Source organism: Actinoplanes sp. NPDC049265 (assembly GCF_043197135.1).
Lineage (GTDB): Bacteria > Actinomycetota > Actinomycetes > Mycobacteriales > Micromonosporaceae > Actinoplanes.
This window is the reverse complement of sequence record NZ_JBICSP010000004.1, coordinates 1-114,162: the sequence shown is the minus strand read 5'-3', so window position 1 is coordinate 114,162 and position 114,162 is coordinate 1. Positions and strand designations below refer to the sequence as shown.

Annotated in this window: 101 protein-coding genes (1 of these 101 only partly in view); 59 read left to right on the top strand and 42 right to left on the bottom strand. The window is 72.5% G+C overall.

Annotated features, from left to right (window positions below):
* The 6 genes in view from ACGFIO_RS12655 to ACGFIO_RS12630 are tightly spaced (at most 54 nt apart) and all read right to left on the bottom strand, a layout consistent with a single transcriptional unit that may run on beyond the window.
* Positions 1-1,882, bottom strand: the 5' portion of a protein-coding gene (locus ACGFIO_RS12655) for an ATP-binding protein (protein ID WP_392825713.1). The gene continues 833 nt to the left of window position 1, outside the view; only the first 1,882 of its 2,715 coding nucleotides appear in the window; the start codon lies at positions 1,880-1,882; its stop codon lies off the left edge, out of view.
* A 14-nt stretch (positions 1,883-1,896) separates the two neighbouring features.
* Positions 1,897-3,066 (bottom strand): ROK family protein, encoded by a 1,170-nt coding sequence (locus ACGFIO_RS12650; protein ID WP_392825710.1) that lies wholly within the window; start codon positions 3,064-3,066, stop codon positions 1,897-1,899.
* Positions 3,067-3,120: 54 nt separating this feature from the next.
* Positions 3,121-4,617, bottom strand: a complete 1,497-nt coding sequence (locus tag ACGFIO_RS12645; RefSeq protein WP_392825707.1) for a glycoside hydrolase family 36 protein — start codon at positions 4,615-4,617, stop codon at positions 3,121-3,123.
* 28 nt (positions 4,618-4,645) lie between these two features.
* Positions 4,646-5,995 carry an ABC transporter substrate-binding protein gene (locus ACGFIO_RS12640; RefSeq protein WP_392825705.1) on the bottom strand — a complete coding sequence of 450 codons (1,350 nt, stop codon included), beginning with the start codon at positions 5,993-5,995 and terminating at the stop codon, positions 4,646-4,648.
* A 24-nt stretch (positions 5,996-6,019) separates the two neighbouring features.
* Positions 6,020-6,901, bottom strand: coding sequence for a carbohydrate ABC transporter permease (locus ACGFIO_RS12635; protein ID WP_392825702.1), 882 nt, complete (start codon positions 6,899-6,901; stop codon positions 6,020-6,022).
* Positions 6,898-7,779, bottom strand: a complete 882-nt coding sequence (locus ACGFIO_RS12630; protein ID WP_392825700.1) for a carbohydrate ABC transporter permease — start codon at positions 7,777-7,779, stop codon at positions 6,898-6,900. The genes ACGFIO_RS12635 and ACGFIO_RS12630 overlap by 4 nt, the downstream gene beginning before the upstream one ends.
* 102 nt (positions 7,780-7,881) lie before the next feature.
* On the opposite strand from ACGFIO_RS12630, the gene ACGFIO_RS12625 reads away from it, so the two are divergent.
* On the top strand, positions 7,882-9,789 hold the full coding sequence (locus ACGFIO_RS12625) for a carbohydrate-binding protein (protein ID WP_392825698.1): 1,908 nt from the start codon (positions 7,882-7,884) through the stop codon (positions 9,787-9,789).
* 79 nt (positions 9,790-9,868) lie between these two features.
* Positions 9,869-10,159 (top strand): hypothetical protein, encoded by a 291-nt coding sequence (locus tag ACGFIO_RS12620; protein WP_392825696.1) that lies wholly within the window; start codon positions 9,869-9,871, stop codon positions 10,157-10,159.
* Here the strand turns inward: ACGFIO_RS12620 and ACGFIO_RS12615 are convergent.
* From ACGFIO_RS12615 to ACGFIO_RS12605, 3 genes are read right to left on the bottom strand one after another with little or no spacing between them, the layout of a single operon-like run.
* The gene (locus tag ACGFIO_RS12615) at positions 10,122-10,613 is read right to left on the bottom strand and encodes a glutathione peroxidase (protein ID WP_392825693.1); all 492 of its coding nucleotides are present in this window, start codon (positions 10,611-10,613) and stop codon (positions 10,122-10,124) included. The genes ACGFIO_RS12620 and ACGFIO_RS12615 overlap by 38 nt on opposite strands.
* The gene (locus ACGFIO_RS12610) at positions 10,610-10,798 is read right to left on the bottom strand and encodes a hypothetical protein (RefSeq protein WP_392825691.1); all 189 of its coding nucleotides are present in this window, start codon (positions 10,796-10,798) and stop codon (positions 10,610-10,612) included. Before ACGFIO_RS12610 ends, ACGFIO_RS12615 begins: the two co-directional genes overlap by 4 nt.
* Positions 10,795-11,562 carry a 3-hydroxybutyrate dehydrogenase gene (locus tag ACGFIO_RS12605; RefSeq protein ID WP_392825689.1) on the bottom strand — a complete coding sequence of 256 codons (768 nt, stop codon included), beginning with the start codon at positions 11,560-11,562 and terminating at the stop codon, positions 10,795-10,797. The genes ACGFIO_RS12610 and ACGFIO_RS12605 overlap by 4 nt, the downstream gene beginning before the upstream one ends.
* Positions 11,563-11,603: 41 nt before the next feature.
* Here ACGFIO_RS12605 and ACGFIO_RS12600 point away from each other — a divergent pair, with 41 nt between their 5' ends.
* From ACGFIO_RS12600 to ACGFIO_RS12585, 4 genes are all read left to right on the top strand, one after another.
* Entirely contained in the window at positions 11,604-12,116 is a 513-nt protein-coding gene (locus ACGFIO_RS12600) for an alpha/beta fold hydrolase (protein ID WP_392825687.1), read from the top strand.
* Positions 12,094-12,660 (top strand): alpha/beta fold hydrolase, encoded by a 567-nt coding sequence (locus ACGFIO_RS12595; protein WP_392825685.1) that lies wholly within the window; start codon positions 12,094-12,096, stop codon positions 12,658-12,660. Before ACGFIO_RS12600 ends, ACGFIO_RS12595 begins: the two co-directional genes overlap by 23 nt.
* 129 nt (positions 12,661-12,789) lie before the next feature.
* The gene (locus tag ACGFIO_RS12590; protein ID WP_392825683.1) at positions 12,790-14,394 is read left to right on the top strand and encodes a long-chain fatty acid--CoA ligase; all 1,605 of its coding nucleotides are present in this window, start codon (positions 12,790-12,792) and stop codon (positions 14,392-14,394) included.
* An 81-nt stretch (positions 14,395-14,475) separates the two neighbouring features.
* Positions 14,476-18,108, top strand: a complete 3,633-nt coding sequence (locus ACGFIO_RS12585) for a S8 family serine peptidase (protein ID WP_392825680.1) — start codon at positions 14,476-14,478, stop codon at positions 18,106-18,108.
* Here ACGFIO_RS12585 and ACGFIO_RS12580 read toward each other — a convergent pair.
* A complete protein-coding gene (locus ACGFIO_RS12580) occupies positions 18,083-19,447 on the bottom strand; it encodes a PQQ-dependent sugar dehydrogenase (RefSeq protein WP_392825678.1) in 1,365 nt (454 codons plus the stop codon). The genes ACGFIO_RS12585 and ACGFIO_RS12580 overlap by 26 nt on opposite strands.
* A gap of 43 nt (positions 19,448-19,490) precedes the next feature.
* Between ACGFIO_RS12580 and ACGFIO_RS12575 the strand changes: the two genes are divergently transcribed.
* Both ACGFIO_RS12575 and ACGFIO_RS12570 read left to right on the top strand, forming a co-directional pair.
* A complete protein-coding gene (locus ACGFIO_RS12575; protein WP_392825677.1) occupies positions 19,491-19,715 on the top strand; it encodes a zinc-ribbon domain-containing protein in 225 nt (74 codons plus the stop codon).
* Positions 19,712-20,497 (top strand): alpha/beta fold hydrolase, encoded by a 786-nt coding sequence (locus ACGFIO_RS12570; protein ID WP_392825675.1) that lies wholly within the window; start codon positions 19,712-19,714, stop codon positions 20,495-20,497. Before ACGFIO_RS12575 ends, ACGFIO_RS12570 begins: the two co-directional genes overlap by 4 nt.
* Here the strand turns inward: ACGFIO_RS12570 and ACGFIO_RS12565 are convergent.
* The 4 genes from ACGFIO_RS12565 to ACGFIO_RS12550 are packed head-to-tail and all read right to left on the bottom strand — an operon-like array spanning position 20,484 to position 25,645.
* Entirely contained in the window at positions 20,484-22,475 is a 1,992-nt protein-coding gene (locus ACGFIO_RS12565; protein ID WP_392825673.1) for an alpha-1,4-glucan--maltose-1-phosphate maltosyltransferase, read from the bottom strand. The two genes, ACGFIO_RS12570 and ACGFIO_RS12565, sit on opposite strands and share 14 nt — an antisense overlap.
* 39 nt (positions 22,476-22,514) lie before the next feature.
* A complete protein-coding gene (locus tag ACGFIO_RS12560) occupies positions 22,515-23,420 on the bottom strand; it encodes a carbohydrate ABC transporter permease (protein WP_392825671.1) in 906 nt (301 codons plus the stop codon).
* A complete protein-coding gene (locus tag ACGFIO_RS12555; RefSeq protein WP_392825668.1) occupies positions 23,417-24,340 on the bottom strand; it encodes a carbohydrate ABC transporter permease in 924 nt (307 codons plus the stop codon). The genes ACGFIO_RS12560 and ACGFIO_RS12555 overlap by 4 nt, the downstream gene beginning before the upstream one ends.
* A 3-nt stretch (positions 24,341-24,343) precedes the next feature.
* On the bottom strand, positions 24,344-25,645 hold the full coding sequence (locus tag ACGFIO_RS12550) for an ABC transporter substrate-binding protein (protein ID WP_392825665.1): 1,302 nt from the start codon (positions 25,643-25,645) through the stop codon (positions 24,344-24,346).
* A gap of 163 nt (positions 25,646-25,808) precedes the next feature.
* Here ACGFIO_RS12550 and ACGFIO_RS12545 point away from each other — a divergent pair, with 163 nt between their 5' ends.
* Together ACGFIO_RS12545 and ACGFIO_RS12540 are read left to right on the top strand one after the other, a co-directional pair.
* On the top strand, positions 25,809-26,138 hold the full coding sequence (locus ACGFIO_RS12545; protein ID WP_392825663.1) for a PadR family transcriptional regulator: 330 nt from the start codon (positions 25,809-25,811) through the stop codon (positions 26,136-26,138).
* Positions 26,135-27,133, top strand: coding sequence for a hypothetical protein (locus ACGFIO_RS12540; RefSeq protein ID WP_392825660.1), 999 nt, complete (start codon positions 26,135-26,137; stop codon positions 27,131-27,133). The genes ACGFIO_RS12545 and ACGFIO_RS12540 overlap by 4 nt, the downstream gene beginning before the upstream one ends.
* Before the next feature lie 7 nt (positions 27,134-27,140).
* Here ACGFIO_RS12540 and ACGFIO_RS12535 read toward each other — a convergent pair whose 3' ends face one another.
* Complete coding sequence (locus ACGFIO_RS12535; RefSeq protein ID WP_392825658.1) at positions 27,141-27,752, bottom strand: response regulator; 612 nt, start codon at positions 27,750-27,752, stop codon at positions 27,141-27,143.
* Positions 27,749-28,978: a sensor histidine kinase gene (locus ACGFIO_RS12530; protein ID WP_392825655.1), complete on the bottom strand. Its 1,230-nt coding sequence runs from the start codon at positions 28,976-28,978 to the stop codon at positions 27,749-27,751. The genes ACGFIO_RS12535 and ACGFIO_RS12530 overlap by 4 nt, the downstream gene beginning before the upstream one ends.
* Before the next feature lie 138 nt (positions 28,979-29,116).
* Here ACGFIO_RS12530 and ACGFIO_RS12525 point away from each other — a divergent pair, with 138 nt between their 5' ends.
* The 7 genes from ACGFIO_RS12525 (at position 29,117) to ACGFIO_RS12495 (ending at position 35,568) form a co-directional block, all read left to right on the top strand.
* A complete protein-coding gene (locus ACGFIO_RS12525) occupies positions 29,117-29,539 on the top strand; it encodes a hypothetical protein (protein WP_392825654.1) in 423 nt (140 codons plus the stop codon).
* A gap of 221 nt (positions 29,540-29,760) precedes the next feature.
* Positions 29,761-30,903, top strand: coding sequence for a hypothetical protein (locus ACGFIO_RS12520; RefSeq protein WP_392825652.1), 1,143 nt, complete (start codon positions 29,761-29,763; stop codon positions 30,901-30,903).
* Positions 30,890-33,103, top strand: coding sequence for a nitrate- and nitrite sensing domain-containing protein (locus ACGFIO_RS12515; RefSeq protein ID WP_392825650.1), 2,214 nt, complete (start codon positions 30,890-30,892; stop codon positions 33,101-33,103). The genes ACGFIO_RS12520 and ACGFIO_RS12515 overlap by 14 nt, the downstream gene beginning before the upstream one ends.
* 15 nt (positions 33,104-33,118) lie before the next feature.
* Positions 33,119-33,574, top strand: coding sequence for a roadblock/LC7 domain-containing protein (locus ACGFIO_RS12510; protein ID WP_392825648.1), 456 nt, complete (start codon positions 33,119-33,121; stop codon positions 33,572-33,574).
* Positions 33,571-34,038 (top strand): DUF742 domain-containing protein, encoded by a 468-nt coding sequence (locus ACGFIO_RS12505; RefSeq protein WP_392825646.1) that lies wholly within the window; start codon positions 33,571-33,573, stop codon positions 34,036-34,038. Before ACGFIO_RS12510 ends, ACGFIO_RS12505 begins: the two co-directional genes overlap by 4 nt.
* Positions 34,016-34,621 carry an ATP/GTP-binding protein gene (locus ACGFIO_RS12500; RefSeq protein WP_392825643.1) on the top strand — a complete coding sequence of 202 codons (606 nt, stop codon included), beginning with the start codon at positions 34,016-34,018 and terminating at the stop codon, positions 34,619-34,621. The genes ACGFIO_RS12505 and ACGFIO_RS12500 overlap by 23 nt, the downstream gene beginning before the upstream one ends.
* 119 nt (positions 34,622-34,740) lie before the next feature.
* Positions 34,741-35,568, top strand: coding sequence for a polysaccharide deacetylase family protein (locus ACGFIO_RS12495; protein ID WP_392825642.1), 828 nt, complete (start codon positions 34,741-34,743; stop codon positions 35,566-35,568).
* A 165-nt stretch (positions 35,569-35,733) separates the two neighbouring features.
* Here ACGFIO_RS12495 and ACGFIO_RS12490 read toward each other — a convergent pair whose 3' ends face one another.
* Positions 35,734-36,591: a hypothetical protein gene (locus ACGFIO_RS12490; protein WP_392825640.1), complete on the bottom strand. Its 858-nt coding sequence runs from the start codon at positions 36,589-36,591 to the stop codon at positions 35,734-35,736.
* A gap of 196 nt (positions 36,592-36,787) precedes the next feature.
* On the opposite strand from ACGFIO_RS12490, the gene ACGFIO_RS12485 reads away from it, so the two are divergent.
* The gene (locus tag ACGFIO_RS12485) at positions 36,788-39,502 is read left to right on the top strand and encodes a BTAD domain-containing putative transcriptional regulator (RefSeq protein ID WP_392825638.1); all 2,715 of its coding nucleotides are present in this window, start codon (positions 36,788-36,790) and stop codon (positions 39,500-39,502) included.
* Here ACGFIO_RS12485 and ACGFIO_RS12480 read toward each other — a convergent pair.
* Positions 39,444-40,145 (bottom strand): DUF998 domain-containing protein, encoded by a 702-nt coding sequence (locus tag ACGFIO_RS12480; protein WP_392825636.1) that lies wholly within the window; start codon positions 40,143-40,145, stop codon positions 39,444-39,446. The genes ACGFIO_RS12485 and ACGFIO_RS12480 overlap by 59 nt on opposite strands.
* A gap of 159 nt (positions 40,146-40,304) precedes the next feature.
* Here ACGFIO_RS12480 and ACGFIO_RS12475 point away from each other — a divergent pair, with 159 nt between their 5' ends.
* From ACGFIO_RS12475 to ACGFIO_RS12460, 4 genes are all read left to right on the top strand, one after another.
* Positions 40,305-41,321: a ketopantoate reductase family protein gene (locus ACGFIO_RS12475; protein WP_392825634.1), complete on the top strand. Its 1,017-nt coding sequence runs from the start codon at positions 40,305-40,307 to the stop codon at positions 41,319-41,321.
* A gap of 197 nt (positions 41,322-41,518) precedes the next feature.
* Positions 41,519-41,974: a hypothetical protein gene (locus ACGFIO_RS12470; RefSeq protein ID WP_392825633.1), complete on the top strand. Its 456-nt coding sequence runs from the start codon at positions 41,519-41,521 to the stop codon at positions 41,972-41,974.
* Positions 41,975-42,033: 59 nt separating this feature from the next.
* Positions 42,034-42,381, top strand: coding sequence for an ankyrin repeat domain-containing protein (locus ACGFIO_RS12465; RefSeq protein WP_392826411.1), 348 nt, complete (start codon positions 42,034-42,036; stop codon positions 42,379-42,381).
* 212 nt (positions 42,382-42,593) lie between these two features.
* Positions 42,594-43,031: a MarR family winged helix-turn-helix transcriptional regulator gene (locus tag ACGFIO_RS12460; RefSeq protein ID WP_392825631.1), complete on the top strand. Its 438-nt coding sequence runs from the start codon at positions 42,594-42,596 to the stop codon at positions 43,029-43,031.
* Between the two features lie 9 nt (positions 43,032-43,040).
* Here ACGFIO_RS12460 and ACGFIO_RS12455 read toward each other — a convergent pair whose 3' ends face one another.
* Positions 43,041-43,973 (bottom strand): zinc-binding alcohol dehydrogenase family protein, encoded by a 933-nt coding sequence (locus tag ACGFIO_RS12455; protein WP_392825629.1) that lies wholly within the window; start codon positions 43,971-43,973, stop codon positions 43,041-43,043.
* 134 nt (positions 43,974-44,107) lie between these two features.
* On the opposite strand from ACGFIO_RS12455, the gene ACGFIO_RS12450 reads away from it, so the two are divergent.
* Entirely contained in the window at positions 44,108-46,021 is a 1,914-nt protein-coding gene (locus ACGFIO_RS12450; protein ID WP_392825628.1) for a serine/threonine protein kinase, read from the top strand.
* On the opposite strand, the gene ACGFIO_RS12445 is transcribed toward ACGFIO_RS12450, so the two are convergent.
* Positions 45,951-46,640 (bottom strand): lysoplasmalogenase, encoded by a 690-nt coding sequence (locus ACGFIO_RS12445; RefSeq protein WP_392825626.1) that lies wholly within the window; start codon positions 46,638-46,640, stop codon positions 45,951-45,953. The genes ACGFIO_RS12450 and ACGFIO_RS12445 overlap by 71 nt on opposite strands.
* Positions 46,641-46,725: 85 nt before the next feature.
* Positions 46,726-48,411 carry a GDSL-type esterase/lipase family protein gene (locus ACGFIO_RS12440; RefSeq protein WP_392825623.1) on the bottom strand — a complete coding sequence of 562 codons (1,686 nt, stop codon included), beginning with the start codon at positions 48,409-48,411 and terminating at the stop codon, positions 46,726-46,728.
* A gap of 151 nt (positions 48,412-48,562) precedes the next feature.
* On the opposite strand from ACGFIO_RS12440, the gene lon reads away from it, so the two are divergent.
* The 10 genes from lon (at position 48,563) to ACGFIO_RS12390 (ending at position 60,924) form a co-directional block, all read left to right on the top strand.
* On the top strand, positions 48,563-50,872 hold the full coding sequence (gene lon, locus ACGFIO_RS12435; protein WP_392825621.1) for an endopeptidase La: 2,310 nt from the start codon (positions 48,563-48,565) through the stop codon (positions 50,870-50,872).
* 101 nt (positions 50,873-50,973) lie between these two features.
* Positions 50,974-51,555, top strand: coding sequence for a TetR/AcrR family transcriptional regulator (locus ACGFIO_RS12430; protein ID WP_392825619.1), 582 nt, complete (start codon positions 50,974-50,976; stop codon positions 51,553-51,555).
* Positions 51,556-51,907: 352 nt separating this feature from the next.
* Positions 51,908-53,899: a hypothetical protein gene (locus tag ACGFIO_RS12425; protein WP_392825617.1), complete on the top strand. Its 1,992-nt coding sequence runs from the start codon at positions 51,908-51,910 to the stop codon at positions 53,897-53,899.
* The gene (pelF, locus tag ACGFIO_RS12420; RefSeq protein WP_392825614.1) at positions 53,896-55,455 is read left to right on the top strand and encodes a GT4 family glycosyltransferase PelF; all 1,560 of its coding nucleotides are present in this window, start codon (positions 53,896-53,898) and stop codon (positions 55,453-55,455) included. The genes ACGFIO_RS12425 and pelF overlap by 4 nt, the downstream gene beginning before the upstream one ends.
* Entirely contained in the window at positions 55,452-56,717 is a 1,266-nt protein-coding gene (locus ACGFIO_RS12415; RefSeq protein WP_392825613.1) for a hypothetical protein, read from the top strand. The genes pelF and ACGFIO_RS12415 overlap by 4 nt, the downstream gene beginning before the upstream one ends.
* Positions 56,718-56,749: 32 nt before the next feature.
* On the top strand, positions 56,750-57,745 hold the full coding sequence (locus tag ACGFIO_RS12410) for an SDR family NAD(P)-dependent oxidoreductase (RefSeq protein ID WP_392825611.1): 996 nt from the start codon (positions 56,750-56,752) through the stop codon (positions 57,743-57,745).
* An 11-nt stretch (positions 57,746-57,756) separates the two neighbouring features.
* Complete coding sequence (locus ACGFIO_RS12405; RefSeq protein ID WP_392825608.1) at positions 57,757-58,482, top strand: sugar phosphate nucleotidyltransferase; 726 nt, start codon at positions 57,757-57,759, stop codon at positions 58,480-58,482.
* Positions 58,482-59,360: an NAD-dependent epimerase/dehydratase family protein gene (locus ACGFIO_RS12400; protein WP_392825606.1), complete on the top strand. Its 879-nt coding sequence runs from the start codon at positions 58,482-58,484 to the stop codon at positions 59,358-59,360. Before ACGFIO_RS12405 ends, ACGFIO_RS12400 begins: the two co-directional genes overlap by 1 nt.
* Positions 59,360-60,025 (top strand): spherulation-specific family 4 protein, encoded by a 666-nt coding sequence (locus ACGFIO_RS12395; RefSeq protein WP_392825604.1) that lies wholly within the window; start codon positions 59,360-59,362, stop codon positions 60,023-60,025. The genes ACGFIO_RS12400 and ACGFIO_RS12395 overlap by 1 nt, the downstream gene beginning before the upstream one ends.
* Before the next feature lie 209 nt (positions 60,026-60,234).
* On the top strand, positions 60,235-60,924 hold the full coding sequence (locus ACGFIO_RS12390; protein WP_392825601.1) for an endo alpha-1,4 polygalactosaminidase: 690 nt from the start codon (positions 60,235-60,237) through the stop codon (positions 60,922-60,924).
* A gap of 132 nt (positions 60,925-61,056) precedes the next feature.
* Here the strand turns inward: ACGFIO_RS12390 and ACGFIO_RS12385 are convergent, their stop codons facing one another.
* Positions 61,057-62,250 carry a multidrug effflux MFS transporter gene (locus ACGFIO_RS12385; RefSeq protein WP_392825599.1) on the bottom strand — a complete coding sequence of 398 codons (1,194 nt, stop codon included), beginning with the start codon at positions 62,248-62,250 and terminating at the stop codon, positions 61,057-61,059.
* Between the two features lie 71 nt (positions 62,251-62,321).
* Here ACGFIO_RS12385 and ACGFIO_RS12380 point away from each other — a divergent pair, with 71 nt between their 5' ends.
* Positions 62,322-62,750, top strand: coding sequence for a MarR family winged helix-turn-helix transcriptional regulator (locus tag ACGFIO_RS12380; RefSeq protein WP_392825596.1), 429 nt, complete (start codon positions 62,322-62,324; stop codon positions 62,748-62,750).
* Positions 62,751-62,963: 213 nt separating this feature from the next.
* Here the strand turns inward: ACGFIO_RS12380 and ACGFIO_RS12375 are convergent, their stop codons facing one another.
* The gene (locus tag ACGFIO_RS12375) at positions 62,964-63,440 is read right to left on the bottom strand and encodes a hypothetical protein (RefSeq protein ID WP_392825594.1); all 477 of its coding nucleotides are present in this window, start codon (positions 63,438-63,440) and stop codon (positions 62,964-62,966) included.
* Between the two features lie 233 nt (positions 63,441-63,673).
* Here ACGFIO_RS12375 and ACGFIO_RS12370 point away from each other — a divergent pair, with 233 nt between their 5' ends.
* Positions 63,674-65,008, top strand: a complete 1,335-nt coding sequence (locus tag ACGFIO_RS12370) for an FAD-binding protein (RefSeq protein ID WP_392825592.1) — start codon at positions 63,674-63,676, stop codon at positions 65,006-65,008.
* 162 nt (positions 65,009-65,170) lie between these two features.
* Here ACGFIO_RS12370 and ACGFIO_RS12365 read toward each other — a convergent pair whose 3' ends face one another.
* The 4 genes from ACGFIO_RS12365 to ACGFIO_RS12350 form a co-directional block, all read right to left on the bottom strand.
* Positions 65,171-66,310 carry an NAD(P)/FAD-dependent oxidoreductase gene (locus ACGFIO_RS12365; RefSeq protein WP_392825589.1) on the bottom strand — a complete coding sequence of 380 codons (1,140 nt, stop codon included), beginning with the start codon at positions 66,308-66,310 and terminating at the stop codon, positions 65,171-65,173.
* A complete protein-coding gene (locus ACGFIO_RS12360; RefSeq protein WP_392825587.1) occupies positions 66,307-66,504 on the bottom strand; it encodes a ferredoxin in 198 nt (65 codons plus the stop codon). Before ACGFIO_RS12360 ends, ACGFIO_RS12365 begins: the two co-directional genes overlap by 4 nt.
* Positions 66,505-66,506: 2 nt before the next feature.
* Complete coding sequence (locus ACGFIO_RS12355; protein ID WP_392825584.1) at positions 66,507-67,703, bottom strand: cytochrome P450; 1,197 nt, start codon at positions 67,701-67,703, stop codon at positions 66,507-66,509.
* Positions 67,704-67,779: 76 nt separating this feature from the next.
* Positions 67,780-68,367 carry a TetR/AcrR family transcriptional regulator gene (locus ACGFIO_RS12350; RefSeq protein ID WP_392825582.1) on the bottom strand — a complete coding sequence of 196 codons (588 nt, stop codon included), beginning with the start codon at positions 68,365-68,367 and terminating at the stop codon, positions 67,780-67,782.
* Positions 68,368-68,444: 77 nt separating this feature from the next.
* Between ACGFIO_RS12350 and ACGFIO_RS12345 the strand changes: the two genes are divergently transcribed.
* From ACGFIO_RS12345 to ACGFIO_RS12335, 3 genes are all read left to right on the top strand, one after another.
* Positions 68,445-69,548 carry a LuxR C-terminal-related transcriptional regulator gene (locus ACGFIO_RS12345; RefSeq protein ID WP_392825580.1) on the top strand — a complete coding sequence of 368 codons (1,104 nt, stop codon included), beginning with the start codon at positions 68,445-68,447 and terminating at the stop codon, positions 69,546-69,548.
* A gap of 86 nt (positions 69,549-69,634) precedes the next feature.
* Positions 69,635-71,002: an amidohydrolase family protein gene (locus ACGFIO_RS12340; protein WP_392825578.1), complete on the top strand. Its 1,368-nt coding sequence runs from the start codon at positions 69,635-69,637 to the stop codon at positions 71,000-71,002.
* Between the two features lie 79 nt (positions 71,003-71,081).
* Complete coding sequence (locus ACGFIO_RS12335) at positions 71,082-72,308, top strand: alpha/beta fold hydrolase (RefSeq protein WP_392825576.1); 1,227 nt, start codon at positions 71,082-71,084, stop codon at positions 72,306-72,308.
* Between the two features lie 2 nt (positions 72,309-72,310).
* Here ACGFIO_RS12335 and ACGFIO_RS12330 read toward each other — a convergent pair whose 3' ends face one another.
* On the bottom strand, positions 72,311-72,706 hold the full coding sequence (locus tag ACGFIO_RS12330) for an EXLDI protein (protein ID WP_392825573.1): 396 nt from the start codon (positions 72,704-72,706) through the stop codon (positions 72,311-72,313).
* A gap of 161 nt (positions 72,707-72,867) precedes the next feature.
* A complete protein-coding gene (locus tag ACGFIO_RS12325; protein ID WP_392825570.1) occupies positions 72,868-73,680 on the bottom strand; it encodes a sugar phosphate isomerase/epimerase family protein in 813 nt (270 codons plus the stop codon).
* Between ACGFIO_RS12325 and ACGFIO_RS12320 the strand changes: the two genes are divergently transcribed.
* Positions 73,667-74,689, top strand: a complete 1,023-nt coding sequence (locus tag ACGFIO_RS12320; RefSeq protein ID WP_392825569.1) for a helix-turn-helix domain-containing protein — start codon at positions 73,667-73,669, stop codon at positions 74,687-74,689. The genes ACGFIO_RS12325 and ACGFIO_RS12320 overlap by 14 nt on opposite strands.
* Here the strand turns inward: ACGFIO_RS12320 and ACGFIO_RS12315 are convergent.
* A complete protein-coding gene (locus tag ACGFIO_RS12315) occupies positions 74,622-75,980 on the bottom strand; it encodes a DUF2079 domain-containing protein (protein ID WP_392825567.1) in 1,359 nt (452 codons plus the stop codon). The genes ACGFIO_RS12320 and ACGFIO_RS12315 overlap by 68 nt on opposite strands.
* A 94-nt stretch (positions 75,981-76,074) precedes the next feature.
* Here ACGFIO_RS12315 and ACGFIO_RS12310 point away from each other — a divergent pair, with 94 nt between their 5' ends.
* From ACGFIO_RS12310 to ACGFIO_RS12300, 3 genes are all read left to right on the top strand, one after another.
* The gene (locus tag ACGFIO_RS12310) at positions 76,075-76,752 is read left to right on the top strand and encodes a response regulator (protein WP_392825565.1); all 678 of its coding nucleotides are present in this window, start codon (positions 76,075-76,077) and stop codon (positions 76,750-76,752) included.
* The gene (locus ACGFIO_RS12305) at positions 76,745-78,085 is read left to right on the top strand and encodes a sensor histidine kinase (RefSeq protein WP_392825562.1); all 1,341 of its coding nucleotides are present in this window, start codon (positions 76,745-76,747) and stop codon (positions 78,083-78,085) included. The genes ACGFIO_RS12310 and ACGFIO_RS12305 overlap by 8 nt, the downstream gene beginning before the upstream one ends.
* Positions 78,086-78,170: 85 nt before the next feature.
* Positions 78,171-78,425, top strand: a complete 255-nt coding sequence (locus ACGFIO_RS12300; protein WP_392825560.1) for a hypothetical protein — start codon at positions 78,171-78,173, stop codon at positions 78,423-78,425.
* 27 nt (positions 78,426-78,452) lie between these two features.
* Here ACGFIO_RS12300 and ACGFIO_RS12295 read toward each other — a convergent pair whose 3' ends face one another.
* Positions 78,453-79,136 (bottom strand): TetR/AcrR family transcriptional regulator, encoded by a 684-nt coding sequence (locus ACGFIO_RS12295; protein ID WP_392825558.1) that lies wholly within the window; start codon positions 79,134-79,136, stop codon positions 78,453-78,455.
* Positions 79,137-79,257: 121 nt separating this feature from the next.
* Here ACGFIO_RS12295 and ACGFIO_RS12290 point away from each other — a divergent pair, with 121 nt between their 5' ends.
* The 8 genes from ACGFIO_RS12290 to ACGFIO_RS12255 are packed head-to-tail and all read left to right on the top strand — an operon-like array spanning position 79,258 to position 87,718.
* Positions 79,258-80,262 carry a sugar ABC transporter substrate-binding protein gene (locus ACGFIO_RS12290; protein ID WP_392825556.1) on the top strand — a complete coding sequence of 335 codons (1,005 nt, stop codon included), beginning with the start codon at positions 79,258-79,260 and terminating at the stop codon, positions 80,260-80,262.
* Entirely contained in the window at positions 80,259-81,734 is a 1,476-nt protein-coding gene (locus ACGFIO_RS12285; RefSeq protein ID WP_392825554.1) for a sugar ABC transporter ATP-binding protein, read from the top strand. The genes ACGFIO_RS12290 and ACGFIO_RS12285 overlap by 4 nt, the downstream gene beginning before the upstream one ends.
* The gene (locus ACGFIO_RS12280; RefSeq protein ID WP_392825551.1) at positions 81,731-82,660 is read left to right on the top strand and encodes an ABC transporter permease; all 930 of its coding nucleotides are present in this window, start codon (positions 81,731-81,733) and stop codon (positions 82,658-82,660) included. Before ACGFIO_RS12285 ends, ACGFIO_RS12280 begins: the two co-directional genes overlap by 4 nt.
* Positions 82,657-83,628, top strand: coding sequence for an ABC transporter permease (locus ACGFIO_RS12275; RefSeq protein WP_392825549.1), 972 nt, complete (start codon positions 82,657-82,659; stop codon positions 83,626-83,628). The genes ACGFIO_RS12280 and ACGFIO_RS12275 overlap by 4 nt, the downstream gene beginning before the upstream one ends.
* On the top strand, positions 83,625-84,362 hold the full coding sequence (locus ACGFIO_RS12270) for an SDR family NAD(P)-dependent oxidoreductase (RefSeq protein WP_392825547.1): 738 nt from the start codon (positions 83,625-83,627) through the stop codon (positions 84,360-84,362). The genes ACGFIO_RS12275 and ACGFIO_RS12270 overlap by 4 nt, the downstream gene beginning before the upstream one ends.
* Before the next feature lie 11 nt (positions 84,363-84,373).
* On the top strand, positions 84,374-85,258 hold the full coding sequence (locus ACGFIO_RS12265) for an SMP-30/gluconolactonase/LRE family protein (RefSeq protein ID WP_392825545.1): 885 nt from the start codon (positions 84,374-84,376) through the stop codon (positions 85,256-85,258).
* A 15-nt stretch (positions 85,259-85,273) separates the two neighbouring features.
* Positions 85,274-86,848, top strand: a complete 1,575-nt coding sequence (locus ACGFIO_RS12260; RefSeq protein WP_392825543.1) for a long-chain fatty acid--CoA ligase — start codon at positions 85,274-85,276, stop codon at positions 86,846-86,848.
* Between the two features lie 39 nt (positions 86,849-86,887).
* The gene (locus ACGFIO_RS12255) at positions 86,888-87,718 is read left to right on the top strand and encodes a polysaccharide deacetylase family protein (RefSeq protein WP_392825541.1); all 831 of its coding nucleotides are present in this window, start codon (positions 86,888-86,890) and stop codon (positions 87,716-87,718) included.
* Positions 87,719-87,849: 131 nt separating this feature from the next.
* Here the strand turns inward: ACGFIO_RS12255 and ACGFIO_RS12250 are convergent, their stop codons facing one another.
* Positions 87,850-88,005 (bottom strand): hypothetical protein, encoded by a 156-nt coding sequence (locus ACGFIO_RS12250; RefSeq protein ID WP_392825538.1) that lies wholly within the window; start codon positions 88,003-88,005, stop codon positions 87,850-87,852.
* Between the two features lie 81 nt (positions 88,006-88,086).
* On the bottom strand, positions 88,087-89,424 hold the full coding sequence (locus ACGFIO_RS12245; protein ID WP_392825536.1) for an RICIN domain-containing protein: 1,338 nt from the start codon (positions 89,422-89,424) through the stop codon (positions 88,087-88,089).
* A gap of 148 nt (positions 89,425-89,572) precedes the next feature.
* Here ACGFIO_RS12245 and ACGFIO_RS12240 point away from each other — a divergent pair, with 148 nt between their 5' ends.
* Positions 89,573-90,277 (top strand): GntR family transcriptional regulator, encoded by a 705-nt coding sequence (locus ACGFIO_RS12240; RefSeq protein ID WP_392825534.1) that lies wholly within the window; start codon positions 89,573-89,575, stop codon positions 90,275-90,277.
* Here the strand turns inward: ACGFIO_RS12240 and ACGFIO_RS12235 are convergent.
* Complete coding sequence (locus tag ACGFIO_RS12235; protein WP_392825532.1) at positions 90,251-90,922, bottom strand: TetR/AcrR family transcriptional regulator; 672 nt, start codon at positions 90,920-90,922, stop codon at positions 90,251-90,253. The genes ACGFIO_RS12240 and ACGFIO_RS12235 overlap by 27 nt on opposite strands.
* A 53-nt stretch (positions 90,923-90,975) precedes the next feature.
* Between ACGFIO_RS12235 and ACGFIO_RS12230 the strand changes: the two genes are divergently transcribed.
* Positions 90,976-91,473: a YybH family protein gene (locus tag ACGFIO_RS12230; RefSeq protein ID WP_392825529.1), complete on the top strand. Its 498-nt coding sequence runs from the start codon at positions 90,976-90,978 to the stop codon at positions 91,471-91,473.
* On the opposite strand, the gene ACGFIO_RS12225 is transcribed toward ACGFIO_RS12230, so the two are convergent.
* Complete coding sequence (locus ACGFIO_RS12225) at positions 91,421-92,107, bottom strand: SDR family oxidoreductase (protein WP_392825527.1); 687 nt, start codon at positions 92,105-92,107, stop codon at positions 91,421-91,423. The genes ACGFIO_RS12230 and ACGFIO_RS12225 overlap by 53 nt on opposite strands.
* 126 nt (positions 92,108-92,233) lie before the next feature.
* On the opposite strand from ACGFIO_RS12225, the gene ACGFIO_RS12220 reads away from it, so the two are divergent.
* Positions 92,234-93,400 carry an NAD(P)/FAD-dependent oxidoreductase gene (locus ACGFIO_RS12220; RefSeq protein WP_392825525.1) on the top strand — a complete coding sequence of 389 codons (1,167 nt, stop codon included), beginning with the start codon at positions 92,234-92,236 and terminating at the stop codon, positions 93,398-93,400.
* Positions 93,401-93,410: 10 nt separating this feature from the next.
* Positions 93,411-94,349, top strand: a complete 939-nt coding sequence (gene sigJ, locus ACGFIO_RS12215; protein ID WP_392825524.1) for an RNA polymerase sigma factor SigJ — start codon at positions 93,411-93,413, stop codon at positions 94,347-94,349.
* A gap of 83 nt (positions 94,350-94,432) precedes the next feature.
* Here sigJ and ACGFIO_RS12210 read toward each other — a convergent pair whose 3' ends face one another.
* The 5 genes from ACGFIO_RS12210 to ACGFIO_RS12190 form a co-directional block, all read right to left on the bottom strand.
* Positions 94,433-95,236, bottom strand: a complete 804-nt coding sequence (locus ACGFIO_RS12210; protein ID WP_392825522.1) for an Fpg/Nei family DNA glycosylase — start codon at positions 95,234-95,236, stop codon at positions 94,433-94,435.
* A 96-nt stretch (positions 95,237-95,332) separates the two neighbouring features.
* A complete protein-coding gene (locus tag ACGFIO_RS12205; protein WP_392825520.1) occupies positions 95,333-95,986 on the bottom strand; it encodes a hypothetical protein in 654 nt (217 codons plus the stop codon).
* 117 nt (positions 95,987-96,103) lie between these two features.
* Positions 96,104-96,931 (bottom strand): alpha/beta fold hydrolase, encoded by an 828-nt coding sequence (locus ACGFIO_RS12200; RefSeq protein ID WP_392825518.1) that lies wholly within the window; start codon positions 96,929-96,931, stop codon positions 96,104-96,106.
* Positions 96,932-97,035: 104 nt separating this feature from the next.
* On the bottom strand, positions 97,036-99,285 hold the full coding sequence (locus tag ACGFIO_RS12195; RefSeq protein ID WP_392825516.1) for an AAA family ATPase: 2,250 nt from the start codon (positions 99,283-99,285) through the stop codon (positions 97,036-97,038).
* 153 nt (positions 99,286-99,438) lie between these two features.
* Complete coding sequence (locus ACGFIO_RS12190; protein ID WP_392825515.1) at positions 99,439-100,221, bottom strand: SDR family NAD(P)-dependent oxidoreductase; 783 nt, start codon at positions 100,219-100,221, stop codon at positions 99,439-99,441.
* 89 nt (positions 100,222-100,310) lie between these two features.
* Between ACGFIO_RS12190 and ACGFIO_RS12185 the strand changes: the two genes are divergently transcribed.
* Positions 100,311-101,123 carry a helix-turn-helix transcriptional regulator gene (locus ACGFIO_RS12185; protein ID WP_392825513.1) on the top strand — a complete coding sequence of 271 codons (813 nt, stop codon included), beginning with the start codon at positions 100,311-100,313 and terminating at the stop codon, positions 101,121-101,123.
* A 92-nt stretch (positions 101,124-101,215) separates the two neighbouring features.
* Complete coding sequence (locus ACGFIO_RS12180) at positions 101,216-102,259, top strand: carboxypeptidase-like regulatory domain-containing protein (RefSeq protein ID WP_392825512.1); 1,044 nt, start codon at positions 101,216-101,218, stop codon at positions 102,257-102,259.
* Between the two features lie 54 nt (positions 102,260-102,313).
* Here the strand turns inward: ACGFIO_RS12180 and pdxY are convergent, their stop codons facing one another.
* Together pdxY and ACGFIO_RS12170 are read right to left on the bottom strand one after the other, a co-directional pair.
* Positions 102,314-103,165, bottom strand: a complete 852-nt coding sequence (gene pdxY, locus ACGFIO_RS12175; RefSeq protein WP_392825511.1) for a pyridoxal kinase PdxY — start codon at positions 103,163-103,165, stop codon at positions 102,314-102,316.
* A gap of 4 nt (positions 103,166-103,169) precedes the next feature.
* Positions 103,170-104,492: a lysine N(6)-hydroxylase/L-ornithine N(5)-oxygenase family protein gene (locus ACGFIO_RS12170; RefSeq protein ID WP_392825509.1), complete on the bottom strand. Its 1,323-nt coding sequence runs from the start codon at positions 104,490-104,492 to the stop codon at positions 103,170-103,172.
* Between the two features lie 141 nt (positions 104,493-104,633).
* Between ACGFIO_RS12170 and ACGFIO_RS12165 the strand changes: the two genes are divergently transcribed.
* The 3 genes from ACGFIO_RS12165 to ACGFIO_RS12155 form a co-directional block, all read left to right on the top strand.
* Positions 104,634-105,578, top strand: coding sequence for a methionyl-tRNA formyltransferase (locus ACGFIO_RS12165; protein WP_392825507.1), 945 nt, complete (start codon positions 104,634-104,636; stop codon positions 105,576-105,578).
* 78 nt (positions 105,579-105,656) lie between these two features.
* Positions 105,657-109,877 carry an amino acid adenylation domain-containing protein gene (locus tag ACGFIO_RS12160; protein WP_392825504.1) on the top strand — a complete coding sequence of 1,407 codons (4,221 nt, stop codon included), beginning with the start codon at positions 105,657-105,659 and terminating at the stop codon, positions 109,875-109,877.
* Positions 109,874-114,162, top strand: a 4,289-nt coding sequence (locus ACGFIO_RS12155) for an amino acid adenylation domain-containing protein (protein WP_392825501.1), incomplete at its 3' end; no start/stop codon positions are given. The genes ACGFIO_RS12160 and ACGFIO_RS12155, both read left to right, overlap by 4 nt.

The following is a 114,162-nucleotide window of genomic DNA, read 5'->3' as shown; positions in this document are numbered from 1 at the left end:
TGGCCGCGACGACCGGCTGCGAGGTGTCGCGGGCGAGCCGGTACGCCTCGTCGGCGGCCGGGATGGCGACGCCGAGGTCGACCAGCTGGGCGCAGCCGCGGGCCTGCAGCGTGAGGGCGCGGGCGAGCAGGGCGAGCCGTCCCTCGGCCCGCAGCCCGGGCAGCGAGGCGGCGAAGAACCCGGCGGCGAGGTCGTACGCGCCGACCGCGTGGGCGGCGTTGCCGAGCATCCGGGCCGCCCGCCCGTCGTCGGTCAGGGTGCGCCGGCGTAATCGGCTCAGCACGATCTCGCCGTGCTCGATCGGCGAGGCGAAGGCCAGGACCATCAGCAGGCGGGGGTCGTTCTCGTCCACGGGTACGCGCTCCGCGGCGTCGACCACGCTCTGCCGGACCTCCACGCTCGGCTCGGTCCACCAGCAGCGCAGCGCCGCCCCGTAGAGCAGGTTGAGCGCGAGCCCGGGGTCGTCGCCCGCCGCCCGCCCGGCGATCTGCGCCAGCGACCACGCCGCCTGGGCCCGGCCGAGGACGCCGTCGTCGAAGCTGTCCCGGATCCACGCCGTCCGCCAGCGCTGCCGTTCGGACAGCCCGACCCGGTCGGCCTCGGCCAGCAGGCGGGCCACCCCGTCGCTCTGACCCAGCTCGAAGGTGATCTCGGCCGCGCGGAGCAGCCGCTCGCCGCGCAGCGCCGGGTCGCGGGTGAGCTCGGCCGCACGCTCCATCGCGGCGGCACCGGCGGCGGTGCCGCCCCGGCGTTGCGCCCGGGCCGCGGCCGCCTCCAGCTCGACGGCGACGGCGTCGTCCGGCCCGGCGGTGGCCGCGGCCCGGTGCCAGACCCGGCGGTCGTCGTGGCCGACCACCTCGGCCAGGGCGGCGTGCACGCGCTGGCGCCGGCCGATGCCCGCGCCCTGGTGGATCGCGGAGCGCATCAGGGGGTGCCGGAACCGGACGCGCCCGCCGTCGGTGTGCACCAGGTGCGCCGCGACCGCCGGATCGAGGTCGCCGGGCGTGCACGGTAGGCCGGTGATCAGCGTGGCCGCGGCCAGGATCTCCGGCAGGGCGTCGCCGTCGTCGAGGGCGGCCACCGTCACCAGCATCCGGGTGGCCGCGGGCAGGCCGGCCATCCGGGCCGCGAAGGCCCGTTCCAGCCGCGCGCTCAGGGGCAGCACGCCGGTCGGGCCGGAGGCGGCGCCCGCGTCCAGGACGGCCGGCAGCTCGACCAGGGCAAGCGGGTTGCCGGCGGCCTCGGTCAGCACCCGTTCCCGCACCTCCGGCGGCAGGCCCGGACTGTGGGCGTCGACCACCTGCTCGGCCGAGGCCCGCGGTAGCCGGGCCAGCGCCAGCTCGGGCAGGCCGCCTCCGGCGAAGGGCCCGTCGAACCCGTCGCGTAGGGCGGCCAGCAGCACGACCGGCTCGTCGTCGAGCCGCCGCGCGACGAAGACCAGCACGTCGGCGGTGGCCCGGTCGAGCCATTGGGCGTCCTCGACGACCAGCAGCACCGGTGTCCCGGTGGCCGCCTCGCCGAGCAGGCTCAACGTGGCCAGCGCGATCAGGAACAGTTCGGGGCGGGCGGTGCCGGCCCGTCCGAACGCGGCCAGCAGCGCGTCGCGCTGGGGCGACGGCAACCGGTCGGCCTGGTCGAGGACGGGGCGCAGCAGCCGGTCGAGCCCGGCGAAGGCGATCTGCGCCTCGCTCTCCACGCCGGTCGTGCTGAGCACGCGCATGCGCCGCGTCTCGGCCCGGCCGGCCACCTCGGCCAGCACCGCCGATTTCCCGATGCCCGCCTCGCCCCGGAGCACGGTCGCGCCGCCGCCGTCACCGGCCCGTGCGAGCAGGTCGCCGAGGAGCCGCAGCTCGTCGTCGCGTCCGGAGAGCACCGCCGACATGCCAACATCATCTATCAAGCGCGGCGCGGCGCCACCGGCGCGGAGAGGCCGTCGCCGAAGACTCGCCGGTCGACCTCGTTGAGGGCGAGCCTCAGCGCGCCCAGGGCGACCGAGTCGGCGCCCAGAGTGGAGGCGCGCACCTCGGGCATGCGCAGGCAGAGCCGTTCGAGCTCCTGGCGCAGCGGGTCGACGATCAGGTCGGCCGACCGGGAGAAGCCGCCGCCGAACACGACGACCTGGGGGTCGAGGGCGAGCACGAGCGCGGCCGCGCCAACGGCGAGATCCTTGACATACCGGCGGACCGCCGTACGCGCGGCCTTGTGCCCTTCCCGTGCGGCGTTGAAGACCCACGCGGCGGCGTCGTCGGGCTCGACCGTGTCCGGCACGCCGGGGCAGTTCTGCAGATGTTCCGGGGCGTTCAGCCAGCGCACCTGTTTGAGCGCGCCGATCTCCCCGGCGGCCCCGCCGTACCCGCGCCGCAGCACCCCGTCGATGATCAGCCCGGCGCCGTTGCGCATGCCGCCGAGCAGGTAGACGATGTCGTCGGCGTCGGTCGCCGCGCCCTTCCACCGCTCGGCCAGGGCGGCCAGCTTGCAGTCGTTCTCGATCACGATCGGGCAGGCGAACCGCGGGGCCAACCGGCCCGTCAGGTCGACGTCCTTCCAGCCCGGGAGCGGGGTGAAGAAGCTGGTCCGCCCGGCCGGGTCGACGGCGCCGGTGACCGCGACGGTGACCGCCCAGACGTCGGCCGCGGTCTTGTCCGCGCCGGCCAGGCAGGCGTCGATGACCCGGTCGAGTTCGGCCAGCCGTTCGTCCGGGCCGGCCTGCGCGTCGACCGCGTGCCGGACGCTGTGCACGATGGTGCCGTCCAGGTCGGCCAGCAGGGCCAGGATCTTGTGTACGCCCACGTCGATGCCGAGCACGTGGCCGGCGCCGGCCCGGAACCGGTAGCGGCGGGCCGGGCGCCCGACCGCGCTGCTGGCCCCCGGTTCGAGCACGCCGGCCCAGCCGTCGGCGACCAACCCCTGAGCGATCACGTCGACGGCGGGCCGGGACAGGCCGGTGCGCCGGGACAGCTCGGTGACGGTCGAGGGCGGGTGGTCGCGCAGTGCCCGCACCACCGTCAGCGAGTTGAGTTCGCGCAGGCGGGGCAGATCCGCCCCGGTGGTGGTCACCTGAGTCACCGTTTGTCCTCCGCTGCCCGGTCGCGCTCGGCCAATACGCTTCGGACTTTACAATCAGGCGATGGGGTACGCCTGTGCCGCCGGTGTGACGGCGCCGGTGAAGTCCACCTCCCGGCCACCGACGGTGAATCGGTACCGGTCCCGGCGCACGATCTCCGGCCGCGCCGCCAGGTAACCGGTCAGCTCGGCCAGCTCGGTCGGTGTGAGCCAGCCCGGCGGATCGGACACGGCCCGGAACCGGCAGATGTCGGCCAGGTCGCGCAGCCAGCCGAGCTGCTGATCGGTCAGCAGGTTGAGGCGGCTGCGGAAGTACACGACGTCCGGGTCGACCTCGGCCAGCGGCCGGTGCCACAGCCGGTGCAGGGCGTTGACCACGGCGTTGCGGGCCATCGCGTCGGACGGGTCGTCGCTGGCGTAGTTCTGCCACATCGGGGCGACGTCGGGGCCGCTGCGCAGACCGTCGAGCAGGCCCAGGGACGGCAGCAGGATGGCGCCGCTGCCGAGCAGGTAGACGTCGTCGCCGGCGACCTCCCGGATCAGCGTGAGCGCGTCCCGGTAGACCTGTTCCCGGTCCGGGTCACCGGCCCGGGCGCCGGGGGCGGCGCCGGCGTTGATGAAGTCCAGTTTCAGATAGCGGAAGCCCCAATCGTGCACCACCCGGTGGATCAGCTCGCCGACGTGGTCGCGGGCGGCCGGCCGGGACAGGTCGAGGGCGTGGTAGCCGGTGCCCCAGTTGTTCCCGGCCACCACCGGCTCGCCCCGGGCGTCGCGCAGCAGCAGGTCCGGGTGCCGGCGCGCGAATGCGGACCCGGGAAGTGCGATGAACGGGGCCAGCCACAGCCCCGGGCTCAGCCCGGCGTCACCGATCCGTTCGGCCAGAGCCCGCATCCCGGACGGGAAGTTCGGATTGGGCTGCCAGTCGCCGACCATCCGTTCCCATCCGTCGTCGATCTGCACCACGTCGTACGGCAGCCCCCGCAGGTCCTGAATGTCCTTGGTCAGCTGCGGCTCGGTGATGTTCTCGTAGTACGCGTACCAGCTGCACCAGACGTTGCCGGCGCGCCGGTCGCGGTGACCGATGCGGCGGGCCAGCTGCCGGGCGTACGCGGCGAACACCTCCTCCTCGGGGCCGCGGGCGGCGAACCACGGGTGGGCGCCGTGCTCGTACCAGCCGGCCAGCGTGTCCCGGTCGGCCGTGAGCCGGGGCGTACCCAGGCCGAGCGCCCCGAGCAGCAGGACGTCGCCGTCGCCGGCGTCGAGGGCGGCGACCGCCGAGGAGTGGTGCCGGGCCGGGTCGTCCCAGGCGTCGTCGTCGGCGGTGATCCGTCGCCGCCGGTCGGCGATGCGCAGGGGTGGCTCGGACAGCCGACGCCAGCCGCACGGGCTCCACGAGTTCTGGCCGTGCCGGTAGAACAGGGCGTCGCCCAGTCCGTGCAGCAGCGCGACCCGTCCGGGCGGGAGGATCAGGCCACCGTCGGCCGGTTCGGGCCGGCCGGGGCCGTCGTGCTCCAGCGCGAAGGTGCGGCCGGACAGCTGGATGAGCGACGCCATGGTTCTCCTCGTGAAGCGTGGTGGCGGACTACTTGAACAACGTGTTGACCTGGTCGTTGGCCTTCTTCAGGGCGGTCGCCGAGTCGGTCTGGCCGAGCACCGACGACTGGATGGCGTCCTGCACGAGCTGGCTGACCTCGTTGCCGTGCTCGGTGATGGGCACGAAGAAGGTGCCGCCGGGCGCCCGCGCCTCGTCCACGAACACCTGGACGTCGTGCTTCTTGGCCTGGTGGGCGGCGAGCGCCTCGGCGGTGGACGCCTGGATGGCCGGGAAGACCACGCCGTTGCCGCCGACGATGTTCTGGCACTCGGCGGAGGCGAGGAACTTGACCCACTTCCAGGCCTCGTCCTTGTGCTCGGTGCCGGCCCAGATCGCGTCGGACAGGCCGTTGATGGCGGTCTTGCGGCCGTGCGGCCCGGCCGGCAGCGGGGCGAACGCGAACGTCGCCTTGGCCGACTCACCCAGGTACGTGTTGATCATCCACGAGCCGGACATCGTGATCGCCCCCTTGCCCGCGTTCATCAGCGCGTCCCGGCTCAGGGTGGACGACTTGTCCAGGGCGGGGCTGTAGCCCTTGGCGATCAGGGACTTGAACCAGTCGATCGTCTGGGCCAAAGCCGGATCGTCGTACTTGAACCGCGTACCCCAGGGATTCTTGTCCAGGTAGGTGAATCCGTTGGCGGCGGCCAGGTTGCCCCAGCCGTTCTGGCCCTGCGAGCCGTCGCCCCATTCGGGCAGGTAGCCGTACACCTTGACCTTGGTCTTGTCGAAGGCCGGATCGAGCCCGTTGTGGCCGTTGGTGTCGACCGTGGCCCGGGCGATGACCTTCTCGAAGGTCCCGCCGTCGGTGGGGTTCCAGGTCAGGTCGGTCAGGTCGGCCGGCTTGATGCCCTGGGCGGCCAGCTGGGTCGTGTTGTAGACCAGGGCCATGGTGTCCCAGTCCTTCGGCAGACCGTAGCGCTTGCCGTCCTTGGTGAACAGGTCGGCCAGCCCGGCCTGGTACTGGTTCAGGTCGATCTTGTCGGCGGTGACGTACGGCTGGATGTCGAGGATCTGGCCCGAGCCGACGAATTGCGGGTAGTACGAGCCCTGGTCGGTCCACACGTCGGGGGCGTCACCCGAGGCGAGCTGGGTGGTCAGGTTCTGCCAGTACTGGGTCCAGGCGGCCTGGGTGATCCGGACCTTGATGTCCGGGTTGGCCGCGGTGAAGGCGTCGGCGCAGGCCTGGTACGACGCCTGCTGGTTGTCGTCCCAGAGCCAGTAGTCGAGGGTGACCGCGCCGCCGGCGTCGCTGTCGTCGCCGCCCGAGCAGCCGGCCAGTCCGCCGGCGATGGCCAGCGACAGTAAGGCCGCGCCGATCCGTGTCGTACGTGTCATGTCGTTCTCTTCCCGCTCGAAGGTCTATTTGCTTCCGGTGAAGTTGAGGGACTGGACCAGGCGTTTGCCGATCAGCACGAGCAGCACCGCGACGGGCAGGACGGACAGCGTGGAGGCGGCCATCAGCCCGGTCCAGTCCGGCTGGGTGTTGGGGGACTGCTGCAGGAAGACGCCGAGCGCCACGGTCACCAGGCGGTTCTGCTCGCCCCGGCCGACCAGCAGCGGCCACAGGAAGTCCTTCCAGGCCCACACCGTGGTGGTGACCCCGATGGTCAGCAGGGGCCCGCGGCTCATCGGCAGCGCGATCCGCCAGAACACGCCCCAGGCGCCGTTGCCGTCGAGGATCGCCGCCTCCTCCACGTCCCGTGGCAGCGACAGGAAGAACTGGCGCAGGAAGAACACCGCGAACGGGGTCATCAGGATGGTCGGCGCGACCATGCCGGCCATGGTGTTGATCAGCCCGAGATCCTTGATCAGTACGAAGTTGGGCAGCAGGGTGAAGATCGGCGGGACCATCAGGGCGCTGATCACGATGGCGAACACCAGGTCCCGCCCGGGGAACCGCAGTCGCGCGAACGCGTACCCGGCCATCGCGCAGAACAGCGTCTGGAACGTCGCGATCAGCGCGCAGTAGACGATCGAGTTGAGCAGGTACCGCGCGAAGTCGACGTGTGCGCCGGAACCGCCGGCCGCCCGGGCCTCGGCCGTGCTGGTCAGGCCGAGCACCCGGGCGAAGTTGATCAGCGTCGGGTCGTGCGGCAGCAGGCCGGCGTTGTCGGTGTAGAGGTCGGCGGCCGGGGTGAGCGCGGTGCGGATCATCCACCAGAACGGGAAGACGGTGGCCACGACGGTCACGGTCAGGACGATCCAGCCGAGGACCCGGCCCGGGCTGAGGTTTCGCTTCATGCCAGATCCGATCGGGAGGCGCGCAGCAGGCGCATCTGTACCGCCGTGAGGACGCCCAGGACCAGCGCCAGGCAGACCGCCGCGGCCGAGGCGTAGCTCATCTGGAAGTAGGCGAAGGCCTGCTGGTAGATGAAGTAGTAGAGGACGCGGGTGGCCGAGGCCGGGTTGCCCCGGGTGGTGACCGCGATGGTGTCGAAGATCTGGAACGAGCCGATCAGCGAGACCACCAGCACCAGGGCCAGGACGGGACGCAGCAACGGCAGGGTGATGGAGCGGAACATCCGCCACTCGCCGGCGCCGTCCAGGGCCGCGCCCTCGTAGAGGTATTGCGGGATCTGGAGCATCCCGGCGTACAGCAGCAAAGCCGTGTAACCGGTGTAGGCCCAGGTGTTGATGGCGGCGATCGACGGCAGGGCGAGGGTCGCGTCGGTCAGGAAGCCGACCCGGTCGAAGCCGAGCGTGCCCAGCAACTGGTTGACGAAGCCGAGGTTGGTGTCGAGCAGCCACATCCACAGCAGGCCGACCGTGACGTTGGGTACGAGCCAGGGGAGCAGCAGGGTCGCGCGCAGTACCACCGAGCGGGTCAGCCGGTGCATGAGGGCGGCGACGGCCAGGGCGAGCACGGTCTGCGATCCGATGTTGAGGACCACGTACCAGACCGTGACCAGCAGCGAGTGCCAGAACTGGCGGTCGTGCACCAGCTTGGCGTAGTTGTCCGCGCCCACGAAGGACGGGGTGTTGAGCATGGTGTAGTCGGTGACCGAGTACCACGCGCCGCGTATCGCCGGATAGCCGTAGAACACCGCGAACCCGGCCAGCACCGGCAGCAGGAACCACCACGCAGCGCGACGGTCGTCGCGCCGTTTCGTCGAGCTCATCCCTGCCCCCTTGCCAGCTACCCCGTTGTCGAATAATGATGTAGACCTTCGATACTTTGTCAACACCTCTTCGTAATCCCCTAGAAACGAGAGGCTCCCGACATGACGTTCCGAACGCTCGGCGCCGCGGTTCTCGGCGCTGTCCTCGCCCTCGGCGCCCCGGCCGTCGCGCAGGCCGCACCGGCCGGACCGCCGCACCGGCCGCCCGGCCCGGCCACCCCCGACCCGTCCCTCACGGCCCACCCGCTCACCGCGGCGGCCGGCCCGGTCGACAACCCGCTCAAGGGCTGGGCCCGGTTCTACTCACCCGGCGCCGACCAGAACGCCGGCTATCCGCACTCGCTGACCTGGGGTTACTTCGGCCTGTCGGAGATCATGACCAGTGCGTCGAACTGCGGCGCCTACAACTGGTCCATCGTGGACAGCATGCTGGCCGAGACCGCCGGGTACGGCAACCAGGCCGCCATCCGGGTCTACCTGACCTACCCCGGCGGCACCGGCACCCACCCGGCCAACGCCATCCCGCCGTGCTTCAACGGCAACGTGGCCACCCGGGCCGACACCTACTGGAACGTCACGCACCCCGACTACGACAGCCCGTTCCTGATCAACGCGCTGAAGAACTTCATCGCCGCGTTCGGCGCCCGCTACGACGGCGACCCGCGGCTCGGGTTCGTCCACCTCGGCCTGGTCGGACTGTGGGGCGAGTGGCACACCTGGCCGTACGACACCGACACGGCCGACGGCCGCCCCAATTACATGCCCGCCGACGCCAACGCGGCCCAGCTGGTCGCCGCCTACGATGCCGCGTTCAACCGGACCAAGCTCGAGATCCGGTACCCCGGGCTGGCCGGTGGTGCCGCCGACAGCCGCGACATCGGCTACCACGACGACTCGTTCTGCTTCCGCGAGGGCTCACCGCTGCGGGGCGTGACCCTGCCGGCCTCGCTCGGCGGCGCCTCCTACGCCCAGCTGGAACACAACCTGGCCACCGGCACCGAGAACAAGTGGATCGGTGACTCGATCGGCGGCGAGCTGCGCCCCGAGATCCAGTCCACCGCCTTCCAGTCCTGGCCCGACGGCTCGGGCGCGGTCGACAACCTCAAGGCCTGCATCGAGCTGCTGCACCCCACCTGGATGATCAACGAGCAGAGCGGCGGCTACCCGGCGAGCGATCCCAACGTGGCCGCCGGGGTGCGCCTGATGGGCTACAACCTGAGTGCCGACAACGCCTACTTCAAGGACACGGCTAGTGGTACGGCCACCGTCGGCGTACGCATCGGCAACACCGGCGTGGCCCCGTTCTACTACCCCTGGACGGTCACCCTCGGCCTCAAGAACAGCGGCGGAGCCGTCGTACGCACCTGGGACACGCCGTGGGACCTGCGCACCGTCCAGCCGCTGACGATCCGCGACTTCCCCGACTGGAACACCGGCGCCGGCTACCGTGACTTCGGCTACCGGCAGTATTTTCAGCAGAACGTGGACCTCTCCGGGATCGCGGCCGGTGGCTACCAGTGGGTGCTGCGGGTGAAGAATCCGCTCGAGGCGGTCAGCGGCAACGCCAGGAAGTTCCGGTTCGCCAACGCCGCCCAGCAGGCCGACGGCTGGCTCGGGCTGGGCGCGGTGACCGTCGGCACCGGCGGCGGGACGGGCCCGGCGAGCTACGAGGCCGAGGCGCCGGCCAACACCCGCACCGGCGGCGCGACGGTGACCGCCTGCGCGGCCTGCTCGGGTGGCGCAAAGGTCGGCTGGCTCGGCAACGGCGCCACGCTCACCTTCACCGGCGTCACCGGCGGCGGCTCCCGGACGGTCACATTCCACTACCTGACCGCCGAGCCGCGCACCGCCACCGTCAACGGCCAGGCGGTGACCTTCCCGGCCACCGGGGGCTGGGACACGGTCGGCACCACCAGCACCACACTCACCCTGCCGTCCGGCACCACCACGATCACGGTGGCCAACCCGAGCGGCTGGGCCCCCGACCTCGACCGGGTCACGGTCGGCTGAATCGGATGTCCCCGCGGCCCGGGGCCGCGGGGACGCCATCCGCCGCGCATGATGTGCTGGGCGGATGGATGGTCATGGGATGAGCGATGGCGTCGTCGCCCTTCGTCGCTGGAGCCCCGGCGACGCGGAATGGTATGCCGCAACGGTTTCCGGGGACGAGCTGATCCAGCAGTTCACCGCGGAGTCGCCGACGGTGACAGCGGAGGACGTCCGCTCGGCCATCGGTGCGCTGTTGTCGCAACCGTCCGGAGCCGCAGGCTTTCTGATCGCGGACGCTGATGATCACCGGCGGCTCGGCAACATCGCTCTCACCCATGAGTCCGCGCCGGCGACTAGGACGCCGGCAAGGTGGACTCCAGCGCGGCGATGACCTCGGGGGAGTCGGGCTGGGTGCCGGGGGCGAAGCGGGCCCGGACCTCGCCGTCCGGGGCGATCAGGAACTTCTCGAAGTTCCAGCGGATGTCGCCGGTGTAGCCCTCGGCGTCGGGAGTGCCGGTCAGCTGCTGGTAGAGGGGATGCCGGCCGGGACCGTTGACCTCGACCTTCTCGGTCATCGGGAACGTCACGCCGTACGTGGTGCTGCAGAACTCGGCGATCTCGTCGGCCGTGCCGGGCTCCTGGCCCCCGAACTGGTTGCAGGGGACGCCCAGCACGGTGAAGCCGCGCTCGGCGTACTCCTCGTGCAGCTTCTCCAGCGCCGCGTACTGCGGGGTCATCCCGCAACGGGACGCCACGTTGACGACCAGGGCGGCCGACCCGCGGAACTGCCCGAGGTCGAGCGGCTTACCCTGAAGGTCGGCGATCTGCGCGTCGTAGACGGTCATGCGGCACTCCTGCCTGCTAGTTCGACGACCCGGTCGGCGACCGGGCCGGCGGCGTGGGGGTCGAACAGAATCGTGCAGTGGCTGACGCCGGGCACGTGCTCGACGGTGATGCGGTCCAGTCCGGCCGCGGTCAGCCGGCTCTGGTCGTCGGCCCCGGCGAACGGGACGTCGAACTCCTCGGTCAATGTGCCGTCCAGCCGCCGTCCAGCGCGATCGACGCGCCGGTGATCAGGTCGGCGGCCGGCGTGCAGAGATAGGCCACCAGTTCGACCACGTCGCCGGGGTCGATCAGCTTCTTGATCGCCGTACGCTCCAGCATGATCTTTTCGATGACCTCGGCCTCGGGGATGCCGTGGGCGGCGGCCTGATCGGCGATCTGCTTGTCGACCAACGGGGTGCGTACGAACGCCGGGTTCACGCAGTTGGACGTGACGCCGCGGCCGGCACCCTCCAGCGCGATCGTCTTGGACAGCCCTTCCAGGGCGTGCTTGGCGGTCACGTAGGCGGACTTGTACGGCGACGCGATCAGCCCGTGCACCGACGAGATGTTGACGATCCGGCCCCAGCCCCGCTCGTACATGTGCGGCAGCACCCGGCGCGCCAGCCGGAACGGCGCCTCCACCATCACCCGCTGCAGGTACGTGAAGCGTTCGGGCGGGAACTCGGGCAGCGGCGCCACGAACTGCAGCCCGGCGTTGTTGACCAGGACGTCCACGGCCGCGTCGAGCGCCTCGACCGCGTCCGGGTCGGCCAGGTCAGCGGCGACCGCACGGCCGCCCAGCGCCTCGGCGGTGTCCCGGGCCGCGGCCTCGTCGACGTCGACCACGAGCACATCGGCCCCGGCGGCGGCCAGCCGCTGGGCGCAGACGCGGCCGATCCCGCTGGCGGCGCCGGTGACCATGGCCGTCCGTCCGCTCAGGTCCAGGTCGACCACCGATGTCGTGCTCATGATTCAAGAACATACGCCGCGGAGTGTGTCACGATCAGCCGGTGGAGACCCGTGATCAGCGTGTTCAGGCTCGCGGTATCACCCAGAACGTGCTCGTCGGTGGCCCTGGGGACGGGACGCCGGTGCTCCTGGTGCACGGCAACTGCTCGTCGGCCGGCTTCTGGGCGCCGCTGATCCGCCGGCTGCCCGACGGTATCCGGGTCGTCGCCCCGGACCTGCGCGGGTACGGCCGCAGCGAGACCGCCCCGGTGGACGCCACCCGGGGCCTGCGCGACTTCGCCGACGACGTGGCCGCCCTGCTCGACGACCGGAACCTGTTCCCGGCGGACGGGCCGGTGATCGTGGCCGCCCACTCGATGGGCGGCGGGGTGGTGATGCAACTGCTGGCCGATCACCCGGGGCGGTTCTCCTCGGTGTTGCTGGAGGCGCCGCTCAGCCCGTACGGCTTCGGCGGCACCCGTGACCTGGCCGGCACCCCGACCACGGCCGATTTCGCCGGGCACCGGCGGCGGCACCGCCAACCCGGACTTCGTGGCCCGCATCCAGGCCGGTGACCGCGGCGCCGACGCTCCGGCCAGCCCGCTGGCGGTGCTGCGGTCGGCCTACGTAGCCGACCCGTCCGCGCTCGGCGACGACGAGCAGTTGCTGCTGGACACGGTGCTGAGCACGGCCGTCGGCGAGGACAACTACCCGGGCGACGGCAAGCCGGTGGCGAGCTGGCCGGGCGTCGGGCCGGGCGACCGGGGCGTGCTCAACACCATGGCGCCCAACCATTTCAACGTGGCCGAGGCGCTGGTCGCGGTCACGCCGAAGCCGCCGATCGTGTGGGTCCGCGGCGAGCGGGACGCCATCGTGTCCGACACGTCGCTGTTCGACCTGGCCTACCTGGGTTCGCTCGGCGTGGTGCCGGGCTGGCCCGGCGCCGACGACTGCCCGCCGCAGCCGATGGTCGGCCAGACCCGGGAGGTGCTGAAGCGGTACGCGGCCGCCGGTGGCGGCTTCCGCGAGGTCGTCTACGACAACTGCGGCCACTCGCCGCACGTCGAGCGCCCGGCCGAGGTCACCGCCGAGTTGCTCCGGCTGGTCGCCGGCGGCTGACCCGGCGGGGGGGGGTGTTCCTTCCACCGCTGGGGTTCGAACGGTGGAGGAAAGCTCCCTCACCGGTGACCCGGGCGGAAACATACGTTCATCAGAGCGGCCAGATGTACACATCGGAGGCTCTGACACATGCGTGGACTGATGCAGCAGGCGCCGCTGGACGTGGCCACCCTGATGCGGCGGGTGGAGCAGCTCTTCGGGCACAAGCGCGTGGTCACCGCGACCGAGACCGGCGAGGTGGTGGCGACCTGGGCCGAGGTGGCCGGCCGGGCCCGGCGGCTGGCCGCGGTGCTCGACGCGCTGGAGGTGCCGGACCAGGGCCGGGTCGGCACGTTCGGCTGGAACTCGCAGCGGCACGTCGAGCTCTATCTGGCCGTGCCCAGCAGCGGCCGGGTGCTGCACACGCTCAACCACCGGCTGTTCGCGGACGAGATCGTCCACATCGTCGGGGACGCGGCCGACGACGTGCTGTTCGTCGATCGCTCGCTGATCCCGCGGGTGTGGCCGCTGGTCGATCGGATGCCGACCGTACGCCGGGTGGTGGTGATGGACGACGGCAGCCGGGCCGGGCTGCCGGCCGACCCGCGGATCGCCGACTACGAGGAACTGCTGGCGGGGGCACGTGAGCCCGCGCGCCCGGCCGTCGTGGACGAGAACGACGCGGCCAGCCTCTGCTACACGTCGGGCACCACGGGACCGCCGAAGGGCGTGCTCTACAGTCACCGGTCGATCGTGCTGCACGCCGTGCTGCTGCTGGGTGTGGACAACTTCGCGATCAGCGAACGCGACGTGGTGATGCCGATCGTGCCGATGTTCCACGTCAACGCCTGGGGGCTGCCATACGCGGCCATGCTGGCCGGCTCGGACCTGGTGCTGCCCGGTCCCGCGATGAGCCCGGAGGCGCTGGTCGGGCAGATGGCCCGGCACCGGGTCACCTTCTCCGGTGCGGTGGCCACGGTCTGGCGGGCGATGGTGCCGCTGCTGGGCCCGGCCGACCTGAGCAGCCTGCGGATGGTCGTCTCGGGCGGCGGCGCGTTGCCCGCCGCCCTGTCCCAGGCCTGGCTGGACGGCGCCGGCATCCCGCTGACCAACGCGTGGGGCATGACCGAGACGAGCCCGGTGGTCACCTGCGCGCGGCTGGCCACCGTGCACGACGACCTGGACGGCGAGCAGCGCCGCGAGGTGCTCGGCAAGCCGGGGCCGCCGGTGCCGCTGACCGAGATCAGGGTGGTCGACGAGGAGGGCGTGCCGCGGGGACGGGACGGTACGCCGGGGGAGTTGCAGGCGTACGGGCCGACCGTGGCCGCCGGCTACTACGGCGCCGAGGCGTCACCGTCCTCGTTCACCGCCGACGGCTGGCTGCGCACCGGCGACGTGGGTGCCCTCGACCGCTACGGCAATCTGGAGATCATCGACCGGACCAAGGACATGGTGAAGTCCGGCGGTGAGTGGATCTCGTCGGTGCAGCTGGAGAACGAGATCATGGCCCATCCGGCGGTGCACGAGGCGGCCGTGATCGCGGTCGAGGACGAGCGCTGGGGTGAGCGGCCGCTGGCGTTCGTCGTACCCGTGGCCGGCCGGTCCCTCGACGAGCGGGACCTACGCGCCCACCTGGCCGCGCGCGTGGCGTCGTGGTGGATCCCGGACCGGATCGAGGTGGTGGACGAGATCCCCAAGACCGCCACCGGCAAGTTCGCCAAGGTCGCTCTGCGGGCCCTGGTACGCCGGCATTGACACGTCGGGGACTTGTCCCGGAAACGAAAGTTGATCATCCTGGGAACGCTCCCATGAAGATCGACGTATGCGAGGTTGTCGTTGTCCCACTCCCGTCTGCGCGGACTCGGGCTGGCGGCGATCCTCGTCGCCCAGGCCGTGGTCGCACCATCCACCGCCGCGGCCGCGGCCCCCGCTCCCGCCTCCGCCGTCCGGTCACCGGTGCCGGCCACTGTCACACTGGTCACCGGTGACCGGGTCACCGTCACACCGGCCGCCCCGGGCCTGGGCAACCCCGAGGTGCGCGACGCCCAGGGGCGGCTGACCGGCTTCCTGCGGCATCAGGACGGCGACGACACGTACGTCTACCCGCACGACGCCCTGCCCTATGTGGCCTCCGGACTGCTCGACCAGGACCTGTTCAACATCAGCGAGTTGCTGGCCGACGGCTACGACGACGCGCACAGCGACCGGCTCCCGCTGATCGTCACCTACACCTCGGCCGCGGCCGGCCGGCGCAACGCGACGACCCTGCGCGGCGCCACCGGCGTGCGCCCGCTGGACAGCATCCGGGGGGCCGCGCTGAGCGCCGACCACACCGGAGCGTTCTGGTCGTCGGTGGCCGGGACCACCGGCCGCCGGGCTGTGGCCGGCGGCATCGCCAAGATCTGGCTGGACGGAAAGGCCAAGGGGACGCTGGCCGAGAGCACCGCGCAGATCGGCGCCCCCGAGGTGTGGCGCACCGGCGACCTCGGAACCGGCGTCGACGTCGCGGTGCTGGACACCGGCATCGACACCACCCACCCCGACGTCGCCGGCCAGATCGCCGCCACCGCGTCCTTCGTGCCCGGCGGCTCGGTCCGGGACGGCGCCGGGCACGGCACGCACGTGGCCTCCACCATCGCCGGCACCGGCGCGATGTCCGACGGCCGGGAGAAGGGCGTCGCGCCGGGAGCGCGGCTGCACATCGGCAAGGTGCTGGCCGACGACGGCTTCGGTCAGGAGTCCTGGATCATCAGCGGGATGGAGTGGGCGGTCCGCGAACAGCACGCCCGCATCGTCAACCTGAGCCTCGGCGCCGATCCGACCGACGGCACCGACCCGATGAGCGTGGCCGTCAACCAGCTCAGCGCCGAGACCAACGCCCTGTTCGTGATCTCGGCCGGCAACGCCGGACCGTCCGCGTACACCGTGGGCACCCCCGGCGCGGCCGACGCCGCCCTGACCGTGGGCGCGGTCGGCCCCGACGACCTGCTCACCATGTTCTCCAGCCAGGGACCGCGGGCCGGTGACCGGGCGGTCAAGCCCGACCTGACCGCACCGGGCGCCGACATCCTGGCCGCCCGGTCGCAGTACGCCCCGATCGGCGAGGGCCCCTACCTGACGATGAGCGGCACCTCGATGGCCGCACCACACGTCGCCGGCGCCGCCGCGCTGCTGGCCGCCGAACACCCCGGCCTGACCGGCCAGCAGCTCAAGGACGCCCTGGTCAGCACGACCAAGCCGACCCCGGACGTGACCGCCTACTCCGGCGGCAGCGGGCGGCTGGACGTCGCCGCGGCGGCCGCGGCCACGGTATTCGCCACCGGCGGGGTCAACTTCGGCTATCCCGCCTACCCGACCGCGCCGGACGGGCCGGTCGAGCGGGAGATCCGCTACACGAACACCGGCGACCAGGCCGTCACCCTCGATCTGGCGGTCGAGGGCGGCGACCTGGTCACACTGTCGGCCGGCCGGGTCACGGTGCCGGCCCACGGTTCGGCCGCGGTCACCGCCACCACCGAGTTCGACCGGGTGCCGGCCGACCGCCCGCTCTCCGGGTTCGTCACCGCGAGCGCGGCGGGACGGCGGCCGATCCGGACGTCGTTCGGGGTCGGACGGGAAGGCGTACGCCATCTTCTGACCCTGAAAGCCAAGGACCGCGGCGGCCGCCCCACCGGCGGCCAGCTCGTCCTGCTCGGTCCGGGCATCACCCGGACCGAACGGCTCGACGCGTCCGGGACCCTCGACCTGCGCCTGCCCGCGGGCACCTACTCGGCCTGGCTGAGCACCGACGTCGAGGGTACGCACGGCCCGTCGTCGCGCGGCCTGGCCCTGCTGCCGGTGCCGGTGATCGACCTCGACCAGGACCGCACGGTCGTGTTCGACGCCCGGACGGCCCGGCCGGCCGCGGCGGCCACACCGCAGCCGGCCGTGGTGACCTCGTCCCGCTTCCAGATCGAACGTGACCTCGGCGCCGGACCGTGGGTCGACGCCTGGTACCCGGGCGCGGAATACGACAGCGTCTGGGTCCTGCCGACCCGCAAGGTCACCGCGGGAACCTTCAGCCTCGGCGCCCGGTGGCGGCTGACCCAGCCCGCCCTGATCATGGCGTCGGCCGGTGAGACCTACGACGACGTACGCGTGGCCCGCCCGGACACCCCGTTGCCGTCCGGCCACAACCAGGTCGACGCCGTGCTCGCCGGTGACGCCCGGGGCAAGGCGCTGGTGGTCCGCCGCGGCGACAGCGCCACCGTCGAGGAGCAGGCGGCCACGGCCGCCGCCGCCGGAGCCGCCCTGCTCGTCGTGGTCAACGACGGCGCCGGTCGGCTCGCGCCCTGGGGCGGTTCGGTGTGGTCACCGGCCGACCCGCCGCCGGTGACCGTGGCCACCCTGACCAAGGACGAGGGCGAACGGCTGATCACCCGGATCCAGCGGGAGCGACGCGTCCGGCTGGCGCTGACCTCCCACCCGGCCACCGAGTACGTCTACGACCTGGTCAGCGAGCACCGGAATCGGATTCCGGCCGACCTCGTGCACCGGGCCACCCCGCGCAACCTGGCCCGCGTCGACACGTCGTTTCGGCACTGGCGGCCGGCCCGGGTGCTCGAGGGCCGCGCCGACGCACACGGGTCGCTGGACTACGCCGAGAGCCCGGCGATCGCCGACCGGGCCGACTGGGTCACCGCCGGAGTGCCCTGGACGACCGACGTGCAGATCCCGGGGGAGCTGGGCGAGCACAACGAGACCACGGTGTATCGGGCCGGGTCGAGGCGGACCGAAAACTGGTTCGGGCCGGTGTTGCGCCCTCGGCTGATCGCCGACGACGACTCGACGCCGGTGTTCCGGCAGGAGGGCGGCTGGTTCTTCGCGCACGTCCCGGGCTGGGGTGACTCGGGCGGGGCCCACGAGGGCGACACCTACGACAACGTCGCCGCCGACGACAACGTCCGTCTCTATCAGGGCGACCGGCTGGTCAGCGAGGCCGACCGGTACAGCCCGCTGCTGGTGGCCGGCCCGCTGGCCGACGAGCGTCTCCCGTACCGCCTGGTGTCGGAGAACAAACGGGACACGTGGGCCGGGCCGTACTCGGTCGGCACGCGGACGGAGTGGACGTTCACCTCGGCCTCGGTCGCCGCCGGGGCACCGGTCGAGGTCGCGCCGCTGATCCAGCTCGACTACGCGGTCGGCACCGACGTCGCCGGCCGGGCCGCCCGGGACGCCGGCCTGACCGTCTCGGCCCGGCTGCTGCCCAACGCCACCGGCGGCGGGGCGATCCGGGCGGTCGGGGTCGAGATCTCGTACGACGACGGCGCCACCTGGCACCCGGCCACCCTGCGGCGGGGCGACAGCGGCTGGCGTACCCGTCTGAACGCCCCACCGGCCGCGGAGTTCGTCTCGCTCCGCACCACCGCCCGCGACGCCCGCGGCAACACCGTCGACCAGCGCATCACCCGGGCGTTCGGGCTGCGGTGACCCGGTAGATCGCCCCGGCCAGGTCGTCGCTGACGTAGAGGGCCTGGTCGGGGCCCTGGACGGCCATCACCGGCCGGCCCCAGCGCGAGCCGTCCTTCAGCTGGAAGCCGGTCAGCAGCGTCTGCTGGGGGCCGAGGGTGCCGTCGCGCCAGGCGAAGAACGACACCTCGGGCGGGCGGGGCGGGTTGCGGTTCCAGGAGCCGTGGACGCCGACCAGGGCGCCGGGGCCGTACCCGCCGGGCAGGCCCGGGTTCACGGCGAAGCTCAGGCCGAGCGGGGCCGAGTGCGCGCCCATGCCCTGCTCGACCGGGGGCAACTTGGCGCAGTCGAGCTTGGCCCCGTCCGGGTTGGTCTGGAGGTCGCGGACGAAGGGCCGGGCGGTGTAGCTCAGCGGCGAGTTCTTGGCGCCGGGGCGCAGGTCGGGGTCGGGGTTGCAGTACGGCCAGCCCAGGTCGCGGCTCGCGGTCAGCCGGGCCAGCGGCTCGAGCGGGTGGTCGTTGACGTACCACTGCATGACCTTGCCCTGGTCGTCGCCCTTGTGCGGGTAGCCGATGTTGTCCCGGTTGTTGACCGCGGTCCACACCGCGCCGCCGGGGTCGACGGCCAGGCCGGTGCCGTTGCGCACGCCGCGCGCGAACACCGCGGGCTTCCCGCCCGGCGGCACCCGCAGGATCGAGGCGCGTTCCGGGTCGGCGTCGCGGTCCTCGGCCGAGATGTTGCCGGTCGAGCCGACCGAGACGTAGAGCGCGCCGTCCCGGCCGACGGCCACGCTCTTTAGCGCGTGGGCGTACTGGCCGCCCAGCTCCGGGCTCTTGGCGTCGGGCAGGCCGTCGACCACCACCTGCCGGCCGGACAACCGCCCGCCGGCGTAGGTGAAGCGGTCGACCTGGTCGCTCTCGGCCACATAGAGGGTGCCGCCGCTCAGGGCCAGGCCGTGCGGCTGGTTCAGGCCGCTGACCAGGGTGCTCGACGTCGGTGCGGCATCGCCGGAGCCGGGGGTCAGCGCGACGACGTCGCCCGACTTGGGGCGGGAGACGAGCAGCCGACGGTCGGCCGTCCAGGCCAGCAGCCGGGCCCCGGGCACCCGGGCCCAGACGGTCACCGTCCAGCCGGGCGGGGCCTGCAGGCTGCGGCTCTGGTCGAAGGGCGCGGTGTCGGTGCCGGCCAGGGTCCGGACGGTGGCCGGGGCCAGCGCCGAACCGCTCGCCGACGGCCCCGCCGACGGCGAGCCGGCACTGCTCGCCGGGGTGTCGGGTGCGGTGGGGGAGTCGGGGGACGAGCACGCCGTCACGGTGAGCGCCAGTCCGACGGCCAGAAGTGCTCGCGGGATGCTCTTCACCGATGCAAGGTTAGCCGCCACCCTGGTGGGGCACGCACCTCGCATGTTTCTCATCTTCGGCCTGCGTACCCGTGACAACGTGGTCTCGCGCCGCCCCATGGTCTGCGAGGTGTGCGGCGTCCACGCGGTTCAGTCCCTCGTGCGGCGGTCGACGAAGTTCTCGCTGTTCTTCATCCCGCTGTTCCCGGTCAAGCCGAGCACCTACTACCTGGAATGCGGCCACTGCGGCACCATCCGCCGGGCCGACCGCCGAGCTCTGGTCGCATGAGACTGACGTCGCGGGCCGAGAGGTGGCTGATCGGCGCGGCCCCGCGCCCGGCGCGGGGGTTCACCAGCGAACTGATCACCGCCGGCGGACTGCGGCTGCACCTGCGGAAACGGCCCGGCCCGGGCCCGGCCTGGGTGCTGCTGCACGGGCTGGCGGTGTCGCATCGCTACCTGATGCCGACCGCCGCCGCGCTGCCCGGTGCGGTGTACGTGCCCGACCTGCCCGGCTTCGGCCTCTCCCCGGATCCCGGCCGGGTGCTCACCGTCGAGGAGAACGCCGAGGTGGTCGCCGCGTGGATCGACCAGGCCGGGCTGGGCGGCGTGCACCTGCTGGGCAACTCGTACGGCTGCCAGGTCGCGGTCGAGCTCGCGGTGCGCCGCCCCGAGCTGGTCCGGTCGCTGGTGCTGGTCGGACCGACGGCCGACCCGGCCGCGCCGACCGCCTTCGGCCAGATCGCCCGCTGGGCCCGTGACCTGCTGCGCGAGGACCCGCGACAACTACCGATGATCGCCGCCGACGTCCGCGACGCCGGGCTGCGCCGGGTCGTGCTCACCCTGCGAGACTGCGTCCGCCACCGCATCGACCGCCGGCTGCCGCTGGTGGCCGCACCGACGCTCGTCCTGCGCGGCGAGCACGACACGATCGCACCGTCGGACTGGGTGGTGGAGGCGGCGCGGCTCGCCCCGGACGGCGTGGCCGGCGACGTGCCCGGCGCGGCGCACAACGCCGTGACCACAGCCGGGCCGTCCGTCGCGGGCTTCGCTGTCGTCAGTAGGGCGTGACGTGGATGATGTGGACCGGCTCGGTGTCCGGGCCGACCCGCACGTAGTTGTGCTCCCACCAGTTCCAGTGCTGCCCGGTGATCAGGTCGTGCGCGACGAACCCGTCGTGCCAGTCCAGGCCGAGCTCGGGCATGGTCAGGTGGATCCAGGTGTCGGCGTTCACGCTCGGGTCCAGGTTGGCCACCACGACGATCACGTCGTCGCGGTCGTACACCCGGCGGGCCTTGGAGAAGACCAGCACGTTCTCGTGGTCCGAGAAGTGGAAGCGGATGTTCCGCAGCCAGTGCAGGGCCGGGTGGGCGCGGCGGATCTCGTTGAGCCGGGTCAGGTAGGGCGCCAGCGGGCCGCCCGATCGCTCGGCCCACCGGCGGTCCCGGTACTGGTATTTCTCGTTGTCGATCTGCTCCTCGGCGCCGGGCCGGGGCACGTTCTCCATGAGCTCGTACCCGGCGTAGATGCCGTAGCTGGGTGACAGGGTCGCCGCCAGCGCGGCCCTCATCTTCCACGCCGCCGGGCCGCCGCGCTGCAGGAACGGCGTGAGGATGTCGTGCGTGGTGGGCCAGAAGTTCGGCCGCATGTATGCCGCCGCCGGGCCGGCCAGCTCGGTCAGATACTCCTGGATCTCGGTCTTGCCGTGCCGCCACGCGTAGTACGTGTACGACTGCTGATAGCCGATCTTGGCCAGGGTGTGCATCATCGGCGGCCGGGTGAACGCCTCGGCCAGCCAGATCACCTCGGGATGCTCGGCGGCCACGTCGGCCAGCAGCCGCTCCCAGAACTCCAGTGGCTTGGTGTGCGGGTTGTCGACCCGGAAGATGGTCACGCCGTGGTCGATCCACAGCCGCACGACGCGCCGGATCTCGGCGTACAGGCCCTCGGGGTCGTTGTCGAAGTTGAGCGGGTAGATGTCCTGGTATTTCTTGGGCGGGTTCTCGGCGTAGGCGACGGTGCCGTCGGCCCGGGTGGTGAACCACTCCGGGTGCCCCGTCACCCACGGGTGGTCGGGCGCGCAGTTGAGGGCCAGGTCGAAGGCGACCTCCAGGCCCAGCTCACGGGCCCGGGCGACGAAGGCGTCGAAGTCGTCGAACGTACCCAGATCGGGGTGGATCGTGTCGTGGCCACCCTCGGCCGCGCCGATGCCGTAGGGCGAACCCGGGTCGTCCGGTCCGGATTCCAGGCTGTTGTTCGGTCCCTTGCGGTTGATCCGTCCGATCGGGTGGATCGGGGTCAGGTAGATGACGTCGAAGCCCATCGCCGCCACCGCGGGCAGGCGCTCGGCCGCGGTGGCGAACGTGCCGCTGGTCCACTTACCGGTGGCCGGGTCGTGGGTGGCGCCCTCGGAGCGCGGGAAGAACTCGTACCAGGCGCCGTAGAGGGCGCGGTCGCGTTCCACCAGCCAGGGCAGCTCCGGGCCGGCGGTGACGTGCTCGCGCAGCGGCCGTTCGGCCAGTTCGGTGCGGACGGCCGCGGACAACCCCGCGCCGAGCCGGGTCTGTGGATCGGTCGCGCTGTCCCGCAGACCCTTGATCGCGGTACGCAGCACAGCGCCCTGTTCCGGCGTACGCTCCACCTCGGCCAGCGCCCGTTCGAGAACGCGCGCCCCCTCCTCGAGCATCAGCTCGACGTCGACGCCCGCGCCGACCTTGATGACCGCGTCGTGGTTCCACGTCCCGTACGGATCCGACCAGCCCTCCACCCGGTACGACCAGGTCCCGGTGCGGTCGCCGGCGACCGTGACGGCCCAGGCGTCCAGCCCGGCGTTGACCTTGACCATCGGCCGGGCCAGCTCGCCTCCGTCCGGTCCGGTCAGGACGACCGTGGCGCCGACCGCGTCGTGCCCTTCCCGGAACACGGTCGCCGTGACCGGGAACTCCTCGCCGACGACCGACTTGGCCGGCCGGTTCCCGTTGTCCACCTGGGGCGCGACGTCGACGACCGGGATCCGGCCGATCGGTCGCGTGGCTCGTGGCTGCACCATTGCCACGCTAAGCGATCGGCCGGACCTTCGCCGGGTTGTTCAGCCCTTGATGCCGGTCTCGGCGACGCCCTGGACGAGGTAGCGCTGGAGCACGACGAAGACCAGGACCAGGGGTGCGATCGAGACGGCGGCGGCCAGGAAGAGCTCGTGCAGGTTGATCGTCTGGGCGGTGAGGAAGGTGCTCAGCGCCACCTGGACGGTCCATTTCGACGAGTCCTGGCCGACGATCAGCGGCCACAGGAACTGGTTCCAGTTGGTGATGAACGTGATCACCGCGATGGCCGAGAAGAAGGCGCCGGAGTTGGGTACCACGATCCGCCAGAAGGCGCCGAACCAGCCCAGGCCGTCGAGCCGGGCCGCCTCCTCCAGACTGCTCGGGAAGTTGAGGAAGTACTGCCGGAACAGGAACGTGGTGAACCCGCTGAACAGGACCGGCACGATGATGCCCTGGTAGGTGTCGACCCACTGCAGCTGGGACACGACGATGAACGTCGGGATGAACGTCACGGCCGGCGGGATCATCAGCGTGACCAGCACGGCGTAGAAGATCGGGGTGGCCCAGCGGTAGGGGATGCGGGCCAGTCCGTAGCCGGCCATCGAGCACAGCAGCAGCATGCCGGCGGTCTGGGTCACGGCCACCAGGGCCGAGTTGCCCAGTGCGGTGAGCAGGTTGACCGACGGGTCGCTGAACAGCTCGCCGAAGTTCTCCCAGTGGATGGTGCTGGGAAACAGTGTCCAGCCGGGGGCGGTGATCTCCGCGTCGGCGGCCAGGGCGTTGCGGACGATCAGGTAGAACGGGATCAGGAACAGGACGGCCGCGATGGTCAGGGCCAGGTAGCGGGCCGAGGTGGCGAGGGTTTCGGCGGGCGTCCGGCGGCGGACCTGACGCGGTGGCGGTTCCTCGGCCCGGGCGGTGACCGGGGGTGGGGTGGTGGTGGCGGTCATTCAGCCCTCCCGAAGCCGAAGATCCGGCCCTGGGCCAGGGTCACGATCATGATCAGGAGCGCCAGGATGACGGCGCCGGCCGTACCGTGGCCGAAGTCCTGGTTCTGTTGTGAGGTGTAGTAGAGGTAGACCAGCGGCGGGCGGGCGAACGACGAGTTGCCGAGCAGGTTGAAGAACTCGTCGAAGGCCTGGTACGCGTTGATCAGCAGGAGCAGCAGGACGGCGATCGAGGTCGGCCGCAGCTGCGGGAACGTGATGTAGCGGAAGGTCTGCCAGCCGCGCCCGGCGCCGTCCACGTCGGCCGCCTCGTAGAGGTCTTTGGGTATCCGCTGCAGGCCGGCGATGAACAGGATCATGTAGAAGCCGAGCTGCAGCCAGAGCCGGACGGTGACGATGACCAGCCAGTACCAGGGCGGGTCGCTGCTGGCCAGCCAGGCGATGTTGTCCACGCCGAACCAGCCCAGGACGGTGTTGGCCAGGCCGAACCGTACCCCGTTGAAGATCGAGAGTTTCCAGATCAGCGAGGCGACCACGTACGAGCAGGCGGTGGGCAGGAAGAACACCGAGCGGAAGAAGGCACGCAGGAACGTGATCCGGTTGAGCAGCAGGGCCAGCGCCAGGGCCAGGGCGAAGGTCAGCGGGACGATGAACGCGGCGAACACGGTGAAGGTGACCAGGCTGTCCAGGAAGGGTCCGGGCCTGAGCAGGTCGATGTAGTTGCGCAGGCCGACCCAGTCGCCCGGGGTAACCGTGTTCTGGCCGCGCGAGAAGCTCAGGATCACCGACCAGACGATCGGCACGTAGACGAAGATCAGCAGGCCGATCAGGAACGGGCCGACGAACAGCCAGAACGCCGGGGCGACCCCGCGGACCCGGCCGGTGCTCCGGGTCCGTGGGGCGGCCACGTCAGTGGTGGCCACGCCTCAGCCGAACAGTCGCTGGAGTTCGGCGTTCACGGCCTTCTCGGCCGTGGCGATGCTGGCGTCGATGTCGGCTCCCTTGCGGACGATGGCCGTGGCGGCGTCGGCGTAGGCGCTGTTCATCTTCGGCGTCCAGGCCGTGTTGGTGGCCACGGCGTAGTCGTTGAAGATTTTCAGCGCGTCGGCGGCCGGCCCGGACTGCAGCTTGCTCGCCTTGGCCGCGAGGGATTTGCGCGGCGGGACGTGGAAGCCGTAGCTGAGGTTGAAGTCCTCCTGGTTCTTGCTGTTCTCGATCCAGAGCCATTTGATGTACGCCTTGGCCGCGTCCACGTTCTTGGCCTTGGCGCTGACCATCGCGCCCCAGCCACCGGCGAACGTCGACGGTTTGCCGACCGTGGCGCTGTAGGCCGGCCAGGGCACGACGCCGAAGTCGTCACCGACGGCCTTCTGGATGCCGGGCATCGCCCACAGCCCGCACCACTGCATGGCCGCCAGGCCCTGGGTGAACGACGACGGGTCCCACCAGTCGGTCGGGGAGCCGAGCAGGATCGACTTGGACTCGAACAGTTCCCGCATCTTGGCGAACGACTGCTTGGCGTCGGCGGTGGTGAAGCCGGGCTTGTTGTCGGGGGTGAGGAAGTCGGTGCCGACCGACCAGAGGATCTGCCCGAGCAGCGAACCGCCGCCGAAGGCCGGGGTCACGCCGGCGTCGTTGCCGATGAACAGGCCCTTCTGGTCCTTGGTGTTCAACGCCTTGGACGCCGCGATCAGCTCGTCGATGGTGGTCGGCGGTTTGATGCCGGCCTTGGCCAGCACGCTCTTGCGGTAGTAGAGCACGCCCATGTCGTCGACCATCTTGATCATGTAGATCTTGCCGTCGACGGTGGACGACTTGAGGTCGGCCTCGGTGTAGTCGCTCTTGACGTCGGCGATGATGTCGTCCAGGGCCACGATCTGGCCGCTCTTGACCTGGTCGATGTTGGGTGTGCTCTCGAAGACGTCGGGTCCCGAGGTGGACAGCAGGCCGGAGTTCAGCTTGGACGTGTAGTCGCCGGGGGTCCACTGCACCTTGACGGCGGCCTTGTCGTACTCCTTGGCGTACCGCTCCACGGCCTGTTGCGTGCCGGCCTCGCCGTACTGGTGGTACCAGACGTTCAGTGGCGGCTTGGAGCCGCTCCCACTGCTGTTCGACAGGCCCGAGCTGCCTCCGCCGCAGGCGGCGAGCACCTGTCCCGCGGCCAGTCCGGCCGCGCCGAGGCCGAGCCCGCGAAGGACCTGCCGACGATCGATTCCGTGTTCCTCCATGGTCCGCTCCCGCCTGATCGAGGCCGGTAACTGCTGAGACTTATTTGAAACAACGTTGCAATCTTGGTGGCCCGACCTTAGTACGCGGATGTGCGGAACGCACCTGTGAAGATCGCCGATACTACGGTTGCCGATATATAACGGTGACGGTATTGTCGTCGGCATGCAGGAACCAACCTTCTTGATCCTGACCGCGCTCGCGGCCCAGCCGCTGCACGGCTACGGCATAGTCCAAGCCGTGACGGCACTGTCCGACGGCGAGGTGACACTGCGGCCCGGCACCCTCTACGGGGCCCTCGACCGCCTCGACCAGCAGGGCCTGATCGCCGTCGACCGGGAGGAGCCGGTCGACGGCCGGCTGCGCCGCTACTACCGGCTCAGTGACGCCGGCGCCGGCGCCCTGGCCGAGCAGGCCGAGCGTCTGCGCCGCCGGGTCGCCGCCGCCGACGAGCAGCTGCGCCTGCGTCCCGGTGTCGCCGGAGGTGCCGCGTGAGCAGCATCGACGGATACGGGCATCTGCTGTCGGCCTACCCGGCCCGGCTGCGCCGCACCTACGGCCCGGAGCTGATCGCGACGATGGTCGAGATGGCCCCGGGCGGCCGGCCGAGCCGCCGCGAGCAGCTCCGGCTGGTCGCCGACGGCCTGCGCGAGCGGTTCCGGCCGCCCGTGCGTCGCCCGCTCGCCCTGGTCCTGGCCGGGGTGGCGCTACTGGTCGGCGGCGCTCTGGGCGCGGCCGTCGGCTCCTGGGCCGGCACCCTGGGCTACCCGGCGCTGCCGGACGTGCAGCGGATCCTGCCGGCCGGCGAGCACCAGGTCCAGCGGATCAGCCACTACACGATCGCGGGGCAGACGCAGCGGGACAGTGCCGCGGTCCAGCGAGCGGTCGAGGACAGCCACCGGCAGCTGGTCGCCGAGGGCTGGCAGGCGACCCCGGTTCACCTCGGCGGCATCGTGACCGGCTACGGCTACACGGCCACCAGGGACGGCGTACACCTCGAAGTGCAGTCCGCCTCCGACCCCGCGCAGGGCGAGCTCTACGTCGCCGTCCTCGGCTGGCCGCTGCGGCCCGCCGTGTACCTGCCCCTGACCGTCGCCGGCGCCCTGCTCGGCCTGCTCGCCGGCTGGCTGATCGGCGTTGCCCTGACCCACCGGATCCGGCTCTCCCGGCGCCCGGTGAGCAGCGCGCTCCTGGCGGTGACCGGCCTGGTTCTCTCGATCCCGTCGGCCGCCGGCTTCGTCGTGTCGCTGATCAGCTACCTGACCGCCGCCCAGCCCACACCGACCGGCGGCGCGATGCTGCACGAGGAGCACTTCTCCTTCGGGCCGACCCGCGAGACCCTGACCTGGCTGCGTCTGCTGGACGGGCCGTTCGGTTCGGTCCGCGGCCTCGAGCTGCTCTGGGTCGGCGGCTTCGCGCTGGTCGCGGTGGCCGCCGTGCTGGCCGGCCGGGGCGCCGGGCGCGAGGCGCGGGTACCCACGGCCGGCTGACGACCGGTCACTCCCGGCCGGGGTGCTGCCGGTACTCGTCGACCAGCAGGCGGACGTCGTCCACGGGCTGGTCGATGGCGGCCCACTTGGCCCGGATCCGGGTCAGGTACGAACGGACGGTCGGGATCGTGACGCCCATCCGGCGGGCCGTGGCGGCCAGGGTGCTCCCGGTGCCGTAGAGGTAGAGGGCGCGTGCCTCCTGTGGGGACAGCTCGGGCGGGTCGTCGTTGATGATGCTCATCAGCTCGGCGGTCAGCGCGGGCTGTCCGGCGTGGACGGTCCGGACGGCATCGGCCAGCTTGGCCGCGTCGTCGTCCTTGACCAGATAGCCGCTGGCGCCGGCGTGGACCGTGGCCCGCACGTGGCGACGCTCCCCGTGCACCGAGAAGACCAGGACCCGTACGCCGCCGGCCCGCAACGCGACCACGTTGGCGGCGGCGTCGGTGCCGTCCTCGAGGCGCAGGTCGAGCAGGACGACGTCGACCTCGGGAGCGGCCGTGAGGTGGCCGGCGACAGTGGTGGCGGTGTGCACCAGCCGGATGTCACCGGCGTCGGCCAGCAGCGCCCGCAGCCCGGCCGGCACCAGCTTGTCGTTGTCGATGATCGCGACCCGGATCACGCCGGCCACCGCAGGTCGACCCGGGTGCCCTGGCCGGGGTGGCTGTCCACGCTGGCCGTACCGCCGACCTCGTGCATCCGGGCGGTGATCGAGTGCCGGATGCCGTAGCCGAGCGTCGTGGTGTCCGGGTCGAAGCCGTCACCCTGGTCGACCACGGCGACCGTGACGGTCGGCGTGGCCTGCCGGTCGCTCAGGGCGGTCAGCCGCACCCGGCTGCTCCCGGCGTGCCGGGCCACGTTGGCCAGGGCCTCACCGGTCGCGTGGCGGAACGCGTGCAGCACCTCGGACGGCAGGGTGTCCGGCAGGTTGGCGAAGTGGTACTCCACCCGTAGGCCCTCCATGGCGCTGTCGTTCCCGGCCTCGATCAGGGCGAGGGAGAGTTCGGTGAGCGTGCCGTCGGGCGTGTCCGGTGTCGCCCCGCGCAGCACGTTGGCGCTGATCGCGGCCTGCCGGCGGACCCGCGGGTCGGGGTGACCGGCCGGACCCTGGCCGGCGATCGCGGTCAGCAGGCGCAGCGGGCCGTCGTGCAGCGCCCGGTGCCGGCGCAACTGCTCGTGGAAGTGTCGGATCCGCTCCTCGGCCTGACTGCGCCGGGCGGCGACCCGCTCCCGGGCGGTGATCACCTGCTCGGTGGCGGCGTCGACGGCGTCCGCGACCGCCCGCAGCCGGCGGATGAACAGGCAGCAGCAGGCGGCGGTGACCAATTGCCAGCCGATGATGTTCGCGGTCGAGGCCACCTCGGCGTAGTCGGGCGAGGCGAGCTGGGCCACCGTGAACGCCACGGCCAGGGCCAGGCCGCCGGCGGCGGTGGCCCGCCAGGACGCGGTCGCCAGGGCCACCGACACCGCGGTCGACACGGCCACCGGCTCGAAGTCGGGCACCGCGACGGTGGCGAACGCGTCGTCGGTCAGTGCCCAGGGCAGGATCGCCGCGGCGGCCGAGGTGATCGCGACGTCGACGGTCAGCACCGGGTGGGGGATCGGGTCGCGCCGGGCGACGATCGGGAGGAAGGCGACGCTCCACGCGCCCACGGCCACGTACGCCGCGGTGGCCAGCGGCGGGTTCGCGTACCCGTCGGCCCGGGCTATCGCCACGATGCTCAGGCCGACCATCGCCAGGGTCCCGACGCGGGACAGCAGGATCACGCCGGTGGTGATCGCCCGGATCCGCTGATGCAGGTCAACCGCCCGCGGCAGGGTCACCTGACCGTTCGGCTCACCGTCCACGCCCGCAGCATCCCACGCGTCCCGGTGCCGGTCCATGCCGCACCGGTGTGGCATGGACCGGCCCGTACCCGCTGCCCACACTCGTATGCAGGAACCGGTCCGACCACAGTAGACCGGTGTCAGAAGGGGGCGTTCGCGTTGTACGAAGCCGGAGTCCAGAGCAACCCCGAACCCACCAGGCCCACCCGCCCGCGCAAGGCCACCATGCTGGCCGTCCTGCTCATCGTGTTCGGCGTGCTCGGCATCCTGGCGTCGTTCCTGTTGCTGTCCATCGTCAACGACTCGAGCGGCCACGGCCAGTCGGTGCCGGCGTTCCTCTACGTTCTGGTCTACGCCCAGTTCATGGTCTCGGCCGCGCAGGCGGTCAGCGGCGGATTCGTCCTGCAGGGCCGCAACTGGGCCCGGGTGCTGGCGATCGCGCTGAGCTCGCTCAACCTCGTCGCGGCGGTGGTGTCGCTGTTCACCGGCGCGATCGCGCAGGCGATCTCCGGGCTGGCCATCAACATCGCCCTGATCCGGCTGCTCAACGATTACGAGGTGCAGGCCTGGTGCGACCGGTAGGAGCCGCGCACCCTAGGACCCGGGCGAGCACCCGGCAAGGCCGGAACCTGATCTCTGTCTGAACGCCCGTCGCTCCTAACCGGAACGCTCGTAACAATCGGTCAAGGCTCCATGACTCGATGCGTGCCCGCGTCGCTATGTTCACCCAGGCCGACCGCGGTGATCCGCAGGCCGGTGCGGCTTTTCAGGCTAACGCGGGTCCGCGTCGAGGGTGAGTGATCATGGTTACAAAGGCACCTTCCGGTGACCGGGTACGGAGACTGCTGGCACTTGTCCTGGTTGTGCCGGTCGTGGTGCTGTTCGCCATGGTCTGGCGGTCGGTCGGGGACCAGGCCGACTTCGCCCACCTGGAACGCGACGGGGTCCGGTACATCCAGGCGCTCGTCCCGCTCGAGATCGCCCTGACCAACGCGCAGTCGGCCGCGGTCGGCGGCAACCCGGTGACGGGCGAGCCGCTGGCCCGGGCGGTCGACTCGGTCACCACCGTCGACCGCGAGCTCGGATCGCGGCTGCGGACCCAGGATCGGTGGTCCGGGCTCCGGGCCAAGATCGAGGCGCTGCCCACCAGCGGTGCCGGCGCCGGCGTGATCGCCGCCTACGGTGGCGTCAACGACCTGCTGCTGGCCCTGATCGACAAGGTACGCAACAACTCCAAGCTGATCCGCGACCCGGACGCCGACAGCTACTACCTCGGTGACGGCGCGGCCCAGGAACTCCCCGAGGGCATCATCGCCGCCGCCGGCTACACCGACCTGCTGGTCAGCACGGCCGGGCAGTCGGCCGGCGACCGGGCCAAGGCGCTCGTCGACATCAACTCCGCTCGCTCCGACCTGGTCAGCAACGCGCACGACCTCTCCGACGACGTACGCCTGGCCGTCGAGGGCACCGGCAGCCGCAGCCTCGGGGGCGCCCTGCTGAGCAAGCTCGACCGCTTCAACCGCGCCATCGACAACCTGGTGCCCCTGATGTCGCCGGTGCTGTCCGGCCAGGGCACCGTCGACGTGGCCCAGGTGGTCCGGGCGCGCGGCGAGATGCAGTCCGCCGCGGCCGACCTCTCCGCGTCGCTACTGGCCCAGATCGACATCGCCCTGCGCGACCGGCTCTCGTCGCTCAGCCAGCGCCGCCTGATCGCCCTCGGCACCCTCGCCCTGTCGGTGCTGCTGGCCCTCGTACCGATCGGACTGGGCCTGGCCTCCCGGCCGCGCCGGCCGGCCGCACCGGCCGCGCGTCCCGCACCCACGCCGGCCCACCAGGCCGCCCCGCCACCCCGGGAACCGGTGCCGGCGCGGTGGCCACCGGCCCGGCCGGCCGAGGCGTCCAGCCCCGAGTACGCGGGATGGGAGCGTTACGGTGCTCCTCGGTAGGCTCCGCATCCGCGGCAAGCTCACGCTCCTGGTGATGATCCCGCTGCTGGCCATGGCCGGCCTGGTCCTGCCGGTGGTCCGGCAGCTGGTCGCCGACGCCGGGCGGGCGACCGACATCGACAACGCCGCCACGGTGGCCGGGCGGGTCGGCGCGCTGCTGCAGGACATCCAGCGCGAACGGCTGCTCTCCATCGGCTACCTGCTCGGCGTGGTCGGCGAGGACGACCTCACGCTGCAGACCGCGGCCGTCACCGACCGGGTCGTCGACGTACGCTCCGACCTCGGTGACAAGCTGCCGGCCGAGGTCCGCGCCCAGCTCGACGGCACCACGCAACTGGCCTCGCCGCGCAAGGAGGTGCTGGCCAAGAGCGCCACCCCGGAGCGGGTGCTGGACGCGTTCACCCCGGTGCTGGACGGCATGATCGATTCCCTGCGACTGGTGCAGCAGGCCGATGCCACGACCGACGCCGGGCGGCAGCTGATCGCGCTGGACGCGTTGCTGCGCCTGGACGAGTCCAACACCGAGAGCACCGCACTGCTCGCCGTCATGGCCGGTGGCAGCGCCGCGGACCTGGCCGTCCGATACCACGAGGAACGGGCCGAGTTCGGCACCTACCTGACCCGGTTCACCGGCTTCGCCACCCAACCCCAGCGCCGGCTGTACGACCTGGTCACGGCCGCCTTCCGGCAGCGCGTCGGCGACGATTTCGACGCCCGGTTCGAGGCCGACCCGGTGCGGACCATGCGGGCCCTGCCGGTGGCGTCGCTGTTCCCGGCCCTGCAGTCGTTCACCGTGGTCGGCGGCTTCGTCGAGAAACGCCTCGTCGACGACGTCACCGCGCTGGTCGCGGAGCAACGGCAACGGCAGCTGACCACCGCGTACGGGATCGGCGCCCTCGCCCTCGCGGTCCTGATCGTGGTGCTGATCCTGGTCGCCGCCGTGGCCCGCGCCGTGGCGGTGCCGCTGACCCGGCTCAGCCGCTCGGCCGCGCTGGTGGCCGACGCCGGCGAGTCGGAACTGCGCCGGGTCGCCGACGACGAGGCCGAGACGGTCGAACCGGTGCACCTCGAAGTGCTCGAGGTCAGCTCGCACGACGAGATCGGCGACCTGGCCCGGGTCTTCGAACGGGTCCAGAGCACGGCCTCGCAGCTGGTCGAACGTCAGGTGCTCAGCCGGCGCAACGTCGCCGAGATGTTCGGCCACATCGGACGGCGTACCCAGAATCTCGTCGGTGGCCAGGTCTCGCTGATCGACGAGTTGGAGAACGACGAGGCCAACCCGGACCGCCTGGCCAAGCTCTACCGGCTCGACCACATCTCCAACCGCCTGCGCCGCAGCGCCGACAGCCTGGTCGTGATCTCCGGCTCCGAGCGGGAGGCCACCCACTCCTCGCCGGCCCGCCTGGTCGACGTGGTCCGCCTCGCCCTGGCCGAGATCGAGGAGTACACCCGCGTCGACGTGGAGGTCCCGCTCGACCTGTCGGTGGCGCCCGCGCTGGTCGGCGACATGGTGCTGATCTGCGCGGAGCTGCTGGAGAACGCGACAACGTTCTCGCCGCCGCACACCCGGGTCAAGGTCGGCGCGGCGGCCGTCGCGGGCGGCTGCCGGCTGATCGTCATCGACCACGGCATCGGCATGCCGGACGAGCGGCTGGCCGAGGAGAACGCCCGGATCGCCCGCCGGGAACGGCTCGACCTGGTGCCCAGTCAGGTGCTCGGGCTGTTCGTGGTCGGGCGGCTGGCGCGGCGGCACGGGCTGGGGGTCGCACTGTCCCACACACCCGGCGGCGGAGTGACCGTCGAGGTCAACCTGGGGATGGAACGCCCCGCCAGGCCGACGGCCTTCATCGCGCCGGACCTTCCCGTGCTCATCCCGCAGCGCGAAGGGGCGCTGTGGCCGACCGAGCGGGAGGCGCTGACCAGGGTCAGTGACCTGATGCGGCGCGGCGAGATCCCGTGGAACGCCTTCGAGGTCATGCCCCACCTGCCCCCGGGACCGGCGGACACGCGGGCGCAGGACGCGTCGCTCAGCCGGCGGGTGCCCGGCGCGAGCCTGTCCCCGGGCGACCCCTCGGCCCACCGCCCGGCCGGTCCACCCGCGGCCGAGCAGGACCCGGACGCGGCCCGCAGCCTCGTCGAGCAGATCGAGTCCGGCGTGGCGCGTGCGCTCCACGACGCCTCACAGAGGAACCACCAGTGAACAGGGAGCAGCACGATGGACAGCATCCGAACCCACCTTCCCGTGGTGGAGATCAGCGCCGAGGCGAAGACGTTCAACTGGCTGCTCGGCTCGTTCACCACGCGGACGGCGGGCGTGGAAGAGGCGATCGCGGTGTCCTCGGACGGTTTGCTGATGGCGAAGTCGTCCAGGCGGGACCGGGATCGGGCGCACTCCGACCGGCTGGCCGCGGTGGTGTCCGGAATGACCAGCCTGGCCGGCGGCGCGGCCGAGTGGTATCGGCTGGGAACGCTCAACCGGGTCGTGGTCGACCTGGCCGACGGATTTCTCCTGGTCACCTCGATCAGTCGCGGCTCGGTACTCGGCGTCATCGCCAGCCGGTCGGCGAACCTCGGCACGGTGGCGTACGAAATGACGCTGTTCTGCAGCCGGGCCGGGGTGACCCTCACGCCCGGTTTGATCGCGGAGCTGAAGAGCGCCGCCCAGATGTGAACGGCCAGTTCCGCGATCCGGATCCGATCGGTCGGATCCCGCCATACCTGCGGACGCCCCCGCCCGCCGCCGCGCCGGCCCGGCCGCCGGGGCCGCCGCCCGGCCCCGGCGGCGACGAGATCCGGCAGCGGCCGTTCGTGCTGACCTCGGGCCGGGTCAACGCGCCCGACCGGGACATCGAGTTCGAGACCCAGGTGACGCTGCGGCCGCACGATCCGCGGGTCGGCCGGGTGCCGTTCGCGTCGCTCGGGCCGGAGATGCAGGCGATGGTCGAGCTGTGCCGGGAGCCGATCTCGGTGGCCGAGATCTCGGCCCGGCTGCGCCTGCACCTGGGCGTGACCAAGGTCCTGGTGGCCGACCTGCGCGCCGCCGGCTACCTGGACGTGCACGTCGTCGACACGCTGAACCCCCATTCGACCGAGACGATCCTGCGGGTGATGCGTGGACTACGGGCGATCTCCTGACGGTGCGGTTCGTACGCCGCCGGTTCCGGTCAAGATCATCGTGGCCGGTGGCTTCGGGGTCGGCAAGACGACCACGGTCGGGGCGATCTCCGAGATCGCCCCGCTGACCACCGAGGCCGAGATGACCGAGGTCGCGGCCGGCGTCGACGAGGGCCGGTCGGAGAGCCTCAAGACCACTACCACCGTGGCCATGGACTTCGGCTGCGTGACCATCGATCAGAGTCTCAAGCTCTACCTCTTCGGTACGCCCGGCCAGGGCCGGTTCGGCTTCATGTGGGACGACCTGTCCCGGGGCGCCCTGGGCGCGCTGGTGGTGGTCGACAGCACCCGGCTGGCCGACTGCTTCCAACCGGTGGACTACTTCGAACGGGCCGGCGTCCCGTTCGCCGTCGCCGTGAACACCTTCGACGGCCGGATGCCCTACGACCTGTCCGAGGTGCGCTGGGCCCTCGCCGTCGACGACCGGGTGCCGGTTGTCACATTCGACGCCCGGTTCCGCACATCGGTCCGCGACGCCCTGTTGGTCGTCCTCGAACAGGCCCTCGACCAGGTCATTCATCCCCGGCAGCCCGGTTATCGATAAGCATCCCTAGGCCGAACGGCCGAGGTCCAGGACATGGAATTCGGCCGCCCGGGGGAAGCGCGACCTTGACACCATCGGCCAAGCTGCGAGCCGCGAAAGATAGACATGGGGGAGTCTTCGTGGTTCGACGGATCAGCCGGCGCGCTGTGCTGCGCGCGGCTCTGCTGGGCGGGGCCGGGGCCGCGGCCGGAGTGGCGGCGGCCCCGGCGGTGCGGTCGTGGTGCGGGTGGGACCGGCCGCCGGTCAGCGGTGGGTACGCCGCGGCCGCCGACGATCTGGGTGTGGTCGCGCATCCGGACGTCAACATCCATTACCGCGGGCGTACGAGCGAGAAGCTCGTCGCCTTCACCTTCGACGACGGGCCGGCCCCGCACTGGACGCCGGCCGTGCTCGACGTGCTGGACGCGGCCGGCGCCTCGGCCACGTTCTTCATGGTCGGCCGGAACCTGGCCCGCCACCACCGCCTGGTCGACGGCCGGCTGGCCCGGCACGCGATCGGCAACCACTCCTGGTCCCATCCCGACCTTGCCACCCTCGACCAGCGCCAGGTGTACGACGAACTGCACCGCACCCACGAGGTGATCCGCGAACACACCGGCCGCACACCCGAGGTGTTCCGCCCGCCGTTCGGTCACCTCGGCGGTTCGGCAGTGCTGGCCGCCGACCGGATGGGCTACGACATCGTGCTGTGGTCCGACGAGATGCACGAGCGCAGTTTCGGCGGGGACCCGCAGGCCCAGGCCAAGTTCATCGTGGACTCGGTGCGGCCGGGTTCGATAGTGCTGGCCCACGACGCGGGCGACGACCGCCGCCTGATCACCGTGGACGGCCTGGCGGCGATGATCGACGGCCTCCGCCGGCGCGGTTTCCGCCTGGTCACCGTGCCCGAACTGCTCGCCGCCAACCAGCCGGCCGAGCCCTCCGGCCCGGCCCTGGCCCTGCACTGACGCTCAGCTGAGGAGACCGAGGGCGGTGAGATAGCGCGACGCCGCCGAGGGGTCATCCGCGCGATCGGCGACGACCTGTTCCTGCCCCTGGTCGATCGCGGCCCGGGGGAATGACCTGAGACCGGCCGGGATCCCGCTCCGGCCGGCCTCAGGGGTGTATCGAACTCAGCCGTAGCAGACCGCGTAGGACGTCAGGTCCCACGGTGGCAGGAACAGGCCGTCCGAGACCGCGCTCGACGTGGCCGTGTCCTGGGCCTGGTTCGCGAGCGCGCCCGAGATCAGGACGTTGCCGGTACCGGCGATCGCGATCGCTCCACCGACGCCGGTCACCAGCGAGTTGTTCGGGCAGACGGCGGCCTGCGCCTTGGGTGAGGTGTTGTTGTTCGGACCGGTCGAGACCCGCAGGCTGCCGACGACGCCCGGCGGTGGGGTGGCGCAGATCGCGTACGCCGTCACCGACCAGGGGCCGAGGTAGCCGCCGGACGCACCGGCCGAGACCGTGCCGCCGGACAGCGCCGGGTTCGGCTCGATCTGCCGGTAGAAGACCTGACCGTCCCCGCCCTGCAGGCTCGCGCCGAGGCCGAGCAGCCCGGTGCCGGCGGGGCAGGCCGCGAACTGCCCCTTGACCGCGACGGCGTTGCCGGGGCTGGTCATGGTCACCACCTGGTAGCCGGGCGGCGGCGCACCGGGCACACAGATGGCCTGCGCCACCACGTCGTACGCGCCGGGCACGGCACCCGGGTTGGCGTGCGCCCACACGGTCACCGACTGGCCGGGCAGATCGGGGATCGCGTCGGTCAGGGTCACGTCCCCGTTGCCGCCGATGACGCCCCCACCGGCGCCGCTGAGGAACTCGCCGGCCGGACAGGTCGCCGTCGCGCTCTGGGCGATCATCCCGGCCGGCGCCGTCACCCGATTGTTGACCACGGCCGCCTGCGCCGCCGGAGCCAACGTGACCAGAACGGCCGACGCGCCGAGGGCCACGGCCGCCAGGCGTGCCGCCGCCCTCGTACCGGTGCTCATGCTTCTCATGTCTCCCCCTGTACTTCAGCCGCCGGCGCTGGTCGCCGGCCGACTTCCCCCACCGTCGGCCGGGCCCGTTGGGCGACTGTTGGATTCCCGTTGAACCGCTGGTCCGCTGGCCGACAGCGGGTTGGCCGGGCACGGCACACACTGGGGTCCCGCGGGCTCGGATCGGGAGGGCGGCAGGGCATTGGGAGTGGAGTTCCGCCTGCTCGGCGAGATCGGGGTGTACGCGGACGGGCGCCCGGTCGACATCGGCCACACCAAGCAACGGCACGTCCTGGCGGCACTGGCCGTGGACGCCGGCCGCTGCGTACCGAGCGACGTCCTGATCGAGCGGGTCTGGGGACCGGCCGCGCCCCGGCGGGCCCGCGACACCGCCCGGGCGTACCTGTGCAAGCTCCGGCCGGCCGTCGAACCGTGCGACGCCACGATCGTCCGGCGGGCCGCGGGCTATCTGCTGGCCGTCGACCCGCTCACGGTCGACCTGTACCGGTTCCGCCGGCTGGTCGCCGACGCGCGGACCGGCGGCGAGGCGACCGCGCTGGGGGCGTACCCGGCGGCTCTGAATCTCTGGCGCGGCCGGCCGCTCGGCCTGCTCGACACGCCCTGGTCGACCCAGCTCCGGGCCGAACTGAGCCGCGAGCGGCAGAGCGCCGAACGCGACCACACCGATCTGCTGCTGGCCGCCGGGGAGCACGCCACGGTGGCCGGGACGCTGGCCGCGCAGGCCACGGCCGACCCGTACGACGAACGGCTGGCCGCCCAGCTCATGCTCGCGCTGTACCGGTGTGGCCGGCGGGCCGACGCCCTGGCCCACTACGAACGGGTGCGCCGGCTGCTCGCCGGTGAGCTCGGCATCGACCCGGGCCCGGCCCTGCGAGGGTTGCACCGGCAGCTGCTGCGGACCGATCCGGTGCTGGCCGCCCCGCCGGTCGCGCACGAGCGCCGGCGCACCACGCCCCGGCAGCTGCCGCCGCTGCCGGCCGCCTTCACCGGCCGCTCCGGCGCGCTGTCCGAGCTGGACACCGCGCTGCTGACCGACGGCGCCGGGCGGGCCGGCCGGGTGGCGGTCATCCACGGTCCGGGCGGCATCGGCAAGACCTGGCTGGCCCTGCGCTGGTCGCACGAGAACGCGCACCGGTTCCCGGACGGGCAGCTCTACCTGAACCTGCGCGGCTTCGACCCCGGGCGCGACCCGGTGACGCCCGAGGCGGCGGTCCGGTGCCTGCTGTCCGGGCTCGGCGTGAACGCCACCGCCGTCCCGGCCGACCCGGACAGCCAGGTCGCCCTCTACCGCAGCCTGTTGGCCGGCCGGCGGATCCTGCTGCTGCTCGACGACGCCCGCACCGCGGCCCAGGTGGAACCACTGCTGCCGGGTACGGCCAGCTGCGCCACCGTGATCACCGGACGCACCCGGCTGGCCGGGCTGGTCGCCGGGCACAGCGCGCGCCCGGTTCCGCTGGCCGTGGTCGACCAGGCCGAGTCGGCGCAGGTGCTCGCCCGCCACCTCGGCGCCGCTCGCCTGGCCGAGGACCCCGGCGCGGTGGCCGAGCTGATCCGGTACGCCGCCGGGCTGCCGCTGGCCCTCGGGATCGTGGCCGGCCGGGCCGTGCTCGCCCCGCACCTGCCGCTGGCCGCGATCGTCGAGGACCTGCGGGAGTCGTCGGCCCGGCTGGACGGGTTCGACGGGGCCGGCCTGCGGACGGTGCTGGCCGCCTCGGTCGAGGCGGTCCGGCCGGCCGCGGCGGAGCTCTTCGGCCGGCTCGGCTCCGCCCCCGGCCCGGACATCGCGCTGCCCGCGGTGCGGCACCTGGCCGGGCTGGCCCGGGCCGAGCTGACGGCCGCGCTGCGCGAGCTGATCGACGGCCATCTCGTGCAGGAACACCGGATGGGCCGTTACCGCCTGCACGACCTGGTCCGCCTGTACGCCGCCGAGGTCGGCGGCGACCCCGCGCCGGTCCGCGAGCGGATGTTCGACTATTACGCGGCCACCACCACGCTCGCCGACCGTGCCCTCTACCCGGGCCGGACGGCGGGGCCCGGCACCGTGACCACGACGATCGAGCGGACCGACGCGGCCCTGTGGTTCGAGCACGAGTCGCACAACCTGCTCTCGTGTGTCGCGCAGGCCGCCGAGTGCGGGGCCGACCGGCATGTCCTGACGCTGGTCCAGGCCATGACCACCCACCTGGAGCGACGGAGCCGGTGGCACGACCGCGAGGGCCTGTACCGCGCCGCGGTCCGCTCGGCGATCCGGCTGGGCGATCCGGGCGCCGAGGCCCACGCGCGCCGGGGCCTGGCCGCGGCCCAGATCTGGCTGGGCGCCTTCGATCTCGCGGCCGAACAGCTGCGCATCGCCCGGGACCGGTTCGGCGCCATCGGCGACCGGCTCGGCCTGGCCGCCGCGCACCGGATGACCGCACGGATGCTGGCCCGGCAGGGCCGCCACGCGCCCGCGCTCGGCTACGACCGGCGGGCGCTCGCGCTCTACCGCGACCAGGACGACCGGCTCGGCCAGGCCACCGTGCTCAACGCGATCGGGTGGCACGAAGCCCACCTGGGCCGCCCGGAGGCCGCCATCGGCCACTGCCGGCGGGCGCTGGACATCCTCGACGAGCACGACGACAGCTACAGCCGCGGCATGACCCTGGACACGCTGGCCGTGGCCCACGGGCTGGCCGGCGACCGGCCGACCGCCACGACGCACTTCGAGCTGGCCCTGAGCGCCTTCCAGTCCTGTGGCGACCGCTTCCAGGAGGCCGAGACGCTGCGCCGCTTCGGCCGGATGCTGCTGACCGCCGGTGCCGCCGCCGAGGCGCGCTCGGCGTGGCACCGGGCGGTCGCGATCCTCACCGACCTGGGTCACCCGGACGCGGACGCGGTGACACGTCAGCTGGCACAGCTCTGATCGCCGTGCCGAGGACGATGAAGCTGATCAGGAACGGGTAGATCACCCCGCGCTCGAAGAAGCCGATCAGCACCCCCGCGCCCGAGCCGAGCGTGACCATGAAGGCGACCAGCGCGACGAAGCCGAGGACGCCGGCCGCGACCAGGAACCGGCCCAGCCGCGGCGGGACGCCGAGGAACCGGTGGGCCCGGCCGGCCAGGATCGCGAGCACGTTGCCGGCCCCGAACGTGGCGAAGGCGCCCAGCCCGTGGAACGCGGCCGCGCTGCCTTCGAACGCCTCCCCGGAACCCGGGAACAGCGCCACCACGGTGCTGCCCACGGCCAGCACCGCGGCCGTCGCGACCAGGGCCGCCCGGCGCCCGCGGGGCAGGCCGTTCAGCAGCAGAACGCCGGTCAGCACGGAGATGCCGTACAGGATCAGGCCGGTGTTCATCACCCAGGCCAGCGGCGAGTACATGAACTGCCCGAACGCGGTGGACGGGCCGTGCACACCCAGGTCGCTGATGAAGTGGTACGTGTAGCTGTAGGGCGGGTCGGTCCACGCCGCCGCGGTGATGAACTCGGCCACGAAGAAGATGGCGCCGCTCGCGATGAGCGCCAGGCCCGCGCGGCGGTCGCGCCGGACCACAGTTGTCGTCGTCATGGGTGCACGCTGGGCGAGGCCGCTGACACGACGCTGACACCAGACACGCACGGGCCTGACACGGGTGCCGGTGGGCACGGACCCGGCCGTGCGGCCGTCCGGCATCAGCCCGGAACCCCTGGCCGTTCCCTCGCTCGCCTGGTGGTGGACGATCGAGGGATGACTCGCTATGTGGTGGTCGGTGCGGGCGCGGTCGGCGCCTCGATCGCGGCCGAGCTGCACCGGGCCGGCATCGACACGATTCTGGTGGCGCGGGGCGCCCACCTCGCCGCGCTCCGCGAGCACGGCCTGACCTACCGGCGACCCGGCGGTGAGCACCGGCTGCGGATCCCGGTCGCCGGCGGTCCCGGCGAGGTCGAGCTGTCCGCCGACGACGTGCTGCTGCTGGTGACCAAGTCGCAGGACACCGCGGGTGCGGTGCGCGACTGGGCCTGGCGGCCGGTCAAGCGCCCTGACGGCGGGACCGGGCTCGCCGCCACCGACCTGCCCGTGGTCGTCGTCCAGAACGGCCTCGACAACGAGCGGACCGCGCTGCGGTCGTTCGCGCTGGTGATCGGGGCCGTGGTCCGGCTCCCGGGCACCTTCGTCGTGCCCGGTGAGGTGACCAACCACGGCGATCCGGTCCCGGCCGAGCTGTGGCTGGGCCGGCACCCGTCGGGCACCGGCGCCGCGGCCGAGCGGGTCGCCGCTGACCTGCGCCGGGCCAGCATCACCGTGCACGTGGTGCCCGACGTCACCGCGTACAAGGCTGGCAAGCTGCTCGGGAACCTGGCCAACGGCCTCGACGCCCTGTACGCGCCGACCGCGTTGCGCACGGCCGCCGCCGGCCTGCTGCGCGACGAGGCGCACCGGGTGTTCGCCGCCGCCGGCATGGTCCCGGCCGAGCTCGACCAGTCCGGCCTGCGGCATGCCGAGATCCCCGGCTCGCCCCGCGGCGGCAGCTCGACGTGGCAGAGCCTGGCCCGGGCCGGCGACCCCGAGACCGACTACCTGAACGGTGAGATCGTGCTGCTGGCCCGTCTGCACGGGGTCCCGGCGCCGGCCAACACCGCCCTCCAGGCCCGGGTGCACCGGGCCTTCGCCGAGGGCGTTCAGCCCGGCTCCCTCGACGACTCCGACCTGGCCGCCACGCTGCCCCGGCTGGGCGAGACCGGCGTCACGGCCCACGAATCTTGACTCGGCGATTCCGACCTGGCCGTCACGTTGGCCCGGCTGGGCGAGAGCGGCGTGACGGCCCGCGAATCTTGACTCGGCGATTCCGACCTGGCCGTCACGTTGCCCCGGCTGGGCGAGACCGGCGTCACGGCCCACGAATCTTGACCGGATGACGCAGAATGGGGTCGGATCGGACAGGAACGCTCAGGAGGGCACCGATGCTCGCGAGACGGATCGCCGCCGTGGTTGCCGCCCTGCTGGCCGGCGCCGGGGCGAGCGCCTGCGGCAACACCGCCACCACCGAGTCGCGCCCCGAGGAACCGGCCGCCGTCGCCCGGGCGGCCGAGACCAGGCCGGCCACCACCGAGCTGCGGGCCGTGACCAGGGCCGGCGCCGCCCTGCGGAACGTGCCCGCCGCATTCCGTCTCCCGTCCGGCAGCCGCGTGGCCGACGTCTCCGACCGCCGGTCCGGCGCGTCGTTCACGCTGACCGCGCCCGACCCCGAGGCGGTGCTGTCGTTCTATCGCCGCGAGCTGCCGCGCGCCGCGTTCACGATCCTGTCCGACCGGGCCGAGGACGGCGCGACCAGCCTGGCCTTCCGCGACGCCGACGGCTGGGCAGGCGCGATCTTCGCCACCGCGCACCGGGTCACGGTCGCCGTCAAGCGCGCCTGACCCGGTAGGCTTCCGGCGTGGCTGAGCTCGACGACGAGGCGATCGCCTTCGCGCACCGCATGTTCGACCTGGCCCGCGCGGGCGACACCGACGAGCTGGCGGCCAGTGTGACGGCGGGCCTGCCGCCCAACCTGACCAACGACAAGGGCGACACGCTGCTGATCCTCGCCGCCTACCACAACCACCCGGCGACTGTGGCCGCGCTGCTCGAGCGCGGCGCCGACCCCGACCGGGTCAACGACCGGGGCCAGACGGCACTCGCGGCGGCGGTCTTCCGCCGCAACGCCGAAACGGTTGGGGCTCTGCTCGCCGCCGGTGCCGATCCCGACGCCGGCACACCCTCGGCGGCGGCCACGGCGGAGTTTTTCAACCTTCCCGAGATGGCCACCCTGCTGCGCCGCTCCTGACCGGCCCGGTCGAGCCGGGCGTTCGGCCTCGAATGCAGCTTTCTTCGGCAAGACGATCGCAGCCGCCGCCGGCCGGTGACTCGGCTCTGCGGTGCGCGAGGTAGGCGGGCCAGCCGGCTCGTGTCGCGAAGACATCGGCATCGTGCCGGCCGGTCGTCGTTCGCGGGGGCCGATAGTTCGTACTACGCACCAGCTTGGGTAGGGTCGACACTGTGGAGAGATCACAGCCGGCCGGCGTCGACGTCGGGCTGATCGACGCGCTGGCACAGACCGCGTACGCCGTCATGGCCGTGCTGAACCGGGTCGGCGCCGAGCACGACCTCTCCCTGACCCAGTTGCGGGTGCTGGGCATCCTGCGCGACCGCCGGCTCCGGATGGCGATGCTCGCGGACCATCTCGGGTTGGAGAGGTCGACGATGACCGGGCTGGTCGACCGGGCCGAGAAGCGTGGGCTGCTGGCCCGGGCGCCGAGCCCGGCCGACGGCCGGGCGGTGGAGGTGTTCCTCACGCCGGGCGGCGCGGAGCTGGTCGAGCCGATCTACCGGCGGGTCGCCGAGTTGCTCACGCCGCTGGTCGAGACGCTGCCGGCGGGGGAGCGGCGGCAGCTCCGCGCGCTGCTGGAGGGCATGCTGGGTGCGGGCCCGGCCTGAGCGGGGCGATCAGGGCACGAAGACGATGCGGTCGGGCGCGCCGGCCGTGGCGGTCCAGGTCCGTTCGACCTGGGCCAGGGGCACGGCTCGGGCGCGTACGTCGAAAGCGCCGTCGGCCACCGCGGCCGCCATCCTCGGCAGCTCCTTGACGAAGTCTCGCCCCGGCACCGCGCCGATGCCGCTGCCGACGATCTGCAGCCGGGCCGAGCGCAACGCCGCTGACGGGATCGCCGCGGTCGGGCCGGACACCGAGCCGACCTGGATCCAGGTCAGCGGGGCGGCGCGGTCGGCTCGGGCGGTGAGCACGTCGACCATGGCGCGGGCGGCGGGCTCGCCCCACACGTAGTCGATGACCACGTCGACGTCGCCCGACCGGGCCAGCTCGTCGAAGGTGCAGGTGAGGTCGGCGCCGAGGGCGGGCAGCGGGGCCAGGCGGTCGCGGTCGCGGCCGGCGGCGATCACCTGGCCGGCGCCGAAGCGCTTGGCGACCTGGACGGCCATTCGCCCGGCGTTGCCGGTGGCGCCGAGGATCAGCACGCGTTGCCGGCGGTGGAAGTCGATGCGCCGGCGCAGCGCCACCCAGGACGACATCACCGGGTTCATCGCGGCGGCGACCTGGACCGGGTCGACCCGGCCGGTGAGCACCACACTGCGGTCGGTCTCGATCACCGTGCGGTCGGCCAGCGACCCGAGCGTCGTGTCGTCCAGCACGGTGTACCGGATGCGGCCCTGGGGGTCGCGTACCACGGCGTCGATGCCGGGCACGAGCGGCAGCTGGTCGGTGCTCGTGTAGTGCGAGCCGTCGGCCTGGGAGCGGACCCGTGGGTGCAGCGCGGCGGCGAGGACGTCGACGACCATCTCGTCGCGGCCGTGGGCGACCGGGTCGGGGTGGTCGAGGTAGCGGGGCGGCTGGTCGAAGGACGTGACGACGGCGGCGTGCATGGCCCCTCCGCAACTGGTTGGTAATACGAACCATATCAGGATGGTTGGCAATGCGAACCAAGTCAAGCGACTTGAACATGTTCTATGTCCTGGTACGGTGCTGGGGCCCCAAACGCCAGCGACAGGGACAACGCGTGCCGTTCTCGCTACGCCCAGGTGACCCACGCCGGATCGGCCGCTACGAGCTGGTCGCGCGGCTCGGCCAAGGTGGCATGGGCGTGGTCTACCTCGGGCGCGACGGGGCCGGCGAGCCGGTCGCGGTCAAGGTGCTGCGGCAGGAGCTGACCTACGACGACGAGTTCCTCGGCCGGTTCCGCAGCGAGATCACCCGGATCCGGCAGGTGCCGCCGTTCTGCACGGCCGCCGTGCTCGACGCCGACCCCGGCCACGATCCGCCCTACCTGGTCGTCGAGTACGTCGACGGGCCCAGCCTGACCCGGCGGGTGGCCGATCAGGGGCCGCTGGGCACGGCCGAGGTGCACAGCGTCGCCCTCGGCATCGCCACCGCCCTGGCCGCCATCCACGGCGCCGGCGTGGTCCACCGCGACCTGAAACCGGACAACGTGCTGTTCGCCCTGGGCGGGGTAAAGGTGATCGACTTCGGTATCGCCCGCGGACCGGAGGTGACCAGCGCGCACACCCGCACCGGGCAGATGATCGGGACCGTCGCGTACATGGCGCCGGAACGCTTCGACACGGGCGGTGTCGCCGCCGCCGACCCGGCCGGCGACGTCTTCGCCTGGGCCGCCGTGGTGGCCTACGCCGCCACCGGCCGGACGCCCTTCGGCACCGACTCGGTGCACGCCACCGCCGCGCGCATCCTGACCCAGCCACCAGACCTCACCGGGGTCCCGGAATCGCTGCGCGGGCTGCTCGAACGCGCGCTGGACAAAGATCCCCGGCGCCGCCCGACCGCCCGCGAACTGCTCGATCTGCTGCTGCCGCACAGCCGGCCGGCCGCGATGGCCTCGGCCGTCGCCGGGATCGGGCCACCCACGCACCGCATCGAACTGCAACACTTCGTCACCGAACAGGTCCGGCCACTGCGGACCGACACCCGCCGGACCCGCCGCCCGCACCGCCTCGGCTGGGCCGTCGCCGGCACCGCGGCGCTGGTCCTGATGGCCAGTGCCACCGCCGGTGTCCTGCACTGGAACGCGGCCCGGCGAACAGCCGGGGAAGGGAGCGCGCCGACGCCGTCCCGGTCGACCGGCGTCCCGGTGACCGCCACCGGCGCGCCGTTAACGTTCACGGTGCGGGGCTGGTCCGACGGCCGGCTGCGGGTCACCGACCCGACCTCGGTGTCGACCGCGTACCAGACCGCCCTGATCTATCGGGGTGAGACACCGGCCGGGACGCTGACCGTCTACCGGCCCGGCTCGTTCAGCACCAAGATCCTCGACGCCACCGAGCCGATCGACCTGGGCGGGCGCTCGGCCCGCTGGGACGAGAGCTACCCGACCTCGCCCAACGAGACCGAACGGATGCTCGCCTGGCAGTACGCCGACGGCGCCTGGGCCACGATGCTGATCAGCGACGGCACGCTGGCCCTGGACGAACTGCGCGCGCTGGCGACCGGCCTGCGCACCGGCAAACCGGTCACCGCCCGGCTGCCGTTCACCCTCTCGTACGTGCCCACGGGATGGCACGCGGTCGAGGTCGGCACGCGGGTGGAAACCGGGTCGGCCAGCCCCGAGGCGTACAAGGATGCGCAGCCCGCCGCCGCCGTGTTCGCCCGGCCCGCACCCAAAATCACCGGTGTGCAACGGCCGTGGGACGTGAACGGCATCAACTCGTCCAACCCGATCGCCGACAACTTCCTGGTCCTGGTCACCTCGGGCGCGCGGCACCGGGTGGGCGCGTCGGGCTGCCTGGACGGCTTCTGCTACCTGTGGACCGGCGACGGCCGGACCCGCATCGAGGTGGTCAGCTACGACCGGCTGCCCGACCGTGAGGCGCTGAAGCTGCTGCAGGGGCTCAAGCTGGGGCCGATGGACGATCAGGGTGCGTGGTTCGACGCGAACGCGGCGGTGCGTGCGGGCCGTTGACGACGGGTACGCGGGCCGCCGCCGCCCACCCGGTGACGATTAGCGCCAGCGCGGCGATGTACGTGGACATCACCAGCAGATCGTGCGCCGGCACCCGCAGACCGGCCCGGCCCAGCGCGATCAGCGTGTCGGAGACGAGGAAGAGCAGCCCGCCCGCCGTGATCCGCCGGCCCTGGGCGGTCGCCGCGGCGGCCATCGCGAACAGGGACAGACTGTAGACGAGCAGCGGGACGCGGAGATCACCGAACCGGCCCCACAGCAGCGCGTTGGCGGCCACCCAGAGCAGGCCGGCGGCCACGAGCACCGGCCACCGCGGCCGGTGCCGGCGCAGGAAGGCCACCAGCAGGCAGATCTGCGTACCCAGGAAGAAGAGAATCCCGATCAGGAACGCCGTCCGGCCGGCGAACAGCAACGCCACATCGCCGGCGCAGGCGAACACCAGCGCGCCGGCGACCGGGTCGCGCCGGCCGGCCCGCACCAGGTACGCGGCCAGCAGCGGCGCGAGCAGCGGCTTGGTGATCCAGCGCAGCGGGCCGAGGTCGGCCGCGTCGGCGACCAGCTCGGCCGCCGCGACCACACCGAACACGATCAGCAACGGGTCGATCCGCGACTTGCCCATGCCTCGATGCTATGGGTTGCCCGGGCGGCCGCCGGTCACTGTGGACGAATGGCCCGTACCCGCGGGTGCCTTGTGCGCGAGCCGATCAGGCGCCGAACACCTCGACCTCGTAGATCCGGGTTCCCACCACACCGTCCTGCTGGCCGGCGTCGACGACCACCCGCACGTAGCGGGCGGAGACCGGACCGGCGGTGGTCGCCGTGACGCCGTCGGCGTTGCCGGTCACCGTCGCGAAGGTGGCCCAGGTGGTGCCGTCCACGCTGGAGTCGACGTGGTACGCGCGGGTGTTCCAGGCCAGCCGCTCGCCGCCGGACGACGCGTGCCGGACGATCACGGTACGCACGGCCGCCGGGGCGCCCAGGTCGACCTGCCAGGAGGCGTCGCTCACACCCGTACACCACTTGCTGTTGTTGCCCGTGGTCCCGTCGATCGCCTTCGCCGCGTCCTCGGCCGCGACACACGCCGCGCTCGCGGACGCCGGATGCTCGAGCGCGAGGTTCACGGCGGCGGCCGGGGCGGCGGCCTCCCGGGTGCTGTCGCTGACGGCCAGGTCGTCGACGTAGCCGCGGAACACGCCGGTGCCGGCCGGCTGGTCGTAACCCAGGTGCACGCGGTCGACGGTGCGGCCGGCCAGCGCGGACAGGTTGACCCGGACCAGGTTCCACTGGTTGAGCACGAGGTGGCCGCCCTGGCCCTGGAACTGCGGGTGCGCGCGGACCCCGTACTGGTCGGTCGCGCCCGAGTCGCGCAGGCTGCTGCCGTCGGTGAACCGCAGGTCGATCGCTACGTACGTGCCATTGGCCTGCTGCGGATAGATCCAGTAGGTCAGCACCGAGTTCGCGGCCAGCCGCAGATGCGTGTCGAAGACCTTCATGTACGAGTAGGAGCCGGTCGCGCTCAGGTCGTTGCCCGAGTACATCAGCGCGTTCGCCCCGCCCCGGGCGGTCTCGGCCCTCGGCCCGGTCTCCATCTTGGTCAGGTTCGCGTTGTAGCCGCCCACGTTGGAGCTCGCGTCCACGGTGTCGGTCCAGGTCGGTGCGGTCTCGCCCGGTTCCAGCCCGGTCCGCGCGAGCGGCCAGTCCCGCCCGCCGCCGAGCACACCCTCCAGCGCCGCGTACCAGAGGTCGGCCATCTTGGTGTAGCCGCCGTCGTTGGGGTGCAGCGTGTCGTTCAGGTCGGCGTTGGTGATCGTGCTGTTCAGATCGACCAGCCGGGTGTACGCCCGCCCCGACAGCACGGACGGCACGGCCGCGTTGAACGTGTTGATCCGCGCGTTGATGGTGGCGTCGAGCGCCGGCACGATCTGCGCGACCAGCACGACCGCGGACGGCGCACCGGCGTGGATGTGGTCGAGCAGCGTACCGAGCCGCCCCGGCGCCCCCGCCACGTCGAAGTTCTGGTTCATGTCGTTGGTGCCGATGTGCAGCAGCACCACGTCCGGCCGGCTGGTGGCGAGCCAGCCGTCGATCGACGCGGTGATCTGCTCGATGCGCCAGCCCGAGTGGCCCTCGTTGTCGGTGTCCGGCAGCGACCCGGACTGCCCGCTGCCGACCAGGTCGACCGCCAGCCCCGCCCCGCCGACCAGGCGCTTCCACAGGTCGGCGCGGTAGCTGGAGGTGGTCGTCGACCCGGCGCCCCAGGTGATCGAGTCGCCCAGCGGCATGATCCGGACCGGCCGCCCGGTGATCACGTCGGCGCGCGCCGCCCCGGGCGCGACCAGAGCGAACACCGCGACCAGCACCGCGGCGAGAATGCGGGACATCGTACGCATCGAGCCCTCCCGTTAGCATCGAAGTACGTCAATGCTCAACCGCTCGGCCCGCTAATGCAACGACCAATTGTCTGTTCGCCCGGAGTGAACAGCGGAAGATCGCGACGGCTCGGAAAGTTGCGTCGGTCGTACTCAACTTTTGGAGGCACCCGTGACCAGCAAACGACTTCCTCTGCTGTTGCTCGACGACATCGTGCTGCTCCCGGGAATGGTCGTCCCGGTCGAGCTGGACGAGGCGGCGCAGGCCGCGGTCGACGCGGCCCGTACCTCCGCCGGCGCGGAGCTGCTGATCGCTCCGCGGCTCGAGGACCACTATCCGGCCTACGGCGTCGTGGCCGGTGTCGAGCGGGTCGGCAAGTTCCGTGGCGGCGCCAGCGCCGCCGTTCTGCGTACCGGGCGGCGGGCCCGCATCGGCAGCGGGGTGACCGGGCCGGGGGCCGCGCTCTGGGTCGAGGCCGAGACCGTGGTGGCCGGGCCGGTCGGTGAACAGGCCCGTGAGCTCGCCGCCGAATACAAGAAGCTGGTCGTCTCCGTGCTCCAGCGCCGCGAGGCGTGGCAGGTGATGGACTCGGTCAGCGCCATCGACGACCCGGGTGACCTGGCCGACACCGCGGGCTGGGCGCCGTACCTGTCCAACGACCGCAAGCGGGAACTGCTGGAGACGCCGGACGTCGAGCAGCGGCTGCGGCAGCTGATCGAGTGGACCCGGGAGTTCCTGGCCGAGTCCGAGGTCAGCGACAAGATCGAGAACGACGTACGCGAGTCGGTCGAGAAGCGGAACCGCGAGTACCTGCTGCGCGAGCAGCTCAAGGCGATCCGCAAGGAGCTCGGCGAGGGTGAGACGGTCGGCACCGACGACTACCGCACCCGGGTCGAGGCGGCCGAGCTGCCCGACGCGGTCCAGGAGACCGCGCTGCGCGAGGTCGACAAGCTGGAGCGGGCCGGCGACCAGAACCCGGAGGCGGGCTGGATCCGGACCTGGCTCGACACCGTGCTCGACCTGCCGTGGAACGTGCGTACCACGGACAGCACCGACCTGGACGCCGCGCGGGCCGTGCTCGATGCCGACCACCACGGCCTGGACGAGGTCAAGGACCGCATCGTCGAGTACCTGGGTGTGCGGGCCCGCCGCGAGTCCCGTGGCCTGAGCGTCGTCGGCGGGCGCGGGTCGGGCGCGGTGATCCTGCTGGCCGGCCCGCCCGGGGTCGGCAAGACCTCGCTGGGTGAGTCGGTCGCGCGCACGCTGGGCCGCAAGTTCGTCCGGGTCGCGCTGGGCGGGGTGCGCGACGAGGCCGAGATCAGGGGCCATCGGCGTACGTACGTCGGCGCGCTGCCGGGCCGCATCGTGCGGGCCATCCGGGAGAGCGGCTCGATGAACCCGGTCGTGCTGCTCGACGAGGTCGACAAGGTCGGTAGCGACTACCGGGGCGACCCGGCCGCGGCGCTGCTGGAGGTCCTCGACCCGGCGCAGAACCACACCTTCCGTGACCACTACCTCGACCTGGACCTCGACCTGTCCGACGTGTTGTTCATCGCCACCGCGAACGTGCTGGAGACGATCCCGCAGGCGCTGTTCGACCGGATGGAGCTCATCTCGATCGACGGCTACACCGAGGACGACAAGGTCGCCATCGCCCGCGACTTCCTGGTGCCGCGGCAGCTGGAGCGGGCCGCGCTGACGCCGGGTGAGGTGACGGTCACCGACGACGCGATCCGCGAGATGGCGGCCAACTACACCCGGGAGGCCGGCGTACGGTCGCTGGAGCGGCTCCTCGCGAAGGCGTTCCGCAAGGTCGCGCTGCGGCCGCTGCCCGCCGTGGTCGACCCCGGCGGTCTCAAGGATCTGATCGGTCGCCCACGGTTCACCCCGGAGTCGTCCGAGCGGACGGCGGTCGCGGGCGTGGCCACCGGCCTGGCCGTCACCGGGATGGGCGGGGACGTTCTCTACATCGAGGCGTCGCTGCTGCCCGGCGACAAGGGTGGCCTGTCGGTCACCGGTCAGCTCGGCGACGTGATGAAGGAGTCGGCGCAGATCGCCCTGTCGTACGTCCGGGCCCACGCCGGCGAGCTCGGCATCTCGCCGGAGCAGCTGGACCACCCGATCCACCTGCACGTGCCGGCCGGCGCGGTGCCCAAGGACGGGCCGTCGGCCGGGGTCACGATGACCACCGCTCTGGTGTCGTTGCTGCTCGGCCGGACCGTACGCGCCGAGGTCGGCATGACCGGCGAGGTGTCACTGACCGGCCGGGTCCTGCCGATCGGGGGCGTGAAGCAGAAGCTGCTCGCCGCCCAGCGGGCCGGTCTGACCGAGGTCTACCTGCCCAAGCGCAACGAACCCGACCTGGACGACGTCCCGGCCGACGTGCTCGCGGCGCTGACCGTGCACATCGTCTCGGACGTCCGTGAGATCCTCGCGACCGCCCTGGACGCGGTGTCGGCCGACGCGGTGCCGGTGGCCTGACCAACCGGCAGGCTCGCCGCCACGGTCGGGGGACCCACCGTGGCGGCGAGCCGCTCGCGTTTGTAGCGTCGCTAGTCGAGCTAGCGATGATAAAGTCGGGCGTGGCCATCGAAGACCGTCGGCAACGCGAGCGCCTCGCTCGCCGCCGGCTCATCACCGCGACCGCCCGTTCCCTGGCCGAGAGCGAAGGCTGGGACGCGGTCACCACGCGCCGGCTGTCCACCGCGATCGAATACAGCCAGCCGGTGCTGTACAAGCACTTCGGCTCGATGGAGGACATCGTCGAGGCGGTCGCCCTGGAGGGCTTCGCCGAGCTGGCCACAGCGATGCGGGCGGCCCGCCACGGCGACGACCCGCTGGCCGGGGTCGCCGCCGCCTACAGTGGTTTCGCCGCCGGCAACCCGGCGCTCTTCGACGCGATGTTCGTGCGGTCCACGCGGCTGCGCTTCGGCGGCACCGAGGACACCCCGGCGCCGCTGATCGAGGCGTTCACCGAGTTGCGCGAGGCGGTCGCCGCCATCGCCGCCGGTCGCGATGTCGCCACCCTGACCGAGGTGGTGTGGGCGGCGCTGCACGGTCTGGTCATGCTCGGCCGCGCTGGCCGGTTGCGCCCCGACCATGACACCGAGCGGCTCGAGCTTCTGGTCGCCCAGTTCCGGCCGGCCGGCACCGGGCGACCCTGACTCTCAACAGGTGACGTCATGGGCCGGGGCGGGTGCCCTCGGTCAATGCTCCCCTGCGGTCCGCCAATACCGAGAGTAATAAGTGACTGACGGTGTCGCTCTCGGTAGTCGAGCTGTCGCCGTCCGGTGGATGCCTTCCAGCTCGTTCCTGTTGACCGAACGTACGATGCCTTGGTGACTCTATGAAGTTATGACCGTTTTTACACGGAGTAATCAAGCGGCTTGTCCGGAGAGTGACTAGTGGTGTTTGCCGGGCCGGTCCGCATATGTCGAATGGGTATTCAAATTTCCGGTTCGGCCACTTAGCGTTTGCTCCCTGATCGGCAACAGCACGACCCGATGGGGAGGGAACATGGTGCGCTCGTGGCGCTCCACACTGGCCACGGCGGTCGCCGCGGCCGCGACGACCGCGCTGGTCGTCACGCCGGCCTTCGCGGCCGCGCCGGCCGGCAGCCGGGTCGAGCTGAAGGTGCTGGTCGTCACCGACGGCGGCCCGGCCACCACGGCGATCGCGGCCGAGTTGCGGTCCGAGGGCGTGCCCTACCAGCAAGTCACCCTGGGTGACCCGGCCCGGCCCACGATCGACGCGGCGTTCCTGGCCGACACCGTCACCAGCGCCGGGCGGCTGATCGACCGGGCCCATTTCCAGGCCGTCGTGATGCCCGGCCCGGACCCGTTCGGCGACACGACCGAGCTGGCCGCGCTGACCGCGTACGAGCAGAAGTTCGACATCCCGCAGGTCAACGCCTACGTCTACCCGGGCGCCGGCCTGGGGATGCAGACCCCGACCTACGCCGGGTCGCTGGACGGCGTAACCGCGACCCTGACCACCGCAGGCAAGAGCGTCTTCAGCTACCTCAAGGGAACGGTGCCGTTCGAGGACAACTCGCCGGCCGTCGCCGAATCCTACGGCTACCTGTCCGCCCCGGCCGGCCCCGACGCGACCCCGCTGCTCACCGCCACCGCCCCGGACGGCTCGGCCGGCACCACGCTGGTCGCCGAGTACCGGGCCGACAACCGGCGGCAGCTGTCGCTGAGCTTCGTCTACAACAGCGCCCAGCAGCAGTTCCGGCTGCTCGCCCCGGGCATCGTCAACTGGCTGACCGGGGGAGTGCACCTCGGGCTCAGCCGCAACTTCCTGTCGGTGCAGGTGGACGACATCTTCATGGGCGACGCCCGGTGGAGCACCACCGGCAACTGCACGCCGGGTGAGGACTGCAAGACCGGCATCACCACCAAGGACATCCGGATGACAGCCGCCGACGTGGCCGCCGTCGCGTCCTGGCAGACCAGCCGCAACTTCACCTTCGACATGGTGTTCAACGGCAACGGCAGCGCCGAGGCGGCCGCCGGTTCGCTGTTCCGCCTGGACCCGCTGACCATCGCGTTCCAGCTGAACAAGGACCGGTTCCGGTGGACCAACCACACCTGGAACCACGAGTACCTCGGCTGCGTGCGGGACACCACCGTGATCCCGTGGAAATGCACCTCGGCCTGGGCCGGCCCGGCGCTGATCACCTCGGAGATCAGCAAGAACGTCACCTGGGCGGCCAACTCGTCGCGCAAGCTGCCGATCGACAAGAGCGAGCTGGTCACCGGCGAGCACTCGGGCCTCTACATCCTGCCGCAGCAGCCGCAGACCAACCCGAACCTGGCGCCCGCCCTGACCGCCCAGGGCATCAAATGGCTGGCCGCGGACAACTCCCGGATGCCGGACCAGATCCAGGTCGGCTCGGCGCTGACCGTGCCGCGGTACCCGATGACCGTGTACTTCAACGCCGGCAAACGCACCGAGATGGCCGACGAGTACAACTGGATCTACACGTCCCGGGCCGACGGCGGCAGCGGCATCTGCGAGGACAACCCCGGCACGACCACGTGCATCGCGCCGCTGAACACGACCACCGGCTTCCAGAGCTACATCGTGCCGCTGGAGACCCGGCTGGCGCTGGGCCGGATGCTCAACAACGACCCGCGCCCGTACTACGCCCACCAGGGCAACCTGGCCGAGGACCGGATCCTGCTGACCATGATGGACAGCGTCCTGACCCGGTACCGCTCGCTGATCGCCGACAACGCGCCGTTCGTCAACCCGCGGATGGGCGCGGCCGGCCTGGAACTCCAGCGGCAGAACGCGTGGCGGGCCGCCGTCGCCAATGGCACGGTCAGCGGCTACCTCCAGGACAAGGCGGTGCACATCGAGGCGCCCGCGTCGGTCGCGGTGCCGGTCACGGCGGTCACCGGGACCAAGCGGGGTACGGCGGTCTTCGGTGACGCGTACGCCGGACTGCGCTCGGCCTGGACCGCCACCACCAACGGCGCCGTGGACCTGGTGCTTCCGTGAGGATCGCCATGCTCACCGAGGGCACCTACCCCCAGGCGTTCGGCGGGGTCAGCGTGTGGTGCGACCAGCTCGTGCGCGGTCTGGCCAACCACGAGTTCGACGTGTACGCCATCCAGGCCACCGGCACCGAACCGGCCGTCTGGGAGCTGCCGTCGCACGTCACCGCCCACGGCATCGCGCTGTGGCCGCCGTTCCCGCGGCGGTCACGGCGGCACCGGGCCCGGAACGCAGACCGTCTGGTCGCGGCGTACCGCGCGCTGATCGTCGCCCTGGTCCGCCCGACCGGCCCCGAGGCATCGGCCGGCGAGGTGATGCGCGGGCGTGCTCAGAACGGCTCTGAGCACTCATATGCATCGGCAGGCGAGGCGCGGGCGGGCTGGGCGGACGCCGACGAGTTCGCGGCGGCGCTGCGGGAGCTGGTCGAGTGTGCCGCCGAGGAGCCGGGCGGCGCGGATCTGGCCCGCTACGGGCAGCAGGCCGCCGGCTGGCTGATGGACGCGTGGCCGGCCAACACCGCCCTGCGCCAGGTCGCCGCCCCCTCGGTGCTGGACGCGCTGACCGCGGTCGACGTCATCGAGCGCTCGCTGCGCCCGCTGCTCGCCCCGGCGCCGCGGGCCGACCTCACCCACGCGGTGACCAACGGGCTGGCCACCCTGCCGGGGCTGGCCGCCAAGTGGCTGCACGGCACGCCGCTGCTGCTCACCGAACACGGCGTCTACCTGCGCGAACGCTACCTCGGGCTGCGCGCCGCCGACTACAGCTGGCCGGTCAAGGCGACCCTCGCGGCGTTCCACCGGCTGGTCTGTATCACCGCCTACCGCCACGCCGACCTTATCGCTCCGGGTAACCAGTACAACCGCCGCTGGGAGACCCGCTTCGGCGCCGACCCGCGGCGGATCGAGACCGTCTACAACGGCGTCGCCCCGGAAGACTTTCCGGCCGCGGGGGCCGAACCGGAGGTGCCCACGGTCAGCTGGGCCGGCCGGATCGACCCGATCAAGGATCTGGACACGCTGATCCGCGGCTTCGCCCTGGTCCACGCCGAGCTGCCGGAGGCGCGGCTGCGCATCTTCGGGGGCACACCGGCCGGTGGCGAGGCGTACCGGGACAGTTGCCAGGCCCTGGTCGCCGAGCTGGGGCTGGCCGGCGTGGTGACGTTCGAGGGCCGCGTGGCCGAGATCCGTGACGCGTACGCAGCGGGGCACGTGGTGGCCCTGTCGAGCATCTCCGAGGGGTTCCCGTACACCCTGATCGAGGCCATGACCTCCGGCCGGGCCACAGTCTCGACCGACGTCGGCGGGGTCGGCGAGGCGGTCGGCGACACCGGCCTGGTGGTGCCGCCGCGCGAGCCGGGGGCGATGGCCGCCGCCTGCCTGGAGCTGCTGCGCGACGAGGCGTGGCGGCACGACCTGGGCCGCCGGGCCCGGGAGCGGGCTCTGGCCAACTTCACGGTTGACAAGGCGGTCGACAGCTACGACGCGATCTACCACGACCTGGCCTTCCGGATGCCGCGCGAGGCGGCGGCCCCGGCCCCTGAGCCGGCGGAGGTGTCATGAACAGCGGGTACGCCGAGGCGGCGGTCGACCGGTACGAGGTCGCCGCGGTCCTGGAGGCCGAGGGCGTCACCGACGTCACGGCTCGGGAACGGCACCACGCCGAGGACGTCTTCGACCTGGCCGACCGGCTGTTCCGGCAGACGCCGCGGCGGCCGCAGCCGAACCGGCCGGTGGTGAACCCGTGGCGGGCCACCCCGGTCACCCACGTGCTGCGCGGTGTCCTGTTCGGACTCCCGGCGCTGTCCTACCTGGCCGTGGCCGACCGGATCACCGGCCCGGGCCCGGCGGTGCTGCTGGTGGTGTCCGTGCTGCTGTCCTGGGCGGCCGGTCAGGGATTGGCCTACCTGGGCCACTCCCGGCTCGGCCGGAACGACCGGGCCGGCGCCGCGGCCGTGCTGAGCGGCGCGACGGTGGCCGTCGCGCTGCCGGCGGTGGCGGTCGTGGCCGGGCTGGGGTTCGCCCTCGGCGTCCCGTTCGTGGTCACCCTGATCGCCGCCGGCCAGCTGACCTACGTTCTGGCCGCCACGGTGGCCCTGCTCCTCGGCCGCGAGTGGTGGCTGCTGGCGGCGCTGGTCCTCGGGGCCGGCGCCGGGCTGCTCACGCCCGTGGCCGCCGCGGCCGGTGTCGTCGCCGCGATCGCCGTGGCCGGCTGGGCGGTGCGGGGCGTCCGGCCCGCGCTACCGGCCCGGGACGAGCTGGTCGCCGCGCTTCCGGCCGTGGCGTTCGGGGTCGTCGTCGGCGGGCTGCTGATTCTCACCCCGGCTCTGCGGGCGCTGGACCCGCGGCCCGGCCCGGGGGCGAGCGTCGGCGCGGCCCTGGCCGTGCTGCTGCCGCTGTCGGTCAGCATGGGTGCCGCCGAGTGGCTGCTCTTCGGCTACCGGGCCGCGACCCACCGCGCGATGGCCGAGAGCCGCAACTTCCGGGCCTTTCGCCGCCGGGCGTCCAAGGCCCTGCTCCGGGCCACCGCCGGATACGTGGCCGTGCTGGCCGCCCTGCTCGTCGCCGGCATCGCCGTCACCCGGGAACTGCCCCGCGTCGAGCCGGTGCTGATCGGTCCGGCGTTGTTCCTGGCCCTGCTGCTGATGTCCTTCGACATCCGCCGGCCGGTGGTGCTGGCCGTGCTCGGCGCGCTGGGCGTGAACCTGGCCCTCGTACCCCTCGTGTCGTTGGAAATCGCCCAGGCCGTCACCGCCACCGGCCTGCTGATCACCCTGTATGTCTTCGCTCTCCGAACGTTGCGCCGCGCCCAGCTCCACCTTTGATCCCACCGAAGAGTCCCCCAAGGAGAGACATCGTGACGACGACTGTCGCAGTAACCGGTGCCGACGGCTTCATCGGCTCCCACCTGGTCGAGAACCTGGTCGCCCGGGGTCACCACGTCCGCGCCATGGCCCAGTACAACTCGCTCGGCACTTGGGGCTGGCTGGACACGCTCAGCCCGGATGTGATGGCCAACGTCGAGGTGATCTCTGGCGACGTCACCGACCAGGACACGGTCCGCGACCTGATCAGCGGGGCCGGCACGGTGTACCACCTGGCCGCGCTGATCGCGATCCCGCACTCCTACCGGGCCCCCCGGTCCTATGTGAACACCAATGTCATCGGCACCCTGAACGTGCTGGAAGCCGTACGTGAGCAGGGTTGCGACCGACTGGTGCACACCTCGACCAGCGAGACCTACGGCACCGCGCGGACCGTGCCGATCAGCGAGACCCACCCGGTGCAGGCCCAGTCGCCGTACGCGGCCAGCAAGGCCGGCGCCGACAAGCTGGTCGACAGCTACCACGCCAGCTTCGGCACCCCGGCGGTCATCATGCGGCCGTTCAACACGTTCGGCCCGCGGCAGTCGGCCCGCGCGGTCATCCCGACCGTGATCAGCCAGATCGCCGCCGGCGCGGACGAGATCCGGCTGGGCGCGCTCGACCCGACCCGCGACTTCCTGTTCGTGCAGGACACCGCCGAGGCGTTCGCCACCGTCGGCACCGCGCCGGCCTCGCAGGTGGTCGGTGAGTCGTTCAACGCCGGTACGGGCGAGGAGATCTCGATCGGCGCGACGGCCGAGCTGATCTGCGCGCTGATGGGCCGCCCGGTGCCGGTCCGGCTGGAGAACGAGCGCCTGCGCCCGGCCAACTCCGAGGTGATGCGGCTGGTCTGCGACAACAGCAAGCTGCGCACTGCCACCGGCTGGGCGCCCGGCCACGACCTCGCCTCCGGGCTGAAGCTGACCATCGACTGGTTCCTGGACCCGGCGAACCTCGCCAAGTACCGCCCCGGCACCTACGCGCGTTGAGGAGAACACCCATGCACGCAGTGATTCTGGCCGGTGGCAAGGGGGTGCGGCTGCGGCCGTACACGACGGCTCTGCCGAAGCCCCTGGTGCCGATCGGCGACCAGTACTCGATCCTCGAGATCATCATGCGCCAGCTGTCGGCCCGCGGCTTCCGCACGGTGACCCTGGCCATCGGCCACCTCGGGCACCTGATCCGGGCCTACGTCGGCGACGGCAGCCAGTGGGGTCTGGAACGGGTCGACTTCACCGAGGAGGAGTCGCCGCTGGGCACCATCGGGCCGCTGCTGCAGATGCGCGACCGGCTGCCCGAGCACTTCGTGGTGATGAACGGCGACATCCTGACCGACCTCGACTTCGCCGACCTGCTGCACCGGCACACGGACAGCGGCTCGGACCTGACCGTGGCCACCTACGCCCGCCAGGTGAAGATCGACTTCGGGGTGCTGACCTCGGTCGGTGGCCGGATCGTCGACTTCACCGAGAAGCCGACCATGGACTACCGGGTGAGCATGGGCGTGTACGGGATGTCGGCTCGCGCGCTGCGGCCGTACACCCCCGGTCTGCCTCTGGGTTTCGACGAGCTGGTGCTGGACATGCTGGCGCGGGGGAGCGGGCCGGCCGAGTACGGGTTCGCCGGCAACTGGCTCGACATCGGCCGGCCCGACGACTACGACCGGGCCAACGCCGAGTTCGGGGTGCTCGGCCCGATCCTGCTGCGGGAACGGCAGGCCGCCTGATGCGCTGCCTGCTGATCGGGGCCAACGGGTTCATCGGCCGCCAGGTGCACGCACGCCTGGCCGCCGACCCCGCGGTGACCGTGATCCCGGCCGGTCGCTCCGGCCCGCTGCGGCTCGACCTCGGTCACGCCGACCTGAGCGCCCGGCTGCGCGACCTGGCCCCGGACGTGGTGGTCAACTGTGCCGGCACGATCGACGGCTCGCCGGCCGAACTGGCCGTGGGCAACGTGGTCGCGGTGGCCCGGCTGCTCACCGCGGCCGGCTCGGTGGGCAGCCGGATCGTCCACCTCGGTTCCGCGGCCGAGTACGGTGCCGTGCCGGCCGGGCGTTCGGTGGCGGAAACCTTTGACCCCCAACCCGTTTCCGCGTACGGGCTGAGCAAGCTGGCCGCGACCGAACTGGTCCTGGCCGCCCGCCGCGACGGCCTGACCGCCACCGTGCTGAGGATCTTCAACCCCATCGGTCCGGGTACGCCGTCGACCCTGCTGCCCGGCCGGCTGGTCTCAGCCGTACAGGTCGCGGCGGCCACCGGCGACCCGGCCCGCGTCGGCCCGCTGGTGGGGCACCGGGACTTCGTCGACGTCCGGGACGTGGCCGCCGCGGTCGAGGTCGCCTGCTGGGTCACCGGCGCGCTGCCCGGCATCGTGAACGTGGGCAGCGGGCACGCCACCGCCCTGCGTGACCTGGCCGCGCTGGCGGCCGGGATGGCCGGGGTGCCGCAACCGGTCGAGGAGAGCGCCGGGTCGTCCCGGTCGCCCGCTGTCACCTGGCAGCGGGCCGACATCACGCTGGCCGGGTCGCTGCTCGGATTCCGGCCGGCCTATTCGCCGGCGGAGTCCCTGCGCGACATGGGCCTGCCGGCTCTCGCGGCGGTGTGATGACCGCGCTCGTGGTACCCGCCTACTTCCATCCGGCCGTCGCCGCCGACGACTGGAAAGCCCTCGCCGCGCACGGGTCCGCGGTCCGCGCGGTGATCCTGAACTCGTACAACGGTCCCGGGCCGGCCTTCGAACGTGAGCTGACCGCCGCGGCCGTGGCGACCGGACGGCCGCTGCTCGGCTACGTCGACACCGACTACGGGCGGCGCGACCCCGACGAGGTGCTGGCCGACGTGGACCGCTGGCACGACTGGTATCCGGTCACCGGGCTCTTCCTCGACCGCGTCGCCACCGGCTCGGACCTGCTGGTCTGGTACGAGGTGGTGGTCGAGGAGATCCGCCGGCGCACCTTCGGCACGATGGTGTTCAACCACGGCGCCAACCCCGACCCGCGGTACGCGGAGCTGGCCGACGCGCTGGTGACCTTCGAGGGGCCGTACGCCTGGCACCAGGAGATCGAGGTGCCGGCGTGGATCCGTTCGATGCCGGCCGAGCGCATCTGGCACCTGGTCTACGACACCCCGTCGACGCTGCTGCCGACGTCCCTGGCCCGCGCGGCCGAGGCCAACGCCGGCGTGGTCTACGTGACCGAGCGGGCCGGCGCCAACCCCTGGGACGGCGTACCCGGCTATCTCGATCTCGAAGTCGAGGCCTGGTGCCGATGACCGTCCGGCGCGTCCTGGTCAGCCTGACCGCCCTGCTCCTGGTGGCCGCCTGCGGAACCGCCACGCGGCCGCCCGCCGCCGCTCCGCCGCCGACGTCCCCCTCGGTTCCGTCCTCTCCCGCACCGTCCCCCTCGGCCACGCCCGCTCCCGCTCCCTCTCCCACGCGCACCCCGGTTCCCACCCGGCCGCCAGCTTCGAAGAAGCGGTGGGTGCCGGCACCCGGCGTCAGCTGGCAGTGGCAGCTCACCACCCCGGTCGACCTGAGCGTGGACGCCGACGTCTACGACATCGACGGATTCCTCAACGACGCCGGCGTGGTGGCCGAGCTGCACCGGCGCGGCCGCAGGGCGATCTGTTACGTGGAGGTCGGCGCGGCCGAGAACTTCCGCCCCGACTACCAGGACTGGCCGGCGGACCTGCTCGGTGAGTCCAACGGCTGGCCCGGCGAGCGCTGGCTCGACATCCGCGACCCCGCCCGGCTGGAACCGGTGCTGGCCAAGCGGTTCGACATGTGCGCGCGGAAAGGGTTCGACGGGGTCGAGCCGGATCTGATGGACGCGTACGAGGCCGACACCGGGTTTCCGATCACCGCCGCCGACCAGCTCCGGTTCAACCGGTTCGTCGCCCGGCTGGCCCACCGGCACGGGCTCTCGGCCGGGCTGAAGAACGACGTCGGGCAGGCGGCCGAGCTGGTCGGGGACTTCGAGTTCGCGGTCAACGAGGAGTGCGCGGCGTTCGGCGAGTGCGCGGATCTGCTGCCGTTCATCAGGGCGGGCAAGGCGGTGCTGCACGCCGAGTACGACCTGGCGCCGGCCGACTACTGCGCCGAGTCGCGCCGGCTGCACCTCAGCTCCCTGCACAAGGACCGCGACCTCGACGCCACCGCCACCCCCTGCTGACCCCCTGTTCTTGTAGGTGTCCGCGCCCGGCTACCACTGGTTTTGGCGGTGGTAGGTCTGGGCGGTGTTCGGGGCGCGGATGCCGCGCCCGGCTACCACTGGGGTTGGGGTGGTAGGGGGGTGCGGTTCTGGTTAGCGCTGGGGGTGGGGGTTGCGGGTGCGGATCAGGAGGGAAGCGAGGGCGGCGGCGGAGCAGACGACCATGGTGGTGGCCATGGCAGTGGCGGTCACCCGGCCGGGCAGGCTCATCGCCGAGGCGGCCAGGCCACCGACCAGGAACTGCATCAGGCCCTGCAGAGAAGAGGCGGTGCCGGCAGCCGAGCCGTGCGCGGCCAGGGCCAGCGAGGTCGCGTTGGCCAGCACGAGGCCGAGCATGGACACCACGACGAAGAGGAAGACCAGGAACAGCGACAGCGGCAGGCCGAGCGTCGCGCAGGCCAGCACGCCGGCCGAGCTCAGCGTGGCCACCAGCAGGCCGGTACGCAGCAGCGCGTGCTCGCCGGCGACCCGCCCGACGAGGAACCGGTTGGCCTGGCCGAGCAGCACGATGCCGATGCCGTTGAGGCCGAACACCAGGCTGAACTGCTGTGCCGTCAGCCCGTACCCGTCCTGCAGGACGAACGACGACCCGGAGATGTAGGCGAAGACGGCGGCGAACATCAGGGCGGCGGCCAGGACGTACCGCAGGAAGACCGCGTCGGTCAGCAGCGTACGGAAGGAAACGAACGTCTCCCGCAGCCGAGCCGGCGCCCTTCGCCCGGCCGGCAGCGACTCCGGCAGCGCGACCACCACCGCGACCAGCAGCACCGCGCCGACCGCCCCGAGCACCAGGAACACGGCCCGCCAGGTGGCGACGGTCAGCAGCTGGCCGCCGATCACCGGGGCCACCACCGGCGCCGCCCCGTTGACGATCATCAGCGTGGAGAAGAACCGGGTCATCGCCGTGCCCTCGAACAGGTCCCGGACGATGGCCCGGGACAGGACGATGCCCGCCGCCGCGCCCAGCGACTCCACGATCCGGCCGGCGATCAGCCACTCGACGCTGGGTGCCAGGGCGCACCACACCGAGCCGGCCACGTACAGGACCAGGCCGGCCAGCAACGGGCGGCGCCGGCCCCACAGGTCGGACAGCGAACCGACGATGACCTGTCCGGCGGCCAGACCGATGACGAAAACGGTCAGGGTCAGCTGGACCAGGGGGCCGCTGGTGCGCATCTCCTGGGCCATGCCGGGCATCGCGGGGAGGTACATGTCGATGGTCAGCGGGGCGAAGGCGGCCAGCGAGCCCAGCATCAGGGCCAGCCGGACGCGTCGGCCGGCGGTCATCGGAGGTTGTTCCGGGGTGACATGAGTTATGGGCACTGAATTATGTTCGCATAATCCACTACGCTGAAGCAATGCTCCGCAACGACGACGCGCTCGCCGATCTGGCCGGTCTGATCCTCAACGTCGGCCGGCTGGTCCGCGCCCGGACCCTCGACAACGCCGACACGGTGCCCCTGAACGAGACGGAGCGCCAGGTCATGCGGGTCGTGGACATGTATCCGGGTGCGGCCCCGAGCGACATCGCCCGGCGTACCCGCCTGCAGCGCACCAACGTCAGCACCGCCCTGCGCTCGCTCGAGGACAAAGGGATGATCTCCCGGGCCGCCACCAAGGGCCGCGGCATCACCGTGCACCCGACCGAACTGTCCGCGAGCAACCTGCGCCGGGTCCGCGCGACCTGGGCCGGTGAACTCGCCGGGGTCCTGGGCGACGACCCCGGCGCCGTCCGGCAGTGCATCGAGGTGTTGAGCCGCCTCGAAAAGGCGCTGATGGCCGACTGACGATCCGGTGGTCGGCAAATCGGGCATCCGCCTCGCTGACGCCCGATTCGCCGACCACCGGGAAAGTCGCCTCGCCCTGACCCTCGGGAAACTCGGCCGACGTCGTCGTCGACTTCAGACACTGCACCTCGTCGGTGGCCGAGGCCAGGTCGGTCATCGTCCAGATGCCGCGCACCTCGACCACCCGGGGCCGGCAGACGTCGCGCTTCACTCTCACATCTTCATATGCCGGTTCGCGTCGAAGTGTTTCCGCGCGGCCTCGGCGAATTCGTCGACCTCGGCCGGTGTGGGCCGGTAGCCGTCAGCGATCAGGTCGCTCTGCAGCATCGGGCCGAGCCGTCCGGGATGCTGGTCCATGGCCGAACGCCGGATCGGCTGGGCCACGAAATGGATGTGCGCCGGCTCGCCGCCGGTGTGCGACCACTGGCAGGTGTAGACCTGGACCGGATCGGTGAGCGCGGTGACCGCCGCCGTCGTCGCCTGGAGCAGGCCGCCCAGCTCGGCCGCCTCGTCGCCGGTGAGGTCGGCGGTGTGCACCACGTGCCGCAGCGGCACCACGGCCAGGGCGCCCGGCCCGAACGAGCCCAGCACGTGCATGACCAGCCAGTGGCCGGTCTGATGGATCCGGCCCCCGGGCAACGGTGCGCGGTCGTCGAGCATGGCGCACACGGAACAGTCGTTCTCGGTCATCTGATGCCTCCCTCGGAGACCAGACGTGCGATGTCGCCGCTGGTTCAAACGCGCCGGATTCAGGCGGTGCCGCCGCCGTCGACGATCAGGTCGTACCCGACCGCGACGACCGGGTCGGCGGGAAGCAGCTCGACCGCGGCGTTGACGACGATCGATCGAGTGAGTCTCAGGGGGTAAAGGGGCTACCCCCTCGACCCCGGTTCCGGCGCCTTGTTGATCCATAAACTCCGGCCATGAGCGACATCGGTCCCTACCACTCGCCCGGATCCCCGGAGTACGCCGAGGCCACCGCCTCGTTCCAGCTCGCGGTGCCGGTCGAACCGGCCGGGGCGGTCACCGCCCGCTCGGTCGGCGAGGTGGTCGCCGCCGTCGCCGCCGCCCGCCGGGCCGGTCGTCCGGTGCGGGTCAGCACCACCGGCCACGCGATGGGCCGGGCCGCCCCGCTGACCGGCGCCCTGCTGCTGCGCCCGCTGATCGACGCGCCGGTGCGCGTCGACCCGCAAGCCCGGACGGCCCGCGTGCCGGCCGGCCGGACCTGGGGTGAGGTGCTGCCCGAGCTGGTCCGGCACGGGCTGACCGCGGTGCATGGTTCCTCGCCGACCGTCGGGGTGATCGGCTACCTGCTCGGCGGCGGGATCAGCTTCTACGGCCGCCGGTTCGGGCTGGCCGCGAACTCGGTGCGGTCGCTGACCGTGGTGCTGGCCGACGGGTCGGTCGTCGAGGCCAGCGCCACCGAGCAGCCGGAGCTGTTCTGGGCGTTGCGCGGTGGCGGCGGCGGGTTCGGCGTGGTCGTGGAGGCCGAGATCACTCTGGTGCCGATGCACCGGATCATGACCGGGATGGCGGTGTGGGACGCCGCCGAGGCGCACCGGCTGGCGCCGGTCTGGCAGGAGTGGACCCGGACCGCGCCGCCCGAGATCACCACCAGCCTGCGGATCCTGTCCCTGCCACCGGACCCGCACCTGCCGCCGTTCCTGGCCGGCCGGCGGGTGCTGTTCCTCGACGGCGCGGTCACCGCGACGACCGAGGCCGACCTGCCCGCCGCCCGGCGGATCGTCGACGGGCTGCTGGCCCCGCTGACCGCGCTGGCCGAGCCGGTGGCCGACACCTGGGCGCCGGCCCCGCCCGAGGCGCTCCCGCACACCCACATGGACCCGCCGCAGCCGGTCCCGTTCCGATCCACCTCCGGCCTGATCACCGAGCTCGACGCGGCCGGCTGGGCCAAGGTCCTGGACGCCGGCCCGCACCTGCTCGCGATCGAGTTGCGCCAGCTCGGCGGCGCGTTCGCCGAGCCCGGTGCGGACGGCGGCGCGCTCGACCGGTTCGCCGCGCCGCTGATGTACTACGCGGTCGGCGTGGCCGGCGAGGACACCGCCCGCGACGTCGTGGCCGTGCGGTCGGCGTTCGAGCCCTACCTGACCGGGCTGACGGCGCCCAACTTCGTCGAGAGCTACGAGCAACCTCAGCGCACGTACGCCGACGAGGTGCACGCCCGGGTCGAGCGGATCCGGCGCGACACCGACCCGACCGGCCTCTTCGCCGGCGACGTCGCCCCGGTACGGGCCTGAGGTCTTGGATCACGCGGGTCGCCGCGCGGGCGGAGTCGCGCTGGGGCCGCCGGGCCGCACGGCCCCGGGGTCTGGCTGGTGGATCAGGCAGGGCTGCGGCGTGGTCCACCAGCCAGACCCCGAGTGTGAGCAGCGGTCCATGCCACCCACCCAGCTACGACATCAGGCTCTTGATCCAAGGGCTTGGCGCCAGGGGCGGAGGGCACGCGGTGACAGCCCGACCGCCAGCGCCCCCACCAACCGGCCGGCCCTGCGGTAGAGCGCGAGGAACCGCCGCTGCTCCAGGTCGCCCTCGGCGATCTCCACCGAGTCGTGGCCGGGCAGGTGGCCGTAGGCCTGGATCTTCAGGTCGTACTGGTCGGACCAGAAGTACGGGACCGGCGCGAACGGCTTGGCGTCGCCCGGACGCAGCAGGTTGTGCGCGGCGGCCAGGCCCTGCTCGGCGGCGTTGGTGCGGTGCTCGACGCGCATCGCGGCGCCGAACAACGGGTTGAACCAGCGGGCCACGTCACCGGCGGCGTACACGCCGGGTGCGGCCGCGCAGTATTCGTCGCAGACCACGCCGTCGGTGACGTCCAGACCGCTGCCGTCGAGCCAGCCGGTGGCCGGTCGTGAGCCGATCGCCACCAGCACCGCGTCGGCCGGGACGAGCTCGCCGTCGGGCAGGAGCACGCCGCGGTCGGTCACGGCGGCGACCCCGGTTCCGGTACGCAGATCGACACCCTGCTCCCGATGGACCCGCGCCAGCATCCGCCCGACCTCCTCGCCGACGGCGTGCGCGAGCGGCGCCGGCGCCGGATCGAGCAGGACCACCTCGCAGCCGAGCCCCCGCGCGACGGCGGCGGCCTCGGCCCCGAGGAACCCGGCCCCGACGACGGCCAGCCGGCGGCCGGGGCCGAGGCGGCCACGCAGATCCTCGGCGTCGCGCCGGGTCCGGAGCACGTGGCCGCCCTGCCCCGGCAATCGGCGCGGCTCGACCCCGGTGGCGATGATCAGCCCGTCGAAGCCGGCCTGCTCGCCGCCGGCCAGCCGGACGACCCGCGACGCCAGATCGAGGCCGGTGGCGGCGGTGCCGAGCCGCAGATCCAGGTCCAGACGGTCGAGGTGCTCCTTGGTGCGCAGGGCGAGCCGGTCGGCCTCCCACGCGCCGGACAGGAACTGTTTGGACAGCGGCGGCCGGTCGTACGGCGCCTCGGGTTCGGCCCCGATCATCGTGATCGGGCCGGCGTGGCCGGCCCGGCGCAGGGCCTCGGCGGCGGTGAGGCCGGCGGCCGAGGCACCCACCACGACGATCCGGTTCACTCGCCGACCAGCCGGATCGCCGCGGCCGGGCAGATCGCCGCCGCCTCCCGGACCGCATCGTGCTGCCGCGGATCCGGCATCTCCTCCAGCACCACTACGATGCCGTCGTCGTTGCGCTGGTCGAACACGTCGGGGGCGACCACCACGCACTGCCCGGCGGCCACGCACTTGGCCTCGTCCGCCTCGATACGCATGGTCACCACGCCACCGGCAACCGGCGCAGGCCGAAGATCGCCGCGTCGTACTTGAACGGCAGATCCTCGTACGGGACGGCCAGCCGCAGGGTGGGAACGCGGGTCATCAGCGTCCGGTAGGTGATCTCCAGCTCGGCCCGGGCCAGGTTCTGCCCGAGGCACTGGTGGATGCCGTAACCGAAGGCGATGTGGTTGCGGGCGCCGCGCTCGACGTCGAGTTCGTCGGGGCGGTCGAAGGCGCGTTCGTCCCGGTTGGCCGAGGCGCCGAGGATCCACACGCCGTCACCGGCCCGCAGTTGCCGCCCTCCGAGCTCGAGGTCCTCGGTGGCCTGGCGGTCGAAGGCGACCCAGTCGACGATCGACAGGTAGCGCAGGAGCTCCTCGACGGCGCCGGGGATCAGGTCCGGGTCGGCCCGCAGCCGCGCGTACTGCTCGGGGTCGCGCATCAGCGCCAGCATGCCCAGCGGGATCATGTTGCCGGTGGTCTCGTGCCCGGCCACCAGCAGCATGATGGCGATCGTGGTCAGCGACTCACGGGTCAGCTCACCGGTCGGCAGGTGGTCGGCGGCCAGCCGGCCGATCAGCCCGTCACCGGGGGTGCCGGAGTTCCGGTCGACCAGGCCGCGCAGGTACTCGTGCAGTTCGGCCATGGCCGCCCGGGCCTGGCTCGGGTCGTCGGTCACCACGGCCATCGTGTGGGTACGGGACTGGAAGAACTCCCGGTCCTCGTAGGGCACGCCGAGCAGACGGCAGATCACCAGCGACGGCACCGGCAGGCCGAGGTCCTCGACCAGGTCGGCCGGGGCGCCTCGCTCCAGCATGTCGTCGATCGCCTGGTCGACGATGGCCTGGATGGCCGGCCGGAGCGTGCGCACCTTGGGCACGGTGAACTGGCCCTGGACCAGGCGCCGGTAGCGCTGGTGCTCGGCGCCGTCCATGCTCTGGAACTGGCCCTCGGGGGTCGGCTCGCCGGGTGCGCCGGCCGGGATCTGGTGGACGGTCGGGAAGCCGGTCCGGCTGGAGTCGTGGCTGAACCGCGGGTCGGACAGCACCTTTCGCGCCTCTTCCAGCCGGGTCACGGCCCAGGTGGGGGCGCCGTTGGGCACCCGCACCGGCACGACCGCGGCGGACTCGCGCAGCTCCCGGTACTCCGCCGGCGGCGCGAACGGGCAGGTCCGCGCGATGGGGAACGTGGTCATCGGCGGCTCTCCTCTCGATAAGGAACAACTGTCTCTTAGAGAGAGTAGAAGCATCTCATTAAGAGACACAAGTCTCTTAGTGGGCCTGTGAGTAAGAACGCACGAGGGGCAGGAACACCTGATCGATGATCTCGGCGAACGCATGGTCCAGATTCCGGTTCAGGTTCCGGATGAACTCCTGGCGGGCGAGATCCATCGGCAGCGACAGCACCCGGGCCGGGACCCGCGCGTACGACAGTTCCCCGCGGGCCACCGCCCGGTCGAGCAGGTCGGCCACCATCCGCGGCATTGTCGCGGCGAACACGTTGTCCTCGTCCACCAGCTCGGACAGGATGCCCTGAAGGATGCCGGCGTCGACCGCCTCGACCCGCCGGGCCCCCGCCGCCAGCAGGGCCAGGACGTCGCCGCGCAGGGAACCGGTGTCGGCGGGCTCGGAGATCGGCGGGCCGACGTGATGATTGACAGCCGCGACCGCCAGCCGCGCCCGGTTGCGCCAGCGGCGATAGAGGACCTGCTTGCCGGTCTGTGCCCGGGCGGCCACGCTGGCGACGGTCGTCCGTGCATACCCCGCCTCGTTGAGCTCGGCCCAGGCGGCCTCGAGGATAACCTCCTCCAGGGCGGCTCCCCGGCGCCGCGTGCCGGCCGGCCTGCTGACCGCCTCCATGACCAACCTCCCGACCGCCGCAACGTGCTTCCGTCCGGCACGATACGTGCCGAACCGCCCGCCGGAGAGGACCAGCCATGCCGAGCGTGACCCGCGAGCGCCGAATCGACGAGCTGGCCCGCGCCTGTCACGACGCCGGCTCCGAGCTGGCACTGTTCGACGAGGTCGCGCGCCGGCTGCGCACACTGGTCCCGTTCGACGGCGCCGCCTGGTTCGCCACCGACCCGGCCACCCTGCTCGGCACCAGCGCCGTCCGGGTCGAGAACATCGGGCCGGGCTACTGCGAAAGCTACTGGGAGCGGGAGTGCCTGGTCGAGGACGCGCTGCTGTTCCGGGACGTGGCCCGCAGCGCCCAGGGCGTCGGCACGCTGTACGACGCGACCGGCAACCGCCCGACCGGCAGCGCCCGCTACCGGGAATACCTGGCGCCGCAGGGCTACGGCGACGAGCTGCGGGCCGCGTTCCGGCTCGGCGGCACCACCTGGGGCGTGCTCGACCTCTACCGGCACCGCTCGCGGACCCCGTTCACCAAACGGGAGTGCGGGCACGTCCAGCGGATCGCGCCGCTGGTGGCCGACCGGCTGCGGGCGTTCGCGGCCGAGGCGCGGGGTACGGCCGGCGCCGGCCGCCCCGGCACCGCCCTGTTCGACCGCCGGGGTGCCCTGCTCTCCCTCGACCGGGCCGCCGAGGAGCTGTTCGAGGAGATCGGCGGGCCGGACTGGCGTGACTTCCCGGCCACGATGACGCCGGTGCACGCGGTCGTGGCCCGGGCCACCGCCGTCGGGCAGGGCCTCGACCAGGGCCCGGCCGCGACCCGGCTGCGCGCGGCCAGTGGCCGGTGGCTCGTGCTCAACGCGTCGCGCCTGCACGGCGCGGACGGTGCGCCCGGCCCGACCGCGGTCACCGTGGAGCCGGCGCGATCCGAGCAGATCGCGCCGATCATCGTACGGGCCTACGCCCTCACGCCCCGCGAGCAGCAGGTCACCCGGGCTGTGGCGCGCGGACTGACCAGCCCGGAGATCGCCGCCGAGCTGTTCCTGTCACCGCACACCGTCCGTGAATACCTCAAGGCCGTCTTCGCCAAGGTCGGCGTGGCCGGCCGGGGCGAGCTCGTGGCCAAGCTCTTCGCCGACCACCACCAGGAGCGGCTGCACGAGAGTGCGGACGTCGTCGAGTGGTGACCGCTCCGTGTCCCCCCAAATGAGGGGATGACGGATGTCCTGGCCCCCGGACAAGGTTGACGCAACAACGAAGCAGGAGGAACGAAGTGGAGATCTTCGACCGGAACGTGCCCGCCGCGTGGACGCCGGGCCGGACCGTCGTGTTCCGGGGCGCCAGCGTGATCACGATGGACGCGGACGCCGGTGACTTCGTCGGCGACGTCGTCGTCACGGGTACGACGATCAGCGCGGCCGGCCCGGACGCGGCCGCCACGGCTCCCGCCGACGCGCTGGTCATCGACGCCACCGGGACGGTGATCACACCCGGGCTGGTCGACGGTCACCTGCACGCGTGGGAGGGCGCGCTGCGCGGCGTCTCGCCCGACACCGACATCATGGCCTATCTCACCCTCACCCACACCGTCCTGGCGCCGCTCATGACGCCGGACGACGTGGCCATCGGCGAGAAGGTCAGCGCGGTCCGGGCCCTCGAACAGGGCGTGACGACCATTGTGGACAACAACCACAACGTCCGCAGCCTCGAGCACGGTCAGGCCGCGGTGGGCGCGCTCCAGGAGGCCGGGCTGCGGGCGGTCGTCGCCGCCGGGGTGGGCATGGGTCAGCCCGACGGCCACGTGTACCAGGCCGTGCTCGGGCTGCGTGACCACGTCGCCTCCGACGAGCGGATCAGCGTACGGCTGATGGAGCTCGCCCCGACCGAGGCCGGGCTGCGCTTCACCGCCGAGAACGGCATCGGCCTGGTCGCCGAGACCCTGGCCGGCTTCGGTGACCTGGACTCGGCGCTGACCCCGGAACTGCTCAACCCGCAGGTCACCCTCGACCACGTGATCGGCCTGTCGGACGCGCACTGGAAGGCCATCGCCGACAGCGGCGCCGCGATCGCGCTGGCGCCACGCTCGGACCCGCACTACGGGCTGGCCGCGGCCAGCCCGATCCTGGCCGCCAACCGGTTCGGCGTCCAGGAGGCGATCAGCACCGACAACGAGTTCGAGTACGGCAGCGACATCTTCGGCGAGCTGCGCACCCTGCTGGGCGTGCAGCGCGGTCAGGCGTACGCCGCGCTCCAGGCCGGGGCGACCGACGCGCCGCGGCCGTACGGGGTGCGCGACGCCCTGCGCGCGGCGACGGTCGGCGGGGCGCGGGCGGCCGGTCTGTCCGGCCGGATCGGCGTGATCACCCCCGGCGCCCAGGCCGACCTGACCATCTTCGCGCTGGACCGGTTGCGGCCGATCGCGTCGCACCTGGGCGCTGTCGCCGCCTACGCCGAGTCGCGGGACGTCACCGCGGTCGTCGTCGACGGGGTGCCGCGCAAGTGGGCCGGCGAGGTGCTCGGCGTGGACCGGGCCGAGCTGGTGCGGCAGGCCGAGGCCAGCCGCGACCGGGTGCTGAAGGAGGCCGGCGTCGACGTCGACAGCCTGCGGTTCGCCGGCTCGCTGGAGCTGCCCGGCGCGTGACGCGGGTGGTGCTAGCCATACCGTGAGGTGGGTAGTGGCCGGGATGGATCTTGGCCACTACCGAACCTAGCGTCGGGGTATGACCAAGACGAAGGACTACCGCAAACTGACGATCGGCCTCACCGTCGCCGCCATCCTCGCCGCGGGCGTCGGAGTCGCCAACGCTGACGTCACGCCGAGCACCGCCGCCACGACCACTTCGGCCGCCCAGCGGTCGGGCTGGGCCGGCGTCACCCGCGAGCCGGTGCGCATCGACTTCGGCCGGGGCTGGGTCACCGACGCCGAGCTCACCTACCCGAGCGCCGCCCGGGGGCGCCTGCCGCTGGTCGTCTTCCTGCACGGCAGCGGGCGCAACGACATGAACCAGACGCTGCCGGACGGCAAGGGCTCGACGTTCGTGCCGCTGGCGCAGGCCGCGAGCCGGGAGGGCTTCGCGACGCTGCGGTTCAACAAGCGTGGCGTGACGGGCATCGGGCCGGTCGAGAGCACCGATCCGGCGCAGCTGACGCCGGAGCGCCCGTACGAACAGATCCAGCTCGACGCCGCCTCGGTGGTGCGGTTCGCCACCCGGTCGGCCAAGGTCGACCCGTCGAAGATCTTCCTGCTCGGCCACAGCGAGGGCACCAACGTGGCCGCCAACCTCGCCGCCGACCCGAAGCGGTTCGGCATCCCGAAGCCGGCCGGCGTGGTCGAGATGGGCGTCGTCGGCAAGCCCATCAAGGACCTGCTGACCTTCCAGATCTACGGCCGGCTGCTGGTGCAGATGCACGACGAGTTCGATGTGGACGGTGACGGCGAGCTGACCGCGACCGAGGCCACCGACGGCCTGGTCGGCCAGCCCAAGCCGGTGGCGGATCAGTTCCGCGGCGTCCTGCTGGACGGCCGGAAGGTGCGGCCGGCGACCGACCGGAACCACGACGGCCGGATCGCCATCGACGCCGAGGCCGGCGCGGTGCTGCGCGAGGCCACCCACATCGACGACTACCCGAACGTTCCCGGCCTGGACGAATACGTCGTCCGGTACGCCACCGACCTCGGCCGCTTCCCGACCGTGACCCAGGCGCTGCCGAAGTTCACCGGCCCGACCCTGCTGCTCAACGGCGAGAACGACGTGCAGACCCCGGCCCGCGCCGCGATCGCCGCCGACGCCGCCGTGGCCGCGGCCGGCAACCGGGACCACAAGCTGGTCATCTACCCGGGCATGGCGCACACCATGAACATCACCCCGAAGTTCACCCCCGAGTTCGGCCAGCCCGACCGGCAGGTGGTCGACGAGATCCGCGGCTGGCTGCGGGCCCACCGCTGACCTCACACGTCGAGGTGATTCACCACCGGCTGATAGACGGCGTCGGCCACCAGGTCGTGCAGCCGTAGCGGGATGAGCGTACGCAGGTCGCCGAGATCCTCGGCGACCTGCACGTTCGCGTCCGCGGGGAGCCGGGTCCAGGACTGCCGGGCACTCCAGTCGCCGATCCAGGCGCGCCAGCCGGTGCTCCACTTCGCGGCGTTCGGCCCGGTGTTGATGTGGGCCTTGGACCGCTGGTGGTGGACGACGAACCGGCCGGACGGGGTGCGGTAGACGCGGTAGGTCTCGCGGCGTTCGCCGGTCTGCTCCAGCTCGGCCACGAGCCGGCCCTGGAACCGGTGCTCGCGGCCTTGGCCGGGGCCGACGCGGACGCTGATCTCAGTGAAGTCCTCAGGCATGCCTCGACTATACGCACACATATACGTATAGGTGAAGGCTGCGTCAAAGAGGTGTCAGGAAAGCCGCGGTGCCGAGCTGAGCCCTTCATCGGAGCACTGGTAAGAGCGTTCCCATCCGCTTCGGGGCCTCGGCGTCCCGCTCATCGATGTCAATGGGCGGGTCAGGACAGCAGCGGCCGGATCGCGGCCATCGTCCGCTCGGCGTTGTCGGCCGGGGTCAGCGCCCGCAGCGCCGGGGAGAGGACCTCGGCCGACAACGGAGGGTCGATGCCCTTCGCGCGTACGGCCCGCAGCAGCCCGGCCAGGTCGAAGTCGCCCTCGCCGGGCAGCCGCCGCCCGTTGACGCAGTCGTCGAGCAGGTCGGTACCGGCCGAGGCGCGGCCGTCGGTCAGCTCCACGGCCGCGACGTGCCCGGCCGCGAGCGCCTCGACCGTGGCCGGGCCGGCCGGATCGCGGAACACCTGCCAAGCGTCGAGCACCAGGCCGACGCCCGGCCGGTCGACCGTTCGCACCAGGTCGTGAGCGGCGGCGTGGTCGAAGCCGGGAATGATCACCACCGGTTCCAGCGCGACCGTGCTACCCGATGCGGCGGCCCGGTCGCAGAGCCGGGCGAACCGTTCCACCAGCACGTCCGGCTCCGGCACGGAGAACGGCGGGAAAGGCAGCACCACGGTCTTGATGCGGGGGATGCCGAACATCTCCGCGGTCCGGAGAACGTCGTCCTCGGGACCGTTGTCACCGGCGAACCAGCCGAAGATCGCCTCCAGCTCGCCGATCCGCACATCGTGGCCGGCCAGCATCGCCCGCAGCTCCGCCGGAGACGAATCGGCCAGGGCACGGTGCAGGTCGTCGACGGTCGTGGCGATCGCCGAACCACCGGCGGCGGCCACCGCTGCGACCCGGTCGGCGAAGGGGTACCGGGCCGGCTCGGGCAGGAGCGCCCCGGCCAGGTGCGAATAGGTGAACAGAACCATGGGCATCATCCTGGTCACCGCCCGCGGCGACGTCCGGAACGACGGCGCCAACTTGATCGACTCTCCGTGCCAGGTGTTCGATGGGGCGATGACATCGGCGCGCGGCTCGGTCCGGCTGGACACCGCCCGGCTCGGGGTCGACGCCTTCCGCGCCGGCTGGGCGGCGCAGATCGGCGAGGCATCCGCGCTGCCGGCCTTCCGCGCGGAGGCCACCGCGGGCGCCCGGGTCCGCGGCCGGGCCTACCGGGTCGGCGATGCCGTCGTCACCGACTTCGCCACGGCCACCCCGGTGCGGGTCGACGCCACCTTCCCGGACACCGCCGACCTGCGGCTCTACGTGGTCCACCGGGGCTCCTACGTCCTGCGGCACGCGCGCGAGTCGGTGCCGGTCGCCGCCGGCCAGTTCCTGCTGCACCGGTCGACCGGCCTGACCGGGTACGAGGTCGCCGCCGGCACCGAGGCCCGGGTGATCGGGCTACCGGCCGGGGCACTGGCCACCGGCGCGCGGGTGACCGGGCCAGCCGCCGCGGCCGAGGTCCGCCTCCTGCTCGGCCACGCCGACCTGATGCGGGCCGGGCTCGCCGACCTGAGCGACGCCGGGGTCCGCGCCGGCCGCGACGCGCTGGTCGAACTGGTTCGCGGCGTGGCACAGCGGTTCCTGGACGACCGCGAGCCGCGCCTGACCGCGTCGCTGGTGCAGACCGCCCGCGCCCTGGCCGACCGGCTGCTGACCGAACCGGAGCTGACACCGGCCATGCTGGCGCGGCGGCTGTCGGTCTCCGTCCGTACCCTCCACCGTGCGTTCGCCGCGACCGGCGAGCCCGTCGCGACGTACATCCGCCGCCGTCGTCTCGAAGCCGCGCACGACGCGCTCCTCGCTCCCGGCGGCTGGTCCGTCTCGGCGGTCGCGGCGCACTGGCAGTTCGCCGACAGCAGCCACTTCAGCCGGGCCTTCCGCCGGCACTACGGGCAGACACCGGCCCGGTACGCCCGGGACCGCCGTTCGTGAACAGCGTGACACCGCCGGCCGCGGCCACCGGCCGGTAGCCGAGCCCGGGCAGCGCGGCGAGCGCCGCCCGGCTCCGATCGGCGGGGCTCAGACCGGTGTCCGGCGGATCGGACACCACCACCCACTCGGGCCGCACCGTGGCGTCCGGATAGAACGGGAAGAGGTAGACCTCGCACCGCGCGGTCAGCTGCGGCGCCAGCCGGTTGCTCGCCGCGACGCGGGCGTCGTCCGGGATCCGCCGCAGCGCCTGACGGACGGCCGTGGCGGCCGGGTCGCGGCGCCAGGTCGCCGGATCGGCCAGGGCGTTGAGCGGCAGGACGGCCGACAGCAGCACGGCGAAGGCCAGGGCGGCGTACGGCAGCCGGCGGCGGAACCGATCCAGGAGCGCGAGCGGGGCGTCCAGCAGAGCGACGAAGACGATCGGCATCAGCACCGCGCTGTAGTGGTAGCGCGTTCCCCAGTAGTGCGGGTTGTCGGCCCAGAACCTCCAGGCCAGCGTGGGCAGCGCCAGCAGCAGGAGGGGGGAGCGCACGGCCAGGAAGCCGGTCGGCAGCAACAGCAAGGCCAGCGTCAGCAGCTTGAGCGGAATCCCGGACAGCAGCGCGCCGCCCGACGTGTAGGCGTACCCACCCCCCGTATTGAACGCCGGCACCACCACCACGACGATGAGCAGCCCCGCGGCGACCGCGCCGGCCACCGTGGCCAGGCCGAAACGGCGCCGGCCGCGCAGGATCAGGTAGCCGCCGATCGCCGCGACGGTCAGCGGCAGGTCCTCTTTGACCAGCACCAGCGGCGCCGCCCAGGCCACCGCCGCGCCCCACCGCCGGTGCACCAGGCACTCCAGGCTGAACGCCAGTAGCGGGACGGCGAAACACACCTCGTGGAAGTCGAAGCCCGCCGCCTGCTGGATTCCCCAGGACAGCCCGTACGCGGCGCCGATCGCCAGGCCGCCGCGAGTGCCCAGGCGCAGCACGGCCAGCCGGGTCACCGGCACCGCGGACAGCGCGAACAGGGCGGCCTGCGCGACCAGCAGCGTGTACGGGCTGGGAAAGACGTGATAGATCGGGCCCAGCAGGGCCAGGATCGGGTGGAAGTGGTCGCCGAGCAGGTTGACGCCGGGGCCCTTCAACGGCGCCAACGGTGCGTGCCCGCCCGCGTACCCGCGCACCGCCTGCTCGAAGATGCCCAGGTCGAAGCCGGTGGTGCGCACTCTGAGGTGTTTCGCGACGGCGATGACGGTGTACGCGGTGAAGAGCGCGGCCACGAGCAGGCCGATCCGGATTTTCTGCACCCGGCGACCGTGGCCACCGCGCGCTGAACCGGCCCTGAAGCCGCCTGAAGATCGTTTCAGGTCGGGACGGTGGCGGCCTGGCACCATGGCCCGGGTGCGAATCTTGCTGGTCGAAGACGAGCGTGAGCTGGCCGCGTCGCTGCGTACCGGGCTGGAGGCCGAGGGTTACGCGGTCGACGTCGCGCACGACGGGCGGGACGGCTGGACCATGGCCCAGCTGTACCGCTACCAGCTGTTCGTGCTCGACCTGATGCTGCCCGGCCGCAACGGCTACCAGCTGTGCGAGCTGCTCCGGCGTGCCGGCCGCACCGAGCCGGTGCTCGTGCTGACGGCCAAGGACGGCGAGTACGACGAGGCCGAGGCGCTCGACACCGGCGCCGACGACTACCTGACCAAGCCGTTCTCGTACGTCGTCCTGCTGGCCCGCATCCGCGCCCTGCTCCGCCGCCGCCCCGGCCCCGCACCCGCCCACCTGCGGGTCGGCGACCTCGTCATCGACCTGGCCCGGCGGCGCTGCCGGCGCGGGAACACCGAGATCACCCTGACCGCCAAGCAGTTCGCCGTCCTGGTCAGCCTGGCCCGCCGCCCCGGCGAGGTGGTCGGCAAGACCGAGATCATCGAGGAGGTGTGGGACATGGCCTTCGACGGCGACATCAACATCATCGAGGTGTACGTGTCGGCGTTGCGCCGCCGGGTCGACCTGCCGTTCGGGCGCCGCAGCATCGAGACCGTCCGCGGCGCCGGCTACCGCCTGGTCGACGGCCGTGAGTAGGTGGGCGAACGTCCCGATCCGGCTGCGTACGGCCCTCGCCGCGACGGCCGCGGCCGCGATCTGCTTCGGCGCCGGGGCGCTGTGGCTGCGGCACGAGCTCTACGCGAACCGCCTCCAGGCGTCCGTCGCCCAGGCCCGGTCCGAGGTGAACGGCCTGGCCCTGGCGCACGCCTCCGGCAACGCCGGCCTGATGGGCCCCTACCGGGAGACGCGGTGGTTCCGGTCCGGGCTCAACGGCCCGACACCCCACTCCACGACCGACACCTACGTCCGGGCCGACGTCTGGACCGGCCCCGACGGCCGGGTCACCCAGTCCCCGCCGTACCTGCGCGAGGCCGACGGCACGACGCGCATCGTGCCGGCCGTGGCCCGGACCAGGGTCTCGTACTACCTGCTGGTGTCACCGGCCGAGGCCGAGGCGGCCACCCGCGCCGCCGACCCGCTGCTGCTGGTGGCGCTGCCCGTCGGGATCGCCGTGGTGGCGGCGGTGGCCTGGTTCGCCGCCGGGCGGGCGTTGCGGCCGGTCGACGCGATCAGCGGCGAGCTGCGGGCGATCACCTCGGCCAGCCTGGACCGCCGGGTGCCCGTACCGTCGACCGGCGACGAGATCGAGGCGCTGGCCCGGACCACCAACGCCACCCTCGACCGGCTGGCCCAGGCCGCCGACCGGCAGCGCCGCTTCGTCGCCGACGCCGCCCACGAGCTCCGCAGCCCGCTGGCCGGCCTGCGCAGCACCGTCGAGGTGGCCCGGGCGCACACCGAACCGGCCGCCCTGCCGGCCGTCCTGGACGTCGTCCTGACCTCGGCCCGCCGCCTGCAGGACCTCACCGACGACCTGCTGCTGCTCGCCCGGCTGGACGGTGCCGGAGCCGGCCCCGGCCAGCCCGTCGACCTGGCCGCGACCGCGGAGGAGCAGATCGCGGAACGGCAGCTCGCCGGCGACGGCCGCGTCACCTTCACGCTGGCGGCGGCGTCGGCTCCGGCGGTGGTGACCGGCGACCGGCTCCAGCTCGAACGGCTGCTGCGCAACCTGCTGGACAACGCGGCCCGGCATGCCCGCGGCACCGTCCTCGTCCGGGTGACGGCCGGCGACGGCACCGTGGTCACCGAGGTCGTCGACGACGGCGACGGCATCGACCCGGCCGACCGCGACCGGATCTTCCAGCCGTTCACCCGCCTCGACGACGCGCGCGCCCGGGACAGCGGCGGCACCGGTCTGGGCCTGGCCATCGTCCGCGACATAGCGGCCCGCCACCACGGGCGGGTCGAGGTCGGCAACGGCCCCGGCGCGCATTTCACGGTCGTCCTCCCGGCCGCCGCGGCAACCGGGTGAACCGGGCCCTATGCCTTTGGTCATAGCCAGATCTCCGACCGCCGCCGGATTACCCGCTCCTGCTCGCCTTGCCACACTCATCGCCATGAGCCGATTCCACGTCTGGCGCCGCCGCATCATCATCGGCGTCGCCTGCCTCCCGGTCATGACGGCCGGCGTCCTGCACAAGATGGGCCGATCCGGCGATTTCGGCATTCTGGGCCGCTGGTACGCGATGGCCGCCCTGACCGCCCTGGGCGTTCTGGCCTGGTTCCTCCTGGAGAAGGCGATCGCCCGCACCACGCCCGAGCCCGCCCCCATGGACGACCAGCGGCAGGAAGACGACCTCCCGGCCGCCTGATCGAAGCCGGAGCGCCGCGGCGAGGCGTCAGGAGGCGAGGTCGAGGTCGGGTGTCATGGCCATTTTGAGGGCCAGCTGGGCGGTGAACGCGCCGAGTTGTTCGGGGGAGTCGGCGCCGTCGCGGCGGTACCACCGGATCAGGTCGATGCCGAGGGACAGGATGGCCCGGGCGACCCGTTTGACGTCGACGTCGGCGAACGCGCCGCTGGTGACGCCGTGCTCGACGGCGGTGCGGAAGACGATGTTGGTGCGGTGCCGGGTCTCGAGGATCTCGTCGTAGTGCTCGGCTGAGAGGCCGGCCAGCTCGTACTGGCTGACCCGGGCGGCCACGTGGTAGCGGGCGTGCCATTCGGTGTACCGCGCGACCAGCACCCGCAGATGTTGCACCGGGTCGTCGAGGCCGGTCATGGCGGGCTCGGTGACATATGCCAAGGCCCGGTCATGGGCGGTCCGGACGATCTCGAAGAGCACGTCCTCCTTGGAGGGGAAGTGCACGTACAGCGCGGCGGGGCTGAGGCCGACGGCGCCGGAGATGTCGCGGGTGGTGGTGGCGTGGAAGCCGTTCGAGGCGAAGCAGCGCACCGCCGAGGTGAGCAGTTTGCGGGGCACCTCGCCGCGTGACTCGTCCCAGAGGGCGGGGGATTCGTCGTCCAGTTGGGGGAGCCCTTCCAGGTCCTCGGTGGTGAACCTGGCCTGTCGTCTCTTGGCCATGAACCGAATCTCCCATTTCGTGGCCGTCACATGGATGTGACGGTTGACACACGCAGATTACCAGGTGACTATGCGCTTAGTAAGTCATCAAAAACCGCCCCTGACCTCGAAGGAGAGGCCGATGATGCGGACTCGATCACTACGAGCCGGTGTGCTCGGCATAGCCCTGCTGGCGTCGGCGTGTGGCGGCTCACCCGCCGCGTCGGGCGGGGGAACCAGCGGCGGCGGCACCCAGGGCAAGACGATCGCCTTCGTCGGCTACGGCGACGCCAGCCCGTGGGGGGCCGCGTACAACAAGACCTTCAAGGCCGAGCTCGCCTCGTCGGGCGTGAAGATCAACGACCTGACCAGCATGGACGCCGGCACCCAGGTGCAGAACTTCAACCAGGCCGTGAGCCAGAAGCCGGCCCTGATCGTCGCGGCGCTGTGGGACACCACGGCCACCGTGGTGCCGATCCAGAAGGCGAAACAGGCGGGCGTACCCGTACTCATCGTCGACGGCCGGCCCGACCCCAAGGTCGAGGGTGACGTGATGTCGGTGCTCTCCGACAACGTCAAACTCGGCGAGTACGCCGCCCAGAACATCATCGAGGGCCTGAAGGCACAGGGCCGCGACTCCGGCAAGGTGATCGTGCTGTCCGGGACCAAGGCGATGCTCGTGACCCAGGACCGGATGCAGGGCTTCGGCAAGGCGATGGCCGCCGCCCCGCAATACCAGGTGATCGAGGACCAGGACACCAACTGGGACCCGACCGCCTCCGGCAAGGTGGCCCAGCAGCTGTTCGCCAAGCACGGCTGCGACGGCATCCAGGCCGCGTACGGCATGGCCGACTACATGGCCCTGCCCATCGTCCAGGCGGCCAAGCAGGCCGGGTGCAAGGTCGGCGGCAAGGACGGGCTGGTCGTCACCGGCGGCAACTGCTTCAAGGCGGGCATCGCGGCGATCAAGAGCGGCGAGATGTACGGCACCGCGACCGAGGACCCGATCACCATCGCGAAGCAGACCGCCGCCTACATCACCCGGTACCTCGGCGGCCAGAACCCGCCCACGAGCGAACTGGTCCAGGAGGACCGGGTCACCAAGGAGAGCCTGGCCAAGTTCGAGGAGCAGTGCAGCCAGGCATGAGCGAACCGCTGGTCGTCATCGACGCGCTGGCCCGGAGCTTCGCCGGGGTCCCGGCGGTGCGGGAGGTCTCCTTCACCGCCCGGGCCGGCGAGATCCACGCCCTCTGCGGGCACAACGGCGCGGGCAAGAGCACCGTCGTCAAGATGCTGTCCGGGCAGCTCGCGCCGGACGCCGGCCGGATCCTGCTCGACGGCGTGCCGGTCGAGCTGGGCAGCCGGCAGGCCGCGCAGCGTCTCGGCGTCGCCCTGGTCGACCAGGAGCTGAGCGTCGTACCCGAGCTCACCGTGCTGGAGAACCTGCTGCTCGGCGACCTCGACGCGCCGTTCGTCAAGCGGCGCCGGGCCGCCCTGGCCCGGTGCCGCGAGGTGCTCGACGACCTCGGCCTGGAGCGGGTGCGCCCGGACCAGCCGGTGTCGACGCTGACCATCGGTGAGCGCCAGCTGGTCGAGATCGCCAAGGCGCTCAGCCAGCGGGCCCGGGTGGTGATCCTGGACGAGCCGACGGCGACGCTGAGCGAGGCCGAGAGCGGACGGGTCCATGCCGCGGTACGCCGCGTCGCCGCGCGCGGCTGTGCCGTCGTCTTCGTCTCGCACCGCCTGGCCGAGGTGCTCGACCTGTGCGACACGGTCACCGTGCTGCGCGACGGCCGGCGGGTGGTGACCGCGCCGGCCGCCGAGCTGACCGTCGACCGGCTGATCGTGCACATGCTGGGCGAGGCGCCGCACCGGCTGGAGGCCCGGCAGCGGCCCGACCCGGACCTCACCCACGCCCTGCGGATCGACCGGCTGCGGGTGCCCGGACGGTTCGACGAGTTCACCCTGACCGCCCGGGCCGGCCGGGTCTACGCGCTGGCCGGTCAGCTCGGCAGCGGCGCGTCGGACGTGCTGCGGGCGCTGGCCGGGCTCTACCCGGGCGCCACCGGCGGGGTCAGCCTGCGGGACCGGGCGGTGCCGTTCCGCGACCCGGTCGGCGCCGCCCGCTCCGGCATCTCGTACGTCTCCAACGACCGCAAGGGCGAAGGGCTGTTCCTCGACAACTCGGTGGCCATGAACCTGGTCGGCACCCGGCTGGGCCGGCTCGGCCGCCGGTCGCTCACCGGCGTCGCCCGAACCCTGGCCGGGCACGCCGGGCTGCCGGCCGACCGGCTCGGCGATCCGGTGCTCACGCTCAGCGGCGGCAACCAGCAGAAGGTGTTCGTCGGGCGGTCGCTGGACCGGCCCGACGTACACGCGCTGCTGCTCGACGAACCGACCCGGGGCGTGGACATCGGCGGCCGCGCGGCCATCCACCACCTGCTGCGCGACGCCGCCGACGCCGGGCTGGTCGTCGTCTTCGCGTCGACCGAGTTGGAGGAACTGCTGGAGCTGGGCGACATCATCCTGACCATGCGCGACGGGCGGGTGGTGCAGACCTACGACGGCGGGACGGATGGCGCGGTCCTCATGCGGGACATGACCGGGGGAGCGGCATGACGGGAGCGGTACGCCGGCCCGGCGCCCTGGGCGTGGCGCTGGCGGTGCTCGTCGTGGCGCTTCTGCCGCTCGCGGCCACCACCGACCGCTTTCTCACGCTGGCCAACGGGCGGGCCATCCTGGCCTCGGCCGCGCTGGTCGGGATCACCGCGATCGGCGCGACCCTGGTGATGATCGCCGGTTCGGCCGTGTCGATGGCGGCCTCCCAGACGGCCACCGTCGTCGCCATGGTCTTCCTCTGGACGCTGAGCCACGGTCTGGTCGTCGCCACCCTGTTCGGGCTGCTCGCCGGCGTGCTGATCACCGTCGTGCAGGGGCTGATCGTCGGCTACTGGGAGGCCAACCCGATCGTGCTGACGATCGCGGCCGGCTTCGCCATCGGCGGCGGCTCGGTCTGGTTCAGCGGCGGGACACCGGTGAACGCCGGCTCCGGCGACTACGAGGTGCTCAACGCGACACCGCTCGGCCTGCCGCTGGCCGTGTACGTGCTCCTGGCGCTGGCCGTGCTGGCGCAGTGGATGCTGCGGCGGACCGCGCCCGGCCGGCAGATGTACCTGATCGGCGAGAACCGGGCCGCCGCCCGCGCCGCCGGTCTGCCCGTGGGCCGGGTGATCGCGCTGGCCTGGGCGTTCTTCGGCCTGTGCCTGGCCGTCACCGGGGTCTTCCTGGCCGCCTTCAACACCAGCGCGACCACCAACCTGGCCGGCACCCTGACCCTTGACGCGATCGCCGCCGTCCTGCTCGGCGGCACCGCGATCGCCGGCGGCAAGGGCTCGGCCCTGCGCACCCTCGGCGGCGCGGTGCTCATCGCGGTGATCGCCGACGTCCTGCTCCTGCGTGGCTACTCGACCGGGATCCAGATCCTGGCGAAGGGGGTTCTCGTGCTCGCTGTCGTGGTTCTGGTCCACCTGCGGGGGCGGCGGTGACCCGGCCGGGCCGGTTGGTCCCGGCGGCCGCGCTGGTCCTGGTGGTGATCGCGTTCCTGCTCACCCCCGTGGGTACGGGCGTGCCACTGGCCACCTTCGACGTCTACAACGCGTTGCAGGGCTTCGCGCAGATCGGTCTGCTGGCCCTGGCCATCGGGCTGACCATGATCGCCGGCGAGTTCGACCTGTCGGTGGTGGGCACGTACGCGGTCGGCGGCATGATCGCCGTGCTGACCGGGCAGTCCTCGGCCCTGCTCGGGCTGCTGCTCGCGGTCCTGGCCGGCGCGGCCGTCGGCACCCTCCAGGGCGGACTGATCGCGTGGCTGCGCATCCCGTCGCTGCCGGTCACGCTGGCGGTGTACATCGCGCTGCTCGGCGTGGCCTACGCGATGTCGGGCGGGCTCAGCGTGACCTACAAGAACCAGGACGCCACCCTCTGGGTCGACCGGACCGTGGCCGGTGTCTTCTCGCCGCGCAGCCTGATCACCCTGGCCGCGTTCGCGCTGGCCGCGCTCCTGCTCGGCCGCACCCGGCTCGGGGCCGAGCTGCGCGCCATCGGCGGTGACCGCCGGGCCAGCCGGGTCGCCGGGGTCCGCGTCGACCGCCGGCTGGTGCTGCTGTTCACCACCTCGGGCACGCTGGCGGCGCTGGGCGGGGCGTTGCTCAGCTTCAGCTTCGCCTCGGCCAACCCCGATCCCGGCCTGCGGCCGCTGCTCATCGCCGCGGTCGCCGCCCTGCTGGGCGGGGTGTCGCTCGCCGGTGGCCGCGGTACGCCCCTCGGCCTGCTCGCCGGTGCGCTGGCGGTGGCCCTGCTGGCCCAGATCGTGACCCTGACCTACCTGCCCGACTACTCGACCCAGCTGTTCTACGCGGCGCTGCTGGCCGTGGTGGTGGCCGTCGACTCGCCCGGACTGCGGCGGGTCGTGGACCGGATACGGGCCCGGGCCGGCCGGGTGGAGGCGAGATGACCAACCTCAGATTCGACTTCTCCGGGCGTACGGTGCTGGTCACCGGCGGCGCCCGCGGCGTCGGGCAGGCGATCGGCCGGCACTTCCGGGCCGCCGGCGCCACCGTCTACCTGGTCGACGTCGAGCCCGACGTGGTCGCCGAGACCGCCGCCGAGATCGGGGCGACCGGGCTGGCCGCCGATGTCACCGACAGCGCGCAGGTCGACGCGGTCGTGGACCGGGTGGTCGCCGACACCGGCCGGATCGACGTGCTGGTCAACAACGCCGGGATTCTGCGCGACGGCGTGGTGTGGAAGCTCACCGACGGCGACTATGAGTCGGTGATGGCGGTGCACGCGGGCGGGACGTTCCGGTTCACCCGCGCGGCCGTGCCGCACTTCCGGCGGCAGGGCTCGGGGCGGGTGATCAACGTGACCTCGTACACCGGGCTGCGCGGCAATCCGGGGCAGTCGAACTACGCGATGGCCAAGGCCGGGATCATCGGGTTCACCAAGACCACGGCCAAGGAACTGGCCCGGTTCGGCACCACCGTCAACGCGATCTCGCCGAACGCGCGTACCCGGATGATCGCCTCGGTCCCGCCCAGCAAGCTCGCCGCACTCACCGAGGCCATCCCGATGGGCCGGTTCGCCGAGACCTCGGAGATGGCCGCCGCCGTCGCGTTCCTGGCCTCGGACGAGGCGGCCTACATCACCGGCGTCGTCCTCCCGGTCGACGGGGGACTCTCACTGTGAAGGGGTACGAGATGAGTGACACGCCCACCACCGTCGTGTCGGAGGCGCACTTCCTGGAGGCGCCGCGCTGGCACGAGGGACGGATCTGGTTCTCCGACTTCTATGGCCACCGTGTCTCGTCGGCCAACGAGGACGGCTCCGACCTGCGGGTCGAGGCCGAGGTACCGGGCCAGCCGTCGGGGCTGGGCTGGCTGCCGGACGGGCGGCTGCTGGTGGTGTCGATGACCGAGCGCAAGGTGCTGCGCCGGGAGCGGGACGGCACGCTGGTCACGCACGGCGATCTTGCCGGGTACGCCGCGGGGCTGGCCAACGACATGAGCGTGGACGGGCTCGGCCGGGCGTACGTCGGCAACTTCGGTTTCGATCTGATGGGTGGCGCGCCGATCGAGCCGACGGCGCTGCACCGCGTCGACCCGGACGGCACTGTCACCGAGGTCGCGGACGGGCTGTGGTTCCCCAACGGCAGCGCCATCACGCCGGACAACGTGCTGCTGGTCGGCGAGACGTTCGGCAACCGGGTCAGCGCCTTCGACATCACCGACGACGGCCGGCTGGTCAACCACCGGGTGTGGGCCGAGTTCGGGCCGCTTCCGACCGACCGGACGCTCGACAAGGTGCTGCCGGCGCTCGCGGTCGCACCCGACGGGGCCTGCCTGGACGCCGAGGGCGGCTTCTGGATCGCCGACGCCACCGGCAGCCGGCTCATCCGGGTCGTCGAAGGCGGCACGATCACCGACGAGATCAAACCCGGCACACCGGTGTACGCCTGCGGCCTGGGCGGTGCCGACGGTCGCACGCTGTACGCCTGTGCCGCGCCCGACTTCCACGACGAGGCCCGCACGGCCGCCACCGAGGGCCGCCTGCTCGCCATCCGCGTCGCCGTGCCGGGGGCCTGAGGCATGCTCGGCCTCATGCAGGACCGGCCGCTCGACGTCGCGATGCTGATGCGGCGGGCGGCCGACGTGTTCCCGTACAAGCGCGTGGTCACCGCCACCGCCTCGGGTGAGGTGGAGGCGACCTGGGGTGAGGTCGTGACCCGGGCCCGCCGGTTGGCCGGCGCCCTGGACCGGCTGGACGTGCCGGCCGGCGCCCGGGTCGGCACCTTCGGCTGGAACTCGCAGCGGCACCTCGAGCTCTACCTCGCGGTGCCGAGCGCCGGACGGGTGCTGCACACGCTCAACCACCGGCTCTTCGCCGCCGAGCTGACCTACATCCTGGCCGACGCCTCCGACGACGTGGTCTTCGTCGACCGCTCGCTGCTGCCCACGGTCTGGCCGGTGCTCGACGGAGTCCGCCACGTGATCGTGATGGACGACGGCGGCGAGCAGCCCATCCCCGACGACCCGCGGGTGCTCGACTACGAGGAGCTGCTGGGGGAGGAGGCCGAACCGGCGACGGTGGCCGAGACCGACGCCGCCAGCCTCTGCTACACCTCGGGCACCACCGGGCGGCCGAAAGGCGTGCTCTACAGCCACCGGTCGATCGTGCTGCACACGATGACGGTGTTGTCCGCCGACGGCATGGCGATCAGCGAACGCGACGTCATCCTGCCGATCGTCCCGATGTTCCACGTCAACGCCTGGGGCCTGCCGTACGCCGCGGCGATGGCCGGCGCCGACCTGATCCTGCCCGGCCCACGGATGACCCCGGCCGACCTGGCCGGCCAGCTCACCCGGCACCGGGTCACGGTCACCGCGGCCGTGCCGGCGATCTGGCGCGGCCTGGAACCGCTGCTGCCCGGCCTCGACCTGTCCGCCCTGCGGCTGACCGTGAGCGGCGGCAGCGCCCTGCCCGAGTCGCTGGCCCGGTCCTACCAGGAGACGGCCGGTGTCACGTTGAGCAGCTCGTGGGGGATGACCGAGACCAGCCCGCTGGTCACGCTGGCCCGGCTCGGCCGCACCCACGACGGGCTGGACGACTCGGCGCGGCGGGAGGTGCTGTGCACGCCCGGGCGGCCGGTGCCGCTGACCGAGGTGCGACTGGTCGGCGAGGACGGCGAAGCGGTCGCGCACGACGGCGTCACGCCGGGAGAGGTCCAGGTCAGCGGCCCGACGGTCGCGTCCGCCTACTTCGGGGCGTCATCTTCCGGCTCCTCGTTCACCGCGGACGGATGGTTGCGGACCGGGGACGTCGGCACCCTCGACCGGGACGGCTACCTGCGGATCGTCGACCGGACCAAGGACCTGGTGAAGTCGGGCGGCGAGTGGATCTCCTCGGTGACCCTGGAGAACGAGATCATGGCCCATCCGGCGGTGGCCGAGGCGGCCGTCGTCGCGGTGCCCGACCAGCGCTGGGGCGAGCGTCCGCTGGCCTGCGTGGTGCTCGCGCCGGGCGGTGCGGTGACCGCCGACGACCTGCGTACGCACCTGGCCGGGCGGGTGGCGTCGTGGTGGGTGCCGGACGAGTTCCGCTTCGTGGCCGAGATCCCGAAGACCGCCACCGGCAAGTTCGCCAAGGCCGCCCTCCGCCGCCGGATCGCGGGGTGACCGGCCGTTGGCGCGTGGCGGGTATCGTGGCCCGCCGACATGAAAATACATCGATCGATCCTGTGGCTGGCCGCCGTACCGGTGCTCGTCTCCTGTGGAGGCCCGCCCGCGGCCGCGCCGGTCACCGCCCCGCCGCCGGTGTCGGTCTCGCCCTCGGCCGCGGCCCCGCCGCCCAGCTCTTCGCCGGCCGTCCCCTCGGCGCCGCCCAGCCCGTCGCGGCCGGTGAAAGGCACGCCGGCCAAGCCGGGGCTCGACGGCAGCATGGTGGCCACGGGTACGCCGACGGTCGCGCTGACCTTCGACGACGGCCCCGACCCGGTGATCACGCCCAAGCTGCTCGACCTGCTCCGGGCCAACCGTCTCACCGCCACGTTCTGCCTGGTCGGTAGCCGGGTCAAGCGCTATCCCGAGCTGGTCGCCCGGATCGCCGCCGAGGGTCACACGCTGTGCAACCACAGCTGGGACCACGCCGAGTTCCTCTACAAGGGCGACGATGCGCGGATCGCGCGGGACATGGAGCGGACCAGCGCCGCGATCCGCAAGGCGGCGCCCGGCGCCCCGGTCCGCTACTTCCGGGCGCCGTACGGCAACTTCACGCCCCGGGTGATCGGCGTGGCCAAGCGGCTTAACATGATCCCGCTGGGCTGGAACGTCGACGACCAGTGCTACGCCAGCAGCCGGTACGGCACCGGCGCGGCGATGGTCCGGCACATGAGCACCCGGGTACGCCGGGACACCAAGCCCGGGTCGGTGATCCTCAGCCATGATCTCGGCAAGCCGCAGACGCTTGTCGCGTACAAGCAGCTGCTGCCCTGGCTGCGCGGCCACTTCGACGTCGCCGCTCTGCCCGCCGACCCGCCGGCCGCATAGCCGCTTGTCGCCTGCGCTCGTCTTGCGCGGGACGTGCGTGGTGCCGGGCTTGGTCGCCAGGCGGCGAGGTGTCTCGGTCGGGGGACGCGAAAGGGCACCCGCGCGGGGCGGGTGCCCTTTTCGGCGTACCGCTAGAACCAGACTTTTCGGCCACCGACCGGGCGGCCGACCGCGCCCAGGATCCAGAGGATCGCTCCGACGATCAGCAGGATGATGCCGATCGTGTAGAGGATCGACACCTTCAGGAAGATGCCCAGCAGCAACAGGATGAGCCCCAGGATCAGCATGACTTTGCTCCGTTCCGTTGGCGGGCACCTCCCGCCGGACATCTGTTTACCCAGGTCATCGAAATAACAATCCACCTCGATCTAGAGACGGCCCCAGATCTGGTTGGAGGTGCCGCCGCAGTCCCAGAGCTGGAGCGCGGCGCCGTTGCTCCCGTTCCAGTCCTTGATGTCCACGCACCGGCCGGAGGAGACGTTCACCAGGGTCCGGGCCGAGGTCAGGGTGAAGCGCTGGACCGGGTTGGTGTTGCAGGTGGCGAGCTGGATCGGTGTGCCGTTGGCCAGGGCCCCGCCGGCCGGGTCCATGCACTTGCCCATGGCCCGCAGGGTGCCGTCGGACTCGAACGACCACTGCTGGGCGGCGCTGCTGTTGCAGTCGTACATCTGCAGCAGGGTGCCGGGGTTCGGCTGCGCGCCGGGGATGTCGATGCAGCGGCCGCTGAAGTTGGACTGCAGCATCGACGCGCCGGAGGCCGGGGGCGGGTCGTTGCCGGGCGGGGTGCCGGCGTCGCAGTCGTTGGTGTTGGCGATGTTGTCGGCGTGCGTGGTGCCCGCGGACCGGTAACCGTTGATCGCCGCGGTCGCCTGCGCGGGGCTCAGCACCGCCTTCTTGGCGTGGTAGAGGTAGTCGACCGACTGCAGGTAGGTGCTGGTGCCACCGGTGTGCCCGGCCAGGTCGATGAACCACTGGTTGAAGTCGATCGACATGTTCTGCCGGGGGTAGTACTTGCCCGAGTGGTCACCGACCAGCGCGCCGTCGATGTAGTACTTGACGTGGCCCCCGGCGACGGTCGCCATCACGTCGTGCCAGCCGTTGATGCTCCGCGCCTGCTGGCTGTGCTGGTTGTCGGCGTACCAGGGGTCGGCGACGTAGGTGTACCAGGTCGTCTGGTAGTTGATCGGGCCCGCCTCGCCCCAGCCGCCGTTCGGCAGGTATTCGGAGAAGTCCAGCTCGGAGTAGGTGGGGTCCATCGGCGCGGCCAGCGGCGAGATCGTGTAGAAGGTCTGGTTGATGTGGTCGCCGTCGGAGCCGCCGGCCGGGGCGTCGGAGAACTTGATCCGGGCCAGGTACGTGCCCTCGAAGAACCGCCGGTTGCTCTGCGAGAACTCGGCGTGCGAGGTGCCGCCGCCGGTGCCGTTGGTGGCCGCCTTGAGCTGGGCGACCTTCTGGCCGTCGACGGTCGGGAACGACACGTTGTCGGCCAGCCAGGCGGCGCCGGACACACCCGGGCCGCCGGCGTTGGTCCGGATGCTCCAGCCGTTCTGGCTCAGCGCGGCATCGGTCCGCGAGGCGTAGTTGAAGTCGTCGAACAGCACGCCGCAGCCGACGGCGGCGCTGCTGCTGGGGGCGGAGGCGATCCCGAGGCCGGCGGCGGTCAGCGCGATGGTCGTACCCAGGATGATCTTGCGTTTCAGTCCCATGGGGGGTGGGCTCCTTACATAGGGGATGTACGGGCGAAAAATGACCAGTGGTCAGGTGTCGGCCGTGCGAGTACGGTCGTGCATCGCAGTGGTCCTCGTCAATACCTGACCAGTGGTTAACTTCTGGGCGAGGAAATAAGGTGGTGTGGTGCGGCGGGCCGAGGTGCGGGAGAGACTGCGTGAGCTGATCGACGTACGCGGCCCCGGCGACCCGATGCCCTCGGAGCGGTCACTGTGCGAGCACCTCGGCGTGTCCCGGCCGACCGTCCGGGCGGCGATCGACGAACTCGCCCGCGACGGGCTGCTCGTCCGCCAGCACGGCCGCGGCACGTTCACCAGCCCGCACAAGATCTCGCAGGAGGTTCCGTCCGCGTCCGGGCAGCCGGTCCCGCCGGCCGAGGGGGACTGGACCAGCGAGGTGCTGATCCTCCGGACCGAGCCGGCGGGTGCGCGGCTCGGCCGGCGCCTGCAGGTCTCGCCGGCCGAGGACCTGCTCTACGTGATGCGCCGGCGGATCGTCGACGGCGAGCCGATGGCCATCGAGCACATCCGGTTGCCCGCCGTGCTGGTCCCCGGGATCGGCGTACGGGACTTCGTCGCGGGCTCGCTCTACCGCCGGATGCGCGAGGGCTTCGGGGTGGATCCGACCGACGCGGTGCAGACGACCGAGCCGACCGTCACCGACGCCGGCGAGTCCGAACTGCTCGGCGTGCCGGTGCACTCACCCGCGCTGCTGTTCGAGCGCACCACCCGCGACCGGGGTGGCCGGGTGGTCGAGTTCACCCGCTCGCTCTACCGCGGCGACCGCTACCGGATCACCAGCCACCTACGACTCGGGCCGGATTCCGGTTGAGGCGGTGGCCAGGCCGGTGGCCGTGGCGGTCAGCATGTGCGTGAGAGTGGGCCGCAACGGCGGGAAGGCGCCGGCGATCCGAGGCTCCTGGCGGTAGAGCTCGCGCAGTGCCTCGGGCGGCCGGGTCAGGGGGAACAGCTTGGCCACGAAAGCGGCCGAGGCCATCACCAGCGCGGCGCCGTTCTCGGCGGTCATCGGCGGGCAGGCGGCGGCGATGGACCGGCCGACGTCCCAGTACGTCGTGATCGCCCAGCGCTTGTAGACCCGCAGCACGTCGACTGTCACGTTGTGCTCGAACATCGTGTCGGCGTGCGTGGTGAGGTCGCAGTAGAGCGGGCGTTCGACGTACGCGTCGACCAGTGCCGCGGCCACCGCACCGGCCCCACTCGCGTCGTGCAGCGCGGCCGTCACGGCCTCGGCCCACCGCGTACCCTCCTGCATGGTCAGGCTGAGGTAGATCTCCTCGCGGGTCCCGAAATAGCGCAGCACGTTGGACTTGGCCAGCCCGACCTCCCGGGCGATGTCGCCCAGGCTGACCCAGGCCACGCCGGACCGCCCGGCCAGCGTGCGGGCGACGGTGAGGATCGCCTCGCGCCGCTGCTCCTTCTGGTCGGGCCGCCGGGCCCGCTGGAACGTTTCCCCCACACCGGAAATCTAGCCGACTTCTTAAGAGTACGTCGTTCTGTTAATCTCGCACGATGATCCTCGATCTCGCCAGCACCGTCGACGCGTTCGTGGCCGCCTTCAACGAGCCCGAACCCGACCTCGACCACGTCATGTCCTTCTTCGCCGAGGACGCGGTCTACCTGCCCGGCAAGAAGCCCGAGCGGCACGGCCGGGCCGAGATCCGGGCCGAGTTCGCGCCCCAGTTCGCGGGGCGCTTCGGCGGGATGTACTTCGACGTGTACGACAAGGTCGTCGACGAGCCGGCCCGCAAGGCGATGATCCGGTGGGCCTGCCGGCTCGACCTCACCGGCGAGCACGGGCGCCGCGCGATGCCGGCGTTGCGATGGTTCGCGCGGGCCCGGTACGGCGGCCGTCCGCAGTGGCACGGCCTCGACGTCTTCCACTTCGACGCCGAGGGCCGCATCGTCGGCAAGTTCACCTACGGAACGTTCCGCCTGCCGCTGTTCGAGCGCTACGTCACGGCAGGTTCTGGTACAGGTCGGCGGGATTCCCGGCAACCGACGCCTTGACGTACGCGCTCCACTCGTCGGCGACAACCTCGATGAGATCCTGCTCGATGCCGTCCAGGGCGATCCCTACCAGCTCGGCCGGATCGCCTTTGGGGCCCTCGTAGTCGCTCAGGTCGGTGTCCGCCGCCCCCAGGTGCACGGCCGTGACCAGCGTCTTCTGGTCGGCCAGTTCCAGCCGTACGCCGTTGGTCAGGTTCCACTCGGCCGCCTTGGCCACGCCGTACGCGGTGTGCCCCGGATAGTTGAACCACGACATCGCCGACAGCACGTTGAGGATGGCCCCGCCGGCCAGCCGCGGGGCGAACGCCCGGATCATCCCGAGCGTGCCCCAGAAGTGGGTGTCCAGCTCCAGCCGGATCCGCTCCAGGTCACCGGTCACCAGGCCGGTCGAGGTGTCCACGCCGGCGTTGTTGATCAGCAACGTGACGTCCGGCGCGGCGGCGGCCGCGGCGGCGATGGAGTCCGGGTCGGTGATGTCCAGCGGGAGCACGGTGGCGCCGGGAAGGTCGACGAGTTCGGGCCGGCGGGCGGTCGCGTACACCTTGGCCCCGCGGGAGAGAAGCTGCTCGGCGAAGTGCTTGCCGAGACCACGATTGGCGCCCGTCACGAGGGCGACTGCTCCGGAGATCTGCATGCCGCAACGCTAAAACCTGACGCTTATGTGAGGTGCCAGCTTCTGTGACTCAGCCCACAGCCTGAGCTGTCATGAAGGCCCGGCCCATCTCGTCCGGAAGTCATGCGAACAGACGGGAGCATGACCATGCGGCACCGCATCACCGTCCTCGGCGCCGGGTACGCCGGCGCCGCGGCGGCCGGCCACCTCGCCCGGCACCTGCACCCCGACGACGTCGAGATCGTCGTCGTCAACGCCCAGCCCGACTTCGTCGAGCGGATCCGCCTGCACCAACTCGCCGCCGGCCAGCGACTCCGCCGCCACGACCTGGCGACGATGTTCGCGGGCACGGACATCCGGCTGCGGGTGGGCCACGTCACCGGCCTCGACCCGGGGCGGCGGGTGGTCACCGTGACCGACGGCGACCGGACCGAGCCGATCGCGTACGACACCCTCCTCTACACACTCGGCAGCACCATCGGCGACCGCGGCGTCCCCGGCGTCGCCGAGCACGCCTTCCACATCGCCGGGCCGGACGGCGCCCAGCGCCTGCGCGACCGGCTCGACCAGCTGGACGAGGGGCGGACGGCGCTGGTCGTCGGCGGCAACCTGACCGCGATCGAGGCGGCCACCGAAATCGCCGAGGTCCGGCCGGGCCTGCGGGTACGACTGGTGACCACCGGGGAACCGGGCGGCTGGCTCAGCCCCAAGGCCCGCCGGCACCTGGCCCGGGCCTTCGAACGCCTCGGCATCACCGTCCGCGACCAGACCGCCGTCGTCCGGGTCGACCAGGACGGTGCCGTCGCCGCCGACGGAACCCACCTGCCCGCCGACGTCGTCGTGTGGGCCGCCGGCTTCGCCGCGCCGCCGCTGGCCGCGCGGGCCGGACTGGCGGTCGGGGACGACGGCCGGATCATCGTCGACCCTACGATGCGGTCCATCTCCCACCCCGAGGTGTACGCGGCCGGCGACAGCGCCTACGCCATCGGCGTGAACGGCCGGCCGCTGCCCATGTCGTGTGCCTCGGCCGGCTTCACCCGGATGCGGGCGACGGCCGCGATCCTCGGGCACCTCACCGGTCACCGGGTGGCCCGCACACCGCTCGACTACTTCGGCAACTGCATCGGCCTGGGCGGCCGCGACGCCATCTTCCAGCCCGTCGACCGCGACGTCCGCGCACGGACGTGGTCGCTGCGCGGGCGGCCGGCGGCCCACCTCAAGGGATTCATCCTCAAGGGCACCGCCTGGAACATGAGCCATCCGACGTACGGGCTGCCGGTACGCCGGCGCCGCCTGACGGCGGTCGTTGGTTAACTTGGACCGCATGGGCTCCGCGCCGGTGGAGCGGTTCGAGGCCAACCGGCGGCGGTTGGCCTCGATCGCGTACCGGCTGCTCGGCTCGGCCGCCGACGCCGAGGACGTCGTACAGGACGCCTTCCTGCGCTGGCACGCCGCCGACCGGCGGCACATCGCCGTGCCCGAGGCGTGGCTGACCAAAGTGGTCACCAACCTCGCTCTCGACCGGCTCCGCTCGGCCCAGGCCCGGCGCGAGCGCGCCTCCGGCGACTGGCTGCCCGAACCCCTGCTCGACGGCGACCCGATGCTCGGCCCGGCCGACACGGCCGAGCAACGCGAGGCGGTGACCATGGCCGTGCTGATCCTGCTGGAACGTCTGCAGCCGATCGAGCGGGCCGTCTACGTGCTGCGGGAGGCGTTCGCGTACCCGCACGCCGAGATCGCCGACATCCTCGACATCAGCGAGGCCGCGAGCCAGCAGCACGCCCACCGCGCCCGGCGCCGGGTCGCGGCCGAACCGGTCGTCGACGCCACCGACGGGCCGGCTGCCCGCCGCATCGTCGAGGCGTTCATCGACGCCGCCTCGTCCGGCCGCCCCGACCGGCTGGTCGCCCTGCTCACCGCCGACGCCACCGCGCTCTCCGACGGAGCCGGCGGCACGGTTCGCAAATGGCTGCGCATCTCCGGCTCGGAACGGGTCGCGGCCGCCCTGCGAGCCGTCTTCCGGGCGACACCGGCGAAGCGGCGGCTCGTCGGCGGCTCCCCGGCCATGCACGCGGGCGTGGTCAACGGCAGCCCCGCGGTCATCGCCGCGTTCCCCGACCGGGTGGTGGCCGTGGTCGTCCTGCAGACGCGCGACGACCGGATCGCCGTCGTACACGGGATTTCCAGCCCCGACCAGCTCCACCGCGTGACCGAGCGCTGGCGGAACACCCCGCACCACGAGCCGCCCGTCACCGCGTGGTGAGCCCGCCGCCGCGTGGTTGCCGGCGGGTCGTCGCCGGTGCGCGAGCGAGCGGGTGTTCACCGACGGCGCCGGGTCCCGGGTGTCTAGCGCGCCTGCTCGACGCTGCACCACCAACTCGTCCGGCCGCCGACCGTGCTCCGGGCCATCGGGGCGCCGTCGCGCGGACAATGGGCGCCGGCCAGCCGGAAGGCAACGAGCTTCAAGGTGTGTACGCCGCCGTCCCGGATCGCCGCCCGGACAGCGTCGCGGGTGGCCCGGAGCAGCCTGGTCACGTCCTCCGGGGTGAGGGCGTCGACGCGGCGGGCCGGGTTGACGCGCGCCGCCCAGAGGATCTGATCGGCCAGCAGGTTGCCGATGCCGGCGACGGCGTGCTGGTCGAGCAGGCGGGCCTTGACCGGGGCGGTGCCCGAGGCCAGCACCGCGCGGAACCCGGCCGGGGTGATGGTCGCCGCGTCCGGGCCCAGCGCCTCGACCGGCGGGTTCAGCCGGACGCGGCCGAGCCGGCGCGGGTCGACCAGCATCAGGCGGCCGCCGTCGGCGAAGTCCAGGGTGAACCGGGACCAGCGGAAGTCGCCCGGCCGGCGGCGCCCCTCCCAGTAGTCGCCGCCGTCGACCTCGCCGCCGTCCGGGTCAGCGATCACGATCTTGCCGGACATGCCGAGGTGGATGCCCAGCTCCGGCCCGTCGTCACTGGTCTCGCACCACATGCTCTTGCCGCGACGGCGGGCGGCCACCAGCTCGCGGCCGGCCAGCGCGTCGCGGATCTGGCCCGGTGCGTGCGGCCGGCACACGTACGTGTCGGTGTCGTCCACCCCGACGATCTTGCGGCCCAGGCCCGAGCGGTCGATGACCGAGCGAGCCGACTCGACTTCCGGCAGTTCCGGCATGATCCCTCCCGGCACCGAGGCTAGCCGCCTTCCCTTCCGGGTCGATCGGCCCGCCGGACCGGTGCCGCGCGGCCGGCCGCGCGGCACCGGCTCAGCTCACTGGCGTACGAACCAGTTCTGCGTCTCGTAGTCGGCACGGTTCGGATCGGTGAAGTCGGTCCGCACGGCCACCCAGAGCTGGCCCGGGCGGTACTGCGACATCGCCGCCCACACGTAGCGCTTGGCGAAGCCCTGGTTGTACTGGCCCGGGATCTGACCGTTGGACAGCCGCAGCCGGCCCGCCGTCCAGCCCCAGTCGCAGTCGGTCGGCGAGCACTTGCCGAACAGCCGGATCGTCCACCCCGCGTCGTAGGTGATCGAGCAGATGTCGCCGCTGCAGGTGGTCACCGACTGGCAGTCGCGCAGCTGAGCCTTGGTGATGCTGTTGGTGTTCGGGTCGGCGTTGACCCAGTTGCCGTACTCGGCCGGGTGGCCCGAGCACAACCGGGCCAGGGCCGGGCCGCGGTGGGCCTTCTTGACCTTCAGCTTGGGGGCGCCCGGGCGCGGCGGCCGCTCCTGGATGGGAGCGACGCCCTGGCCGGCCGCGGCGGCGTTTCCGCTGACAGCGGTGACTGCGCTGACAGCGGTGCTTTCGCCGGCGGCCGCGGTCTTATTCTCCGCCGCGGAAGCCGGAGTGGGTGATGTGAGCAGGGCCGCGAACAAAGCCGCGACGACGGCGAGCAGACCTGCGTGGAACGCGCGCGTACGCACGAATGACCTCCTTGACTGAGCGAATGCTTCAGCAAGATCAGTGGTCAAGACCCATCCTCGGGTACGGCCGGGAAGTGTCGGTTACCCGCCAGTTGATCATGGACAGCGGGCGGGGGATTAGGCCGAACGGTCAACCAGCAGTGCTGCCACCTCCGCCGGGTGCGACAGGTGCGGGAAGTGCCCGCCCGGCAGCACCGTGATCGCCACCCCCGGCACCGCGCCGGTCAGCCACCGCACGTACACCGGCTCCGGCTCGGCCGAGGTCACCCAGTGGTAGCCGATGCCGCGCGCAGCGATCACCCCCAGCTCGTCGCGGCGCATCCCCGCGATGGCGGCGTCGGAGTGGCGGAAGATGTCGTCCCAGTAGCCGAGCAACTGGTCGGCCCGGGGCACACAGGACTCGACCAGCTCCCGCCCCTCGGCCGGCAACTCGTCGACGCCCATGCCGGCCAGCAACCGGTCCCAGACCTCCTCGCGCCACCGCGGCCCACGCAGCCGGGGTTCGGACCGGCGGACCAGGTCACCGAACGGGCCCATGATCAGCGCCTGATCCAGGTTCACCACCCCCGCGGCGGGGAAGTGGGCGGCGTACATGGTGGCGAGGACACCGCCGACCGAGTGACCCACGACGACCGGCGCGCCGAGGCCGGCCGCGGCCACCGCCTCGTGGACGAGCGCCCCGACCAGCGAAGTGTCGTAGGCCACGTCGCGCGACCCGCCGTGACCCGGCAGGTCGAGGGCCAGCACCCGCCGCCCCCGGTCGACAGCGGCCAGCTCGCGCACCAGCGGACCCCACTGCCGGCGGTCGAAGGTCAGGCCGTGCAGCAGCACCAGTGGTGGCCGATCATCGGCGGACCCGGTCAGGGTGCCCGCGAGCTTGCCGAACATCGTCATGCCGGAAAGGCGTAACACCCGGCCGTACGAATCGTTCGTCGCCCGTGTCACATCCGGTCGCTCGAATCGTCGTGTCGTGCGCGTATACCCGCCAGCGGTGCGGGCTGGCTGTTCGGTCGTGCGCGTCATGCGTGGCTGGTTGGTTGTCGTGCGCGTCATACCCGCCAGCGGTCCGGGCCGCCCGGCGCGGGCTGGTAGCGCAGGGCGGCGCCGGTGCGGATGGACGCCTGCAGATGCGCGCCGGCCAGCGGGGCGACCGCCGCGATCCGGGCCAGCGCCGTGCGTACCGTGCGGGTGACGCTGACCCGGGCCCGCTCCGCCTCGGCGCTCGGCCGCCGTGGGCGACCTCCGAGTCCCGTCGCCTGGCGCAGTTCCCGCAGCACCGCCGACCGTTCGGCCACCAGGCGGGTCGAGCCGTCCGTGTCACCGGCCCGGTCGGCCGCCGCCAGCTCGTCGTCGATGGCGGCGAGCCGCCGCCGGAAGGTCGCGCGCCCCGTGTCGTCCAGCACCGGATCGGCGGGCGACGGCCGCAGCCCCGCACCGCCGGCGGCCAGATCGAGCGCGCTGATCTCCCGGCCGCCGGCCGCCAGCAGCGCGCGCAGGTGATGCAGGCCGCGGCAGTCGCGCACGCGGACGTCCTCGGTCCCGGCCCGCAACCGCCAGTCAGCGTCTTCCGCGTGCAGGGACCACTCGATGCCGTCCGGGCGGCTCAGACCCAGCCGCCGGCTGATGTCGCGAGACCGGGCGTCGCCCCGCAGCTCGAGGATCGACGCCAGCCAGGGCAGCGCGCCGAGCCGTTCGGCGAGGGCGGCGGCCCGGTCGAGGTGAGCCCGCGCCACGTCGGTCCGGCCCAACCGCATGGCGAGCCGGCCGAGATACTCGTCGACCGGCCCGACGATCATGTTGGCGCCGCCCCAGACGATCAGGCGCCCCGCATAGGGCTCGAGTGCGTCATGAAGAGCCCGCACCGCCGGCTCGTGCGTTGACCCCGGGCCGAAGGAAGCGACCCAGGCCAGGTCGGCGACTGCGCCGAGCCAGCGAGGGCCACCGCCGGCCAGGACCGCGGGCAGGAGGCGGTCGAGTTCCAGGCGGGCTTCGTCCAGTCGGCCGGTCTCGGCCATGACCCGTGCCGCGGTCGCCTCGAAATAGTGGCCGGGCAGGCGGCGGGCCAGCGCCAGCAACGGCGTGACCAGGTCGCCGGGCGTGCCGCGGAGCAGGGCCAGCCGGCCGGACAGCGACGTGGTCAGCCGGTCGGTGTCGGCGATCCCGGCGGCCCGGCCGCGTTCGGCGACCTCGCGGGTCAGGGACTCGGCCAGGTCGAACCGGCCGCGCACGATGGCGAGCATCGCCTGCCGGGCCGGCACCACTACCTCGGCGGCCGGGTCGCCGTCGAGATCACCGGCCTTGGCGTACGCCGCCAGCGTCGCCTCGGCCGCATCCAGTTCGCCCAGCTCGGCCAGCGCAGTGAACCGCCACAACAGTCCGCGCCGCTCGGTCGCGGTGTCACCGGCGGCCCGGGCACAGTCGACGATCTCGGACGCGACACCGAGGCGTTCGGCCGCCGCCGCCGGATCCCACAGCGCGTGCAGCCTGCAGTCGAGCACCTCGGCCGTCACCCCGGGGTCCCCGGCCTCCCGCGCCAGTGCGGTGGCCTCTTCGACCAGTTTCCGGCGCCGGCCGGCCGCGGACGCGTCACCGAGCAGCTCGCGGGCCAGCCGGGCGAGGACCCGGGCGCGTACCGCCGGCGGCACCGGACGCGTCGCCGCCTCCTCCAGCAGCCGGATCAGCGCCACGTCGAGGTCCAGGAATTCGGCCCGCGAGGGGATACTGAGCGCGAGCCCGACCAGCACGTCGCCGTCGCCGGGAAACCCGCCCGCGAGGTCGGTCGCGGCGCCCGGCCGGACGGCGGAGGTGAGCTCGGCGGCGAGGTCGAGGGCGGTGCCGGGGCGGCCCGCGGAGGCGAGCCACACTGCGTACGCCGCGTCGGGTGAAAGGCCGGGCACCAGCGCCGCCACCTCGGTCCTGGTCAGCGGGGCCAGCCGCAGGTCCCCGGCCGAGCCGCCCACGGTGGCCAGGATCGCGGTGGCGCCCGACGGGAGGCGGGGTGCCCGTCGGTGCAGTTCGGCGACGGCGTCCGGGCCGGCCCGATCGAGGTCGTCGAGTACCACCAACCGGGGGCGGCCGCTGTCGGCGTGCCCGTCGACGGTGGCCCCGACCGCGTCGCCGGCGGCGCGGACGACATCGAGGCCGCGTGCCCGGGCCTCGGCCGCCGCGGCGTCGGCGAGCGCGGTCCGGCCGGAGCCGGGTGGCCCGCTCACCACGAGCTGACCGCCGGTCCCGGCGGCGGCGCGGTCGAGCAGGCGGCGTACCGCGGCCAGCTCCCGCGCCCGGCCGATCAACGACACCGGCCGATCATCCCACCGCGGCGAGCCGAGTCGTCGGCCGACCCGGAGGTGAGGGGCGGGAGCCGGGACGGGGGTGGAGGGAGACAGGACGGGGGAGACGGCATGCCGGAACGAGGGGAAGGGGAGGCGGGACGGGGAGAAGGGGGCGGGACGTCAGTTGGCCGGGCGGTAGCGGGACGCGAGCTCGGGGCTCTGGCCGTTGAAGGCCGCCAGGTCAGCGGTGAACACCGCGTCGAGCAGGCCCGCGTCCTCGACGCCGGGGGCGACGACGACCTCACCCAGCTCGAGCCCGCGCAGGCTGGCGGTGACCACGTCGTCGGCGCTCATGCGGCGTACCGCGCTGAGGTCCATGCCCTGGCGCTCGTGGAACTCGGTGGCGACCACGCCGGGGCAGAGGACCTGCACGCGGACGCCGGTTCCCTCGAGTTCGGCGCTGAGGGTCTGTGACATGGCGACGGCGAAGGCCAGGCCACCGGCGTAGACGGCGCGGCGGGGCGGCACCGAGCTCGGCGCGGGGCCGCTGAAGGCGATCATGCCGGCCACGTTGATGATGGTGCCCTCGCCGCGGGCCCGCATCCCGCCGACGACGGCCCGGGTCAGCATGGTCGGCGCCACCACCTTGACGTGGGCCAGCTCGCGGGCCTTGGCGGCGGGCAGCTCGGCCAGCGGCATGTAGTGGGCGACGCCGGCATTGTTGACCAGCAGCGAGATGTCCTCGGTGGCGCACACCCGGGCGACGGCGTCGACGCCTTCGTCGGTCGACAGGTCGGCGACGATGCCGCGTACCGCGATCTCGGGGTGGGCCGCGGCGAACTCCTTCAGCCGCTCCTCGCGGCGGCCGACCAGGATGAGGTCGTGGCCGAGTGCGGCCAGTCGCTCGGCGAAGGCCTTGCCGATGCCCGAGGTGGCGCCGGTGACCAGGGCCAGCTTGCTCATGAGGTACTTCCTTCCATGACGATCGTTCCAGCTTTACCCTCGGCCGGGGGCGGCGGCAGTGCCGGTCTTTTCCTGGTATTGCTCTTCCTATGACCGACGACCTGTTGGCGAACTATCTCCGGGCGCGGCGGTCGCAGCTGCGGCCCGGTGACGTGGGGTTGCCGGGCGCGGGCGGGCGGCGCCGGGTGAGCGGTCTGCGTCGCGAGGAGGTCGCGCTGCTGGCGGGCATCAGCGCCGACTACTACCTGCGGCTCGAGCAGGGGCGGGGCGGCACGCCGTCACCGCAGGTGGTGCGGGCGCTGGCCCGGGCGCTGCGCCTGGACGAGGCCGCCACGACCTATCTGACCAGCCTGACCGCACCGTCCGCGCCGGCCGCGGGCGCGACGGGGGAGCAGGTTCCGGCCAGTGTCGAGAACCTGGTCTGGCTCCTGCCGTGGCCGGCCTTCGTGACCGGCCGGAACTTCGACATCCTGACGGCCAACCCGAGCGCCGCGTTGCTGTCGCCGGAGCTGACCGTGGGCCGCAACCGGCTGCGTTCCTTCTTCCTGGTGGAGTCCGAGCGCAGCCTCTACCGCGACTGGGAGGCCACCGCGCAACGCTTCGTGGCCGTGGTTCGCGACATCGTCGGCCGTGGCGCGAGCCGCCCCGATTTCCTGGCCCTGGTCGGCGAGCTGACCGAGCGGAGCGCGACCTTCCGCGACCTGTGGGGCCGGCACGAGGTGGTCGCCCGGGACACCGAGCTCGCGCTGCTGGACCATCCGGTCGCCGGTCATCTGCGTCTGAACCTGGAACGGCTGATCGTCATGGGCCGGCCCGACCAGGGCCTGGTCATCTACCACCCGACCATCGGCTCGCAGGACGCCGACCGCCTCGCCGGCCTGCTCGGAATCGCCGTCTCCTGACCAGCACGGCTCGCGCAAACGGCCGCCGACAGGGCATAGTGGCGCGCGGTGTTATCGACCGGTGTCGCTTGCCGTGGAGAAGGTGGTTGGACGTGACGACGGCCATTCGGGCCCGGTGGACTTTTGCCGCCGCGGTGATCGCGCTGGTCGGCGGGCCTCTGGCGGTGTCCGCGGAGCCGGCTGCGGCCGCTGCGCCGAGCATCGTGATCGAGCGGCTGTCGTCGGACAACGTCAAGTCGGGCGAGACGGTGCGGGTGCGGTTCCGGGTGACGAACAACGAGCGCGGCACCCAGCGTGCCTTCGTGGTGGTCGGTGGCGGGTTGCGCTGCACCGCCGGCTGTTCCGCGACCCGTGACTTCGGGCCGGGCCGGGGCGCGTCGTTCGACGCCACCCTGGTGGCACCTCAGGTGAGTGCCAACGAGCAGTCGGGGCGCAATCTGTCGGTGGCCGTACGCATGGGCGCCGAGAACGCCTTCGCCAACAAGCTGATCATGGTCCGGGGCTCGGACCAGGCACCGGGCGGGGACAAGCCGGCGGCGGGGGTGAGTCAGGTCTCCGGCCGGGTCGTGGACGCCGACGGCAAGGCGGTCGGCGGCGCGGCCGTGACCGTCCGGGACAGCACGGGGCACGAATACCGGACGACCAGCAACGGCGACGGCCGGTTCTCGCTGCGGTCGAGCGCCGGCAAGCCGATCGCCGCCGGCTCCATCTCGGTGGCCGCGGTCAAGGACGGATACCGCGCTTTCCGTACGAAGGTGCGGGGTGCGGCCGGAGGCGCCGCGACGGTACGGCTCACCCTGGCCGCCGTGCCCGCCGCGTCGACGCCGCCGCCGTCCCCGTCGGTCGTGGCGAGCTCGCCGGCGGTGGCCGAGGTGCCGGTCACCGAGGAGAGTTCGGCCGGTGCGCCCCTGGGCACCCTCAAGAACGTCAGCGACCAGGGTGACGGCCCGCTGCTGTTCAGCATCCTGGGCGGACTGCTGGTCGCGGTGGGTCTGGGCGCGCTGGTGATGATGCTGATCCGCCGGCGGGGCCAGGACGAGCCGGGCGAGCCCGCTCCGGCCGCGCCGGTCACCGTGAGCATGGCCGACGCCCAGACGGCGGTGCTCCGGGCGGTGCCGCCGGACGGCGGGTTCTGAGGCGCGTTCACAACCCGGCCCCGCCGCAGCCCGGGCCGGGTCGTGAAAGACGCCTCAGCGCACCTGTTCGGCCTTGAATTGCATGCGCGGGTGGGCGTAGAACTCCTGGGCCTCGATCAGCTGGAGCTCGCGCTGACCTGAGCGGTACGTGGTCTCGATCAGGTCGAAGACGCTGGAGGCGGTCCGCCGCAGTGCCACCGCCGCGTCGCCGGTCGTCACGTAGTGGGCGGTGAACAGGGCCGCGGTGACGTCACCGGACCCGTTGGCCTTGAACGGCAGGTGCGGTGTGTTCACCAGCCAGGCTCCGGACGCGTCGACGACCAGCATCTCGATCGTGTCGCCGGGCCGGTCGGGGCGCTCCACGCTGGTGACCAGGATCGTGCCGGGGCCCATGGCGCGGGCCAGGTCGGCCGAGGTCAGGGTCGACTCGATGCTCGCGGGTTCGGTGCCGGTGAGGTAGCCGAGCTCGAACTGGTTGGGGGTGATGATGTCGGCCACCGGCACCACCCGGTCGCGCAGCAGGTCGGGGATCTCGGGGGCGACGAAGCAGCCCGACTTGGCGTTGCCCATGACCGGGTCGCAGGCGTAGACGGCGGCCGGGTTCGCGGCCTTGACCCGGCGTACCGCGTCGACGATGACGTCGCCGATGCCCACCCCACCCTGGTAGCCCGACAGCACGGCGTCGATCTGCGGGAACACGCCGCGTTCCTCCACGCCGAGCAGGATGTCGGCCACGTCCGACGGCGGCAGCAGCGGGCCGCGCCAGGCGCCGTACCCGGTGTGGTTGGAGAAGTTGACCGTCGGGACCGGTACGACCTCGACCCCGATGCGCTGCAGCGGGAACACGGCCGCGGAGTTGCCGACGTGACCGTGCGCGACCGCCGACTGGATGGAGAGGACCCTCATCGTTTCAGCGTAGTGACACCGCCGGGACGGCGCTGGCGGTCGGTGACCGGGTGGCGATGGAGGTGAGGATGTCGCCGGAGCGGACCGCCGCGGTGGACAGCAGGGACGCGGTGATGCCGTGCGTGTGCTCGGTGCCGCCCTGCAGGTAGATGCCGGCCGTCATGGATTCCTCGGTGCGGAGGCGGTAGTCGCGTTCGACCCGGGCCCGCCCGAACTCGTCCCGTTCGCAGCGGGCGGCGGCGCCGCCGAGCAGCGGGAACGGGTCGACGGGGGCGTAGCCGGTGGCGCAGACCAGCACGTCGGCGTCGAGCGGGATCAGTTCGCCGGTGGCCAGGGTCTCGATGTCGACGGTGACCCGGTCGCCGTGCTCGGTGGCGCCGGCCAGCCGGGACATGTTGATCAGGCGTAGCCGGTTGGTGCCGGCCACCCGCTCGCGGTAGACGCGCCGGTACAGGTCTTCGATCAGGTCGGTGTCGACGACCGAGTAGTTCGTGTTGCTGTGGTAGTTCATCAGCATGGTCTTGACCTCGGGTGGCGCGGTGAAGAAGTCGTCCACGGCGGCCGGGTCGAAGATGCGGTTGGCGAACGAGCTGTCGTCGGCGGGGCTGTAGCCGTACCGGGAGAAGACCCCGCACACCTCGGCCGCCGGGAAGCGTTCGTGCAGGAAGGCGGTGATCTCGGCCGCGCTCTGCCCGGCGCCGACGACCACGAACCGGTCGGCCTCGCGGATCTGGCCGATGTTGGTGAGCAGGTCGCGGCTGTGCCAGATCCGCTCACCGAGGGTGACCCCGGGCGGGGCGAGGGGCTGCAGGCCGGTCGCGACCACGAGGTTGCGCGCACGGTACGAGCTGACCGCATCCCCGGACCGGACCCGCACGTCGAACGCCTCGACCACCCCGTCCCGTTCCACCGGCACGACCTCGCTGACCTCGCTGCCGTAGCGAACGACGCCGTCCACCTTGGCCGCCGCCCATTCGAGGTAGTCGTGGAACTCGACCCGCAGCGGGAAGAACGTCTTGTGGTTGATGAAGTCGATCAGCCGGTCGCGTTCCTTGAGGTAGCACAGGAAGCTGAACTCGCTGGCCGGGTTGCGCAGCGTGACCAGGTCCTTGAGGAACGACACCTGCATGGTGGCGTCCTCCAGGAGCATGCCGCGATGCCACCCGAACCGGGCCTGTCGTTCGAGGAAGACGGCGGTGAGGGGGGTGGATCCGGCGGCGGAGTTGTGCTCGTGGACGGCGATGGCCAGAGCCAGATTGGACGGACCGAAACCCACTCCGGCCAGGTCGTAGACCGGGACGTCGCGCTGCGGGGCGGTCAGTGACATCGGCAGTCCTCATCGTCGGGTCGACCGTGTCGACGCGGTTACGGCCCGGAGGAAAACCGTCCCCCGGTTCGGCGAAATCTGAGGTTAGACTAACCTAACTTTTCCCGGGATCGGGGCCGGAACGATGGACCAGGAGGAACCGTGCGGGTTGTCATGTTCGGGTACCAGACGTGGGGTCATCGCACCCTGCGGGCGCTGCTGGACTCCGAGCACGAGGTCGTCCTCGTGGTCACCCACCCCCAGAGCGAGCACGCGTACGAGCGCATCTGGAGCGACTCGGTCGCCGACCTCGCCGCCGAGCACGGCATCCCGGTCGAGATCCGCAACCGGCCCGATGACGACCTGCTCGTACCGCTCAAGGAAGCCGCGCCCGACGTCATCGTCGCGACCAACTGGCGTACCTGGATCCCGCCGCAGGTCTTCGATCTACCCCGGCTCGGCACCCTCAATGTGCACGACTCGCTGCTGCCCAAGTACGCGGGCTTCTCGCCGCTGATCTGGGCGCTGATCAACGGCGAGAAGGAGGTCGGGGTGACCGCGCACATGATGGACGGCGAGCTCGACGCCGGCGACATCGTGCTGCAGCGCTCGGTCGAGGTCGGGCCGCGGGACACCACCACCGACCTGTTCCACAAGACGCTGGAGCTGTTCGGCCCGATCACCACTGACGGCCTCGCGCTGATCGAGTCCGGTCGTACTGACTGGACTCCGCAGGACCGCTCACAGGCCAGCTTCTTCCACAAGCGATCGGACGAGGACAACCGGATCGACTGGACCTGGACCGCCGAGGAGCTCGACCGGCTGGTACGGGCGCAGTCCGACCCGTACCCCAACGCGTACACCTTCCATCGGGGCCAACGCCTGCGGATCACCGCCGCCCGCGTCTCCAAGGGCGTCTACGGGGGTACGCCCGGCCGCATCTTCTACCGCGAGGACGACGCCGTGGTGATCGTGGCCGGCGCCGAGGCCCGCCGCGGGACCAGCCACGGCCTGGCCGTCGAGCGCGTCCGGCTCGACGACGGCACCGACCTGGGCGCGACCGAGTACTTCCGCACCATGGGCGGATACCTGACCCGCCACCCCTGATCCCCGCACGACCCGTACCGGCCGGTGGCGACGAGGCCACCGGCCGGCACGACGCTGAGCTACACCGGGAGTGACTGCATGCAGATCATCGGTGAGGACCGCACCAGCGGCGGTCCGCTGACCGTCGCACCGGCCACGCTGCCCGACGTCTTCGCGGCCGTGGCGCGCCGGTCGCCGGAGGCGGTCGCGGTGGTCTTCGAGGAGACCGAGATCGGGTACGCCGAACTCGACGCCCGCGCCAACCGCCTGGCCCACGCCCTGGCCGCCCGCGGCGTCGGTCCCGACCGGCTGGTCGGCCTGGCGGTGCCGCGGTCGATCGACATGATCGTGGCCGAGCTGGCCGTGCTCAAGGCCGGCGGCGCCTACCTGCCGCTCGACCCGGCCGACCCGGCCGAACGGCTGGCCTACGTGACCGGCGACGCCGGCCCGGCCTGCCTGGTCACCACCACCGAGGTGGACGGACGGTTGCCGGCGCGGCCCGGCGTGCCGCGGCTGCTGCTCGACGACCCGGACTTCGGGGCCGAGCTCGCCGCCGCGCCGGCCACCGACCCGGACCGGTCCGGCCTGCGGGTCGAGCACGCGGCCTACGTGATCTACACGTCCGGCTCGACCGGCCGGCCCAAGGGTGTGCTGCTCACCCACACCGGCGTCGCGAAGCTGCTGTCGACCCAGTTCGAGCGGTTCGGGCTGACCCCGGACGTACGCGTCCTGCACTTCGCCTCGCCCAGCTTCGACGTCGCGTTCTGGGACCTGTGCCTGGCCCTGCTCTCGGGCGGTCGGCTGGTCGTCGTGCCGGCCGACCGGCGGGTGGCCGGACCGGCGCTGACCGAGTACGCGCAACGACACCGGGCCAACTTCATGATCCTGCCGCCGGCGCTGCTGGCCGCGCTGCCGGCCGGGTGCGAGCTGCCGCCGGGCATTCTGCTGGCCGGGACCGAGCGGGTCTCGCCCGAGCTGGTGGCCCGGTGGGCGCCGGGGCGGCGGATGTTCAACGCGTACGGCCCGACCGAGGCGACCGTCAACTCCACGCTGGGCGAGTGCGATCCGGACCGGGTCGACGGCGCGTCCGTACCCATCGGACGCCCCGACCCCGCCACCGACGCGTACGTGCTGGACGACAGCCTGCGGCCGGTCGCGACCGGCGTACCCGGTGAGCTCTATCTCGCCGGTCCGGGCCTGGCCCGCTGCTACGTCAACCGGCCCGGCCTGACCGCCGAGCGGTTCCTGGCCGATCCGTACGGCCCGCCCGGCCGCCGGATGTACCGCACCGGTGACCTGGCCTGCTGGCGCGAGGACGGCAACCTCGACTTCCTGGGCCGGGCCGACGACCAGGTGAAGGTGCGCGGCTACCGGATCGAGCTCGGTGAGATCGAGTCGGTGCTGTCCCGCCACCCGGGCGCCGGGCCGGTCGCGGTGGTCGTCCGCGAGGATCGGCCGGGCGATGTCCGGTTGGCCGCGTACGTCGTCCCGGCCGGCGAGACCGCGCCCGAGGAACAGGTCGAGGGGTGGAAGGAGCTGCACGAACTGCTCTATCAGGCCGGCCGGGTCGAGCGGTTCGACGAGAACTTCACCGGCTGGAACTCCAGCTACGACGGATCGCCGATCCCGCTGGACGAGATGCGCGAGTGGCGGGACACGACAGTGGACCGGATCCGTGCGCTGTCGCCGCGGCGGGTGCTGGAGATCGGCGTCGGCAGCGGTCTGCTGTTGTCGCGGCTGGCGCCGGAGTGCGAGAGCTATTGGGGCCTGGACCTGTCCGAGGAGGCCGTCGCGACGCTGCGCGGGGCGGTCGAGGGGATGCCCGGCGTCACGTTGCGCGCCCAGCCCGCACATGACCTGACCGGCGTACCCGAGGGCTTCTTCGACACCGTCGTCATCAACTCGGTCGTGCAGTATTTTCCCAGCGCCGGCTACCTGGCCGGGGTGCTGCGGGAGGCGACGGCGCGGCTGGCGCCCGGCGGCTCGATCTTCGTCGGGGACGTCCGCAACCTGCGCCTTCGGGACCGGCTGCCGGGAAGCCTGGACGCGGAGAAGGAACTGCTGCTCGACCCCGACTTCTTCGCGGCCATGCCGGGGGCCGAGGTCCTGGTCAAGCGGGGCCGCTACGACAACGAGCTGAGCCGGTTCCGGTACGACGTGGTGCTGTCCACCGCGCCCGTGCCGCCCCCGCCGGCCGAGATCGCGTACGCCTGGGGCGGCCGCCGCGACGACCTGCTGACCGGGCGGCCGGCCCGGTTGCGTGTCACCGGTGTCCCGAACCCGCTGCTCACCGACGCCGGCGCCCCGGGCGTCGAGGACTGGTACGAGCTGGCCGCCGCGCACGGCTACCGAGTCGCGGTGACCTGGGACGGCACCTCCCCCGTGGGCGACCTCGACGTGGTTTTCCAGCGCGACGGCGTGCCCACCGGCGCCTACCGCCCGGGCGGCTTCCCGCGGGCCAACACCCCGGCCGCCTTCGCCGACCCGGCCGCGCTGGTCAAGGCGTTGCGGCTGCACGCCGAGTCGTGGCTGCCCACGTACATGGTGCCGACCGGCTTCGTGCTGCTCGACCGGCTGCCGGTGCTGTCCAGCGGCAAACTCGACCGGGCGGCGCTGCCCGCCCCCGACTACGCCGCGCTGGCCACCGGCACCGCCCCGCGCACCCCGCGCGAGAAGGCGCTCTGCGACCTGTACGCCGACGTGCTCGGCGTGCCCGGCGTCGGCATCGACGACGACTTCTTCGGCCTCGGCGGCGACAGCATCGTGTCGATCCAGTTCGTCCTGCGGGCCCGGGCCGCCGGCCTGGTCTGCACGTCCCGGCAGGTGTTCGAGCACCGTACGGTGGCCGCGCTGGCCGAGGTCGTCACCGACCTGGACAGCGGCCCGCGGGACCGGCCGGACGACGGCGTCGGCGACATCCCGTTCACCCCGATCCTGCGCTGGCTCGACGAGACCGGCGGCGCGATCGGCGCGTTCAGCCAGTCGATGGTGCTGACCACGCCGGCCGGCGCCACCGAGGACGAGTTGCGTACCGTGCTGGGGCTGCTGGCCGACCGGCACGACCTGCTCCGCGCCCGGCTGTTGCGGGCCGACGGCGTGCTCCGGGTCGCACCGCGCGGCGGGACCGTCGACTGGCTGAGCACCGCCGCGCCGGGCGCGTCGGTCGAGGCCGAGGAGCAGGCCGCGGCCGGGCGCCTGGACCCGGAGAACGGCGTCATGGCCCAGGCCGTGCACTTCGAGGCCGATCGGCGGCTGCTGCTCGTCCTGCACCACAGCATCGTCGACGGCGTCTCGTGGCGGATCCTGCCGGCCGACCTCGCCACCGCGTGGCCGACCGGCCAACTGGAACCGGCCGGCACCTCGTTCCGCCGCTGGGCCACCGATCTGCGCGAGGCCGCCCGCCGGCCCGGCCGCGTCGCCGAGGCGGCTCTGTGGCGGGACATCCTCACCGGCCCCGACCCGGCCCTGTCGCACCGGCCGCTGCGCCCGGTCGACGACCTCGCCACCGTGGCCCGGCACACCGTGCGCCTGCCCGCCGCGACCACCGAACCGGTCATCACCACGGTTCCGGCCGCCTTCCACGCCGGCATCAACGACGTGCTGCTGACCGCGCTGGCCCTGGCCGTGGCGAGCTGGCGCGAGCGGACCGGCCGGGGCGGCGTGCGGTCGGTGCTGATCGCGCTGGAGGGCCACGGACGCGAGGAGCAGGTGGTCGCCAACGCTGACCTGAGCGCGACGCTGGGCTGGTTCACCAGCGTCTTCCCGGTGCGGCTGGACCCGGGCGACGCCGACCTGACCGAGGCGCTGGCCGGCGGACCGGCCGCGGGGGTCGCGCTCAAGCGGGTCAAGGAGCAGCTGCGGGCCATTCCGGACCACGGCATCGGGTACGGAATGCTGCGCCACCTCAACCCGGCCACCGGGGCGACGCTGGCCGGCCTGGCCGCGCCGCAGATCAGCTTCAACTACCTGGGCCGCTTCGACGCCGGCCGGGACGGGGACTGGGCGCCGGTCGCCGGGCACGGGATCCTCGCCGGCGGGTTCGACCTGGGCATGCCGGTGGCGCCGTACACCCTGGAGATCAACGCGTACGTGCAAGACACCGCGGCCGGCCCGGAACTGGGTGTGACCTGGGCGTACCCGCGCGACCTGATCGACGACGCCGCGGTCGCCGACCTCGCCGCGGGCTGGTTCGCCGCCTTGGAGGCGCTGGCCACGCACGCCCGCGGCCCGGCCGCCGGCGGTCTCACCCCGTCCGACCTGACCCTGACGCTCAGCCAGGACGAGATCGACGAGTTCGAAGCCGAATGGGAGCTCCCGTGACCGCGCCCGCCGGGCTCGCCGACGTCCTGCCGCTCACCCCGCTCCAGGAAGGCCTGCTGTTCCACACCCAGCTGGCCGCGGACGGGCCGGACGTCTACACCGGACAGCTGACCATCGACCTGCCCGGGCCGCTGGACGCCGAGCGGCTGCGCGCGGCCGGGCAGGCACTGCTCGACCGCCACCCCAACCTGCGGGTCGCGTTCCGTCGCCGCAAGAACGGCCAGGCCGCTGCCCTGGTCCCGCGGCAGCTCGCGCTGCCCTGGGCCACTGCCGACCTGACCCCCGGCGAGCTGCCCGGATTCCTCGACGCCGACCTCGGCCGCCGCTTCGACCCGGCGACCGCCCCGCTGCTGCGGATGACCCTGGTCCGGCTCGGCCCGGAGCGGCACCGCCTGGTCTTCACCCACCACCACCTGCTGCTCGACGGCTGGTCGATACCACTGGTGCTGGCCGAGTTGCTCGCCCTCTATCGTGGCGACGACCTGCCCGAGCCGGCCGACTTCCGCACCTACCTGGCCTGGTGCGCCGCGCAGGACCGCCCGGCGGCCGAGCGGGCCTGGCGCGACGCGCTGTCCGGGCTGGACGGCCCGACCCTGCTGGCCGGGCGGCCCCCGGCGCGGGCGGTCGTCCCCGACCGGGTCGTCCGCGACCTGCCGGCCGACCTGACGGCCCGGCTCATCACGCTCGGCCGCGCCCGCGGTCTCACCTTGAACACCCTGGTGCAGGGCGCGTGGGGAATCGTCGCCGGAGCGCTGACCGGCCGGGACGACGTGGTGGTGGGCGCGACGGTGTCCGGCCGCCCGCCCGACCTGCCCGGCGCCGAGCGGATGATCGGGCTGTTCATCAACACGATCCCGGTGCGGATCCGGCTCGACCCGGCCCGCCCGGTCGCGGCCGCCCTGCGCGACCTGCAGGACGGCCAGGCCCGCCTGATGGATCACCAGCACCTCGGGCTGGCCCAGATCCAGCGGGCGGCCGGGCCCGGCGAGTTGTTCGACACCCTGACCGTCTTCGAGAACTACCCGCTCGGTGCCGGTGAGAACGTGAACGCCGAGGTGCGGGACTGCGCGCACTACCCGCTCACCCTGACGGCGCGGCCGGGCCAGCGGATGCACCTGGACCTCGAGTATCGCGGCGACCTCTTCGACGCGGCCGCCGCCGAGACCCTGCTGGACAGGCTGACCAGGGTGCTGACCGCGATCTGCGACATGCCGAACGCCCCGCTGGCCGCGATCGAGGTGCTCGGACCGGCCGAACGCGACACGATCCTGCGCGACTGGAACGACACCGCCGCACCGGTTCCCGCGGCCACGATCAGCCTCCTCCCGGCCGGCCGGGAGGAGGCCTCGGTGGCGCTGGTCGCCGACGGTCGCATGTGGACGTACGGCGAGCTGGACCGCTGGGTCGCGGGCCTCGCCGGGGTGCTGCGGGAGCGCGGAGTCGGCCGGGGTGACCTGGTCGCGCTGGCGCTGCCGCGGGCGTTGACCGTGCCGGCGCTGTTCGGTGTGCTGCGCAGTGGTGCCGCCTACCTGCCGCTCGACCCGGAGCAGCCGGCCGAGCGGATCGCCGGGATGCTCGCCGACGCCGCGCCCGCGCTGCTGCTGACCGCGGGCGCCGACGGGCCCGAGTGGGCCGGGGAGCGGCTGGTCGTCGGCGCCGGCGTGCCCGCCACGGCCGAGCCGGTCACGGCCGAGATCGCCGGACCGGACGACCCGGCGTACGTCATCTACACCTCGGGCTCGACCGGCCGCCCGAAGGGCGTGGTGGTCCCGCACCGCGGCATCGTGAACCTGCTCGCCACCCACCGCGAGCACCTGATGGCCGGGCCGCACCGCCGGGTGGCGCACGCGGCGTCGTTCACCTTCGACGGCTCGTGGGAGCCGCTGCTCTGGATGCTGGCCGGGCACACCCTGCACGTCATCGACGCGGACGTCTACCGGGACGCGGCGGCGATGGTCACCTACCTGCGCGACCAGCGGATCGACGTGCTCGACGTGACCCCGACCCACCTGCGTGAGCTGATCCCGGCCGGGTTGCTCGACGCCGGGTTGAGCGTGTTGCTGGTCGGTGGTGAGGCGATCGACGCCGAGCTGTGGGCGCGGGTCTGCGCCGGTCCGGGTCTGGTGTGTCACGACCTGTACGGGCCGACCGAGGCGTCGGTGGACGCGTTCGGCTGGGACGGTCCCGCGCGTGAGCCGTATCGCCTCGCCAACGTGCGCACCTACGTGCTCGACGGCGCGTTGCGCCCGGTGCCGCCCGGTGTGCTCGGGGAGCTGTACGTGGCCGGTGCGGGCCTCGCCCACGGCTATCTCAACCGTCCGGGGCTGACGGCTGAGCGCTTTGTCGCCGATCCCTTCGGGCCGGCCGGTGAGCGGATGTATCGCACCGGGGATCTGGCCCGCTGGAACGAGTCGGGTGCGTTGGAGTTCGCGGGCCGCGCCGACGGTCAGGTGAAGGTGCGCGGGTTCCGGGTCGAGCTGGGGGAGATCGAGGCCGCGCTGGGTGGTCAGGCCGCGGTCGTGGTGCGCGACGGCCGCTTGGTGGCGTACGTCGTGGGCGAACCCAAGGACGTCCGTGACGTGTTGCCCGGCTACATGCTTCCGGCGGCCGTCGTGCGGGTGGACGCGTTGCCGCGGACCGTGGCCGGCAAGCTCGACGTGGCGGCGTTGCCCGATCCCGACTTCGCGTCGAGTTCCGGGCGGGCCGCTCGTAGCACCCGCGAGCAGCGGTTGTGTGATCTGTTCGCCGAGGTGCTGGGTGTGCCGTCGGTGGGTATCGACGATGATTTCTTCGTGTTGGGCGGGCATTCGCTGCTGGTGATGCGGCTGGCCGGCCGGGTCCGGGCGGTGCTGGGTGTGGACCTGCCGGTGCGCGCCGTCTTCGACACCCCGACCGTGGCCGGGCTGGCGCCGAAGCTCGCCGGTTCGACGCGGGCGCCGCTGGTGCGGCAGGTGCGTCCCGAACGGATTCCCCTTTCGTACGCCCAGCAACGCCTCTGGTTCCTGTATCGCCTCGATGGACCGAACCCGACCTACAACATCCCGATCGCCTGGCGGCTGCGCGGTGCCCTCGACCGGGACGCGCTCCTCGCCGCGGTCGGCGACGTGGTGGCCCGCCACGAGACCCTGCGCACCGTCTTCGCCGAGGACGAGGAGGGCCCCTACCAGCGAGTACGGCCCGCCGGCGGGCTCGAGGTCGAGGTCGAGGACGTGACCGAGGCCGCGCTGGGCGACCGGCTGGCCGCGATCGGCGAACACGGCTTCCGCCTCGACCAGGAACCACCCCTGCGGGCGCGGCTCCTGCGGATCACGCCGGACGAGCACGTGCTGCTCCTGCTGCTGCACCACATCGCCGGCGACGAATGGTCGGACGTGCCGCTGCGCCGCGATCTCGTGGCGGCGTACACGTCCCGCTGCACCGGGCGTGCGCCCGACTTCCCGCCGCTGCCGGTGCAGTACGCCGACTTCGCCCTGTGGCAGCGCGCCGAGTCGGCCGACCTGGCCGGGCCGATCGAGGAGTGGCGGAAAGCGCTGGCCGGACTCCCGGAGGAACTGGAGCTGCCGGCCGACCGGCCGCGCCCGCCGGAGGCCACCTACCGCGGCGACGTGACCGCCTTCGACCTCGCCGCCGACGTCACCCGGCACCTGCGCACGCTCGCCCGCGCCACCGGCACGTCGATGTTCATGGTGGTGCAGGCCGCGGTGGCGGTGCTGCTGACCCGGCTCGGCGCGGGCACCGACATTCCGCTCGGTTCGCCGGTGGCCGGGCGGCCCGACGCGGCGGTGGACGACCTGGTCGGCTTCTTCGTCAACACGCTGGTGCTGCGGACCGACACCTCGGGCGACCCGTCGTTCCGGGACCTGCTGGGCCGGGTGCGGGAGACCGACCTGGCCGCCTTCGACCGGCAGGGCGTGCCGTTCGAGCACCTGGTCGAAGCGCTGAACCCACGGCGGTCGCTGGGCCGGCACCCGCTCTTCCAGACCATGGTCTCCTATCTCGGCGAGGCCGACGCGGTCTGGCATCTGGGGCGGCTGCGGGTCGAGACCGAGCGGGTACGCCAGCGGGTCGCCATGTTCGACCTGTCGTTCGACTTCTTCGAGACCCGCGACGGTGTCCGCGGCGAGCTCGAGTACGCCACCGACCGCTACGACCGCGCCTCGGCCGAGACGCTGATCGACCGGCTCAACCGGGTCCTGGCCGCGGTGGCGGCCGACCCGTCGGCCCCGATCGGCCGGGTCGACGTCCTCTCCGCTGGTGAGCGTGCCCGCCTGTTGTCCGCCCCGGT

Excerpts from the sequence above, each read along its gene's own strand:
- ACGFIO_RS12545 (WP_392825663.1), top strand. The coding sequence starts at position 25,809 with ATGCAGGAACCAACCTTCTTGATCCTGACCGCGCTCGCGGCCCAGCCG.
- ACGFIO_RS12590 (WP_392825683.1), top strand. The coding sequence starts at position 12,790 with ATGCGTGGACTGATGCAGCAGGCGCCGCTGGACGTGGCCACCCTGATG.
- ACGFIO_RS12265 (WP_392825545.1), top strand. The coding sequence starts at position 84,374 with ATGAGTGACACGCCCACCACCGTCGTGTCGGAGGCGCACTTCCTGGAG.
- ACGFIO_RS12345 (WP_392825580.1), top strand. The coding sequence starts at position 68,445 with ATGCCGAGCGTGACCCGCGAGCGCCGAATCGACGAGCTGGCCCGCGCC.
- ACGFIO_RS12630 (WP_392825700.1), bottom strand. The coding sequence starts at position 7,779 with ATGAGCTCGACGAAACGGCGCGACGACCGTCGCGCTGCGTGGTGGTTC.
- ACGFIO_RS12295 (WP_392825558.1), bottom strand. The coding sequence starts at position 79,136 with ATGGCCAAGAGACGACAGGCCAGGTTCACCACCGAGGACCTGGAAGGG.
- ACGFIO_RS12575 (WP_392825677.1), top strand. The coding sequence starts at position 19,491 with ATGTTTCTCATCTTCGGCCTGCGTACCCGTGACAACGTGGTCTCGCGC.
- ACGFIO_RS12350 (WP_392825582.1), bottom strand. The coding sequence starts at position 68,367 with ATGGAGGCGGTCAGCAGGCCGGCCGGCACGCGGCGCCGGGGAGCCGCC.
- ACGFIO_RS12280 (WP_392825551.1), top strand. The coding sequence starts at position 81,731 with ATGACGGGAGCGGTACGCCGGCCCGGCGCCCTGGGCGTGGCGCTGGCG.
- ACGFIO_RS12285 (WP_392825554.1), top strand. The coding sequence starts at position 80,259 with ATGAGCGAACCGCTGGTCGTCATCGACGCGCTGGCCCGGAGCTTCGCC.
- ACGFIO_RS12405 (WP_392825608.1), top strand. The coding sequence starts at position 57,757 with ATGCACGCAGTGATTCTGGCCGGTGGCAAGGGGGTGCGGCTGCGGCCG.
- ACGFIO_RS12380 (WP_392825596.1), top strand. The coding sequence starts at position 62,322 with ATGCTCCGCAACGACGACGCGCTCGCCGATCTGGCCGGTCTGATCCTC.
- ACGFIO_RS12230 (WP_392825529.1), top strand. The coding sequence starts at position 90,976 with ATGATCCTCGATCTCGCCAGCACCGTCGACGCGTTCGTGGCCGCCTTC.
- ACGFIO_RS12520 (WP_392825652.1), top strand. The coding sequence starts at position 29,761 with ATGGTTACAAAGGCACCTTCCGGTGACCGGGTACGGAGACTGCTGGCA.
- ACGFIO_RS12290 (WP_392825556.1), top strand. The coding sequence starts at position 79,258 with ATGATGCGGACTCGATCACTACGAGCCGGTGTGCTCGGCATAGCCCTG.
- ACGFIO_RS12620 (WP_392825696.1), top strand. The coding sequence starts at position 9,869 with ATGAGCGATGGCGTCGTCGCCCTTCGTCGCTGGAGCCCCGGCGACGCG.
- ACGFIO_RS12625 (WP_392825698.1), top strand. The coding sequence starts at position 7,882 with ATGACGTTCCGAACGCTCGGCGCCGCGGTTCTCGGCGCTGTCCTCGCC.
- ACGFIO_RS12325 (WP_392825570.1), bottom strand. The coding sequence starts at position 73,680 with ATGGTTCTGTTCACCTATTCGCACCTGGCCGGGGCGCTCCTGCCCGAG.
- ACGFIO_RS12335 (WP_392825576.1), top strand. The coding sequence starts at position 71,082 with ATGACCAAGACGAAGGACTACCGCAAACTGACGATCGGCCTCACCGTC.
- ACGFIO_RS12640 (WP_392825705.1), bottom strand. The coding sequence starts at position 5,995 with ATGACACGTACGACACGGATCGGCGCGGCCTTACTGTCGCTGGCCATC.
- ACGFIO_RS12565 (WP_392825673.1), bottom strand. The coding sequence starts at position 22,475 with ATGGTGCAGCCACGAGCCACGCGACCGATCGGCCGGATCCCGGTCGTC.
- sigJ (WP_392825524.1), top strand. The coding sequence starts at position 93,411 with ATGGGCTCCGCGCCGGTGGAGCGGTTCGAGGCCAACCGGCGGCGGTTG.
- ACGFIO_RS12250 (WP_392825538.1), bottom strand. The coding sequence starts at position 88,005 with ATGCTGATCCTGGGGCTCATCCTGTTGCTGCTGGGCATCTTCCTGAAG.
- ACGFIO_RS12370 (WP_392825592.1), top strand. The coding sequence starts at position 63,674 with ATGAGCGACATCGGTCCCTACCACTCGCCCGGATCCCCGGAGTACGCC.
- ACGFIO_RS12330 (WP_392825573.1), bottom strand. The coding sequence starts at position 72,706 with ATGCCTGAGGACTTCACTGAGATCAGCGTCCGCGTCGGCCCCGGCCAA.
- ACGFIO_RS12355 (WP_392825584.1), bottom strand. The coding sequence starts at position 67,703 with ATGACCACGTTCCCCATCGCGCGGACCTGCCCGTTCGCGCCGCCGGCG.
- ACGFIO_RS12270 (WP_392825547.1), top strand. The coding sequence starts at position 83,625 with ATGACCAACCTCAGATTCGACTTCTCCGGGCGTACGGTGCTGGTCACC.
- ACGFIO_RS12210 (WP_392825522.1), bottom strand. The coding sequence starts at position 95,236 with ATGCCGGAACTGCCGGAAGTCGAGTCGGCTCGCTCGGTCATCGACCGC.
- ACGFIO_RS12425 (WP_392825617.1), top strand. The coding sequence starts at position 51,908 with ATGGTGCGCTCGTGGCGCTCCACACTGGCCACGGCGGTCGCCGCGGCC.
- ACGFIO_RS12455 (WP_392825629.1), bottom strand. The coding sequence starts at position 43,973 with ATGCACGCCGCCGTCGTCACGTCCTTCGACCAGCCGCCCCGCTACCTC.
- ACGFIO_RS12395 (WP_392825604.1), top strand. The coding sequence starts at position 59,360 with ATGACCGCGCTCGTGGTACCCGCCTACTTCCATCCGGCCGTCGCCGCC.
- ACGFIO_RS12415 (WP_392825613.1), top strand. The coding sequence starts at position 55,452 with ATGAACAGCGGGTACGCCGAGGCGGCGGTCGACCGGTACGAGGTCGCC.
- ACGFIO_RS12400 (WP_392825606.1), top strand. The coding sequence starts at position 58,482 with ATGCGCTGCCTGCTGATCGGGGCCAACGGGTTCATCGGCCGCCAGGTG.
- ACGFIO_RS12465 (WP_392826411.1), top strand. The coding sequence starts at position 42,034 with ATGTTCGACCTGGCCCGCGCGGGCGACACCGACGAGCTGGCGGCCAGT.
- ACGFIO_RS12245 (WP_392825536.1), bottom strand. The coding sequence starts at position 89,424 with ATGGGACTGAAACGCAAGATCATCCTGGGTACGACCATCGCGCTGACC.
- ACGFIO_RS12190 (WP_392825515.1), bottom strand. The coding sequence starts at position 100,221 with ATGAGCAAGCTGGCCCTGGTCACCGGCGCCACCTCGGGCATCGGCAAG.
- ACGFIO_RS12375 (WP_392825594.1), bottom strand. The coding sequence starts at position 63,440 with ATGACCGAGAACGACTGTTCCGTGTGCGCCATGCTCGACGACCGCGCA.
- ACGFIO_RS12570 (WP_392825675.1), top strand. The coding sequence starts at position 19,712 with ATGAGACTGACGTCGCGGGCCGAGAGGTGGCTGATCGGCGCGGCCCCG.
- ACGFIO_RS12185 (WP_392825513.1), top strand. The coding sequence starts at position 100,311 with ATGACCGACGACCTGTTGGCGAACTATCTCCGGGCGCGGCGGTCGCAG.
- ACGFIO_RS12470 (WP_392825633.1), top strand. The coding sequence starts at position 41,519 with ATGCTCGCGAGACGGATCGCCGCCGTGGTTGCCGCCCTGCTGGCCGGC.
- ACGFIO_RS12560 (WP_392825671.1), bottom strand. The coding sequence starts at position 23,420 with ATGACCGCCACCACCACCCCACCCCCGGTCACCGCCCGGGCCGAGGAA.
- ACGFIO_RS12510 (WP_392825648.1), top strand. The coding sequence starts at position 33,119 with ATGGACAGCATCCGAACCCACCTTCCCGTGGTGGAGATCAGCGCCGAG.
- ACGFIO_RS12440 (WP_392825623.1), bottom strand. The coding sequence starts at position 48,411 with ATGCGTACGATGTCCCGCATTCTCGCCGCGGTGCTGGTCGCGGTGTTC.
- ACGFIO_RS12550 (WP_392825665.1), bottom strand. The coding sequence starts at position 25,645 with ATGGAGGAACACGGAATCGATCGTCGGCAGGTCCTTCGCGGGCTCGGC.
- ACGFIO_RS12445 (WP_392825626.1), bottom strand. The coding sequence starts at position 46,640 with ATGGGCAAGTCGCGGATCGACCCGTTGCTGATCGTGTTCGGTGTGGTC.
- ACGFIO_RS12480 (WP_392825636.1), bottom strand. The coding sequence starts at position 40,145 with ATGACGACGACAACTGTGGTCCGGCGCGACCGCCGCGCGGGCCTGGCG.
- ACGFIO_RS12605 (WP_392825689.1), bottom strand. The coding sequence starts at position 11,562 with ATGAGCACGACATCGGTGGTCGACCTGGACCTGAGCGGACGGACGGCC.
- ACGFIO_RS12490 (WP_392825640.1), bottom strand. The coding sequence starts at position 36,591 with ATGAGCACCGGTACGAGGGCGGCGGCACGCCTGGCGGCCGTGGCCCTC.
- ACGFIO_RS12225 (WP_392825527.1), bottom strand. The coding sequence starts at position 92,107 with ATGCAGATCTCCGGAGCAGTCGCCCTCGTGACGGGCGCCAATCGTGGT.
- ACGFIO_RS12160 (WP_392825504.1), top strand. The coding sequence starts at position 105,657 with ATGCAGATCATCGGTGAGGACCGCACCAGCGGCGGTCCGCTGACCGTC.
- ACGFIO_RS12260 (WP_392825543.1), top strand. The coding sequence starts at position 85,274 with ATGCAGGACCGGCCGCTCGACGTCGCGATGCTGATGCGGCGGGCGGCC.
- ACGFIO_RS12635 (WP_392825702.1), bottom strand. The coding sequence starts at position 6,901 with ATGAAGCGAAACCTCAGCCCGGGCCGGGTCCTCGGCTGGATCGTCCTG.
- ACGFIO_RS12385 (WP_392825599.1), bottom strand. The coding sequence starts at position 62,250 with ATGACCGCCGGCCGACGCGTCCGGCTGGCCCTGATGCTGGGCTCGCTG.
- pdxY (WP_392825511.1), bottom strand. The coding sequence starts at position 103,165 with ATGAGGGTCCTCTCCATCCAGTCGGCGGTCGCGCACGGTCACGTCGGC.
- ACGFIO_RS12220 (WP_392825525.1), top strand. The coding sequence starts at position 92,234 with ATGCGGCACCGCATCACCGTCCTCGGCGCCGGGTACGCCGGCGCCGCG.
- ACGFIO_RS12170 (WP_392825509.1), bottom strand. The coding sequence starts at position 104,492 with ATGTCACTGACCGCCCCGCAGCGCGACGTCCCGGTCTACGACCTGGCC.
- ACGFIO_RS12615 (WP_392825693.1), bottom strand. The coding sequence starts at position 10,613 with ATGACCGTCTACGACGCGCAGATCGCCGACCTTCAGGGTAAGCCGCTC.
- ACGFIO_RS12255 (WP_392825541.1), top strand. The coding sequence starts at position 86,888 with ATGAAAATACATCGATCGATCCTGTGGCTGGCCGCCGTACCGGTGCTC.
- ACGFIO_RS12360 (WP_392825587.1), bottom strand. The coding sequence starts at position 66,504 with ATGCGTATCGAGGCGGACGAGGCCAAGTGCGTGGCCGCCGGGCAGTGC.
- ACGFIO_RS12300 (WP_392825560.1), top strand. The coding sequence starts at position 78,171 with ATGAGCCGATTCCACGTCTGGCGCCGCCGCATCATCATCGGCGTCGCC.
- ACGFIO_RS12645 (WP_392825707.1), bottom strand. The coding sequence starts at position 4,617 with ATGGCGTCGCTCATCCAGCTGTCCGGCCGCACCTTCGCGCTGGAGCAC.
- ACGFIO_RS12475 (WP_392825634.1), top strand. The coding sequence starts at position 40,305 with ATGACTCGCTATGTGGTGGTCGGTGCGGGCGCGGTCGGCGCCTCGATC.